The sequence below is a fragment of the Candidatus Pelagibacter sp. FZCC0015 genome (assembly GCF_007833635.1).
Lineage (GTDB): Bacteria > Pseudomonadota > Alphaproteobacteria > Pelagibacterales > Pelagibacteraceae > Pelagibacter.
On record NZ_CP031125.1, the window covers coordinates 460,291 to 573,741 of the forward strand.

At 28.6% G+C, this 113,451-nt stretch carries 128 protein-coding genes and 2 tRNA genes (2 of these 130 cut by a window edge); 64 read left to right on the forward strand and 66 right to left on the reverse strand.

The window, feature by feature from the left end:
* Both DT059_RS02385 and DT059_RS02390 read right to left on the reverse strand, forming a co-directional pair.
* A protein-coding gene (locus tag DT059_RS02385) for an AMP-dependent synthetase/ligase (RefSeq protein WP_145596439.1) crosses the window boundary here: on the reverse strand, window positions 1-1,205 show its 5' portion. The gene continues 526 nt to the left of window position 1, outside the view; the window shows 1,205 of its 1,731 coding nt (coding positions 1-1,205); the start codon lies at window positions 1,203-1,205; its stop codon lies beyond the left edge, outside the window.
* Between the two features lie 7 nt (window positions 1,206-1,212).
* Window positions 1,213-1,297 (reverse strand) — tRNA-Leu (locus DT059_RS02390).
* Between the two features lie 62 nt (window positions 1,298-1,359).
* Here DT059_RS02390 and DT059_RS02395 point away from each other — a divergent pair.
* The 3 genes from DT059_RS02395 to DT059_RS02405 are packed head-to-tail and all read left to right on the forward strand — an operon-like array spanning window position 1,360 to window position 2,960.
* Complete coding sequence (locus DT059_RS02395) at window positions 1,360-1,965, forward strand: YqaA family protein (RefSeq protein WP_145596441.1); 606 nt, start codon at window positions 1,360-1,362, stop codon at window positions 1,963-1,965.
* Entirely contained in the window at window positions 1,958-2,443 is a 486-nt protein-coding gene (locus tag DT059_RS02400; RefSeq protein ID WP_145596443.1) for a disulfide bond formation protein B, read from the forward strand. Before DT059_RS02395 ends, DT059_RS02400 begins: the two co-directional genes overlap by 8 nt.
* Window positions 2,427-2,960, forward strand: coding sequence for a demethoxyubiquinone hydroxylase family protein (locus tag DT059_RS02405; protein WP_145596445.1), 534 nt, complete (start codon window positions 2,427-2,429; stop codon window positions 2,958-2,960). Before DT059_RS02400 ends, DT059_RS02405 begins: the two co-directional genes overlap by 17 nt.
* Here DT059_RS02405 and DT059_RS02410 read toward each other — a convergent pair.
* A complete protein-coding gene (locus tag DT059_RS02410) occupies window positions 2,957-3,526 on the reverse strand; it encodes an HNH endonuclease (protein WP_145596447.1) in 570 nt (189 codons plus the stop codon). The genes DT059_RS02405 and DT059_RS02410 overlap by 4 nt on opposite strands.
* A 47-nt stretch (window positions 3,527-3,573) precedes the next feature.
* Window positions 3,574-4,224, reverse strand: coding sequence for an alpha/beta hydrolase (locus DT059_RS02415; protein WP_145596449.1), 651 nt, complete (start codon window positions 4,222-4,224; stop codon window positions 3,574-3,576).
* Between the two features lie 49 nt (window positions 4,225-4,273).
* Between DT059_RS02415 and DT059_RS02420 the strand changes: the two genes are divergently transcribed.
* A complete protein-coding gene (locus tag DT059_RS02420) occupies window positions 4,274-4,477 on the forward strand; it encodes a twin transmembrane helix small protein (RefSeq protein ID WP_145596451.1) in 204 nt (67 codons plus the stop codon).
* Here the strand turns inward: DT059_RS02420 and DT059_RS02425 are convergent.
* Entirely contained in the window at window positions 4,474-4,983 is a 510-nt protein-coding gene (locus tag DT059_RS02425) for a TlpA family protein disulfide reductase (protein WP_145596454.1), read from the reverse strand. The genes DT059_RS02420 and DT059_RS02425 overlap by 4 nt on opposite strands.
* A 24-nt stretch (window positions 4,984-5,007) precedes the next feature.
* On the opposite strand from DT059_RS02425, the gene argH reads away from it, so the two are divergent.
* The 3 genes from argH (at window position 5,008) to DT059_RS02440 (ending at window position 8,443) form a co-directional block, all read left to right on the forward strand.
* A complete protein-coding gene (argH, locus tag DT059_RS02430; RefSeq protein ID WP_145596456.1) occupies window positions 5,008-6,399 on the forward strand; it encodes an argininosuccinate lyase in 1,392 nt (463 codons plus the stop codon).
* Between the two features lie 115 nt (window positions 6,400-6,514).
* Window positions 6,515-7,729: a diaminopimelate decarboxylase gene (lysA, locus tag DT059_RS02435; protein WP_145596458.1), complete on the forward strand. Its 1,215-nt coding sequence runs from the start codon at window positions 6,515-6,517 to the stop codon at window positions 7,727-7,729.
* Window positions 7,730-7,843: 114 nt separating this feature from the next.
* Window positions 7,844-8,443, forward strand: a complete 600-nt coding sequence (locus DT059_RS02440) for a lysophospholipid acyltransferase family protein (protein ID WP_240704615.1) — start codon at window positions 7,844-7,846, stop codon at window positions 8,441-8,443.
* Here the strand turns inward: DT059_RS02440 and dnaN are convergent.
* The 4 genes from dnaN to mutM all read right to left on the reverse strand — a co-directional run bounded on the left by dnaN (window position 8,440) and on the right by mutM (window position 12,447).
* Window positions 8,440-9,552 (reverse strand): DNA polymerase III subunit beta, encoded by a 1,113-nt coding sequence (gene dnaN / locus DT059_RS02445; protein WP_145596462.1) that lies wholly within the window; start codon window positions 9,550-9,552, stop codon window positions 8,440-8,442. The genes DT059_RS02440 and dnaN overlap by 4 nt on opposite strands.
* A complete protein-coding gene (gene dnaA, locus DT059_RS02450; protein WP_145596463.1) occupies window positions 9,542-10,960 on the reverse strand; it encodes a chromosomal replication initiator protein DnaA in 1,419 nt (472 codons plus the stop codon). Before dnaA ends, dnaN begins: the two co-directional genes overlap by 11 nt.
* 312 nt (window positions 10,961-11,272) lie before the next feature.
* On the reverse strand, window positions 11,273-11,533 hold the full coding sequence (gene rpsT / locus DT059_RS02455) for a 30S ribosomal protein S20 (protein WP_145596465.1): 261 nt from the start codon (window positions 11,531-11,533) through the stop codon (window positions 11,273-11,275).
* A 50-nt stretch (window positions 11,534-11,583) separates the two neighbouring features.
* Entirely contained in the window at window positions 11,584-12,447 is an 864-nt protein-coding gene (gene mutM, locus DT059_RS02460; RefSeq protein WP_145596467.1) for a bifunctional DNA-formamidopyrimidine glycosylase/DNA-(apurinic or apyrimidinic site) lyase, read from the reverse strand.
* A 29-nt stretch (window positions 12,448-12,476) separates the two neighbouring features.
* On the opposite strand from mutM, the gene ubiE reads away from it, so the two are divergent.
* Genes ubiE through DT059_RS02490 form a run of 6 tightly spaced genes read left to right on the forward strand, consistent with a single transcriptional unit; the run spans window position 12,477 to window position 17,592 of the window.
* Entirely contained in the window at window positions 12,477-13,181 is a 705-nt protein-coding gene (gene ubiE / locus DT059_RS02465; RefSeq protein WP_145596469.1) for a bifunctional demethylmenaquinone methyltransferase/2-methoxy-6-polyprenyl-1,4-benzoquinol methylase UbiE, read from the forward strand.
* Window positions 13,181-14,749, forward strand: a complete 1,569-nt coding sequence (gene ubiB / locus DT059_RS02470; RefSeq protein ID WP_145596471.1) for a 2-polyprenylphenol 6-hydroxylase — start codon at window positions 13,181-13,183, stop codon at window positions 14,747-14,749. Before ubiE ends, ubiB begins: the two co-directional genes overlap by 1 nt.
* 8 nt (window positions 14,750-14,757) lie before the next feature.
* Window positions 14,758-15,963 (forward strand): bifunctional phosphopantothenoylcysteine decarboxylase/phosphopantothenate--cysteine ligase CoaBC, encoded by a 1,206-nt coding sequence (gene coaBC, locus DT059_RS02475; RefSeq protein WP_145596475.1) that lies wholly within the window; start codon window positions 14,758-14,760, stop codon window positions 15,961-15,963.
* Entirely contained in the window at window positions 15,963-16,400 is a 438-nt protein-coding gene (dut, locus tag DT059_RS02480; protein ID WP_145596477.1) for a dUTP diphosphatase, read from the forward strand. Before coaBC ends, dut begins: the two co-directional genes overlap by 1 nt.
* On the forward strand, window positions 16,397-17,152 hold the full coding sequence (locus DT059_RS02485) for a HesA/MoeB/ThiF family protein (RefSeq protein WP_145596479.1): 756 nt from the start codon (window positions 16,397-16,399) through the stop codon (window positions 17,150-17,152). The genes dut and DT059_RS02485 overlap by 4 nt, the downstream gene beginning before the upstream one ends.
* A gap of 2 nt (window positions 17,153-17,154) precedes the next feature.
* Window positions 17,155-17,592 carry an SH3 domain-containing protein gene (locus DT059_RS02490; RefSeq protein ID WP_145596481.1) on the forward strand — a complete coding sequence of 146 codons (438 nt, stop codon included), beginning with the start codon at window positions 17,155-17,157 and terminating at the stop codon, window positions 17,590-17,592.
* Here the strand turns inward: DT059_RS02490 and DT059_RS02495 are convergent.
* The 4 genes from DT059_RS02495 to DT059_RS02510 all read right to left on the reverse strand — a co-directional run bounded on the left by DT059_RS02495 (window position 17,589) and on the right by DT059_RS02510 (window position 20,629).
* Window positions 17,589-18,182 carry a DUF3501 family protein gene (locus DT059_RS02495; RefSeq protein WP_145598034.1) on the reverse strand — a complete coding sequence of 198 codons (594 nt, stop codon included), beginning with the start codon at window positions 18,180-18,182 and terminating at the stop codon, window positions 17,589-17,591. The genes DT059_RS02490 and DT059_RS02495 overlap by 4 nt on opposite strands.
* Window positions 18,183-18,184: 2 nt before the next feature.
* Entirely contained in the window at window positions 18,185-19,516 is a 1,332-nt protein-coding gene (locus DT059_RS02500; protein WP_145596483.1) for a (Fe-S)-binding protein, read from the reverse strand.
* A 161-nt stretch (window positions 19,517-19,677) separates the two neighbouring features.
* Entirely contained in the window at window positions 19,678-20,094 is a 417-nt protein-coding gene (locus DT059_RS02505) for a rubrerythrin family protein (RefSeq protein WP_023649160.1), read from the reverse strand.
* A gap of 106 nt (window positions 20,095-20,200) precedes the next feature.
* Window positions 20,201-20,629, reverse strand: coding sequence for a Fur family transcriptional regulator (locus tag DT059_RS02510; RefSeq protein ID WP_145596485.1), 429 nt, complete (start codon window positions 20,627-20,629; stop codon window positions 20,201-20,203).
* 93 nt (window positions 20,630-20,722) lie between these two features.
* On the opposite strand from DT059_RS02510, the gene fabA reads away from it, so the two are divergent.
* From fabA to DT059_RS02530, 4 genes are read left to right on the forward strand one after another with little or no spacing between them, the layout of a single operon-like run.
* Window positions 20,723-21,223: a bifunctional 3-hydroxydecanoyl-ACP dehydratase/trans-2-decenoyl-ACP isomerase gene (gene fabA, locus DT059_RS02515; protein WP_145596488.1), complete on the forward strand. Its 501-nt coding sequence runs from the start codon at window positions 20,723-20,725 to the stop codon at window positions 21,221-21,223.
* Window positions 21,223-22,434 carry a beta-ketoacyl-ACP synthase I gene (fabB, locus tag DT059_RS02520; protein WP_145596490.1) on the forward strand — a complete coding sequence of 404 codons (1,212 nt, stop codon included), beginning with the start codon at window positions 21,223-21,225 and terminating at the stop codon, window positions 22,432-22,434. Before fabA ends, fabB begins: the two co-directional genes overlap by 1 nt.
* A 3-nt stretch (window positions 22,435-22,437) precedes the next feature.
* Complete coding sequence (locus DT059_RS02525; RefSeq protein WP_145596494.1) at window positions 22,438-23,223, forward strand: enoyl-ACP reductase FabI; 786 nt, start codon at window positions 22,438-22,440, stop codon at window positions 23,221-23,223.
* A 26-nt stretch (window positions 23,224-23,249) separates the two neighbouring features.
* Window positions 23,250-23,435: a DUF1737 domain-containing protein gene (locus DT059_RS02530; RefSeq protein WP_145596496.1), complete on the forward strand. Its 186-nt coding sequence runs from the start codon at window positions 23,250-23,252 to the stop codon at window positions 23,433-23,435.
* A gap of 75 nt (window positions 23,436-23,510) precedes the next feature.
* On the opposite strand, the gene pnp is transcribed toward DT059_RS02530, so the two are convergent.
* From pnp to DT059_RS02590, 12 genes are all read right to left on the reverse strand, one after another.
* A complete protein-coding gene (gene pnp, locus DT059_RS02535; RefSeq protein WP_145596499.1) occupies window positions 23,511-25,583 on the reverse strand; it encodes a polyribonucleotide nucleotidyltransferase in 2,073 nt (690 codons plus the stop codon).
* Window positions 25,584-25,640: 57 nt separating this feature from the next.
* Window positions 25,641-25,889, reverse strand: a complete 249-nt coding sequence (rpsO, locus tag DT059_RS02540; RefSeq protein ID WP_075485648.1) for a 30S ribosomal protein S15 — start codon at window positions 25,887-25,889, stop codon at window positions 25,641-25,643.
* A gap of 12 nt (window positions 25,890-25,901) precedes the next feature.
* Window positions 25,902-26,270, reverse strand: coding sequence for a 30S ribosome-binding factor RbfA (rbfA, locus tag DT059_RS02545; protein WP_023854486.1), 369 nt, complete (start codon window positions 26,268-26,270; stop codon window positions 25,902-25,904).
* Window positions 26,270-28,489, reverse strand: coding sequence for a translation initiation factor IF-2 (gene infB, locus DT059_RS02550; RefSeq protein ID WP_145596500.1), 2,220 nt, complete (start codon window positions 28,487-28,489; stop codon window positions 26,270-26,272). Before infB ends, rbfA begins: the two co-directional genes overlap by 1 nt.
* Before the next feature lie 10 nt (window positions 28,490-28,499).
* A complete protein-coding gene (gene nusA, locus DT059_RS02555) occupies window positions 28,500-30,053 on the reverse strand; it encodes a transcription termination factor NusA (protein WP_445082356.1) in 1,554 nt (517 codons plus the stop codon).
* A gap of 99 nt (window positions 30,054-30,152) precedes the next feature.
* Window positions 30,153-31,322, reverse strand: a complete 1,170-nt coding sequence (gene metK, locus DT059_RS02560; protein ID WP_145596504.1) for a methionine adenosyltransferase — start codon at window positions 31,320-31,322, stop codon at window positions 30,153-30,155.
* A complete protein-coding gene (lnt, locus tag DT059_RS02565; RefSeq protein WP_145596505.1) occupies window positions 31,315-32,859 on the reverse strand; it encodes an apolipoprotein N-acyltransferase in 1,545 nt (514 codons plus the stop codon). Before lnt ends, metK begins: the two co-directional genes overlap by 8 nt.
* A gap of 1 nt (window position 32,860) precedes the next feature.
* Window positions 32,861-33,322, reverse strand: coding sequence for an rRNA maturation RNase YbeY (gene ybeY, locus DT059_RS02570; protein ID WP_145596508.1), 462 nt, complete (start codon window positions 33,320-33,322; stop codon window positions 32,861-32,863).
* Window positions 33,315-34,310 carry a PhoH family protein gene (locus DT059_RS02575; RefSeq protein ID WP_145596510.1) on the reverse strand — a complete coding sequence of 332 codons (996 nt, stop codon included), beginning with the start codon at window positions 34,308-34,310 and terminating at the stop codon, window positions 33,315-33,317. Before DT059_RS02575 ends, ybeY begins: the two co-directional genes overlap by 8 nt.
* 3 nt (window positions 34,311-34,313) lie before the next feature.
* Window positions 34,314-35,642, reverse strand: coding sequence for a tRNA (N6-isopentenyl adenosine(37)-C2)-methylthiotransferase MiaB (gene miaB / locus DT059_RS02580; protein WP_145596512.1), 1,329 nt, complete (start codon window positions 35,640-35,642; stop codon window positions 34,314-34,316).
* A gap of 2 nt (window positions 35,643-35,644) precedes the next feature.
* Window positions 35,645-36,058 (reverse strand): Fur family transcriptional regulator, encoded by a 414-nt coding sequence (locus DT059_RS02585; protein WP_145596514.1) that lies wholly within the window; start codon window positions 36,056-36,058, stop codon window positions 35,645-35,647.
* Between the two features lie 9 nt (window positions 36,059-36,067).
* Window positions 36,068-36,409, reverse strand: a complete 342-nt coding sequence (locus DT059_RS02590) for a peptidase M22 (protein ID WP_240704617.1) — start codon at window positions 36,407-36,409, stop codon at window positions 36,068-36,070.
* Here DT059_RS02590 and DT059_RS02595 point away from each other — a divergent pair.
* The gene (locus DT059_RS02595) at window positions 36,402-37,463 is read left to right on the forward strand and encodes a polysaccharide deacetylase family protein (protein ID WP_240704618.1); all 1,062 of its coding nucleotides are present in this window, start codon (window positions 36,402-36,404) and stop codon (window positions 37,461-37,463) included. The two genes, DT059_RS02590 and DT059_RS02595, sit on opposite strands and share 8 nt — an antisense overlap.
* On the opposite strand, the gene DT059_RS02600 is transcribed toward DT059_RS02595, so the two are convergent.
* From DT059_RS02600 to murJ, 4 genes are read right to left on the reverse strand one after another with little or no spacing between them, the layout of a single operon-like run.
* Complete coding sequence (locus DT059_RS02600; RefSeq protein ID WP_145596518.1) at window positions 37,460-38,524, reverse strand: glucosaminidase domain-containing protein; 1,065 nt, start codon at window positions 38,522-38,524, stop codon at window positions 37,460-37,462. The two genes, DT059_RS02595 and DT059_RS02600, sit on opposite strands and share 4 nt — an antisense overlap.
* A gap of 6 nt (window positions 38,525-38,530) precedes the next feature.
* The gene (locus tag DT059_RS02605; protein WP_145596520.1) at window positions 38,531-39,073 is read right to left on the reverse strand and encodes a NifU family protein; all 543 of its coding nucleotides are present in this window, start codon (window positions 39,071-39,073) and stop codon (window positions 38,531-38,533) included.
* 52 nt (window positions 39,074-39,125) lie between these two features.
* Entirely contained in the window at window positions 39,126-40,127 is a 1,002-nt protein-coding gene (gene trpS, locus DT059_RS02610; RefSeq protein WP_145596521.1) for a tryptophan--tRNA ligase, read from the reverse strand.
* 4 nt (window positions 40,128-40,131) lie between these two features.
* The gene (gene murJ / locus DT059_RS02615; protein WP_145596523.1) at window positions 40,132-41,661 is read right to left on the reverse strand and encodes a murein biosynthesis integral membrane protein MurJ; all 1,530 of its coding nucleotides are present in this window, start codon (window positions 41,659-41,661) and stop codon (window positions 40,132-40,134) included.
* 52 nt (window positions 41,662-41,713) lie between these two features.
* Between murJ and DT059_RS07360 the strand changes: the two genes are divergently transcribed.
* Window positions 41,714-43,999: an NADP-dependent malic enzyme gene (locus DT059_RS07360; protein ID WP_145596524.1), complete on the forward strand. Its 2,286-nt coding sequence runs from the start codon at window positions 41,714-41,716 to the stop codon at window positions 43,997-43,999.
* Here the strand turns inward: DT059_RS07360 and DT059_RS02625 are convergent, their stop codons facing one another.
* Both DT059_RS02625 and rsmI read right to left on the reverse strand, forming a co-directional pair.
* A complete protein-coding gene (locus tag DT059_RS02625; protein ID WP_145596526.1) occupies window positions 44,000-44,593 on the reverse strand; it encodes a BON domain-containing protein in 594 nt (197 codons plus the stop codon).
* The gene (gene rsmI, locus DT059_RS02630; RefSeq protein ID WP_145596527.1) at window positions 44,583-45,446 is read right to left on the reverse strand and encodes a 16S rRNA (cytidine(1402)-2'-O)-methyltransferase; all 864 of its coding nucleotides are present in this window, start codon (window positions 45,444-45,446) and stop codon (window positions 44,583-44,585) included. The genes DT059_RS02625 and rsmI overlap by 11 nt, the downstream gene beginning before the upstream one ends.
* Window positions 45,447-45,480: 34 nt before the next feature.
* Here rsmI and DT059_RS02635 point away from each other — a divergent pair, with 34 nt between their 5' ends.
* Complete coding sequence (locus DT059_RS02635; protein ID WP_145596529.1) at window positions 45,481-46,635, forward strand: ABC transporter substrate-binding protein; 1,155 nt, start codon at window positions 45,481-45,483, stop codon at window positions 46,633-46,635.
* On the opposite strand, the gene rdgB is transcribed toward DT059_RS02635, so the two are convergent.
* Window positions 46,619-47,221, reverse strand: coding sequence for an RdgB/HAM1 family non-canonical purine NTP pyrophosphatase (gene rdgB, locus DT059_RS02640; RefSeq protein ID WP_145596530.1), 603 nt, complete (start codon window positions 47,219-47,221; stop codon window positions 46,619-46,621). The two genes, DT059_RS02635 and rdgB, sit on opposite strands and share 17 nt — an antisense overlap.
* Before the next feature lie 36 nt (window positions 47,222-47,257).
* Here rdgB and DT059_RS02645 point away from each other — a divergent pair, with 36 nt between their 5' ends.
* From DT059_RS02645 to DT059_RS02670, 6 genes are all read left to right on the forward strand, one after another.
* Complete coding sequence (locus tag DT059_RS02645; protein WP_145596532.1) at window positions 47,258-47,917, forward strand: nucleotide exchange factor GrpE; 660 nt, start codon at window positions 47,258-47,260, stop codon at window positions 47,915-47,917.
* A 62-nt stretch (window positions 47,918-47,979) separates the two neighbouring features.
* The gene (gene dnaK, locus DT059_RS02650) at window positions 47,980-49,905 is read left to right on the forward strand and encodes a molecular chaperone DnaK (protein WP_145596533.1); all 1,926 of its coding nucleotides are present in this window, start codon (window positions 47,980-47,982) and stop codon (window positions 49,903-49,905) included.
* 29 nt (window positions 49,906-49,934) lie between these two features.
* Window positions 49,935-51,062: a molecular chaperone DnaJ gene (gene dnaJ, locus DT059_RS02655; protein ID WP_145596535.1), complete on the forward strand. Its 1,128-nt coding sequence runs from the start codon at window positions 49,935-49,937 to the stop codon at window positions 51,060-51,062.
* A 36-nt stretch (window positions 51,063-51,098) separates the two neighbouring features.
* Window positions 51,099-51,875: a 4-hydroxy-tetrahydrodipicolinate reductase gene (gene dapB / locus DT059_RS02660; protein WP_145596537.1), complete on the forward strand. Its 777-nt coding sequence runs from the start codon at window positions 51,099-51,101 to the stop codon at window positions 51,873-51,875.
* Complete coding sequence (nth, locus tag DT059_RS02665) at window positions 51,875-52,528, forward strand: endonuclease III (RefSeq protein WP_145596539.1); 654 nt, start codon at window positions 51,875-51,877, stop codon at window positions 52,526-52,528. Before dapB ends, nth begins: the two co-directional genes overlap by 1 nt.
* A gap of 1 nt (window position 52,529) precedes the next feature.
* Complete coding sequence (locus DT059_RS02670) at window positions 52,530-53,459, forward strand: adenosine kinase (RefSeq protein ID WP_145596541.1); 930 nt, start codon at window positions 52,530-52,532, stop codon at window positions 53,457-53,459.
* Between the two features lies 1 nt (window position 53,460).
* Here the strand turns inward: DT059_RS02670 and DT059_RS02675 are convergent, their stop codons facing one another.
* From DT059_RS02675 to DT059_RS02685, 3 genes are read right to left on the reverse strand one after another with little or no spacing between them, the layout of a single operon-like run.
* Window positions 53,461-53,580: a ribosome alternative rescue factor ArfA gene (locus tag DT059_RS02675; protein WP_145596542.1), complete on the reverse strand. Its 120-nt coding sequence runs from the start codon at window positions 53,578-53,580 to the stop codon at window positions 53,461-53,463.
* On the reverse strand, window positions 53,577-54,434 hold the full coding sequence (locus DT059_RS02680) for a glycosyltransferase (protein WP_145596544.1): 858 nt from the start codon (window positions 54,432-54,434) through the stop codon (window positions 53,577-53,579). The genes DT059_RS02675 and DT059_RS02680 overlap by 4 nt, the downstream gene beginning before the upstream one ends.
* Window positions 54,435-54,460: 26 nt before the next feature.
* Complete coding sequence (locus DT059_RS02685) at window positions 54,461-55,024, reverse strand: winged helix-turn-helix domain-containing protein (RefSeq protein WP_145596546.1); 564 nt, start codon at window positions 55,022-55,024, stop codon at window positions 54,461-54,463.
* 12 nt (window positions 55,025-55,036) lie between these two features.
* Here DT059_RS02685 and DT059_RS02690 point away from each other — a divergent pair, with 12 nt between their 5' ends.
* Window positions 55,037-55,531, forward strand: coding sequence for a L,D-transpeptidase family protein (locus tag DT059_RS02690; RefSeq protein WP_145596548.1), 495 nt, complete (start codon window positions 55,037-55,039; stop codon window positions 55,529-55,531).
* On the opposite strand, the gene DT059_RS02695 is transcribed toward DT059_RS02690, so the two are convergent.
* Window positions 55,528-56,187, reverse strand: a complete 660-nt coding sequence (locus tag DT059_RS02695) for a YggS family pyridoxal phosphate-dependent enzyme (protein ID WP_145596550.1) — start codon at window positions 56,185-56,187, stop codon at window positions 55,528-55,530. The genes DT059_RS02690 and DT059_RS02695 overlap by 4 nt on opposite strands.
* A 6-nt stretch (window positions 56,188-56,193) precedes the next feature.
* Between DT059_RS02695 and DT059_RS02700 the strand changes: the two genes are divergently transcribed.
* Complete coding sequence (locus tag DT059_RS02700) at window positions 56,194-56,712, forward strand: thiamine phosphate synthase (protein WP_240704619.1); 519 nt, start codon at window positions 56,194-56,196, stop codon at window positions 56,710-56,712.
* A gap of 49 nt (window positions 56,713-56,761) precedes the next feature.
* On the opposite strand, the gene DT059_RS02705 is transcribed toward DT059_RS02700, so the two are convergent.
* The gene (locus DT059_RS02705) at window positions 56,762-57,724 is read right to left on the reverse strand and encodes a porin (RefSeq protein ID WP_145596554.1); all 963 of its coding nucleotides are present in this window, start codon (window positions 57,722-57,724) and stop codon (window positions 56,762-56,764) included.
* Window positions 57,725-57,953: 229 nt separating this feature from the next.
* Between DT059_RS02705 and DT059_RS02710 the strand changes: the two genes are divergently transcribed.
* The 4 genes from DT059_RS02710 to holA are packed head-to-tail and all read left to right on the forward strand — an operon-like array spanning window position 57,954 to window position 62,483.
* Window positions 57,954-58,505, forward strand: a complete 552-nt coding sequence (locus DT059_RS02710) for a DUF3576 domain-containing protein (RefSeq protein WP_145596556.1) — start codon at window positions 57,954-57,956, stop codon at window positions 58,503-58,505.
* An 8-nt stretch (window positions 58,506-58,513) separates the two neighbouring features.
* On the forward strand, window positions 58,514-61,048 hold the full coding sequence (gene leuS, locus DT059_RS02715) for a leucine--tRNA ligase (protein ID WP_145596557.1): 2,535 nt from the start codon (window positions 58,514-58,516) through the stop codon (window positions 61,046-61,048).
* Between the two features lie 2 nt (window positions 61,049-61,050).
* Window positions 61,051-61,503 (forward strand): hypothetical protein, encoded by a 453-nt coding sequence (locus DT059_RS02720; protein ID WP_145596559.1) that lies wholly within the window; start codon window positions 61,051-61,053, stop codon window positions 61,501-61,503.
* Window positions 61,500-62,483 (forward strand): DNA polymerase III subunit delta, encoded by a 984-nt coding sequence (gene holA / locus DT059_RS02725; RefSeq protein ID WP_145596561.1) that lies wholly within the window; start codon window positions 61,500-61,502, stop codon window positions 62,481-62,483. Before DT059_RS02720 ends, holA begins: the two co-directional genes overlap by 4 nt.
* A gap of 2 nt (window positions 62,484-62,485) precedes the next feature.
* Here holA and DT059_RS02730 read toward each other — a convergent pair whose 3' ends face one another.
* From DT059_RS02730 to mnmE, 5 genes are all read right to left on the reverse strand, one after another.
* Window positions 62,486-63,328 (reverse strand): ParB/RepB/Spo0J family partition protein, encoded by an 843-nt coding sequence (locus tag DT059_RS02730; RefSeq protein WP_145596563.1) that lies wholly within the window; start codon window positions 63,326-63,328, stop codon window positions 62,486-62,488.
* The gene (locus DT059_RS02735) at window positions 63,328-64,122 is read right to left on the reverse strand and encodes a ParA family protein (protein ID WP_145596565.1); all 795 of its coding nucleotides are present in this window, start codon (window positions 64,120-64,122) and stop codon (window positions 63,328-63,330) included. Before DT059_RS02735 ends, DT059_RS02730 begins: the two co-directional genes overlap by 1 nt.
* A gap of 21 nt (window positions 64,123-64,143) precedes the next feature.
* Entirely contained in the window at window positions 64,144-64,788 is a 645-nt protein-coding gene (locus DT059_RS02740) for a 16S rRNA (guanine(527)-N(7))-methyltransferase RsmG (RefSeq protein ID WP_145596567.1), read from the reverse strand.
* Window positions 64,788-66,659, reverse strand: a complete 1,872-nt coding sequence (gene mnmG / locus DT059_RS02745) for a tRNA uridine-5-carboxymethylaminomethyl(34) synthesis enzyme MnmG (RefSeq protein WP_145596569.1) — start codon at window positions 66,657-66,659, stop codon at window positions 64,788-64,790. Before mnmG ends, DT059_RS02740 begins: the two co-directional genes overlap by 1 nt.
* Before the next feature lie 116 nt (window positions 66,660-66,775).
* The gene (gene mnmE, locus DT059_RS02750; protein ID WP_145596570.1) at window positions 66,776-68,107 is read right to left on the reverse strand and encodes a tRNA uridine-5-carboxymethylaminomethyl(34) synthesis GTPase MnmE; all 1,332 of its coding nucleotides are present in this window, start codon (window positions 68,105-68,107) and stop codon (window positions 66,776-66,778) included.
* A 45-nt stretch (window positions 68,108-68,152) separates the two neighbouring features.
* On the opposite strand from mnmE, the gene DT059_RS02755 reads away from it, so the two are divergent.
* Window positions 68,153-69,031, forward strand: a complete 879-nt coding sequence (locus DT059_RS02755) for a sulfotransferase domain-containing protein (protein ID WP_145596572.1) — start codon at window positions 68,153-68,155, stop codon at window positions 69,029-69,031.
* A 7-nt stretch (window positions 69,032-69,038) separates the two neighbouring features.
* Here DT059_RS02755 and rho read toward each other — a convergent pair whose 3' ends face one another.
* The 4 genes from rho to hemE all read right to left on the reverse strand — a co-directional run bounded on the left by rho (window position 69,039) and on the right by hemE (window position 72,808).
* The gene (gene rho / locus DT059_RS02760; RefSeq protein WP_145596574.1) at window positions 69,039-70,307 is read right to left on the reverse strand and encodes a transcription termination factor Rho; all 1,269 of its coding nucleotides are present in this window, start codon (window positions 70,305-70,307) and stop codon (window positions 69,039-69,041) included.
* A gap of 66 nt (window positions 70,308-70,373) precedes the next feature.
* Window positions 70,374-70,808, reverse strand: coding sequence for a protoporphyrinogen oxidase HemJ (hemJ, locus tag DT059_RS02765; protein WP_145596576.1), 435 nt, complete (start codon window positions 70,806-70,808; stop codon window positions 70,374-70,376).
* A 3-nt stretch (window positions 70,809-70,811) separates the two neighbouring features.
* Window positions 70,812-71,807, reverse strand: a complete 996-nt coding sequence (gene hemH, locus DT059_RS02770; RefSeq protein WP_145596578.1) for a ferrochelatase — start codon at window positions 71,805-71,807, stop codon at window positions 70,812-70,814.
* Entirely contained in the window at window positions 71,804-72,808 is a 1,005-nt protein-coding gene (gene hemE / locus DT059_RS02775; RefSeq protein ID WP_145596580.1) for a uroporphyrinogen decarboxylase, read from the reverse strand. Before hemE ends, hemH begins: the two co-directional genes overlap by 4 nt.
* A gap of 267 nt (window positions 72,809-73,075) precedes the next feature.
* Between hemE and DT059_RS02780 the strand changes: the two genes are divergently transcribed.
* The 5 genes from DT059_RS02780 to dnaQ are packed head-to-tail and all read left to right on the forward strand — an operon-like array spanning window position 73,076 to window position 76,499.
* Window positions 73,076-73,903, forward strand: a complete 828-nt coding sequence (locus tag DT059_RS02780) for a pyruvate, water dikinase regulatory protein (RefSeq protein ID WP_145596582.1) — start codon at window positions 73,076-73,078, stop codon at window positions 73,901-73,903.
* The gene (locus tag DT059_RS02785) at window positions 73,893-74,480 is read left to right on the forward strand and encodes a Maf family protein (protein WP_145596584.1); all 588 of its coding nucleotides are present in this window, start codon (window positions 73,893-73,895) and stop codon (window positions 74,478-74,480) included. Before DT059_RS02780 ends, DT059_RS02785 begins: the two co-directional genes overlap by 11 nt.
* Window positions 74,477-75,271 (forward strand): shikimate dehydrogenase, encoded by a 795-nt coding sequence (gene aroE / locus DT059_RS02790; RefSeq protein ID WP_145596586.1) that lies wholly within the window; start codon window positions 74,477-74,479, stop codon window positions 75,269-75,271. The genes DT059_RS02785 and aroE overlap by 4 nt, the downstream gene beginning before the upstream one ends.
* Window positions 75,264-75,833, forward strand: a complete 570-nt coding sequence (gene coaE, locus DT059_RS02795) for a dephospho-CoA kinase (RefSeq protein WP_145596588.1) — start codon at window positions 75,264-75,266, stop codon at window positions 75,831-75,833. The genes aroE and coaE overlap by 8 nt, the downstream gene beginning before the upstream one ends.
* The gene (dnaQ, locus tag DT059_RS02800; RefSeq protein ID WP_145596589.1) at window positions 75,834-76,499 is read left to right on the forward strand and encodes a DNA polymerase III subunit epsilon; all 666 of its coding nucleotides are present in this window, start codon (window positions 75,834-75,836) and stop codon (window positions 76,497-76,499) included. It begins immediately after the preceding gene.
* Here dnaQ and DT059_RS02805 read toward each other — a convergent pair.
* On the reverse strand, window positions 76,492-76,914 hold the full coding sequence (locus tag DT059_RS02805; RefSeq protein WP_145596591.1) for a protein-export chaperone SecB: 423 nt from the start codon (window positions 76,912-76,914) through the stop codon (window positions 76,492-76,494). The two genes, dnaQ and DT059_RS02805, sit on opposite strands and share 8 nt — an antisense overlap.
* Entirely contained in the window at window positions 76,898-77,311 is a 414-nt protein-coding gene (locus DT059_RS02810; RefSeq protein WP_240704620.1) for an FxsA family protein, read from the reverse strand. Before DT059_RS02810 ends, DT059_RS02805 begins: the two co-directional genes overlap by 17 nt.
* 70 nt (window positions 77,312-77,381) lie before the next feature.
* Here DT059_RS02810 and DT059_RS02815 point away from each other — a divergent pair, with 70 nt between their 5' ends.
* Genes DT059_RS02815 through DT059_RS02825 form a run of 3 tightly spaced genes read left to right on the forward strand, consistent with a single transcriptional unit; the run spans window position 77,382 to window position 79,222 of the window.
* A complete protein-coding gene (locus DT059_RS02815; protein WP_145596596.1) occupies window positions 77,382-77,978 on the forward strand; it encodes a Tim44/TimA family putative adaptor protein in 597 nt (198 codons plus the stop codon).
* The gene (locus tag DT059_RS02820; protein WP_145596598.1) at window positions 77,979-78,392 is read left to right on the forward strand and encodes a Smr/MutS family protein; all 414 of its coding nucleotides are present in this window, start codon (window positions 77,979-77,981) and stop codon (window positions 78,390-78,392) included. It begins immediately after the preceding gene.
* Window positions 78,389-79,222 (forward strand): sulfotransferase domain-containing protein, encoded by an 834-nt coding sequence (locus DT059_RS02825; RefSeq protein WP_145596600.1) that lies wholly within the window; start codon window positions 78,389-78,391, stop codon window positions 79,220-79,222. Before DT059_RS02820 ends, DT059_RS02825 begins: the two co-directional genes overlap by 4 nt.
* Window positions 79,223-79,224: 2 nt before the next feature.
* Here the strand turns inward: DT059_RS02825 and hslU are convergent, their stop codons facing one another.
* Both hslU and hslV read right to left on the reverse strand, forming a co-directional pair.
* Complete coding sequence (gene hslU / locus DT059_RS02830; RefSeq protein ID WP_145596601.1) at window positions 79,225-80,598, reverse strand: ATP-dependent protease ATPase subunit HslU; 1,374 nt, start codon at window positions 80,596-80,598, stop codon at window positions 79,225-79,227.
* Window positions 80,599-81,114 (reverse strand): ATP-dependent protease subunit HslV, encoded by a 516-nt coding sequence (gene hslV / locus DT059_RS02835; RefSeq protein ID WP_023854543.1) that lies wholly within the window; start codon window positions 81,112-81,114, stop codon window positions 80,599-80,601.
* Between the two features lie 89 nt (window positions 81,115-81,203).
* Between hslV and hisB the strand changes: the two genes are divergently transcribed.
* The 8 genes from hisB to DT059_RS02875 are packed head-to-tail and all read left to right on the forward strand — an operon-like array spanning window position 81,204 to window position 85,285.
* The gene (hisB, locus tag DT059_RS02840; RefSeq protein WP_023854544.1) at window positions 81,204-81,794 is read left to right on the forward strand and encodes an imidazoleglycerol-phosphate dehydratase HisB; all 591 of its coding nucleotides are present in this window, start codon (window positions 81,204-81,206) and stop codon (window positions 81,792-81,794) included.
* A 5-nt stretch (window positions 81,795-81,799) separates the two neighbouring features.
* Window positions 81,800-82,483, forward strand: a complete 684-nt coding sequence (gene hisH / locus DT059_RS02845; RefSeq protein WP_145596603.1) for an imidazole glycerol phosphate synthase subunit HisH — start codon at window positions 81,800-81,802, stop codon at window positions 82,481-82,483.
* 1 nt (window position 82,484) lies between these two features.
* Window positions 82,485-82,679: a protein BatD gene (locus tag DT059_RS02850; RefSeq protein ID WP_145596605.1), complete on the forward strand. Its 195-nt coding sequence runs from the start codon at window positions 82,485-82,487 to the stop codon at window positions 82,677-82,679.
* Complete coding sequence (hisA, locus tag DT059_RS02855; protein ID WP_145596607.1) at window positions 82,676-83,401, forward strand: 1-(5-phosphoribosyl)-5-[(5-phosphoribosylamino)methylideneamino]imidazole-4-carboxamide isomerase; 726 nt, start codon at window positions 82,676-82,678, stop codon at window positions 83,399-83,401. The genes DT059_RS02850 and hisA overlap by 4 nt, the downstream gene beginning before the upstream one ends.
* Window positions 83,394-84,149 (forward strand): imidazole glycerol phosphate synthase subunit HisF, encoded by a 756-nt coding sequence (hisF, locus tag DT059_RS02860; protein WP_145596609.1) that lies wholly within the window; start codon window positions 83,394-83,396, stop codon window positions 84,147-84,149. Before hisA ends, hisF begins: the two co-directional genes overlap by 8 nt.
* A gap of 1 nt (window position 84,150) precedes the next feature.
* Window positions 84,151-84,423, forward strand: coding sequence for a phosphoribosyl-ATP diphosphatase (gene hisE, locus DT059_RS02865; RefSeq protein WP_145596611.1), 273 nt, complete (start codon window positions 84,151-84,153; stop codon window positions 84,421-84,423).
* Window positions 84,420-84,785 (forward strand): HIT domain-containing protein, encoded by a 366-nt coding sequence (locus DT059_RS02870; RefSeq protein ID WP_145596613.1) that lies wholly within the window; start codon window positions 84,420-84,422, stop codon window positions 84,783-84,785. Before hisE ends, DT059_RS02870 begins: the two co-directional genes overlap by 4 nt.
* Complete coding sequence (locus DT059_RS02875; protein WP_145596615.1) at window positions 84,782-85,285, forward strand: GNAT family N-acetyltransferase; 504 nt, start codon at window positions 84,782-84,784, stop codon at window positions 85,283-85,285. Before DT059_RS02870 ends, DT059_RS02875 begins: the two co-directional genes overlap by 4 nt.
* On the opposite strand, the gene DT059_RS02880 is transcribed toward DT059_RS02875, so the two are convergent.
* Together DT059_RS02880 and DT059_RS02885 are read right to left on the reverse strand one after the other, a co-directional pair.
* Window positions 85,282-85,830, reverse strand: coding sequence for a LolA family protein (locus tag DT059_RS02880; protein WP_145596617.1), 549 nt, complete (start codon window positions 85,828-85,830; stop codon window positions 85,282-85,284). The two genes, DT059_RS02875 and DT059_RS02880, sit on opposite strands and share 4 nt — an antisense overlap.
* Window positions 85,830-87,914, reverse strand: coding sequence for a DNA translocase FtsK (locus tag DT059_RS02885; RefSeq protein ID WP_145596619.1), 2,085 nt, complete (start codon window positions 87,912-87,914; stop codon window positions 85,830-85,832). The genes DT059_RS02880 and DT059_RS02885 overlap by 1 nt, the downstream gene beginning before the upstream one ends.
* Window positions 87,915-87,937: 23 nt before the next feature.
* On the opposite strand from DT059_RS02885, the gene DT059_RS02890 reads away from it, so the two are divergent.
* Entirely contained in the window at window positions 87,938-89,053 is a 1,116-nt protein-coding gene (locus DT059_RS02890) for a ubiquinone biosynthesis protein UbiB (protein WP_145596621.1), read from the forward strand.
* Window position 89,054: 1 nt separating this feature from the next.
* Here the strand turns inward: DT059_RS02890 and DT059_RS02895 are convergent, their stop codons facing one another.
* Both DT059_RS02895 and DT059_RS02900 read right to left on the reverse strand, forming a co-directional pair.
* A complete protein-coding gene (locus DT059_RS02895) occupies window positions 89,055-89,699 on the reverse strand; it encodes an LON peptidase substrate-binding domain-containing protein (protein WP_145596622.1) in 645 nt (214 codons plus the stop codon).
* Between the two features lie 47 nt (window positions 89,700-89,746).
* Window positions 89,747-91,009 carry a tetratricopeptide repeat protein gene (locus DT059_RS02900; protein ID WP_145596624.1) on the reverse strand — a complete coding sequence of 421 codons (1,263 nt, stop codon included), beginning with the start codon at window positions 91,007-91,009 and terminating at the stop codon, window positions 89,747-89,749.
* A gap of 89 nt (window positions 91,010-91,098) precedes the next feature.
* On the opposite strand from DT059_RS02900, the gene DT059_RS02905 reads away from it, so the two are divergent.
* Together DT059_RS02905 and DT059_RS02910 are read left to right on the forward strand one after the other, a co-directional pair.
* Window positions 91,099-91,173: transfer RNA gene (locus tag DT059_RS02905), tRNA-Gly, on the forward strand.
* A gap of 8 nt (window positions 91,174-91,181) precedes the next feature.
* A complete protein-coding gene (locus DT059_RS02910; protein WP_145596627.1) occupies window positions 91,182-91,526 on the forward strand; it encodes a 4a-hydroxytetrahydrobiopterin dehydratase in 345 nt (114 codons plus the stop codon).
* Here DT059_RS02910 and purH read toward each other — a convergent pair.
* The 6 genes from purH to DT059_RS02940 all read right to left on the reverse strand — a co-directional run bounded on the left by purH (window position 91,516) and on the right by DT059_RS02940 (window position 97,871).
* Window positions 91,516-93,054 carry a bifunctional phosphoribosylaminoimidazolecarboxamide formyltransferase/IMP cyclohydrolase gene (gene purH, locus DT059_RS02915; RefSeq protein WP_145596629.1) on the reverse strand — a complete coding sequence of 513 codons (1,539 nt, stop codon included), beginning with the start codon at window positions 93,052-93,054 and terminating at the stop codon, window positions 91,516-91,518. The genes DT059_RS02910 and purH overlap by 11 nt on opposite strands.
* The gene (locus tag DT059_RS02920) at window positions 93,054-94,679 is read right to left on the reverse strand and encodes a heparinase II/III family protein (protein WP_145596631.1); all 1,626 of its coding nucleotides are present in this window, start codon (window positions 94,677-94,679) and stop codon (window positions 93,054-93,056) included. The genes purH and DT059_RS02920 overlap by 1 nt, the downstream gene beginning before the upstream one ends.
* A gap of 4 nt (window positions 94,680-94,683) precedes the next feature.
* On the reverse strand, window positions 94,684-95,343 hold the full coding sequence (gene rpe, locus DT059_RS02925; RefSeq protein ID WP_145596633.1) for a ribulose-phosphate 3-epimerase: 660 nt from the start codon (window positions 95,341-95,343) through the stop codon (window positions 94,684-94,686).
* A 28-nt stretch (window positions 95,344-95,371) separates the two neighbouring features.
* Window positions 95,372-95,728 (reverse strand): hypothetical protein, encoded by a 357-nt coding sequence (locus DT059_RS02930; protein WP_023854560.1) that lies wholly within the window; start codon window positions 95,726-95,728, stop codon window positions 95,372-95,374.
* Between the two features lie 68 nt (window positions 95,729-95,796).
* Window positions 95,797-97,611, reverse strand: a complete 1,815-nt coding sequence (locus DT059_RS02935) for a sodium:solute symporter family protein (protein ID WP_145596634.1) — start codon at window positions 97,609-97,611, stop codon at window positions 95,797-95,799.
* Window positions 97,611-97,871 carry a DUF4212 domain-containing protein gene (locus tag DT059_RS02940; RefSeq protein WP_023854562.1) on the reverse strand — a complete coding sequence of 87 codons (261 nt, stop codon included), beginning with the start codon at window positions 97,869-97,871 and terminating at the stop codon, window positions 97,611-97,613. Before DT059_RS02940 ends, DT059_RS02935 begins: the two co-directional genes overlap by 1 nt.
* A gap of 135 nt (window positions 97,872-98,006) precedes the next feature.
* Between DT059_RS02940 and DT059_RS02945 the strand changes: the two genes are divergently transcribed.
* A complete protein-coding gene (locus DT059_RS02945) occupies window positions 98,007-98,630 on the forward strand; it encodes an esterase (protein ID WP_145596636.1) in 624 nt (207 codons plus the stop codon).
* Here DT059_RS02945 and acs read toward each other — a convergent pair.
* The 3 genes from acs to tsaD are packed head-to-tail and all read right to left on the reverse strand — an operon-like array spanning window position 98,627 to window position 102,225.
* Window positions 98,627-100,723 (reverse strand): acetate--CoA ligase, encoded by a 2,097-nt coding sequence (gene acs / locus DT059_RS02950; protein ID WP_145596638.1) that lies wholly within the window; start codon window positions 100,721-100,723, stop codon window positions 98,627-98,629. The two genes, DT059_RS02945 and acs, sit on opposite strands and share 4 nt — an antisense overlap.
* 15 nt (window positions 100,724-100,738) lie before the next feature.
* Window positions 100,739-101,152 (reverse strand): EVE domain-containing protein, encoded by a 414-nt coding sequence (locus DT059_RS02955; protein ID WP_075504663.1) that lies wholly within the window; start codon window positions 101,150-101,152, stop codon window positions 100,739-100,741.
* The gene (tsaD, locus tag DT059_RS02960; RefSeq protein ID WP_145596640.1) at window positions 101,152-102,225 is read right to left on the reverse strand and encodes a tRNA (adenosine(37)-N6)-threonylcarbamoyltransferase complex transferase subunit TsaD; all 1,074 of its coding nucleotides are present in this window, start codon (window positions 102,223-102,225) and stop codon (window positions 101,152-101,154) included. The genes DT059_RS02955 and tsaD overlap by 1 nt, the downstream gene beginning before the upstream one ends.
* A 54-nt stretch (window positions 102,226-102,279) precedes the next feature.
* Between tsaD and hemC the strand changes: the two genes are divergently transcribed.
* From hemC to DT059_RS03010, 10 genes are all read left to right on the forward strand, one after another.
* Window positions 102,280-103,197 (forward strand): hydroxymethylbilane synthase, encoded by a 918-nt coding sequence (hemC, locus tag DT059_RS02965; RefSeq protein WP_145596642.1) that lies wholly within the window; start codon window positions 102,280-102,282, stop codon window positions 103,195-103,197.
* Between the two features lies 1 nt (window position 103,198).
* On the forward strand, window positions 103,199-103,897 hold the full coding sequence (locus DT059_RS02970) for a uroporphyrinogen-III synthase (protein ID WP_145596644.1): 699 nt from the start codon (window positions 103,199-103,201) through the stop codon (window positions 103,895-103,897).
* Between the two features lie 3 nt (window positions 103,898-103,900).
* Window positions 103,901-104,986, forward strand: coding sequence for a mechanosensitive ion channel family protein (locus tag DT059_RS02975; protein WP_145596645.1), 1,086 nt, complete (start codon window positions 103,901-103,903; stop codon window positions 104,984-104,986).
* Complete coding sequence (locus DT059_RS02980) at window positions 104,983-105,273, forward strand: YggT family protein (RefSeq protein ID WP_023854572.1); 291 nt, start codon at window positions 104,983-104,985, stop codon at window positions 105,271-105,273. Before DT059_RS02975 ends, DT059_RS02980 begins: the two co-directional genes overlap by 4 nt.
* 9 nt (window positions 105,274-105,282) lie before the next feature.
* Window positions 105,283-106,128 (forward strand): bifunctional 5,10-methylenetetrahydrofolate dehydrogenase/5,10-methenyltetrahydrofolate cyclohydrolase, encoded by an 846-nt coding sequence (locus tag DT059_RS02985; protein WP_145596647.1) that lies wholly within the window; start codon window positions 105,283-105,285, stop codon window positions 106,126-106,128.
* A gap of 79 nt (window positions 106,129-106,207) precedes the next feature.
* Window positions 106,208-106,423: a hypothetical protein gene (locus tag DT059_RS02990; RefSeq protein WP_023854574.1), complete on the forward strand. Its 216-nt coding sequence runs from the start codon at window positions 106,208-106,210 to the stop codon at window positions 106,421-106,423.
* 1 nt (window position 106,424) lies between these two features.
* A complete protein-coding gene (locus tag DT059_RS02995; RefSeq protein WP_023854575.1) occupies window positions 106,425-106,697 on the forward strand; it encodes an SHOCT domain-containing protein in 273 nt (90 codons plus the stop codon).
* A 10-nt stretch (window positions 106,698-106,707) separates the two neighbouring features.
* Window positions 106,708-107,595, forward strand: coding sequence for an alpha/beta hydrolase (locus DT059_RS03000; RefSeq protein ID WP_145596649.1), 888 nt, complete (start codon window positions 106,708-106,710; stop codon window positions 107,593-107,595).
* Entirely contained in the window at window positions 107,573-108,364 is a 792-nt protein-coding gene (locus tag DT059_RS03005) for a TauD/TfdA dioxygenase family protein (RefSeq protein ID WP_145596651.1), read from the forward strand. The genes DT059_RS03000 and DT059_RS03005 overlap by 23 nt, the downstream gene beginning before the upstream one ends.
* A 3-nt stretch (window positions 108,365-108,367) precedes the next feature.
* Window positions 108,368-109,294 (forward strand): AEC family transporter, encoded by a 927-nt coding sequence (locus tag DT059_RS03010; protein ID WP_023854578.1) that lies wholly within the window; start codon window positions 108,368-108,370, stop codon window positions 109,292-109,294.
* Here DT059_RS03010 and DT059_RS03015 read toward each other — a convergent pair.
* Genes DT059_RS03015 through DT059_RS03025 form a run of 3 tightly spaced genes read right to left on the reverse strand, consistent with a single transcriptional unit; the run spans window position 109,289 to window position 112,053 of the window.
* Window positions 109,289-110,272 carry an MBL fold metallo-hydrolase gene (locus tag DT059_RS03015; RefSeq protein ID WP_145596653.1) on the reverse strand — a complete coding sequence of 328 codons (984 nt, stop codon included), beginning with the start codon at window positions 110,270-110,272 and terminating at the stop codon, window positions 109,289-109,291. The two genes, DT059_RS03010 and DT059_RS03015, sit on opposite strands and share 6 nt — an antisense overlap.
* A 1-nt stretch (window position 110,273) precedes the next feature.
* Window positions 110,274-111,368 (reverse strand): PQQ-dependent sugar dehydrogenase, encoded by a 1,095-nt coding sequence (locus tag DT059_RS03020; protein WP_145596654.1) that lies wholly within the window; start codon window positions 111,366-111,368, stop codon window positions 110,274-110,276.
* On the reverse strand, window positions 111,343-112,053 hold the full coding sequence (locus DT059_RS03025) for an SDR family NAD(P)-dependent oxidoreductase (RefSeq protein ID WP_145596656.1): 711 nt from the start codon (window positions 112,051-112,053) through the stop codon (window positions 111,343-111,345). Before DT059_RS03025 ends, DT059_RS03020 begins: the two co-directional genes overlap by 26 nt.
* A gap of 27 nt (window positions 112,054-112,080) precedes the next feature.
* On the opposite strand from DT059_RS03025, the gene DT059_RS03030 reads away from it, so the two are divergent.
* Window positions 112,081-113,451: the 5' portion of a cryptochrome/photolyase family protein gene (locus DT059_RS03030; protein WP_145596658.1), read on the forward strand. 120 nt of this gene lie beyond the right edge of the window; 1,371 of the gene's 1,491 nt are visible here — the first part of the coding sequence; the start codon lies at window positions 112,081-112,083; its stop codon lies beyond the right edge, outside the window.

The following is a 113,451-nucleotide window of genomic DNA, read 5'->3' on the forward strand; positions in this document are numbered from 1 at the left end:
TTAAATGGAGGTCCTACAGTTTCCACTTTAATTTTATGTATTGGATTGCAACTTACTACTGGTGATGTTTCTGTTAAACCATAACCCTGAAGAGTAGGCAGCCCCACAGAATTCAAAAATTCTCCTATTTCTTTGTCTAGAGCCCCACCCCCAGAAACGAAAGCTTTTAAATTTCCACCAAACTGTTTTTTTATTTTTTTTCTAACTAATTTATCAACTATAAAATTGATTAATTTTTCAGAAAATGTCATTTTTTGATTTAATAGTTTTTTTCTGCCCAAACGAAGGGTTGCTTCAATTAATTTTGCTTTAAAACCTGTCTGCTTTTTTAAATTCATGTTTATTTTGTTGTAAAGGTTTTGGTAGAACCTTGGAACTGCTGTCATAATTGTAGGTTTTGCTTCAGATATATTTTCTAAAAGTTTTTCTATTTTTTCTGCATAGAATACTTTTGCTCCTACTGCTATCTGTGCAAATTGAACACAATGCTCATAAGAGTGTGAAAGAGGAAGCCAAGTTAAAAATACTGGTCTTGCGTTAAATAATGGTTTCATAATTTCGCATGCTCCTACGAGATTATTTAAAATTCCACCATGACTTAAAATTACTCCTTTAGGATTACCCCCAGTTCCGGAAGTATAAATAATACATGCGGGAGAATTTCTTTTTAATTTATTATTTTCAATTTTATCTTCTACTAATAAATTATTCTTCATAATTGAATCAAAGTCTAAATATTTTTCTTTGTTAATTATATTTAAACTATTTGTTACCTTGGTTTTTTCATCCAAAGTAATAACTTTTTTGATAAAGTCTTTGTCATTAATTGAATTATTTAATTTTTTTAACATTTCATTATTTGAAACAACAACTAAACTAGGCTCACAATCCTCTATCAAGTACTTATAATCATCTTCTGTGTAGGTTGTGTATGCTGGAACCGTAATTCCACCAGCTACCATAATTGCTAAATCAGAAACAAACCATTCTGGTCTATTCTCTGAAACCAAAAGACATCTATCACCTTCTTTTATATTTTCTTTAATAACTTTTGATAATTTTAAAATATTCTTTTCGGTTTGTTCCCATGTGTATGTTTTTTTATTGCTTGGGTTTAGCCATTCTAAAAAAATATCTTTTTTATTTTGTTTGTTTGCTTGATTAACAAATAATTCGATCAAATTATTTAAATTATTTAAATTCATAGTTACTTGGTGGGCGAAGAGAGAATCGAACTCTCACTTCTTGCGAAACACGATTTTGAGTCGTGCGCGTCTACCAGTTCCGCCATTCGCCCTGGGTATTCAATTAAATTATATTTAAATAGTATAAGAACTAAATTTATATTAAAACCAAAAAATGTTTCAAACACTTTACAAAAAATGTTTAGAATTAGCCGCACATAAAAGTTCAAATTTTTATTTAGGGCTTGTATCTTTTATAGAAAGTTCTTTTTTTCCTATACCTCCAGATGCAATGATAATCCCAATGGTTATTGCTAAAAAAAAGGAATATTTGAAAATATTTTTAATAGCATCAATATTTTCAGTTCTTGGAGGAATCCTCGGATATTTAATCGGATATTTATTTTTTGATTTAGCAATATATGTAATCGAATTTTATGGCTATCAAGATAAAGTTGAAAATTTAAAATTAAGCATGTCTGAAGGTAGTGGATTCCTAGCATGGCTGAGTATTCTTTTTTTAGCTGGCTTTACTCCATTGCCCTATAAAGCCTTTACGATTTCAAGTGGTTTAATTGCTTTTAATCTTCCTATTTTTATTATTGTTAGTTTAATTTCAAGAAGCCTGAGATTTTTTATAGTTGCCTTTTTATCTTATAGATTTGGTGAATTATTTACAGAGTACATGGAAAAACATGGATCAAAATGGTTCACCATAATTGGAATTATTATAGTTATAATATTTATTATTATTTATTTATTTTTTAAATTTAATGGTTGAGATTAACAAAACAATTACATTAAAATTAATTTTTTTAATTAGTATTATTGCTTTATCTTCAGCATTTTTTATTGAATATGTTTTAGGTCATCAACCCTGTAACTTGTGTATATTGGAAAGAATTCCATACCTCTTAGCATTAATAATTATTGTATTAAATTATAAATTTATTAATCTTGAAAAATATTTCATTCTTTTTCTTATTTTAATTTTTTTAGCTGCTACTATTTTATCTTTATATCATTTAGGTATTGAGCAAGGTTTTATTGAAGAATCATTGGTTTGTGATTTAAAAAATGGCTCCAATTTACTATCAAAAGAAGACATATTAAGACAGTTGCAAGAAAAGAATGTGAGCTGCAAAGATGTTACATTTAAAATTTTAGGATTATCGCTTACAAGTTACAATATTATAATATCAATATTAATAGTATATTTTACAATAAGAACTTATTTAAGTTATGACAACAATAAATAAAAAGAAAATAGAAGAATTTATTAGAGTTGATCATGCTGGGGAGCGTGGTGCTGTTAAAATTTATGAAGGACAGTTGCTTGCTCTAAACACATTAGTTAAAAATGAAGCTTTAAAAAAAACAATTGAAGAAATGAAAGTTCATGAAAAAGAACATTCTGATTTTTTTGAAGAAGAAATTAAAAAAAGAAATATAAAACCTACAAAACTTTTACCCTTATGGGATTTATTAGGTGTTGGATTAGGTTTTGGTTCAACTTTGCTTGGCAAGAAAGCTGCTATGCTTTGCACTGCCTCTGTTGAAGAAGTGATAGATGAGCATTATTTAAACCAAATAAAACAACTTGATAATAGTGAATCAAAACTAAAAAAAAAAATAATTAAATTTAGAGAAGATGAATTAAGTCATAAAGATATTGCCTACGAAAAGGGTGCTACAAAAGAAGGTCCATACTCTATATTAGATAAAATTATTAAAACTGGATCAAAAATTGCAATAAATATTTCTGAGAAAATTTAAGATTCTAGTTCTACATCCCAATATAAGTAATCCATCCAGCTTTTATGTAAAAAATTTGGTGGAAAATTTTTACCATTTTTGTGTAGATCCTCTGTTGATGGACGATAAGGATACTGATGCAACTTCATCCCTGAATGTTTTAATAGTTTTCCACCCTTTTTCACATTGCATGCAGAACAAGCTGTTACAACATTATCCCAATTAGTTTCGCCTCCTTTTGATCTAGGTAGTAGATGATCAAAAGTTAACTCTTCATTGCTTCCACAATATTGACAGGAAAATTTATCTCTTAAAAACACATTAAATCTAGTAAAACTTGGCTTGCTTTGAGGAACAATATAATCCTTTAAAGCGATGACACTTGGTAATTTCATATTAAATGATGGACTTCTTATTGTTCTATCGTAATTACTAACAATAATAACTCGATCAAGAAAAACTGATTTAACAGTATCCTGCCATGACCATAAAGACAAAGGGTAGTAACTCAAAGGTCTATAGTCTGCATTGAGCACTAGCGCAGGACACTTTTCTAATGAAACATCTTCTTCAATAAAATTGTTCATTGACTAATTTTAACTTAGTTAAACAATTTTATCAATAATAAGAGAAGTTAAATTTTTTTTAAAATAAAATTTAAAGCTGTACTTGATGCTTCAATAGGAATATGATGATCACAATTTTTTATTAATAATGTATCAACTTTAACGTTGTTTCTAATTAAAAAATCTTTTGCTTCTAATAAATGTGTTGATGGGACAATTTGATCAGCTTCTCCATGTATAAGTAATGTTTCAGTATTATTTTTGATTCTGTTTTTTAAATCTTTTTGATTTATTATCTTTCCAGAAAAACCAACTATACATAAAAACTTTTCTTGAAATGTAAGACCAACATTTAAAGACATCATACATCCCTGACTAAATCCGGATAAACAGATTCGATTATTTGATAACTTGAACTCTTGTTTTATTTCATTAATAAATTTTTTTAAAACGTCTTCAGCCTTAATTGATTGCTCTAATATATAATCTGTATCCTCTTTTGTTAAATCAAACCACTGATAACCAGAGGGATTTATAGCGCATGGCTCATGACCATTCGGACAAACAAAGACTGTATTGGGCAAATGTCTTTTCCAGTTTAAAGATAGCATGCTTATATCTTTTCCATCACCTCCATAACCATGAAGCAAAATAATAGCATTTTTAATTTCAACACCGTCTTCCGGTTTAATAATTATTGAATCTAGGCAAAATGTCATAGTTGATAAATTATGTTTTTTATTTCAAAAAACAATCTAAAATAAAAAAATGATATCAGGAATATTTGTAAAAGTTTTATCAATAGCTCTTTTGATTGCTGTGGGAATAGTTTTAATTTTAGGCATAGGTACTCTTTTTAAAGGTGGAGAAACTAGTAAAAAATATTCAAACAAATTGATGCAATTAAGAGTTCTTCTACAATTTATTGCTATTCTTGTTTTGGTTGGCTTTGCTTACTTTTTTAAAAATTAGTTATATTTTTTTATCCAATTAACGAAATTTGTATCTTCAAAATCAATTGAACCTATTATTCTAGCAAATTCTTGACCCTCTTTATTAATTAGAATTGTTGTAGGGACACCTCTTAAAGTAAACATTTTTGCTAATGTAGTAGGTGGATCAAAATAAGGTTCAAAATTTTTAATGTTTAGATCTATAAAAAATTTATTAACCTTTTCTAAGGTTTCTTTCCCAATATTAATTGGAAAAATTTTTATTTTATCCAATTCTGGGTTAGCTTGGAGTTTATCTAAAGATGGCATTTCATCTTTACAAGGTTCACACCAGGTTGCCCAAAAATTCAATATCAATAAGTTGCCAGTATATTCATTGATATTAATTTTTTGATCATTTTTGTCTAAAAAAATAACATTATCATATGTTTTTGGTATTTTGTGGATTACAATATTTTTAATACCCGGTAGTTCTTCAGCTACAACATTTGTTATCAAAAAAATAAATATTATTAAAAATCTCATGTTAAATAGGTATAATTAAATATCATGACAAAAAATAAAAACAACCAAGCAATCTGGAACTCACGCATAAAAAAAAATGCATCAAGTTTGTTTCAAAAAGTTGGTAATTCAATAGATATTGATAAAAGACTCTACAAAGAAGACATCCAGGGATCAATTGCTCATGTTGAAATGCTTTTTAAACAAAAAATAATTTCATTTAAAATAAAAAATAAAATTATTTATGGACTAACAAAAATTGATAAGGAAATCACAAAAAATAAATTTGAGTTTAATAAAAAATATGAAGATATTCATATGAATATAGAAAAGAGACTTTTTCAAATTATAGGTGAAGAAGCTGGCTATGTTCACACCGCAAGATCAAGAAATGATCAAGTAATTACTGATTTTAAAATTTGGATAAAAAATTCGACTAACGAAATAACTAGTAATATTAATAAAGTTATTAAGAGCACAATCAAGTTAGCTGAAAAAAATGTTGAGACTATCATGCCTGGATTTACACATCTTAAAAATGCTCAGGCTATCTCTTTTGCACATTATTTAATGTCTTATGTAGAAATGTTTAATAGAGACAAAAAGAGATTTTCTAATAATTTAAACAGTTTAAATGAAAATCCCTTAGGTGTTGCTGCTTTAGCAGGAACATCATTTAATATAGATAGAAATTATACAACCAAAAAACTTGGTTTTAAAATACCTACAAATAATTCTATTGATACAGTTTCAGATAGAGATTTTGTTTTAGATTTTTTATACGCTTCATCAGTATGTGCTATGCATATTTCTAGAATTGCTGAAGAGTTAATTATTTGGAATTCTGATGGTTTTAACTTGATCAATTTATCTGATAAAGTTGTTACTGGATCATCGATAATGCCACAAAAGAAGAATCCTGATCTTTTAGAATATTTGCGTGGAAAATCAGGAAGTGCTTATGGAAATTTATTTTCGATGCTTACAATCTTAAAAGGTTTACCATTGTCTTATTTTAAAGATTTACAAGATGATAAAGAGATAGTTTTCAAATCTAACGACAATCTAAATAATTGTTTAAAAATTTTTGATGAAATACTAAAAAATTGCAATCCAAATAAGAGTAAAATGTTAGAACTCGCTAATTCTGGATACATTACAGCAACTGATTTAGCTGACTATCTCGTGAAAAATCACTCAATTTCTTTTAGAAAAGCATATCAAAAAACTGCCGCTGTAGTTAATTTTGCTGAAAAAAGAAAAAAGAAATTAAATGAATTGACTTTAGAGGAATTAAGAAAAATTGAACCTAAACTTAAAGATGATGTATTAAAAGTATTTAATTTAAAAAATTCAATTAATTCAAAAAAATCTTATGGTGGAACTTCTTTTGATAATATTAAAAAAATGATAATAAAATATAAAAAAGAAAAATGATTAGAAAAATAATATTTGTTTTATTTATATCTTTAATGTTAATTTCTTGTGGAAAGAAAGATTGTCCCAAAAATAATGAAGCTGATAAATGTAGTGAATTATTCAGGCAATCTTAATGAATTATATTAAAAAAAAACTTAATATCGAGAGAATAAGTATTCCTAATATTGCAAAAAAATATGGGACACCTTGTTATTGCTACTCATATTCAAAATTAAAAGAAAATATTAATAATTTTAAAAAAAACTTTAGATCTTTTTCACCACTTATCTGCTTTGCAGTCAAATCTAACACAAATGTTAATATAATAAGAGAAATTAAAAAATTTGGATTAGGTGCTGATGTTGTTTCAGTAGGAGAACTAATGATGGCACTAAAAGCAGGAATTAATCCAAGCAAAATAGTATTTTCTGGTGTTGGTAAAACAACAAGTGAAATCAGCTTTGCTATTGATAAAAAAATTTTGCTTATTAATGCTGAGTCTTTAAGTGAAATAAAAGAAATAAATCGAATAGCAAAATCAAAAAATAAAAAAATAAAAATTGGTGTAAGACTAAACCCTAATACAGATGCAAAAACATTAAGCCAAATATCAACTGGGAAAAAAGAAAACAAATTTGGTGTAAATAAAAATACATTTTATGAAATTATAAATTATTGCAAAAATTCCAAAAATATTGATTTAAGATGTCTAAGCGTTCATATAGGCAGTCAAATTTTAGACCATAGACCTTATGAAAAAATGCTTAAAGCGGTCAGTCAAATTCTCAATAAAACAAATCATAAATTTGAATTTATAGATTTAGGTGGAGGTATGGGTATTACTTACACTGATAAAAATAAAAAACTTAATTATAAAAAATACAACACAGCTATTCTTAAATTTTTAAGAAAACATAAAGTTAAAATTATATTTGAGCCAGGTAGATCAATTATTGGCGATACCGGGACATTAGTGTCAAAAATAATCTATATAAAAGATAGCGGAAGTAAAAAATTTATAATTTTAGATGCAGCAATGAACGATTTAATGAGACCTGCTTTGTATGGTGCGTTTCATAAAACCTTACCTGTTAAAAAATCTAACAAAACGTCTAAAAAACCATATGAATTTGTAGGTCCTATTTGTGAAAGTACAGATAAATTTGTTACATTAAAAAAATTTCAAGCTTTGAATGAAAAAGATTTGATAGCAATATGCGATGTGGGAGCTTATGGAATGTCACTTAGCTCAAATTATAATTTAAGACCTAAACCAATAGAATTATTAATAAAGGGATCAAAAATCAAAGTAATAAGAAAAAGACAAAAGCATAAAGATATAATTTAGCTTTTGACAAAAATGATAAGAAACTTTTTATTCTCAATTTTATTTTTCACGGGAATCATATTTATTTCGATAATTTTTTTACCATCATTTTTTTTGCCTAAACAGGTTGTTTTGATGGGGGGTAAATTAATGGGCCATTGGGCCAGTTTTTGTTTGAGGTTTGTTCTTTCAGTAAAAATTTCAATCAAAGGAAGAGAAAATATTATTAATAATGAAAAATTTTTTATAGCAGCATCTCATCAATCAATGTTTGAAACTTTTTATTTACAAACAATCTTTAACTCACCTGTATTTATTCTAAAAAAAGAATTATTGTTAATTCCAATATTTGGTTGGTACTTAAAAAAAATAGGATCAATTTCAATAAAAAGAAACAAGGTTACAAAAGATAACTTGGGTTTTTTTGATGATATTACAAAAATGATGGCTACTTCTAATAGACCTTTAATTATTTTTCCTCAAGGAACCAGAGTTCTTCCGGATGAAAGACCACCTTTTAAAAAAGGTGCTTCGAGAATTTATGAACAGCTAAATGTTACTTGTCAGCCAGTTGCAATTAACTCTGGATATGTATGGCCTAAAAAAGGTGAAAAAAAATCTAATAGAACTATTACAATCTCTATTCTAAAACCAATTCCTTCTGGTTTAACAAAAGATAATTTTATTCAAATTCTTGAAAACAATATTTATTCAGAGTTAGATTTAATTAATTAGCCCTTCATAGGCATAACAACAAAAATACTATCAAAATCACCTGGATCTTTTATTAGCGCCGGTGAACCAGTGTCATTAAAGAAAATTTCAACTCTGTCTCCATCTAGTTGAGAAGCAACATCTATCAAATATCTAGAGTTAAAACTTATCTCTAGGTCATGATCAAACTTAACACTTAAAGTTTCTTTACCATCACCACTGTTAGTATTATTTACTGAAAGATCTAGAGTATCTTTAGATAAATTAAATTTCACACCATCTTTTTTATCTAATGAAACAGATGCTACTCTATCAACGGAATTTAAAAATAATTTTAAGTCTATTTCTAATTTTTTTTGATTATTTTTTGGTATAACTTGAATGTAATTAGGAAATTTTCCATCAATAAGTTTTGAAATTAAAATACTATTATTTAATTCAAATTTTATTTTTGATTTAACATTTGAAACTTTTACATCTCCATCATAGCTATCTAATAAAGAACAAAGTTGAAAAATTGTTTTTTTAGGTAAAATTATTGGATCAAAATCAATTTTTTCTTCTAATCTAACTTTTGAAATAGACATTCTATGACTATCAGTTGCAACCGCAGTTAAATAATTTTTATCCTCAACTTCTGTTTGATGAAAATATATACCACTTAGATAATGTCTTGTTTCATCATTCGAAACTGAAAATTTACACTTATTTAATAATTTCAATAGTTGTTTTGATTTAATTATAAATTCATTTTGATTAAAATTTTCATCTGTCAGTGGAAACTCTGTTGAACTTATACAATTCAAATTAAAAATAGATTTTTCAGACTCTACTTGTAATTTGCTTATGTCTGTTAAAGAAAGATTTATTTTTTTTCCTGAATTAAACTTTCTTATAATATCATACATAATTGATGAAGTTGTGGTCGTTTTGCCCTCCTCTAGAATCTCTACATTATTTAATTTATGTATAAATATTAAATCTAGATCGGTCGCTGTAATAGTAAGTTTTGAATTACTTGCATCTAACAAAATATTAGAAAGTATTGGTAATGTACTTCTTTTTTCAATGACCCCTTGGCAATAATTTAATGCTTGCTGAAGGTCTTGTTGATTAACGTTAAATTTCATTTTCTTTATTATTATATAAAATCTGGTTTTTTAATTTATTTATATTATCCGCCATCTCAGGATCTTTTTCTTTTATCTTTTCAATAGTTTTTACTGAATGAATTATTGTTGTATGATCTCGGTTAGAAAAGTCTCTTCCAATTTCAGGTAATGATTTAGAAGTCAAAATTTTAGTTAAATAAATTGCTGTTTGCCTGGGTCTTACTAAATATCTTGATCTTCTAGATGATAACATTTCATTTTTACTGATTTTGAAAAACTTACAAACAGTTGTTTGAATAAGATCTATTGTAACCTTATTTTCTGCTAAATTTAATAGATCCTTTAAAACTACTTTAGTTTCAGCAAGATTTGGCGCTTTGTTGTAGATTCTTGAAAATGAAACAACTCTGTTTATTGCACCAACTAATTCTCTTATACTTCCAGTTATTTCATTACTTATAAAATCTTGAATTTCTCTAGAAACTTGTAATTGTTCGGAATACAAAGCATTCAATTCTTCAGTTTTTTTTTCAACTATTTTTTTTCTTAGATCAAGGTCGGGCTTTTGAATATCAACAACTAATCCACCAGAAAATCTTGATTTAATTCTTTCTTGAATCCTTGATAATTTGTTTGGTGATCGATCAGCTGATACAATTATTTGAGATCCCTTATCAAGTAATGCATTAAATGTATGAAAGAACTCCTCCTGCATAGCCTCTTTTCCACTTATAAACTGGATATCATCGATTAATAAAATATCTGTGTTTCTAAAATACTCTTTAAACTTAACCATGTCGTTTGATTTAATTGATTTTACAAACTGATACATGAAACGTTCGGCAGAAATAAACATTACTTTATTATTTTTTTTAAGCTCTAAACCTATTGAATTTAATAAGTGAGTTTTTCCCATTCCAACACCACCATAAATATAAAGTGGATTGTAATGAGATATATTTTCTGAAACTTTTAAAGAAGCTTCGTATGCTAATTTATTACTCGAACCTGTTATAAAATTATCAAATCTTTTATTTGGATCAATTCGATTATACTGAAGATAAGAGTCTTTTATAAATGAAATATTTTCATTAGTATTATTCTCTTTAATATTATTTTCTTTTAAAGTGATATCTTGAGCTTTTTCAACTATTTTGAACTCAATTCTAATAATGTCTTTTTTATATAATTTAATTATTTGTAATATTTGATCTAAATACCTTGATGTAATCCAATCTCTAATAAATCTTGTTGGAACTGATAATAATAAGTAATTATTGAATTCCTCTACAAAAGAAATCTTTTTTAACCAGCTCTCATATACTTCTAGGCCTAGTTTATTTTTCATTTCATTCTGCACTTGCTTCCATTCAAAGCCTTCAGAAGAAAAATTATTAATATTTTTTGTATTTGTTAATTTATTCATAACTTAAGGGGAAATCTCAGTTAGAACGATTTAAAAAAATTTGCAACAAGTTAATAAGAAAAATAAAAAAAAAATAAAATCTATGATTGTGATTTATAATGTTGCAGATCAATTTTAGTTAAGATCTAAAATTAAAATTTAAAATTGAATCAAATATAGATTGAATCTATAAATTGATTAAATTAAAATTGAATCAAACATAGATTGAATGACCATAATACAAATATTTACTAACTCTAAATATAGTAACTTAAGATAAATCTTAAATATATAATGTAGATATCAGGAGTTGTTTAAAAATTTAGCTAACGTTTAGATTGCAGCTATTTTTTTGGTAATTCTAGAAACGTTTCTAGAAGCATTTTGTTTTTTTATTATTCCTGTTTTTGCAATTTTCATCAACTCAGAGTTTAACTTTGGTAAAAATTTAATAGCTTCATCTTTCTTTTTACCATCAATTAGAAGGTTCATTTTCTTAAGAGCGTTTCTAAACCTGCTCTTTCTAGCTTTATTCACTGCCGTTTGTTTAGAAATTCTTCTAATTCTCTTAATTGCTGATTTTGTGTTTGCCATCTGCGCAGGGGTATAACTTGAGAATTTATAGTGGTCAACTAAATATTTAACTATTTTTGACAAGAAACACAAAAAAAAGTCGACCTATTTGATGTTATTTTTTTTTTTATTTTGCCTTTGCAATTCTTACGCTTACAATCAGCTCCGTCTTGCTGATAGACTTTAAACTCCTTTTGGAAGGTACCTTTATTACCTGAGATATCTTTAAAATCTCTTATACTTGAACCTCCCTTATTAATTGCTTGTTGAAGTATTTTCTTAGAATTTAAAATAATATTTAAACATTCATTTCTATTAAGTCTCTTTGCCTTTTTAAATGGATTTATTTTACTAGCAAAAAGAATTTCACTTGCATAAATATTACCTATTCCAGAAACAAATCTTTGATCAAGTAAGAAACTTTTTATATCCTTATTTTTTTTCTTAAAATAATTAACTACATAATTTAAGTTAAATTTATCGCTAAATGGTTCAGGTCCCATTGATTTAAATCTTCTCTGTAGATCTTGATAATTTTTAATTATTTCAAAAAATCCAAAACGTCTTGGATCGTTATAAATTACTTTCAAGCTATCAAATACAAACTCAGCATGATTGTGTTTTTTAGGTAAAAAAGGTGAATGATAAAAACTAGTATTCGTAAATTTTAGAGGCTTTTTGTTATCAAGAATATGGATTGTTCCTGACATTCCTAAATGAATTAAACAATAATCTTCATTTTGAAAATGGATAATCAAATATTTAGAAAATCTACTAACTTCAATTATTTTTTTATTTTTAAGAAAACTTTCAAAATCACTTGGTATTTTAAACCTTAAATTCCTATTTCTAATTATTACTTTTTTTATGCTTTTTTTTTTGATCTTTTTATGAAGGGATTGTCTAACAATTTCTACTTCTGGTAATTCTGGCATTTGATACTATATTCAATATATATTTTTTTATGCAACAAAATCTTCAAAATAAAAAAGGACTTGTAGATAATGTATTTAATCAGGTCTACAACAAATATGACTTGATGAATGACTTTATGTCTATGGGTGTACATAGATATTGGAAAAAAAGTTTAATCAATATGATGAATCCGAGAGTTAGTAGAAAATTAATAGATGTTGCATGTGGAACGGGGGATGTTGGAAAGTTATTTTTAGATAGCACAAATAAAGAGGGTGAAATTACTTGTGTAGACCCTAATAAAGGAATGGTTAGTCAAGGAAAGCAAAAATTATCTAATTACAAAAATGTAAAATGGGTTATTTCTCCAGCAGAAAAATTACCAATAACAGACAATTCATTTGATTATTACACTATTAGCTTTGGGCTAAGAAATACAAAAAATTTGAATAAAGCACTTTCAGAAGCCTATAGAGTTTTAAAGCCTGGCGGACGCTATCTATGTCTGGAATTTTCCAAGATTCAAAATTCAAATCTTGATTTTGTATATAAAAATTACTCAAAACTCATTCCTATTATTGGTCAGTTTGTAGTTGGAGAAAAAGAGCCTTACGAATATTTGATCAAAAGTATTGAACAATTTATTAATCAAGATGAATTAATAGAGTTAATGGAAAAAAATAATTTTCATAAATGTTCTTATAGAAATCTTTCTGGTGGTATTGTTTCAATTCATAGTGGTTGGAAAATTTAATGATTAAAAAACTTATTACTTTATTTAAATTGGGAAGAAAAATTGCAAAATCAGATATTTTAAAAATTGCATCAAAATTTAAAAAACCTCCTTTAGCTGTAACAATATTATTCCAAATTTTATCTATTTCATTTGAAAAAAAGGAACAAAATAATTTAATTGAAGATGAAGGTGAAAGACTATCTAGGTCATTAGAATCTATGGGTACAACTTTCATCAAACTTGGGCAATTTCTTGCTACTAGACCAGATATTATCGGAGAAGAATTATCTTTAAAGCTAGAAAAACTTCAAGATCGACTACCCCCTTTTTCAATTCATGAGGCAAAAGAAATTATTAAAAAAGATCTTGGAATTGATACATTTAATTCAATAATTGATTTAAGTGAACCAGTTGCTGCTGCATCAATTGCACAAGTTCATAAAGCAAAAATAAATGACAACGGAACAATTAAAGATGTGGCAATAAAAATCTTAAGACCAAATATAAAAAAAATATTCAATGAAGAAATTGATGCAATGATGTTATTTGCATTTATTATTGAATCATTTGTAAAAAAAACAAAAAGATTAAAACTTGTTGAAGTTGTTTTTTTACTTAAAGAAATAACTAATCTTGAAATGGATTTAAGATTCGAAGCTGCTGCAGCTAATGAATATGCTGAAAATACTAAGAATGATGCTGGATTTAAAGTTCCTGAAATTTATTGGAATTTTACTAGTGAAAATGTAATGACTTTGGATTGGATAGATGGAATTTCAATAAGAGAAGCTGAGGAGCTAAAGAAAAGAGATTTAGATACTAAGAAAATAGCTGAAGATATTATCCAACATTTTTTAAGACATGCTGTAAGAGATGGTTTTTTTCATGCAGATATGCATCAAGGAAATATTTTTGTTGATAATAGTGGCCAAATTGTACCTATAGATTTTGGAATTATGGGCAGGTTAGATAAACTTAGTAAAAGGTTTTTAGCAGAAATTCTATTTGGATTTATTCAAAGAGATTATCGCAAAGTAGCTGAAGTTCACTTAGTGGCTGGATTAGTTCCTAAAGAAGTACCAATCGAAGATCTAGCTCAAGCTTTGAGATCAATTGGTGAGCCTATATTTGGTCAAGAAGTAAAAGATATTTCAGGAGGTAAATTACTCAAACAATTGTTTGATGTAACAGAAAAGTTTAATATGCAAACTCAACCTCAATTATTAATGTTGCAAAAAACTATGGTTGTTGTTGAGGGTGTAGCAAGAAAATTAAATCCAAACACAAATATTTGGACAACTTCAAAGCCTGTACTAGAAAATTGGCTTAAAGAAACAAAAGATCCAATTAATAATCTGAACGAAACTTTAAAAAGTACATCTGAAGTTATTAAACGTTTACCAGAATTTCCTGAGATTATGGATAAAGCAAATCAAGCATTAACTTTTTTAGCTAGTGGTCAAATTCCACAAAATTCAAATTCTTATACTGCTCTGAATGATAAGAAATCAGAAATGATAGCATTTAGAAATCAATCTATTATTGGTTTATTACTTCTTGTAATTTTTGGCCTTATAGTATTTTAATTCTGCAAATGAAAAATTTGTTAAATAAAAAAATACTATTTATTATCTGTGGAGGAATATCTGCTTATAAAAGTCTTGAAACAATTAGGCTCTTTAAAAAGAATGGTGCAGAAATAAAGACAATTCTTACAGCAAGTGCAAAAGAGTTTGTAACTCCACTTTCAGTAACATCACTTTCTCAAGGTAAAGTTTATAGTGATTTATTTAGTGTAGAAAATGAGACAGAAATGGATCATATTTCACTTTCAAGATGGGCAGATATAATTGTAATTGCACCAGCAACGGCAAATACAATCTCAAAACTAGCACAAGGAACAACTGATGACCTTGCATCCACTGTTGTTTTAGCTTCAGATAAAGAAATTATTTTAGCACCAGCAATGAATGTAAGAATGTGGGAACATCCAACTACTAAAATTAATTTAAAAAAATTAAAGGAGTTTGGATATAAACTAATTGGTCCACAGGTTGGTGATATGGCATGTGGTGAATATGGAGAGGGTAAAATGTCAGACCCATCAGTAATTGCTGAAGAAGTTGATAAATATTTCTTAACTCAAAAAAATAACAAAAAATTTAAAGCATTAGTTACAGCAGGTCCAACTAATGAGTACATAGATCCAGTTCGTTTTATTACAAATAAATCAAGTGGCAAACAAGGATATGAATTAGCAAAATCATTATCCAAAAAAGGTTTTGATACAACTTTAATATCAGGTCCAACTAATCTTGAAATAACTAAAGATATTAATCTTATAAAAGTTGAAACAGCAGATGAAATGTTAGTTGCCACTCAAGAAAATTTACCTGTAGATGTGGCAATTTTTTCTGCTGCAGTAGCTGATTTTAAAATTAATAAAAAGTATGAAAATAAAATTAAAAAAAAAGAGAGCTTAAACTTAAATTTAGAAAAGAATGTAGACATACTTCATTATGTGTCTAACCATAACTCCATGAGACCTGAACTTGTAATAGGATTTGCAGCAGAAACTAATCAGATTGATAAAAATGCAGAGGAAAAATTGAACAAGAAAAATTGTGACTGGATAATTTCTAATGATGTATCAAATAAAGATATAGGATTTAATTCTGATTATAATGAGGTTACAATTCATTATAAAAACAAAGACGTTAAAAAAGAAAAACTTTCATATAAAAAAAAATCTGGAATTTCTGATGAAATAGTTGATAGAATAATTGATCAATTAAATTAATGGCAAAAGTTCTTATCAAAAAGTTAGACCCTACGGTTGAATTACCTGCTTACAAAACAGAAGGCGCATCAGGCATGGATTTAATGGCATTAATAAAAGAACCCATTAATCTTAAACCAAACTCTTCATGTTTAGTTCCAACTGGGCTTGCTGTTGCATTTTCAAGTCATTTCGAAATCCAAATAAGACCAAGATCTGGTTTAGCTGCAAAAAATAGTATAAGTGTTTTAAATACACCTGGAACTATTGATAGTGATTACAGAGGAGAAATAAAAGTAATTCTTTTTAATCATGGGAAAAATGATTTCTTGATAAATAATAAGGATAGAATAGCACAAATGATTTTAACTCCTGTAATTAAAATGGAGCTCGAGGAAACTGAGGATCTACCAGAAACAATTAGAGGAGAAGGCGGGTTTGGCTCAACAGGAAAATGAGCAAAAATTTAAACAAAAAAGAAATAGAGAAATTCTCAAGGCAAATAATCCTTAAAAATATTGGGACTATAGGTCAAAAAAGAATTTTATCTTCTAAAGTCTTGATAGTAGGTATGGGTGGTCTAGGTTGCCCAGTAGCAGAATTTTTAACTAGATCGGGTATTGGTACACTTGGGATTGCAGATCATGATACTGTAAGTCTATCTAATATCCACAGACAAAGCCTGTATAATGAAAAAGATATAAATCAATCAAAAGTAAAGATTGCAAAAAAAAAATTAAATAAAATTAATTCAAAGACAAAAATAAATATTTTTAATTTAAAATTAAATAAAACTATATTTGAAAAAATTATTAAAAATTATGACTATATTGTTGATGGGACTGATAACTTTGAAAGTAAATTTTTAATAAATGATTTAAGTCTAAAATATAAAAAATTTCTAGTCACTGGTGCTATAAGTAAATTTGATGGACACATTTTTACTTTTAATTTTACCAACAGAAAAGATCCTTGCTTGAGATGTTTTTATCAAGAAGAAAAAATATCTGATGAAATTTTAAATTGTGAATATGAGGGAATTTTAGGAACTGTTGCAGGCACAATAGGTACGTTACAAGCCAATGAGGTTTTAAAAAAAATATTAAATATTGGACAAAATTTAAATGGATACATTTTAATTCTAGACCTATTAAATTTAAATTTTAGAAAAGCAAAAATTAATAAAAGAAAAAAATGCCTATGCAATTAATAATGAAAAAAATTTATATAGTATTTTTTTTGTTATTTTTTACTCACATTTCGTTTGCTAATGAAATTTTTGTCTCTCTTAAAAAAAATAAAGTAAATGTTCGCTACGGACCAAGTTTTGAATCTGATATTAAATACGTGTATAAAAAAATAAATCTTCCATTAAAACAAATTGATAAAAAAGAAAATTTCAGGCGAATTATAGATTTAAAAAATAACAGTGGGTGGATTCATATCTCTCAATTAAAAAAAAGTAATTCTGTAATAGCCACGAAAGATAAAGTTTTATTTAAAAAACCTACATCTTTTGCTAAACCAATAGCTCAAATTAAAGAAGGAAGATTATTAATTGTAGAAAAATGTGAACAAAATTGGTGCAAAGTTACATCTGAAGAATTCGAAGGTTGGATTAAAACAGATAATATTTGGGGACTAAATTAACTAAAATCAGTAGATAAAGAGGCTATATTTTCTTTAGATAATTTTGTGCTATGAGAATACTCTTTGTGATCAATACTAAGCTCAATTTCTGAACTATTAGATTGAAATTTTTCTATTTGATCATCAGTAAAATTGAAATGAATAAACTGTACTGAAGAAGCTTTTCCTTCAGCAGAAGTTCTGTCTACATCTTCTTCCGGAACTGCTTTAATTTTCTCACCATTTATTTTCATAAATACTGTTTCTTCTATTCCACCAACTTTTCCAAGAAACGCAGCCCTTGAGATAGGATTGTCTATTTCAAACATTAAAGTTGCTGTTAGTTCTTTGCCTTTAGGTATTAAAGGATTATACGCAGATAACTCATCCTGAAGTTGCTCATCACCACCTTTTTCAATGTATAGCATTTCTTGTACCTGAGCTAACATTGTTTCATAACTTTCAAAATAAAAAGTTGCATAAGGACCTAAAGCAACTCTTCTATTTTTTTTATAATCAACAATACTTTTTCTTAATTCACGTCTCTTTTCTGCATAAACATCTAAAGGCATGATGTCTTTTTTTTGAATTTCTCTTTTTTCTCTTGGCATGATCATAAGTTATAACTTTTTGCCATTAATTCGATAGGATGTAGTGCCTCATCATTAGTTATGTTTGTATCAACTTCTAACTGTTTTAAATGTTTACCAGCTAAAGGACAATCAGAAGCCATATACTTATTATTTTTAGTTTTTATTTGTCTAGATGTGGGTCTTCCAACTTTATTTGCTAAATCATGAGTTTCTTTCATCACTCCAAAAGTTCCTCCGTGACCCGCACATCTTTCAACTACATCAATTTTAACGTTTGGTATCAATTTTAACATATCTCTTGCTTTGATACCCATGTTCTGTGCTCTCGCATGACAAGCATGATGCACAGTTATTCCTCCATCAATCTCATTTAATCCTTCTGCTAATCCCTCATTGTTTGCAATATCCACGACATACTCATCAATATCCACAACATTTGCAGATAATTTTTTTATTTTTTCATCGTTTGGTAATAACAAAGGCCATTCGAATTTTAACATCAATCCACAACTAGCTGTTAAGGTTACTACTTTATATCCTTTATCAATCCACTCGATTAAATCCTTAGAAACTTTTTTCGCTTGTTCAACAACTTTTGGTAAATCTGCTTGCTCTAAAAATGGCATCCCACAACAACCAGGATAAGCTTCTTGAACCTCTACACCATTTTTTTTCAAAACTTTTAAAGCAGCAACACCTGTATTTTTTTTATTAAAATTTACAAAACAGGTTGAGTAGATAACAACTTTTCTATCTTTAGAAGGTGTTTGATAATTTATTTTATCTTTATTTTTTTTGAAAAAATTTGAAAAAGTTTCTGAGTTATATTTTGGTAACTGAACTCTTTTATCTATTCCAGTAATTAATTCTAAGATTTTTCTAATTAATTTATTTTTAATATTTGATGCCCAGTTAACTATTTTAGAGAACATAACACCAATTTTAGCGTTTCTATCTATTTGAGCTAATTGTGTTGGTACGCTTGGTAATTTGCCTAATTTTTTTTGAGCCGTTCTATATCGCAGCATTAAATGTGGAAAATCCAAATCAAAATCATGAGGTGGCACATATGGGCATTTAGTCATAAAACACATATCACACAAAGTACATGCATCAACGACAGGAGCAAATTGATCACTAGATAAGCTTTCTACATCTTCATTTTTAGACTCATCAATCATGTCAAAAAGTTTTGGAAAAGAGTCACATAGATTAAAACATCTTCTGCAGCCATGACAAATATCAAAAACTCTTCTCATTTCTGAGTCTAATTTCTCAGGATTAGTAAAATCTGGATGTTCGAAATCTATCGGATGCCTTATAGGGGCGTCTAAACTTCCTTCTTTGCTCATATAATAAAATTGGTAAAGATAATTAATGTTATAGAAACAATTATCACAGGCTCATTAAACCAATCCTTAACAGTTTGTAACAATTGCTCTATCATTTTTGTAATTTTTTTTGAAATTATGTTTAGTGGGCAATAAAATTCTTGCCCACCAAAAAAATATTTTTAGCTAATAGATTCTAAAGTTTTTTGGAATTTACCAGCGTGAGATTTTTCAGCTTTTGCTAAAGTTTCAAACCAATCAGCAATTTCTTCAAATCCTTCTTCTCTAGCCGTTTTAGCCATACCTGGGTACATATCAGTGTACTCATGAGTTTCACCTTGAACAGCTGAAGCTAAATTAGCTTTAGTTTCACCAATCGGCAAACCTGTAGCAGGATCACCCACCTCTTCTAAATACTCAAGATGTCCATGCGCGTGACCTGTTTCACCTTCAGCAGTAGATCTAAAAACTGAAGCTACATCATTGTAACCTTCGATGTCTGCTTTTTGAGCAAAGTAAAGATATCTTCTGTTTGCTTGGCTTTCACCTGCAAATGCTGCTTCAAGATTTTCTTTTGTTTTTGTTCCTTTTAATGACATTTCATTCTCCTTAAATTGATAATACTGAACATATAGTTCTTATAAACTTAATGTCAATAGTTTAGAATAATTATAATGTAGATTTTAAATTATTGATTTAATTAAATTATTTTTGATTTTGATTATCACTCGCAACTTTAACCAAAACTTCTACTGAATTTATTTTTTTTCCAGTAATATTTTTTTTTATATTAACTGGATCAATATCGTTTTCATCACAATCTATTAGCTGATGAGTATCTTCATCATAAAAATGATGATGAACAGATGTGTTTGTATCAAAATAACTTTTATCGCTGTTAATTGAAATTTCTTTTAAATATCCTTTTTTTTCAAAAGCATGAACAGTGTTATAAACAGTTGCTAAAGATATTTTTTCATTTAATTCCTCAGATATCATTTTAACGAGGTCATTAATTGTGAAATGAAAAGTATTTTCTCTATTAAATAAAACCTCACACATCTTAACTCTTTGCCTAGTGGGTCTTAATCCTAATTCTCTGAGTTTTTCAACAAAATTGCTGTTTTTTACCATAGTAATTTATAATTATTCTAAAGTATGAATAAAATTATACTGTTTTAATATATTATATTACTATTAAATCAAGTATTAAGGTTTCTCAAAATTATGAAAAAAAACTCATACTCTTATGATGATCTGATAACTTGTGGAAATGGAGGACTTTTTGGCCCTGGGAATGCTAAACTACCTCTTCCACCGATGCTAATGTTTGATAGAATAACAGAAATTAATGAAAATAATGGAACTTTCAACAAAGGCTCTTTAAAAGCTGAATTAGATATTAAAGAAGATCTTTGGTTTTTTGATTGTCATTTTAAAAAAGATCCAGTTATGCCTGGATGCTTAGGTTTAGATGCTATGTGGCAACTGGTAGGTTTTTTTCTAGGTTGGTTAGGAAATCCTGGAAAAGGAAGAGCTTTAGGAGTGGGTACTGTAAAATTTACAGGTGAAGTTTTACAGAGTGTAAAAAATGTAAGATATGAAATAGATATGAAGAAAATTATGTCTCCTGGAGGAACAACTGTTGGGCTTGCAAATGGAATTGTACTTGCAGATAATAAAAAAATATATTCAGCAGAGAATTTAAAGGTAGGTTTATTTAAATAATGAGAAGAGTAGTTATCACCGGTTTAGGGGTAGTATCCTGCTTGGGAAACAACCAAGAAGAAGTTCATCAATCTTTATTAAATTCAAAATCAGGAATTTCTTTTGCAGAAGAATACAAAGAGCATAATTTAAAAAGCCATGTTCATGGTAAACCAAATATTAAACTAGAGGATCATATCGACAGAAAAACAATTAGATTTATGGGTTCAGGTTCAGCTTATAATTATATTGCAATGAAAGAGGCTATTGAAGACTCTGGATTAGAAGAAAGTGAAGTAAGTAATTTTAAAACTGGAATTGTAATGGGTTCTGGTGGTCCATCAATTGAAAACGTAATTCTAGCAGCAGACAAAACAAGAGCTAAAACTCCAAAATTAATGGGTCCATTTATCGTTCCAAGAACAATGGCAAGTACTGCATCTGCAACTCTTGCTGTTCCGTTTAAAATTAAAGGAACCAATTACACAATGAGTTCTGCTTGTGCAACTAGTGGTCACTGCATAGGAAATTCAATGGAGTTAATTCAGATGGGTAAACAAGATATTGTGTTTGCAGGTGGAAGTGAAGAGGTACACTGGGCAATGACAGCAATGTTTGATGCAATGACAGCTTTATCATCAAAATACAATGATACCCCTGAAATAGCATCCAGGGCATATGACAAAACAAGAGATGGTTTTGTAATTGCAGGTGGTGCAGGCGTATTAGTGCTTGAAGAATACGAACATGCTAAAGCTAGAGGTGCTAAAATATACGCGGAATTAACTGGTTATGGAGCAACTTCGGATGGATACGATATGGTAGCCCCATCAGGTGAAGGTGCAGTCAGATGTATGCAAATGGCAATGGCTACAGCTAAAAATAAAATTGACTATATTAATACTCACGGAACTTCTACTCCAGTTGGAGATATTACAGAACTAAATGCAGTCAAAAATACATTTGGAGACAATATTCCTAAAATTAGTTCAACAAAATCACTTTCTGGACATCCATTAGGAGCTGCATCAGTGCATGAAGCTATTTATTGTTTAATAATGATGAAAAATAATTTCATTGCAGGCTCAGCAAACATAAATGAAATGGATGATGATGCTAAAAAATTTCCTATAGTTTCAAAAACTGAAACAGACGCAACTTTAAATACAGTAATGTCAAATAGTTTTGGTTTTGGTGGAACTAATGCAGCTTTAATTTTTGAAAAGGTTTAGTTTATGAGTTTGATGAAAGGTAAAAAAGGCTTGATCATGGGCGTTGCAAATGAGAGATCTATTGCTTGGGGAATTTCTCAAAAACTTTCAGAAGCTGGAGCTGAGTTAGCATTTACTTATTTAGGTGAGGCTTTAAAAAAAAGAGTAATTCCTTTAGCAGAAAAATTAAATTCAAATGTTACATTTAGTTGTGATGTTGAAAAAAAGGAAGAAGTAGTAAAATTATTTGAGGATATCAAATCTCAATGGGGTGAAATTGATTTTGTAGTCCATGCAGTAGCTTTTTCAGATAAATCAGAATTATCTGGTGAGTATTTAAATACGACAAGAGAAAATTTTTTAAGAAGCATGCTAATTTCTTGTTTTTCATTTACTGAGGTAGCAAAAGAGGCTTCTAAAGTAATGAAAGAAGGTGGTAGTATGTTAACTTTAACTTACGAATCTACTAAAGCAATTCCAAATTATAATGTAATGGGTGTTTGTAAATCAGCTCTTGAAGCTAGTGTTAAATACCTAGCAAGAGATTTAGGTGCTAAAGGCATGAGAGTAAATGCAATAAGCGCAGGACCTATTAAAACATTAGCTGCATCTGCAATTGGTGATGCAAAATTCCTTTATAAATGGAATGAAGATCATTCTTTTCTTAAGAGAAATGTAGATATCCATGATGTTGGAAATTCAGCATTATATTTGCTAAGTGACCTTGCAAACGGAGTTACTGGTGAAATTCACTACGTAGATGCTGGATATAACAAGGTAGGAATGCCAGATCCTAAAAATATAACCTAAAATTTAGTTAAATTTAGTTAAAATATATGAAGGGATACAGATTTATTACTGATGATGATACAGCAAGATTTTGTAATCGAGTAACTGAGGCATTATCGAATGGATGGAAATTATATGGTGAACCCAAAATGACATTTGATAAAAAACGAGGAATAATGCGATGTGGCCAAGCAGTTATAAAAAATGTTCCAAATAAAAAATACTCAAAATAAATAAATTTATCCTCAATATAAAAAACCCCCAGAACTCTCATTCCAGGGGTTTAGAATTTTAATTTAAGTTATTAATTATTCAGCAGCTTGTTTCATAGAAAGTTTAACTTTACCTCTATCGAAACCAATCACTTTAACTTTAACTTCGTCACCTTCTTTAACAACGTCAGTAACTTTAGCAACTCTTTTATCTGCAAGTTCTGAGATATGAACTAGTCCATCTTGTTTTCCTAAGAAATTAACAAATGCACCAAACTCCATAATCTTCATTACTTTACCTGAATAAATTTTGTTTAATTCAGCTTTTGCAGTGATGTCTTTAATCATTTGCATTGCGATGTTTCTAGACTCTTCATCTGGAGCAGCAACTGTTACCACACCTTCGTCATTTACATCTACTTTCGCACCTGATTTTTCAACTATCTCTCTGATTGTTGCACCACCTTTTCCAATTACGGCAGCAATGTCTTTTTTATCTACATTGACTTGTTCCATTTTTGGAGTATGTTTTCCAACATCAGATCTTGAAGCTGATAATGCTTTATTCATTTCACCTAAGATGTGAACTCTTCCATCTTTAGCTTGGCTTAACGCCTGCTCCATAATTTCAAATGTAATACCTGTAATTTTGATATCCATTTGAAGAGAGGTAATTCCATCTTTAGTTCCAGCAACTTTAAAGTCCATATCACCGAGGTGATCTTCATCACCTAAAATATCTGATAGAACACTAAAATCATCACCTTCTTTAATTAATCCCATTGCAATACCAGCAACTGGCTCTTTTATTGGTACTCCAGCATCCATTAATGCTAATGAAGTTCCACAAACAGTAGCCATTGAAGAAGAACCATTAGACTCTGTAATCTCCGAAACTACTCTAAAAGTATATGGAAATGCTTCTTTTGTAGGTAATGAAGAGTTAATTGCTCTCCAAGCTAATTTACCATGACCAATTTCTCTTCTACCTGTTCCAATTCTTCCAGTTTCTCCAACTGAAAAAGGAGGGAAATTATAATGAAGCATAAATCGTTCTCTTTGCAATCCATCTAAGCTCTCAATTCTTTGTTCATCATCAGATGTTCCTAAAGTTGCAACAACAATTGCTTGAGTTTCTCCTCTAGTAAACAATGCAGAACCATGTGCTCTCGGAAGAACACCCACTTCACATTCAATAGGTCTTACATCTGATAAACCCCTACCATCAATTCTATTTTTATTTTTTAGAATGTCTGTTCTAACAATTGATTTTTCTAGATTTTTTAACTGACTATTAACATCAAGATCAGTGTAGTTTTCATCTTCTTCATAAAGCTTTTTAGCTTTATCAGTAATCTCTGAAATCTGATTTGATCTATCTTGTTTATCTCTTGTAGCAAAAGCTTTCTTAAGATCTTCCGTAAAAGTTTCCTCAAGTTTTTTCTTAACTTCAGATAAATCTTTTTTCTCAACTGTCCACTCAGGTTTTCTACATTCTTTTGCAAGTTCCTCAATCATTTCAATCACTGGAACAAAACCTTCATGACCAAATTTAACTGCGTTTAACATTTCTTCCTCTGTTAAACCACTTGCTTCAGACTCAACCATAAGCACAGCATCTTTTGTACCTGCTACAACTAAATCTAATTTCGATTTTTCTAACTCTGCTTTAGATGGGTTTAAAACATATTTTCCATCAATAAATCCAACCCTTGAAGCTCCTACAGGACCCATAAATGGCATTCCCGATATGGCTAATGCTGCTGATGAAGCAGTAATTGATAAAATATCTGGTTCATTTTCTTTGTCATATGAAATTACAGTTGGTAATAACTGAACTTCGTTTTTAAATTCATCAGGAAACAAAGGTCTGATTGGTCTATCAATTAATCTTGAGATTAATGTTTCGCTCTCAGTTGGCCTTGCTTCTCTTTTAAAATATCCACCTGGAATTTTTCCAGCTGCATAATATTTTTCTTGGTAATTTACAGATAATGGAAAGTAATCCATATCAGGATTTACTTTTTTTGCTCCTACTACTGTTGCTAGTACGACTGTCTCTCCACATGTTGCGATTATTGCACCGTCTGCCTGTCTTGCTACTTTACCTGTTTCTAAACTTATCTTCTTTCCCGCTACTTCAATTTCCTTCTTGTATACTTTAAACATTTCATTTCCATTTCGTTTCGTTCGTTTCGTTCCATTCAGTTCTATCTATCTTGACTTCTATTTTCTTAAATTCAATTTCGACAGTACATTTTTGTAAGAATCCATTTTATTTTTCTTTAGGTATTCTAACAATTTCTTTCTTCTATTTACCGCTCTCAACAATCCAACAGATGAATGTTTATCCTTTTTGAATTGCTTAATATGTTTAGAGAGAGTTTCAATTTTCTCTGTTAGCAAAGCAATCTGTATCTCTGAAGATCCAGTATCTTTATCGTGCATTGCTAATTCTTGTGCCTTTTTGTTCATGCCTCTTTCTTCCTATTTATTTGTTTGTTTTATTAAGTTTTCTATTTTTTCCGCATACTCAAAAGACTCGTCTTTTCTAAAAAGTAATTTTGGTAAAAATTTCATAACCACTTTTTGTGATAAAATTTTTCTAATTAAAAATGAGTATTCCTTTAGAACACTAATTGTTTCCTCCGCATCTTTTCCACCCAACGGAAGAACATAAGCTTTAGCAATTTTTAAATCTGGACTCATTCTAACCTCAGTAACAGTTATTGTGTTCGTTTCTAAATTGGGCACCTTAGCCTCATTTCTTATAAAAATCATGCTTAAAGACTGTTTAATCATTTCTCCTACTCTAAGCTGTCTTTGAGATACTGGTTTTCCTATTCTATCTGCCATTAAATTGACCTCTCAGTAGATGTAACACTAAATGCTTCTATTGTGTCATTTTTTTGGAAATCCATATAATCTTTAACGGTTATTCCACATTCTTGACCATCACTTACCTGTTTAACTTGGTTTTTTTCTCTAAATATTGTTGAAACTTTTCCAGTATATATAATAGCACCATCCCTAATAATTCTAACATCTGAAGTACTATTAATTTCACCTTCAGTTACTTTTGAACCTGCAACTTTTCCAGCACCTGAAACTTTAAATATTTCTAAAATTTGTGCAGTACCAGTAATTTTTTCTTGTACATCGGGCGCCAATAATCCTGACATTCTTTGTTTAATATAGTCTAAAACTTCATAAATAATATTGTAAGAAGATATTTTTATCTTCTCATTTTCAGCAAGTTTTTTTGCTTCTTTACTTGGTTTAACATTAAAAGCTATTAATACTGCATTTGAAGCTTTCGCTAATGTAACGTCTGTCTCAGTTACCATTCCAATATCTGCCAAAATTATTTTAGGTTTAACTTCATCATGTTTGATTTGACTAATTGCATTTTTGATTGCTTCAGATGATCCATGTACATCAGATTTAATTATTAAATTTAATTCTTCAGTAGATTTATCTGAAAAAGCTGAATCTTGAGTTGCAAAAGTTAGTGGATTTTTTCCATCCTTACTCTCTTGAGCTCTATTTTCACTTAATGTCTTGGCCTCTTTTTCAGTGTCTAGTACAATAAAATCATCTCCAGCTTTGGCTGCACCATTTATTCCTAAAATTTCAACAGGAGTAGAAGGTAATGCTTCATTAATATTTTTACCTTTATCATTAATAATAGCTCTTACTTTTCCCCACTTTAAACCACTTACAAAAAAATCACCTCTCTTAAGTGTTCCAGTTGTTACAATTATATTTGCAACTGGACCTCTACCAACATCAATTTTTGACTCTAAAACTATACCTGTAGCTTTAGATTCATAATCCGTTTTAAGATCTAAAATCTCTGCTTGAAGTATTATAGACTCGACTAATTTATCTAAGTTTTGTTTTGTTTTAGTTGAAATCTCAACCATTAAAGTGTCACCAGATAAATCTTCAGCAATTAATTCATGTTCTAATAATTGATTTTTAATCTTTTGCGGATCTGCCTCTGGTAGATCACATTTATTTATCGCCACAACTATTGGAACATTTGCAGCTTTAGCATGTTTTATAGATTCAACAGTTTGAGGTTTAACTCCATCATCTGCAGCGACTACTAATACAACCACATCAGTTAATTTTGATCCTCTCGCTCTCATCTCTGTAAAAGCAGCATGACCCGGAGTATCTATAAATGTTAATTTATTATTTTGGCTTTCAATTTGATAAGCTCCAATATGTTGAGTTATTCCTCCAAATTCTCCTGAAACTACATTCGCACTTCTAAGTACATCTAGTACTGATGTTTTGCCATGATCTACATGACCCATTACAGTAACTATTGGTGGTCGATTTTTTAAATTTTCTGTTCTTGAAGCTTTTATTTTTTGAATTATTTCTTCTGCTTTCTCTTCCCTAATTGGATTGTGACCAAATTCTTTAACTAAATATTCCGCAGTATCTGCGGCTAATGTTTGATTGATAGTCACTGTAACACCCATACCAAATAAATGCTTAATTACATTGCTTGATTGTTCAGCCATTCTATTTGCAAGTTCTCTTACTGTGATTGCTTCAGGAATATTAACATCTCTTTTAATCGGTTTTAAATTTTCTTGAGAATCATCTTTCGTAGCATTTTTAATTTCTTTTTGTCTTGCTCTCTTTACTGATGCTAAACTTCTTTGTTTTGCATCAATCTCATCGCTTAGTGCTCTTGATACAGTTAACTTTAACTCTCTCTTCTTTGTTCCTGCTTTTAAAGTTTTTCTATCTTTGTTTTCACTATCTCCTTTAAGTCGTTTAGTAGCTCTTTGCTCTGCTAGTTTTCTCTTTTCAAAATCATTTGTTATAGAGGGTGATTTAGGATTAAATGTAGGTTTTAATGGTGTTCCTCTGCTAAAAGTTGAGGTTTTTATTGGCTTATTCGTGCTAGATCTAAATGATCCTCCTCTACTAGAGAATTTTCCAGTTTGTTTTTCAATTACTACAGAATTTTTTCCTTGAGATTTAGCAATCTCAATATTCTTGATTGATTTTTTGGCTGAGCCTGAAATTGTTAATTTTGTTTTTTTTTCCATACCTCATCACTCAATCTTTATAAACAATGTTTCTAGCAGACATAATTAGTTCATCAGCTTCTTCTTTAGATAAAGCAAAATCCTCCAGATAACCTTGGATTTTCACTCTCTCACCTTTAACCACGTCATAACCACCAGTTAATTCATCAGATGCTAAATCTGCAAAATCTTCTAAACATAAAATTTTTTGTTCACCAAGTGTGACTAACATTCCTGGTGTTAATCCCTTTAAATTAATCAAGGCATCTTCCAGACCTAATTCTTTAATTCTCTGGGAAATATCCTCTTGATCCTTTTCATGAAACTCTTTAGCTCTTTCTATCAATGCTTTAGCGGTATCTTCCTCTATACCTTCAATCTTCATTAAATTTTCAGCTGAACTATCTTTAATGTCATCAATAGTTGAAAAACCTTCAGCAACAAGTAACTGACCCAACGTTTCATCTAGCTCTAAATTTTTTACAAAGTTCTCTGTTTTTTCTTTGAATTCTAATTGTCTTCGTTCAGAGTCCTCCGCGTCTGTCATTATATTAATTTCATAATTTAAGAGTTTTGTCGCAAGTCTTACATTTTGACCTCTTCTTCCAATTGCTTTGCTTAAATTTTCCTCGGTAAGAATTACATCAAGTTTTTTTCTTTCGCTATCAACGTTAACTCTTTGTACTTCAGCAGGGGATAACGCATTTGAAACCAAAATAGCAGGGTCTTCTGACCAATTAACTATATCAATTTTCTCTCCTTGAAGTTCATTCACAACAGCTTGAACTCTTGAACCTCTCATACCCACACAGGCACCTACTGGATCTAGAGATGTATCAACTGCTTTAACACATATTTTAGCTCTACTTCCAGGATCTCTTGAGGAAGATTTAATTTCTATTAGTCCATCATAAATTTCGGGAACCTCTTGAACAAAAAGCTTTTCCATAAATTTAGGATGAGCTCTAGATAGAAATATTTGTTGCCCTCTAGGTTCTCTTCTAACATCATAACAATAAGCTTTTATACGATCACCTGCTTTAATATTTTCACGAGGTATTAATTCATTTTTTTGAATTATCGCTTCAGTTCTTCCTAAGTCAACAATTACATTTCCAAATTCTAATCTCTTTACAATTCCACTTAAAATTGAGTCTTTCTTATCAATAAAATCATTAAATTGTCTTTCTCTTTCAGCTTCTCTTACATTAAAACTAATTACCTGCTTTGCGGTTTGCGCAGCAATTCTTCCAAAATCAAATGAAGGAAGTGGCTGTAATACTTCGTCACCAATAGACTTATCTTTGTTTAATTCATTTAAATTAATTGCATCTTCCAATTTTATCTCTGTATTTGCATTTTCAGGATTTTCAGTGATTGTCAATTTTCTAAAAAGCTCAATATCTCCATTGTCTCTATTGATAGAAACTTTAATTTCATTTTCCTGTCCAAATTTTGATTTAGCAGCTTTAGCAATACCGGTTTCCATAGAACTTATAATTAGTTCTTTATCAATTGATTTTTCTAAAGCTACAGCTTCAGCAATTCTTAATAATTCTAGTTTATCTGCTCTTTTGTTTAACATAATTTTGTTTGCTCCAAAAAAAAATGGGCTAAAGCCCATTTTGTAAAGTTCAATAATGTAGTTGCAATATAGTAAAGTTTTTTTTTAATTCAACAGAAACTATTTAGAAAAAACGTTAGTTTTATCGATTTTTTCCCATGAAAATGAACCATTTTCCTCAGGTGCTCTACCAAAATGACCATAAGCAGATGTTTTTTCATATATTGGTTTGTTTAAATTTAACATTTCTCTGATACCTCTAGGGCTTAAATCAAAATTTTCTTTAATCTTTTCTACAACAAATTTGTTTTTATCTAGGTCGTTATCAAATAAATCAACATAGATAGATAATGGTTTTGATACACCAATTGCATAAGCTAACTGAATTAAACATTTCTCAGCAATTTTAGAACCAACAACATTTTTAGCAATGTACCTTGCCGCATAAGCTGCTGATCTATCAACTTTAGTTGGATCTTTTCCAGAGAAAGCTCCACCACCATGAGGTGCTGCTCCACCATAAGTATCAACAATAATTTTTCTACCTGTCAAACCACAATCTCCATCTGGCCCACCAATTACAAAATTTCCCGTCGGATTTACATAAAACTCGTCCTCATTAAAACCATCAAAAAAACTCTCAGGAATGGATTTTAAAATATAAGGTCTAAGTAAATCTCTAACTTGCGATTGATTAACATCTGGTGAATGCTGTGAAGATATAACTACAGATTTTACTTTTGATGGTTTTCCATCAACATACTCGAATGTTACCTGACTTTTTGAATCTGGTTCAATATTTTTTAATTTTCCAGATTTTCTATCTTCAGCCATTAATCTTAAGATTTTATGAGAATAATGAATTGGTGCTGGCATTAAAACATCCGTTTCATTACAAGCGTATCCAAACATGATACCTTGATCTCCAGCTCCTTCATCTTTGTTGCCAGAGGAATCTACGCCCATAGCAATATCAGCTGATTGGGAATGTAAGTGACTTTCAATTTTTGTAGCTTCTTTCCAAGTAAATCCTTCTTGGTCATAACCAATATCTTTTATACAATTTCTTACTTTTTCAATTAATTCATCTTTTTTAATTTCTGGTCCTCTCACCTCACCAGCTAGAACAACTTTATTTGTCGTAGTAAGTGTTTCGCAAGCAACTCTAGAATATGGATCTCCAGAAATAAAACTATCAACAACCATATCTGAAATCCTATCAGACACTTTATCTGGATGGCCTTCAGAAACAGACTCGCTAGTGAAAAGATAATTTTTTAAATTACTCATTTTTTATTTTCTTAAATGAAAATATTAAAAAAATATACAACAAAATTACAATTCCAAAAATTTTATTTCCAAATTTTGCAAATAGAGTCATCTCTATTTTCCTTGACTCGCTTAAATCTATATAACCAGATTTATTTATATCAATTTTTTGTTCAATAACTCCAAGTGGATTAATAATTGCTGTTGCCCCATTATTTGCAGATCTTAAAACATATTTTCCACTCTCTATAGCTCTAAAAATACTATGAGTAAAATGTTGCTCTGGACCAATTGATTTACCAAACCAGCCATCTTCGGAAATATTTACAATATAATCAAAGTTACTGTTTGTAAAAATTTTACCAGAATAAATTATCTCATAACAAATGAGAGGCAATATTTTCACTGATAAATTATTATAATTCAGATTAATTATGTTTCTTTCTTTACCTTTCGAATATGATTGGTAGTCATTAGTAATTGTTTTTAGACCAATACCTTTTAGTAATTTTTCAATAGGTAAAAATTCACCAAAAGGAACAAGGTTTATTTTTTTATATGAATTTATTATATTTAGATTGTGATCAAAAATAGATAATGAATTAAAATGTTTAATAGTTTTATTCTCATCTTCTTTACTATTGATGCCAATTGCTAACAAATGATTTTCGTTAAATTTATTTTCAAATAACCACTTGTATTCTTTTAATTGATCTTGTGAAATACCTGGAATTATACCCTCTGGCCAAATAAAAATTATTTTTTCACTTTTTTTGGGAGAGCTAATTTCAATTAGTTCTTCTATTGCAGTTATAGGATCAACATTGTTATAAAATCTATCTATACTTATATTTGAACTCAAAATTCTTATTTTATAGTCAAGATTTTTTACTTCTTGATTGTTAAATTTTTCTAAATTTTGTGAACCAAATACATAAAATGATAACGTTGTAATAAGAAACGCAACACATATGCTAATATCTTTTTTATTTTCTCTTAAAATGAATATTGATGGGCTTGTAAATAATGAAATACAGAAAAGATTAAAGCTGTATGTGCCTAAGACTGATGTAATGTTTAAAATTTCGATTTGATTAGAGAAACTATAAGCAATTAAATTCCAAGGGAAACCTGTGAGTATTGATCCTCTCACAAATTCTACGATTCCAAATATTAAAGAAAAAAGAAAAAATGAGCTTAAATTATTATTTGGTTTTAAAACTACAAATAGATAAGCAACTAAAGCATAAAACAAGGCTAAGAAACCAGGTATTAATATTATTGTAAAAGGTATTAAAAACTTAAAATTTTGATCAAACGTTAATGATATTGAGATCCAATATAAATTACTTACAAAATAACCAAACCCAAATAACCAACCATAAAGAAAAAATATTCTTTTATTTTTATAAAACTCAATTTTTTTTATTAAAAATATATAGAATAAACTAAAAGTTAAAAAATTTATTACAACATAATTAAATGGAGGCAAACTTAAGGAAGTAAGCACTCCTAATAAAATTAAATAAATTAATTCAATATAAAATTTATTTTTCAATTTAATTTATTTTTGATTGTACAGATTTAAATAGTAGATTTTCCTCTTTTAACATTTTGAAATAATCTTTATTTTTTTTATGATCAAAACCTAAAAGATGAAGAAAACCATGTATGAATAATTTAGTAACCTTTTCTTTAAAAGATTTTAAATTTTGTGATCTTGGTTTGTCTAAATAATTATAGCTAATTATAATGTCTCCCAAATAAGTATTTTTTGAAATTTTTATTTTTTTATCTAATGGAAAAGATAATATATCGGTAGATTTATTTTTTTTTCTAAAAACTTTATTTAATTTTTTAATATTCTGATTATTTGAAAGTAATAGTGTTAAGGTTACTTTTTTATTCAAAAATTTATATTTTTTTGGAAAAGCTTTACATATCTGTTTAAAAAAAATGTCCTTATTTTTAAGTCTTTTTGACCAAGCCTTCTCCTCGGAGAAGACATTAATACTAATCATTATTTGAATATGCTTTAACTATTTTTGAAACAAGTGGATGTCTAACTACATCTGAGTGATCAAAATCAACTATGGATATTTCTTTTAAATCTCCAAGCAACTCTTTCGATCGGACTAATCCAGACATACTTTTATTTGTTAGATCAATTTGAGAAGGATCTCCATTAACTACTATTTTTGAATTTTCTCCAATACGTGTTAAAAACATTTTAATCTGAGTATCCGTAGCATTTTGCGCTTCATCTAAAATTGCAAAGGAATTTTTAAGAGTTCTACCTCTCATAAAAGCTAAAGGCGCAATCTCTATATCTCCAATCTCAATCATTCTCTGTATTTTTTCAAAGTCAAAGAGATCATATAAAGAGTCATATAAAGGTCTGAGATAAGGATCTACTTTTTCCTTCATATCACCTGGTAAAAATCCCAAACGCTCGCCTGCTTCTACAGCTGGTCTTGAAAGAATAATTCTCTCAATCTTTTTTTCTAAAAGCATAGTTAGACCTACAGCGACTGCCAGAAAAGTTTTTCCTGTTCCCGCTGGCCCGGCTGAAATTACAATATCACTCTCCCTCAAAGCTCTCACATAGCTTTTTTGTTTTTCAGATCTAGGAATTATAGATTTTTTTGGAGTTTTGATAATATCTGTAACATTATTATTTTTTACTTTTTCATTAATCATAAAGTTATCAACCGATGAAAGTATATCTTTATTCTCTATACTTCCATTATTAATAAACTGATTAGCCAAAAATTGAATAGCATTTTTAATTTTTTCATTCTTTTCGGGTGTTGATTTAATTAAAATTGAATTTCCCCTTGAATATAAGCTGCAATTTGTAATTTTTTCTAATTCTTGTAAATTTTTATTAAATTCCCCAACAACACCCATTAACAAGTTATTGTCGTGAAATATAACGCTTAAAGAATTGTTATCTGAATAAACAAATTTTAAAGACTGATCGATATTTTTTTTAGTTATTCCACTCAAATTCTATGCAACCTTCTGATCCGAATTAGTTATAACTTCACCAAATAAAGTATTTCTATTAGTATCTTTAATTCTCACTTGCACTATTTTTCCAATATCATTCTTTTTACCATTAAAAATTACAGATGTCATATACTCAGATCTGCCAAAAGCTTTACTTTTATCGTCGGTTAAATTTTCAACCAAAACATCTATAACTTTTCCCTTCAATGAGTTGTTCATTTGGATTTGATTTTCGAATAAAATAGTTTGAATTTTTTCTAATCTTTCAAAAGAAATTTTTTTTTCAATTAAGTCTAAATTTTCAGCCACTGTTCCAGGTCTTGGGCTAAAGATGAAAGAGTAGGAGTTAATAAATTTAACCCTTTCAATTAAATTAAAGGTATCTTTAAAATCCTGATCTCCTTCACCGGGATAACCTATAATAAAATCACTTGAAAATTCTATCTTTGGATTAATTTCTTTTAATTTATCAAAAGTATTTAGATATTCCTCAATAGTATGTTTTCTATTCATTGAGTTTAAAATTTTATTAGATCCACTTTGGACAGGTAAATGCACAAGTGGCATTAACTTTTTTGAGGTTTTATATACTTCAATCAAATCCTCTGTCATATCTTTTGGGTGAGATGTTGTGTATCTAACTCTTTTAATTTCAGATATTTTTTCAATATTTAAAATCAAATCTGATAGTCTGAATCCTTCATTATCATAAGCATTTACATTTTGACCAAGTAAAATTATTTCTTTTGCACCATTATCAGCTAAATATTTTGCTTCATCCAAAATTTGTTTAAATGGTCGAGAATATTCTGGTCCTCTTGTATATGGGACCACACAAAAATGACAAAACTTATCACATCCTTCTTGAATAGTTAAAAAAGATGAAACTTTTCCAGCTTCATTTTTTATTTTGCTTAAATATTTAAATTTAGAAACTGCATCAAACTCAGTCTCTTCTATCTTTTTCTTTTTTTTAATATAATTTAAAATTGTATCATTAATTTTATGATAAGCTTGAGGACCAATTACTAAATCTATGTAAGGTTCTCTTTTAAGCATTTCTTGGTTTTCTGCTTGAGCAACACACCCTGCAATAATTACTAATGGTTTTTTTTTAGATCTAAAAATTTTTTTTACTCTACCTATTTCGTGATAAACTTTTTCTTTTGCTTTATCCCTAATGTGACATGTGTTTAATAGATAACAGTTTGCCTCTTCATATTTTTCTGTTTTTTCATAACCAATTTTTTTAACTGAATCATATATCCTATTAGAGTCATACTCATTCATTTGACATCCAAAAGTTTTAATAAATATTTTTTGATTCATAATTATTGGGATTTTTTCTTAACCCCATATAATTCTAATTTATGGTCTACTAATTTATATCCATATTTTTCTGCAACTTTTTTTTGCAACTTTTCAATTTCTTCGTCTACAAATTCTATGATTTCACCAGTTTTCACATCTATTAAATGATCGTGATGGCCTTCATTAAGCTCTTCATATCTAGCTTTTCCACCTTTAAACTCATGCTTTGTTAATATTCCAGACTCTTCAAATAGTTTTACCGTTCTATAAACAGTTGCAATACTTATTTTTGCATCAATTTTAGATACTCTATTATAAAGCTCATCTACATCCGGGTGGTCAGAAGACTCCGACATTACTTGTGCAATTACCCTTCTTTGATCAGTTAATTTAACTCCTTTTGCTATACATTTTTGCTCTATTGTTTCTGACATAAAATAATTTTAACTTAAATAAATAGGGTTAATCAAATTTTTTTTAATATTAAATTTATCGCACAAATGAGGGATATTTTCGTATTTTATGTCTTTTTCACCTTTAAAATCTTGAATGCTGTAACAATAGTAATCAATATTATTAGTTAAATTAAACGCTTTCACTATAGATAACGAATTTCTGATTCCCGCAAAGCTTCCTGGACCCCTATTTAAGTAAATTGTATTTATATCTTTTAATTTTAATTGATGAGAATTTAAAAAATCATTAATAATTAAAGTTAATTTTTCATAATTAATTTTAGTATTCTCTTTAGTAATATTATAAATATCATTGTTAGTAATGATCATTAAAAAAATTTTTTCACCTGCAACATCAATTATCAGTTTATTCATAATTTTTTTATTTTCTAATATCAGTTCTAAATCAGATGAAAATAATAGTAAATATTATTCTAATGATGAAGGAATTCTGTCAATAATGTATCACCGTTTTAATGAAAACAAATACCCTTCAACAAATATTAAAATGGAAATATTTAGGGAACATATAGATATTATTAGAAAATCAAATTTTGATTTTCACAATCCAAATAATTTTGAGGAACAATTTAATATACCAAAATCAAAAAAAGAAATTCTCATAACTATCGATGATGCCTTTGAATCTTTTTATACTGAAGCATGGCCTTATCTAAAAGAAAATAAAATTCCATTTATTTTATTTGTTTCAACTGAGCCTGTAGGTAAAAGAGGTTATATGACTTGGAAACAAATTAAAGAAATCGAAAGTAATGATTTTGCGGTCATAGGACACCATTCTCATACACATGAATATCTTATAGATGTAAGCAATGAAGAGTTTATTTTAGATATTGAAACAGCTAATAAAATTTTTCTACGAGAAATTGGTTATATCCCTAGTCTATTTTCATATCCGTTTGGTGAATACTCTAAATTCATGAGAGATTATATATCTAAAAATTTCAAATATGCTTTTGGTCAGCATTCTGGCGTCATTGATTTAAATAAAAATAAATTTGAACTACCTAGATTTCCAATTAATGAAAAATATGGTGAATTAAAAAGATTTAAATCAATAATAAATTATTTTCCCCTTGAATATAAAAAAATATTTCCTGAGGAAAAACAACTATTCGAAAACACAAACCCTCCAAGTTTCAAAGTCGAATTTTTCAATGAACAAAAAAATTTATCAAATATTAATTGTTATTCTAATGAGGGAAATGTCTGGGAAAAATCAAAAGTCAACTTTGTTAAAAACTCTTTAACAATAGAATTTAGAGAACCATTCAAACCAAGAAGGGGTAGAATTAATTGTTCTCTGAATGATAATGGAAAATGGAGATGGTTTGGTATTCAATTCCCTATTAAAGAAAATTAAATCAAACTTTCTAAATCTTTGCTTGAAGGTAACAATCTCGCCTCATCAAAATCTTTTAAGTTATTCTGTTCAATAATTTTTTGTAAAACCTCAACATATTGGCTTCCTGTTTCTGCATATTTATCTAAATATTTAGACAAAACTAAACTATCTAAAGGTTTATTTTGATTTCTAAGTTGTGATCTAGCTTTTCTTAAATTTTTATACGTTGAGTGTGTATTTAAATTTCTTAGATATGCTCTTACAGATAATTGTAAACTATGAAATTTCATAACTTTATGATCTTTACCTTCATCAGCATTTTTTGGTTTTAATCCTTCTCCAGACCAAGTCCATTGTCCAAATAAAGCATTTCCCTTTAAAGCAAATCTTGAGGTGCCCCATCCTGTCTCTTTAGCTGCTTGAGCTATTGCTAATGAAACTGGTATCTCATCCATTCTTACTTTTAGAGTTGATAAATCATTTTTTCTTACACCATATTGTTTATATTTTTTTTCTAACCACTTTTTTTCAATATCAGTGTTGCTATTTTTATTTAAAATTGTGAATAATCTTTTTCTATCAACTCTAATTTTATTGTTTTCCTTAACTATTAAAGGGAGAACAATTTTTATAAACATATCTTTTCTTTTTTTAGTGTTTCCAATGTTTTTAATTTCATTCGGTAGAAGACCAATATCTATTGGTTTTACTAATTTTGTGTCTCTTACATCTTTTAAATTATAATTTACCTCTTTAAATAATGAATCAATCTCAGATGTTGTATATCTGACTAAATTAATCTCAGAATTATTTTCTTCTAAAATATCATATAATAAATCTCTCTCATCAGTGTCTGCTGTTAAGTCTTCCTCAATTAATTTATCTTTATTTAAAGTATTATTTAAAATATTTTTTGAATTATTAGTAAATTCTTTGTTATTAAAATTTTTATCTGTAAAATTAATAATTATCGGCGCTGCATAAAAGAATGAAATTACAATAAAAGAACTTAAAAAAAACCGTGAAACTATATTAAAGCTTTTATTTTTTAAAAAACCTGATTTTTTAAATTTTTTCATAATTAATTATTGTATCGCAACAACTTCCTTTACCTCTGGTAAATAATGACATAAAAGATTCTGAACACCTTGTTTCAAAGTCATTGTTGAACTAGGACAGCCTGAACAACTTCCTTGAAGTTGAACCTTAACAATTCCGTCTTTAAACTCTTTAAATTTTATATCTCCACCGTCTCTAGCAACAGCAGGTCTTATTTTCTCTTCTAGAATTTTTACAATTTTTGATTCAATTTCACTTAATTCTAAATCTTCTTCTTTTATATTTTCATCAATTACGAACTCTTTACCACCTGCATAAAAATCATTTATTAGAGAAATAACGATATGTTTTATTTCGTCCCACTTAATGTTTTCTTTCTTATTTACTGAAATAAAATCATGACCTAAAAAAATACCCTCAACACCATTTATTGACAAAATATTTCTGACCAATTCATTTTGCATATCTTCTTTATTTGTAATTTCATAAGGACCACTGTTTGAAACTTTCTTCCCAGGAAGAAATTTCAAAGAATTTGGATTCGGTGTTACTTCTGTTTGAACGAACATAAATTATATATAGTGAATATTTTATAAATTAAAACTTGATAATAAATTTTTATTAAAAACCTACTATTTCTTTAATTCTTTCAATCTTTTTGGATGCAATTAGATTGGCTTTTTCAACTCCATCTAGAAGAATTTCATCAAGAAATTTTTTATCTTCTAAAAGTTTTTTTATCTCATTCGAAATAGGTTCAATTTTATTAACAAGTTCTTCAGCCAATTGTTCTTTAAATTCTAAAAAATTTTTACCTGAAAAATTTTTTACTGAATTTTCTAATGTTGAGTTTGTCAAGCTTGAATAAATTCCTAAAAGATTTTTTGCCTCCAATCTTTCATCAAGTTCCTTTATGTCTTGTGGCAAAGGCAAAGGATCAGTTTTTGCTTTTTTGATTTTGTTTATTATTTGGTCTTTATCATCTGTTAAATTAATTCGACTTAAATCTGATAACTCTGATTTACTCATTTTTTTTGAACCATCTTTTAAACTCATTATTCTTGAAAATTCTTTTTGAATAAGAGGTTCAGGAACCTGAAGAAAATTTTCTACTTCAAAATCGTTATTAAATTTTTGAGCTATATCTCTACATAACTCCAAATGTTGCTTTTGATCATCACCTACTGGTACATGAGTAGCATCATATAAAAGAATATCAGCTGCCATTAAAACTGGATAAGAGTACAAACCTATGCTGGCTTTCTCTTTGTCTTTACCGGCTTTCTCCTTAAATTGAGTCATTCTATTCAACCAGCCCATTCTAGCAACACAGCTTAATATCCATGCTCCTTCTGCATGAGCAGCCACTCTAGATTGATTAAAAATTATACTTTTTTTTGGATCTATTCCGCTTGCTATAAAAGTTGCAACAGTTTCCCGGATGTTATTTTTTAATTCTTTAGGATCTTGCCTTACTGTAATGGCATGTAGATCAACAACACAAAAAATACATTTATTATCTTTATCGTTATTTAAGTCTACAAAGTTTTTTATGGCACCTAAATAATTTCCAAGATGAAGATTGCCTGTAGGCTGAACACCAGAAAATATTTTTTTACCCATAAAATTAATACTTTAATTTAATATCATTCATTTGAAAAGCTTTGATGAAATAACACACAATTAAATAAAACAATAATCCTAATATAACACATAAAACTAAATAAAAAGATTTAATTGATTGATTAAATGTTAATTCGTTTTGGAAAAAATTTAACATAAAGTTAAAAAATAAACCCATCATAATTGATGCAAAAATTATTTTAATAAATTTAATTAAAAATATTTGGTTAAAATAAAATAATTGTCGATTTTTTAAAAATAAAAATAACAATATTGAATTAAACCAAGATGAAATAGATGTGGCTATTGGAATTATTATAAAACCAATTTCACTAAAATAATACAAACTGATAAAAATATTTACCAATACTGAGATTAAAGAAATATAAAATGGAGTTTTGGTATCATGATTTGCAAAGAAAAAACTTGAAAAAACTTTTATCAATGCAAAAGCAGGTAGGCCTAAAGCAAAATAATATAAAGCTAAGCTTGAATTGCTCACCGAATTTTCATTGAAAGACCCATAGCCAAATAAAGCTGAAATAATTTGTTCTGATCCTATGATTAAAGCGATAGTTGCTGGAAGACTTAAGAATAAACTTAATTCAAGAGCTTTATTTTGTATAAACAAAATCTTATTTTTTTTTCTAGATTGAATATGTTTTGACAGCTGGGGAAGTATTACAACGCCAATCGCAATACCAGCTATAGCTAAGTTAATTTGATAAATTCTATCAGCATAATATAAGTAAGAAACTGCACTTGCTTGAAATGATGCAATTATTGTACCAATTAAAATATTAATTTGAGTGACACCTGATGAAAAAATACTTGGTAAAAGTTTTTTAAAAAAAAATTTAACTTTGTTACTTACTTTTAATTCAAAACTAAATTTAAGTGAGTAATATTTAGAAACGTATTTGTATAAAAATATTAATTGTAGGAAACCAGCTAAAGAAACACCATAAGATAAATAATAAACTAATTGGTCACCTAAAGACCTAGAAAAAATTAAAACCAAAATTAAAACAATATTCAAAATTATTGGGGCCGCTGCTGCCGCAGCAAACTTATTATGTGAATTTAAAATTGCAGAAAAAAATGAAGCTAGGCAGATAAAAAATAAAAAGGGAAAAGTAATTCTTGTTAAATTTATAGCTACCTCCATTTTTTCTAAATCACCCACAAATCCTGGAGCAATAATAGAAACAAATGCTGGCATGAAAATTTCAATTATTATTGTTAAAAACAACAATCCTAAAAAAAGGAGATTAAAAATATCGTTAGCAAATTTGTTTGATTGTTTTTTTCCCTTAATAATTTCTGATGAATAACTTGGAACGAATGCTGCATTAAAAGTGCCTTCAGCAAACAATCTTCTAAAAGTATTTGGAATTCTAAATGCTACAAAAAAAGCATCAGCCAACATCCCTGTTCCAAGAAAAATTGCTATTAAAATATCTCTTAAATAACCAAGCAATCTACTAATGATAGTATAAAAACCAAATGTGCCTGTTGACTTAAGTAAGTTCATAAATCATATTAGTCTTAATTTTACCCCAATTGTACACTTATTGTTATCAGAAATGAAAAAAACAAAAATCGATCATTATACAGATAAAGAAGCTTTAGATTTTCATAAAGACAAAAAACCTGGCAAGATTGAGATTATTTCTTCAAAAAATATGACAACTAAGCGTGATCTCGCTTTAGCTTATTCTCCAGGAGTTGCTGCTCCTGTTAAAAAGATAAGTGAAAATCCGGAAGCAGCTTATGATTACACGAGTAAAGGAAACCTTGTTGCTGTAATAAGTAATGGTTCAGCAATATTAGGAATGGGAAATTTAGGTGCTCTTGCATCAAAGCCTGTGATGGAAGGAAAGGCCGTATTATTTAAAAGATTTGCAGATATCGATTCAATAGATTTAGAGATTGATTGTAAAGATTCAGAAGAAATCATAAATTCAATTAAAAATTTTGCACCTAGCTTTGGTGGAATAAATTTAGAAGACATAGCGGCCCCAGATTGTTTTATAATAGAACAGAGATTAAAAGAAATTTTGGATATTCCAGTTTTTCATGATGACCAACATGGAACTGCAATTATAACAACCGCAGCATTAATTAATGCCTTAGATATTTGTGGTAAATCAATAAAAAAAATTAAAGTTGTAGTTAATGGTGCTGGCGCCTCAGCACAAGCTTGTACTGAGTTATTTAAAAACTCAGGAGTAAAATCCGAAAATATAATAATGCTAGACAGAAAAGGTGTTATTTATGAAGGAAGAGCTGAGGGAATTGATCAATGGAAATCCAGATATGCAGTTAAAACTAAACATAGAACTTTAGAGGATGCTGTTAATGGTGCAGATGTTTTTTTAGGATTATCTGCAAAAGGTGTTCTAAAAAAAGAGATGGTTAAATCTATGGCTAAAAATCCAATTATATTTGCTTGTGCTAATCCTGATCCAGAAATTACCCCAGAGGAAATTAATGAAGTTAGAAATGATGCAATCGTTGCAACAGGGAGATCAGATTACCCCAATCAAGTAAATAATTTAATTGGATTTCCTTATATCTTTAGAGGAGCCTTAGATGTTAGATCCAAAACGATAAATGAGGAAATGAAAGTTGCTGCGGCAAACGCAATAGCTAAGCTTGCAAGAGAAGATGTTCCTGATGAAGTGGTTGCAGCTATGGGCGGAGAAAGACCTCATTATGGAAAAGATTATATTATTCCATCTACATTTGATCCAAGATTAATTAGTGTAATACCAGCGGCTGTAGCAAAAGCAGCTATAGATAGTGGAGTAGCTAGAAAAAATATAGATGATTTTGATGTTTATAAAGATCAGCTAAAACAAAGACTAGACCCGACAGTAACCATCATGCAAGGTATAAATTCATTTATTAAAAAAAATCAGAAAAGAATTGTTTTTGCAGATGGTGAAGATGAAAATACTTTAAAAGCGGCTATAGCATTTAAAAATTCTAAATTAGGTATTCCAATCTTGGTTGGTAAAGAAAGTAAAATTAAAGAACAAATTAAAAATATTGGTTATAGCGAAAATTTTGACATTGAAATAGTTAATTCAAAAGATGAGGAAAAGAGAAAAAGATACGTTAAACATTTATTTGAGAAATTACAGAGAGAGCAAGGATTATTAGAACGAGATTGTGACAGAATGATTAGAAATGATAGAGTTGTCTGGGCCACAAGTATGGTCGCTTGTGGGGATGCTGATGGTGCTGTAACAGGTAATACAAGACGATTTGGTGCTTCTTTCGAAAAAATCAAACAAGTTGTTGATGTAAGAAAAGGTGAAATTATGTTTGGATTAAACATGATCGTTCATAAAGGAAGAACTATTTTTGTTGGTGATACAAGTGTCCATGAATATCCAACTTCTGAACAAATGGCTGAAATTGCTATATCTACTGCAAGAGTAGTTAGACTTTTTGGATTTGATCCTAAAGTTGCTTTTGTATCCCACTCTACATTTGGACAACCCCTTACTAGTAGAACAAAACATATTCGGAGCGCTGTTGAAATATTAAAAGAAAGAAAAGTAGACTTTGAATTTGATGGAGATATGCAGCCTGATGTTGCTCTTAATCCAGAGTATGAGGAACTTTATCCTTTTGCAAAGATAGTTGGTAAAGCAAATATTTTAATAATGCCTGGACAGCATAGTGCAGCAATTTCATATAAACTGATGAAAACAATTGGAGAAACAAAAGTTATTGGGCCATTACTAATTGGACTTGGTCTTCCAATTGAAATTGCTCCTTTAAGATCATCAACTTCTGAGATACTTAACCTGGCATCAATTGCCGCTTATTCTTCCCAAGTGATTGATTACAAAAAATAATTAATCTCTTTGAATTCTCAAATCTTCAACAAGTATTATACTTGCGATCACGTCTTCAACATCAAGTATTTCTTTTGCTTCACTTATAACTAAATCTTTTTCCTCTGAAGTTAGGGCAATTCCATAAATGTAAATTTTCTTCTTATAGGTATCTATTTGATAATTGGTTGCCTTAATATTTTTATTAACAATTATAGCTGTTCTAAGTTGTGATGTTATTAATACATCTTTTGCAGATTGTTTAAAATTAAACTCTTCCTTAATTTTAATATCATTTCTGACAGATCTAGCGCCCTTGGTTTCCCATGCTAATTTTGTAATCATTAATTTTTCTTCTGGGCTGTCTACTTTTCCGGTAACAAAAATTCTTCCATCTAAAACTTTAGTTTTTACAGCTAAAAGATATTTTTTATCTTTTGCCAAAATTTTTGCACTTATGCTTTTTTGCATAATCGAGTCATCTATTTGGGTGCCAACTGTTCTAGGGTCCAGAGCAACTGACACACCAGTTCCAAAAAGACCTTTAGAACCGACTCCAACACATGCAGTTAAAATAAAACTTATAAAGATATAAATTAATAATTTACTTTTCATTTTTTAATTCTAAACAATAATTGTATATTTCTTTTTTAGGAACATTAGTACTCTGACTTAAAATTTCAGTAATTTCTTTAGTAGATAATTTATTAATCATTTTTTTAATTATATTAATATCTGATTCAGTTAATTTTTCAGATAAATTTTTATTTATTTTTTTTTCAGAAATAACAACAGTAAGCTCACCTTTTGGTTCTTTTTCAAATAATTCCAATTCATTTACATTTTTTCTAATAAATTCTTCGTATATTTTTGTTATTTCCCTACAAAAAACTATCTTTCTTCCTTCAAAATTCTTTTTTATTTCAGGTATGATTTTATTAATTTTTTTTGGAGAAATAAAAAAAACTAAGGAATTTTCAAATTCTGAGAATTTTTTTAATTCATTAGATAATTGCTGTTTTTTGTCTGGTAAAAATCCACAAAACAAGAATTTATCTGAAAAACCACTAATTGAAACAGCTGCGGCAACAGCCGAAGGTCCGGGAATGGGAAATATTTTAATCTCGTTATTAATACACTCATTAACTAAAATTGAACCAGGATCAGAAATACTAGGCGTACCAGCATCTGATATCAAAGAAATTATTTTTCCAGATTTTAGGAATTCGATAATTTTAATTACATTTTTTTTCTCATTAAATTTATGATTTGAAATTAATTTTGATTTTACTTGATATTTATCTAAAAGATTTTTTGAAACACGAGTATCTTCACATAAAATATAATGAGATTGCTGTAAAACTTCAATTGCTCTTAATGTTATATCTTTTAGATTTCCTAAAGGAGTTGATACCAGATAAAGGCCATTTTCGTATTCTTTTAATTTAAATTGTGGTTTTATAATCATAATTTAGCTTAAAAAATATTATACTAGCATCAAAATGATCAAATTAATTAAAATTATTTATTTTATTTTTTTTAGTTTTTACTTTCTGTTTTTTCCAAACGTTAATGCTCAAGAAAAAATCAAAATAGGATTATTGGTACCTATGACAGGAGAAAATAAGGAAATTGGAGAGTCCATCATTAAAGCAGTTGGTTTGGCTGTTAAAGATATTGATAATGATTTAATTGAAATCTTTCCTAAAGATACCGCAACTAAAGCTAACCAAACTTTAAAATCAGCATTTGAATTGAGTGAGATGGGTATAAAAATTGTTATAGGTCCTGTGTTCTATGAAAGTTTAACTTATTTAGATGAAATGAAGAATTTAACTTTTTTATCATTAACAAATAAAACTCTAGATCTTCCAAAAAATGTAATCTCAGCCGGAATTAATTCTACATCGCAATTTAATACAATAAAAAAATTTTTAGAAAGTAATCAAATAAAAAGAACTATTTTTTTAACACCAATCCGAGATTATGAATTTGAAATTAAACGAGGAATGAAAAATTCAAAAATTAAAATTTACAAAGATTATGAATATAATACAGAGCCTACTAAACTAACGAAACAAATAGAGGAAATTACAAATTATAGAATAAGAAAACAAAATTTAGAGGATGAAATAAATAGGATAAAAAATTCGAATGATCCAAATAAAGAAAAAAAAATAAAAAGGCTGGAAAAAAGATATACTTTAGGTGGTTTAAATTTTGATGCTGTTGTAATTGCAGATTTTGATGAAAGTCTAAAAAGTGTATCTACATCACTTTTATACACTGATGTAGTTCCTAAAAATAAATATTTTATAACTTTAAATCAATGGTTTGACGAAAGTTTATTAAACGAAACTGATATTCAACCATTATATTATCCATCAATAGATAAAGAAAATTTTGATAGCTACAAAATAAAATACTTTAACGCATTTAATGAAGATCCTACTCATTTATCTTTATTGAGTTATGATCTTGTTGGTTTAGTTTATTATTTATCGTTAAGCTCAAATAAAGAAAACTTAAATAAAATTTTTAAAAGAAAAAATTCATTCAAAGGAAAAATAGGAATTTTTGATATCAAAAATAATAAAATTAATCACAGATTAAATTTTTATAAAATTGAAGATAAAAAACTTATAAAAATTTTCTAATTTTTTTAAAAGCCTGGTATCTGTGATCCATCTTATATTTTTGAGATGGCTCCATTTCTCCAAAGGTTTTTCTTTTTTTTAAAGGAATAAAAATTGGATCATAACCAAATCCATTTTTTCCTTTTGGTTCATTTGAAATATAACCTTCTACTTTTCCTAAAACACAAGCAATTTTTTTATTTAAATTTGAAATAGAAAGTGCACAGATAAATCTAGCTTTAATTTTTTTTTTTTTCCAATTTTTATCTTTTTTGTTTAGCTCTCTATAGACTCTTCTTATAGCCTTATTAAAATCACCATGCCTTCCTCCCCACCTCGCAGAATAAATTCCAGGACTTTTACCCAAGAAATCTATTTCTAAACCTGAGTCATCTGCCAAGCATATTAATCCAGTTTTTTTTGAAAAATATTTAGATTTAATTAATGAGTTTTCTTTAAATGTTTTGCCATTTTCAACTGGACTTTTTAAATTAAATTCAGATGTAGAGTGTATTTTGATCTTTTTTGGCAATAAACTCTTGATTTCTTTTAGTTTGCCCCTGTTATTAGTCCCAATGAGTAATTTATATATTTTTTGTTTAGACATCTAGAAATTACTAAAATCCTTACCATATAAGAAGCTATGGAAAAAGAGGAAAACCAAAATAGCACTTCTGCGGATCAAAAAAAGAATACAATGAAAGAAAAAGAAAATGAGAAACCTGAAGAAAATTTAATCAAAGAAAATAAGCAAGAAACAGACCAAGAACCTAAAGAAGAAATCAAAGAACCAACTCCAGAAGAAAAAATTGCTGAACTTGAAGATAAAGTGGCAAGAACTTTTGCTGAAATGGAAAATCAAAGAAGAAGGTTTGAAAAAGAAAAAGAGGATGCTTTTGAGTATGGTGGCTATAGTTTTGCTAAAGAAGCATTAAATTTGATTGATAACTTGGATCGATCAAAACATGTTCTTGAAAGTGACGATAAGTTAAAAGAAACTGAAGCATTAAAGAAAACATTAGAACATTTAGACATTATTAAAAAAGATCTAATCTCAATATTTGAAAAAAATAATATTAAACCAATAGATAGCCTTAATAAAAAACTAGATCCAAACTTTCATCAAGCAATGATGGAGATAGAGGATGATACAAAAGAACCTGGAACAATAATCCAAGAAATTCAAAAGGGTTTTACAATAAAAGATAGATTACTTAGACCTTCTTTAGTGGGAGTGTCAAAAAAAGTTACATTAAAAGAAGAAAAAACTGAGGAAAATCAGGAAAATTCAGAAAATAAATAATTATGAGATCAACTTGTAGTTTCACATTTAAACCCTATATGACGAAAGAGAGACATTAAATTATGAGTAAAATTATTGGAATAGACTTAGGAACAACAAACTCATGTGTTGCCATTATGGAGGGAACACAAGCTAAGGTTTTAGAAAATGCTGAGGGAGCAAGAACTACTCCATCAGTTGTGGCATTTACAGATGAAAACGAAAAATTAATTGGACAGCCAGCAAAAAGGCAAGCTGTAACAAATCCAGAAAACACTATCTTTGCAGTTAAAAGATTAATTGGAAGAAATTTTGATGACCCAACGGTAAAAAAAGATGTAGAAGCTGCTCCATTTAAAATAGTTAATTCCGAAAAAGGTGACGCTTGGATTGAAGCTAAAGGTGAAAAATATTCACCTTCTCAAATATCTGCATTCATTTTACAAAAAATGAAAGAGACAGCAGAAAAATATTTAGGTCAAGCTGTAACAAAAGCTGTTATTACAGTACCAGCATACTTTAACGATGCTCAAAGACAAGCAACTAAAGATGCAGGGAAAATTGCTGGGTTAGAAGTTTTAAGAATTATCAATGAACCAACAGCTGCATCTCTAGCTTATGGTTTAGATAAAAAACAAAATAAAAAAATTGCTGTATATGATTTAGGTGGAGGAACATTTGATGTTTCTATTTTAGAGTTGGGTGATGGTGTATTTGAAGTTAAATCAACTAATGGTGATACTTTTTTAGGCGGTGAAGATTTTGATAATGCTGTTGTTGATTACTTAATTTCTGAATTTAAGAAAGATAATGGAATTGATCTTAAGTCTGACAAACTTGCTCTACAAAGATTAAAAGAAGCAGCTGAAAAAGCAAAAATAGAATTATCTTCTGCTGAACAAACAGATATAAATTTACCTTTTATTACAGCAGATAAAACAGGTCCAAAACATATTAATTTAAAAATGACTAGAGCAAAACTTGAAGCTTTAGTTGAAGAATTAATTGCTAGAACAATGCCTCCATGTAAAACTGCATTAAAAGATGCGGGAATTACTGCAAGTGAAATTGATGAAGTAGTTATGGTAGGTGGTATGACTAGAATGCCAAAAGTATTAGAGGAAGTTAAAAACTTTTTCGGAAAAGATCCTAACAAGAGTGTTAATCCTGATGAAGTAGTTGCAATGGGTGCTGCTATTCAAGCGGGTGTATTACAAGGTGATGTTAAAGATGTACTTCTATTAGATGTTACTCCATTATCACTAGGTATTGAAACGCTTGGTGGAGTTTCAACAAAATTAATTGATAAAAATACAACAATTCCAACAAAAAAAAGTCAGGTATTTTCAACTGCAGAAGACAATCAGCCAGCTGTATCTATTAGGGTTCTCCAAGGTGAAAGAGAAATGGCAGCTGACAACAAAGCCTTAGGTAATTTTGAATTAGTAGGTATTGCGCCAGCTCCAAGAGGTGTTCCTCAAATTGAAGTTACTTTTGATATTGATGCTAATGGTATCGTAAATGTTTCAGCAAAAGATAAGGGAACCGGTAAAGAACAAAAAATTCAAATCCAAGCTTCAGGCGGACTAAGTGATGAAGAAATTGAAAAAATGGTAAAAGATGCAGAGGCTAATAAAGAAGCTGATAAAAAGAAAAGAGAATCTGTTGACGTTAGAAACCAAGCAGATACTCTAATTCACTCTACTGAAAAAAATTTAAAAGAACATGGAGCAAAAATTTCTGATGCAGAGAAAAAAGTAATTGAAGATGCATCATCTGCAGTGAAAGAAGCTTTAAAAGGTGAAGACATTGAAGATATTAAGAAGAAAACTGAAGCTTTAGTTCAGGCTTCAATGAAACTTGGAGAAGCAATCTATAAATCACAACAAAGTGCAAAACCTGAATCTGGAAAAGATGATGGTGGAGATGATGCAGGTAAAAAAGACGAGAATGTTGTTGATGCTGATTTCGAAGAAGTAAAAGACGAGAACAAAGAAAAAAGCGCTTAAACTGACATTTAATTGTCTGGGGTAATTTGATGGCTAAAAGAGACTATTACGATGTCCTAGGCGTTAATAAAAGCGCGAGTCCTGAAGAATTAAAATCTGCATACAGAAAGTTAGCTGTTAAATATCATCCTGATAAAAATCCAGGAGATTCCAAAGCAGAAGAAAAATTTAAAGAAGCCAGTGAGGCTTACGGAATACTTTCAGATAAAGAAAAAAAGCAAAACTACGATAGTTTTGGTCACGCTGCATTCGAAAACGGTGGCGGTAGACCAGGTGGTGGCTTTGGTGGTTTCAGTGGAGCGGATTTCTCAGATATTTTTGAGGATTTCTTTGGTGATTTTGGAGGAGGTGGAAGATCAAGAAGTAGAAAATCTAATAACAGAGGTTCTGACTTAAGGTATGATTTATCAATTTCTCTTGAAGAAGCTTATCATGGAAAAAAACAAGATATTAAATTTTCTACATCTGAACAATGTGGGACTTGCAAAGGAAATGGATCAAAACCAGGTTATTCCCCAGACAGATGCTCATATTGTGGTGGGAATGGTAGAATAAGATCCAATCAAGGTTTCTTTACTGTACAACAAACATGTCCTCAATGTAATGGAAATGGTGAGGAAATTACTAATCCCTGTAATGATTGCAATGGTCAGGGTAAAAAACAAGCTTCCAAAAGAATATCTGTAACAATTCCAAAAGGTGTGGATGATGGAACAAGAATAAGACTTGCAGGAAAAGGTGAAGCAGGAACCAGGGGTGGAGCAACAGGAGATCTTTATTTGTTTATTAATGTTAACTCTCACAACTTATTTAAAAGATCAGACGAAAATTTATTTTTTGAATTTCCACTTTCTTTTGCAGACGCTGCTTTGGGCACAACTATTGAAATACCTACAATTGATGGAGGAAAAGCGAAAATAAAAATTCCTGATGGTACTCAAAATGGAAAACAATTTAGATTAAAAGGTAAAGGAATGCCGTTTATGAGAAGAGGCGATTTTGGAGACTTATATGTTCAAGTTAAAACAGAGGTACCTGTATATTTAAATAAAAAACAAAAAGAATTATTAGAGCAATTTAGAGAAATTGAAAACGATAAATCTAATCCAAGTATTAAAAAGTTTTTTCAAAAAGCAAAAGATTTCTGGAAAAACTAAAAGACTAATCTTCTAAAAAAGGTTAATATTAGCTAAATGAAAAAAATTAATTTAGCGATTTCAGGTTGTATGGGTAGGATGGGCCAGCAATTAATTAAGTCTTCAAAGAAAAATAAAAATTTTAAACTAGTTACACTTACAGAAAATAGATTAATAAATAAAAAGTTTAATGGAATTAAACCTGAATTAAATTCTGATAAAGCATTTAAAAAAACTGATGTAATCATTGATTTCACCGTACCAGATTGTACTATTGAAATTCTTAAAATAGCATCAAAACTAGGGAAGAAAGTAGTAATTGGTACTACTGGATTTACTAGAAGCCAAGAAAACCAAATTAAAAAATATTCCAAAAAAATACCTATTCTTAAAGCTGGTAATATGAGCTTAGGTGTAAATTTATTAATGTATTTAACTGAGATTGCATCAAAATCATTAAATGATGGATACTTAAGCAAAATATTTGAAGTACACCACAAGCATAAAAAAGACTATCCATCTGGTACTGCGTTAATGCTTGGAAAAGGAATTGCTGATGGAAAAAATAAAAATTTATATAATTTAATTGGTAAAAAATTCTTAAATAAAAAATCTTTCCCTTATGGAAAAAAAATTAATTTTAATTCAATTAGAAAAGGTGAAATTATTGGTGAACATGAAGTGAAATTCTCAAGTGGTAAAGAAATAATTACATTAAACCATGAGGCTTTTGATAGAGCCCTTTATTCAGATGGGGCTTTAACTGCTTCTAAATGGTTAATGAAAAAAAAACCAGGATTATATTCCATGAGAGATTTGCTTAACTTTTCATAATGAATGAAAAACAGAAAGCAAAAATCATCATTAAAACCCTAAATAAAATTTACCCTAAAGCGCCTGTTCCTTTAAAAAGCAAAAATACATTCACACTATTAATTTCTGTACTGCTTTCAGCACAATGTACTGATGTAAATGTTAATAATGTAACAAAAGATATATATCCTAAATACTATAAACCAGAACACTTTGTAAAATTAGGAAGAAAAAAAATTGAAAAATTAATACAAAAAATTGGAATTTTTAGAATTAAAGCAAAAAGTATCTATTTGATGTCGAAACAAGTCTTGGAAAAACACAAGGGTAAGATTCCTAGAACCTTTGAAGAACTTGAAAAATTACCTGGTGTAGGACACAAAACAGCAAGCGTAGTAATGTCTCAAGGCTTCGGATATCCAGCTTTTGCAGTTGATACTCATATTCATAGACTTGCACAACGATGGGGTTTAACAAATGGGAAAAATGTAGTTCAAACTGAAAAAGATTTAAAAAGAATATTTCCTAAAAAAACTTGGTCAAAGCTTCATTTGCAAATAATTTTTTATGGTAGAGAATATTGTAAGGCAAGAGATTGTTATGGTTTAAGTTGCGAAATATGTACTACTTGCTACCCAAATAGAAAAAAACCTGTTATTACCAAAAAAGCTTAATATGAAAATTTTAGGAATAGGAAACGCAATTGTAGATGTCATTTGTAAAGTAGATGACAATTTTATCACCAAAAATAATCTTACAAAGAGTACGATGAAATTATTCTTTGATGAAAATGAGTTCAAAAATTTATTAACAAATCTTAAAATTGAAAAAACTGTCTCTGGAGGATCTGTTGCAAACTCTATAGTTGGATTATCTCAACTTGGTAATAAAGTTGGATTTGTAGGTAAAATTTCTGATGATGAATTTGGTATTAAATATGAGGATGGTTTAAAAAAAGAAAAAGTGGAGTATTTTTATTCAAAAAAAAAAGAAGAATTGCCAACTGGAACTTGTCTAATATTAGTAACTCCTGACTCTGAAAGAACAATGTGTACTTTCTTAGGAACAGCAGGAAAAATTAATGAGAACGATGTTAGTTCGGATGTGATTAAAAATAGTGAACTAATATTTTTAGAAGGTTACTTATGGGATGAGGGAGAACCCAAAAAAGCGTTTGATAAAGCTATATATAATGCAAACAAAGTTGCTATGTCACTCTCTGATTTATTTTGTGTAGATAGGCATAAACCTCATTTTTTAAACTTAGTTAAAAATAAACTTGATATAACTTTTGCTAACGAACAAGAAATCACATCTTTAATTACAGCAAATAATTTTAATGAAGTCATAAATTTTTCAAAACAACTTAATAAATTAGTTATTATAACTCGAGGTGAAAAAGGTGCAGTTGCAGTCAATGGCAATGAGGTTATTGAAAGTGATACACAAAAAAATCTTAAAATTATTGACCTCACTGGCGCAGGTGATCTTTTTGCTGCTGGATTTTTACATGGGTACATTAACAAATTATCTACAAAAGAATGCCTTGAGAAAGGTACTGAAATGGCAACAAGGGTAATACAACAAATTGGAGCAAGGCTCTAATTTAACTTTTCTTTCTTTTAAAACTTCCCTTCCCCTTTTTAGGTTTAACTATTTTTGGTTTGTATTTTTGTGTAAATAAATTTCTTATTAAAGGATTTTTTTTTAATAATTTATTTTTCATTTTAATACATAAAATATATTTGCTGAAAGCTTAGAAAAATTTTTAATTGAATTTTTGAGATTAAATATTAACAAGTAACTTAGCGTTCTAAATAAATATTTTAAAATATTTTTATAAATATATAGAGAACTTTTTTTAATATTAAAATAATATAAGGGCGATAATTCACTGTGATAACATCGTACAAAAAAATTCCTTATACTAAACTTGCTAGATTTTCCTTGTTTATGAAAAGCTAGAGAATTTGGATTAACAATAATTGATAACTTCCTATTTAAAAATTTTCTACATAGATCAATCTCTTCCCAAAATAAAAAATATTTTTTTGAAAATAAATTGACCTCATAAAAATATTTAGATTTTATTAAAAGTGCACACCCTTTTGAGACATCTACACAAATTTCACCGACTGGTATAAGGTTTTTTTTTATATTATCCTTAAAATATAATTTATTTTTTTCATAAATATTTCTTTTTTCAGGTAAAATTCCATAACTATCTTTATCGGGAACGTTAAGCGGAGCAGCTATTGCACAATTTTCATAACTTAATGCAGTATTTAAAAGAAGTAAAATTGATTTTTCATCTATAACTATGTCGGGATTTAATAATAGAAAATATTCTGTCTGAACTTCATTAAAGGCAAAATTAACACCATTCCCAAAACCTAGATTTTTATTTTTTGAAATTACTTTTATATTTTTTTTTTTTTTTATTTCACTTAATACATTAATATTTTTTCCATTATCTACTATTATAATTTTAAAATTAGATAGAGATTTTAAACAATCAAAAATTAAATTCGATGAATTATAGAGAATAATTATTATGGTTATCTTATTATTTAAATTCATAAATTAAATCCAATTTTTAAATAATTTTAAATTATTTTATATCCATTCTTTCCACTTAATAGAAAATTTTTATCATCAAAAATTTTAAGAATTTTTTTTCTTAACCTATATATGTGAGTTTCTACGGTGTGTGTTTCTATATCTGATTTATACTGCCATACATATTTTTCAAGTTCTTTTGCACTGATAGGTTTTTTTGCATTTGAAATATAAATAATTGTATCAACTTCTTTTTCTGTTAAATTTACTTTTTTGCCATTTTTTGACATTTGTCTTGAATTTAAATCAATGAAATAGTCCTTAACAATAAACTCTGATTGGTTAATAAAGTTGTTTTTAATTAATTCTATATTTATTTTTTCTATTAATTTAAAAAATTTAATTGATGAGTTATTTAAAACTAATTGATTATTAATATTTTCAATTTTTTTTTTTGACAAAATTAAATAATTTTTTAAATTTTTAATTTTATCCAGCAAAAATTCTTTATTTTCAGCATGTAAAATTGTGAAATTTAAATCTTCATGCTGTTCTTTAAAAATTTGATATAAAATTGGATGTTGGTAAATTATTAAATTCTTATTATTCATATAAACAACAATATGACAATTATACTAAAAAATAAACATACACTTAAATTAGGTGATTTTTATTTTAAATGCTGCATTGGAAAAAAAGGTAAATCAATTAAAAAAAGAGAGGGTGATATGAAAACACCAAAAGGTTTTTTTAGAATCGAGCATTTGTATTTTAGAAAAGATAGAGTCAAAAAACCACAAACCTATTTAAAATGCTTAAATATTAAAAAAAATTTAGGTTGGTGCAATGATGTTACTTCCAAAAAATATTATAACAAACTTATAAAAATACCATCTAAATTTAAACATGAAAAACTTTTACGAAAAGATAATAAATATGACTTATTTATTCCAATTAAGTATAATTATAGTAATCCAGTCCTTGGAAATGGAAGTTGTATATTTATTCATTTAACCAAAAATTATAAGCCGACCGCTGGCTGTATTGCATTAAATAAAAAAGATTTTTTAATAATGTTAAAACTTTTAAAAAAAAATTCTAAAATAAAGATACTTTAGGATCTTTGGCCAAAGATGCTTGCCCCTATTCTAAGGTACGTTGAGTTATATCTTGCTGCTTTTAAATAGTCAGAAGACATTCCCATACTAAGTTCATCAAAGTTAAATGATTTATTCAATGAACTCATTTCTTCAAAATACACTGCTGGTTCAATATTAGCAGGGGGAATGCACATTAATCCTAAAATATTTAAATTTATTTTTTTACAATATGTTACTAAATTCTCAATTTCACTTTTATTAACACCAGATTTTTGTTTTTCATCACCAATATTTACTTGTAAAAAAATTTTTGTTTTTCTATTAATTTTGGACTCCTCCTCTGCAATTTTTTTTGCAAGTTTTTCACTATCAACAGAATGGATGTAATCGAATAATTGTACTGCAAATTTTACTTTGTTTGTTTGTAATTTCCCAATCATATGCAATTTAATTTCAGAATTATTTTTTTTAACTTCGGTCCACTTTTCTAAAGCTTCTTGAACTTTATTTTCACCAAAATCTATATGACCACTATCAATTAAAGGTAAAATTTTATCAATTTTAAAAGTCTTTGAAACTGCTATAATTTTAGGAAATTTAGTAATGTTCAAAATATTCAAATGATCTTTAATTCTATTTTGAATTTTTAATAAATTGTGAACGGTGTTATGCATAAAAGTATGTTCAAAAAATATTACTTTATAAGTAAATTTGATACAAATTATATCGATAAACAAGACAAGCAAACTGTTATAATTTATCGAAATTATACTTCAAAGATACATAATGAAGAATTAATTTCCAAAATTAACAAATATTGCAAAAAAAAAGGTATGAAGTTTTATTTAGCTAATAATATTAAATTAGCACTAAAGTTAAACTTAGATGGTGCTTATATTCCTGCTTTTAATAAAAGCTTTAAACACTTATCATATTCATACAAAAAAAACTTTCAAATTTTAGGGTCTGCACACAATCTAAAAGAAATTAGAATTAAAGAAAATCAAGAAGCTGATAAAATTTTTATATCATCCTTATTTAAAAAAAATAAAAACTATTTAGGAATAAATAAATTTAAATTACTGACCAAAATTACAAAAAAAAAAATTGTAGTATTAGGTGGAATTTCTAAAAAAAATATAAAAAAAATACCACTTTTAAATCAAAGGTGTTTTGCTGGTATTTCATATTTTGAATAAAAAAAAAGGCCCCTAGAAAGGGGCCTTTTCTAAAAAAATTTATACTAAATTAGAACGCAAATGATACGTTAATTTCGTAACCTTCAGTATCTTCTGATGTAACACCGTCTGCATTGTCTGTTTCGTTAAACGAAGCAGCAATTGTTGTTCCAGCCATAGTGTATGAAATTGACATACCAGTTGATTCTTGGATATCACCTGATGAATCAGTACCATCATTATGCTCGTGTTGACCGTAAGAAACTGATAGATCATCGCTTATTGCGTATGAGATACCCCATTCCTCAGAGTCGTTAGAGTTAGCTGCAGTTGTTGCATCTTCTTCTGACTCTTGGTAAGAAACAGTTACTGGACCATAAGCGTATTTAACCCATAGAGTTGATACGTCTACATCACCGATAGCTGCAGTTTCTGTGTATTCACCAGTTGCATAACCAGCTGAGAATCCTTCAACCATTTCTGGTGCAATAGAAATACCCATATCTGAGTATGAACTTACTGTACCAGTATTAACTGTACTGTCATAAGTGAATCCGATAGAAACACCAGAAATTGATGGAGAGTCATATCTCCATAAACCATTTCCAGCTTTTCCACCAATTACATTGTTAGCTGCTGAAGCAGATGTTTCTACTACATCCCATACTTCTTCATATGCAGTTGGAGCAACAGAGTCCCACTGACCTACCATAGAATCACCACCGTGTCTTGCGTAAGTAATTTTACCCATTCCATCCATAGATATTGTAGTTGAAGAATTGTCAAATCCACCTGCTGCTGCAGAAGAACCATCTAATTCCATAGTGTTAGTAATCATAAGACCACCATCAGTTTCACCTGAAACAGTAATTGTTACACTGTCATTGTTGTAGAAAAGAGTCTTGTCGTTTTCAGACTCTTGGTACATACCAACTGAAGCACCACCACTAAATGATATATCTGCTGCGTTTGCAGACATAGCAACTAATGAACCTGCTAAAGCTGATAAACCAACTTTTTTTAAATTGTTCATATTAATTACTCCTTTGTTTAGTTTTATTATTAATAATAAACAGGCCTAATTAGCATTTTTTGATAAAAATTAGATAAAAACCCAATTAAAAATAATAAAAAATCGATATATGTTGCATTTTTACAACATATTTAACACTTAAATTTATTATGAATTTACTTAATTTTTTAAAAATTATGTATAATTAGAGATATTTAACTCAATAAATTTTATTTATAACTCTTAAAAAATGAAGAAATCAATTGTTTTGTTGCTAATTGTAATACTATTACAGGCGTGCGGAAAGAACGATACTTTTTTACCGGGCGGCGATGCTAGGGAAAATCCTCCAGAACCACAAAAAAGAGTTAAAAAAAATTTGGAAGAAGGGAAGGGCTTTAGATTAGACAACATGTTTAAAGGTAAATCTGGTGGTGGTGATTTTGAATTTGCAAGCTCAAATGAATTATGGAGAGCTTCATTAGATACAATTGATTTCATACCATTAATTTCTGCAAATTACAGTGGTGGAATAATTATTTCAGATTGGTATTCAGAAGATCAGGAAAACTTTATAAAAATAACCATTAGATTCTTGAGCAATGAAGTGAGGTCTGATGCAATAGATATCAAAATTTTTTATAAATTATGTGATGCGAATATGAAATGTGTAACGTCAAAGAGAGAAAGTAAATTAGTAGAAGAACTCAAAACTCAAATTTTAAAAAAAGCTGCTGTATACCAAAAACAAACAAAAGATAAAAATTTTAAGCCATACAAGGGTAGTGGTCTTAAAAATTAATTATTTTTGTGGAACGATATAATTTTAAATCTATAGAAAAAAAATGGCAAAAATTTTGGGAAAAAAATAAAAGTTTCAAAACAAAAATAAATAAATCTCAAAAAAAATTTTATTGTCTAGAAATGTTTCCATACCCCTCTGGTAAAATACATATGGGTCATGTAAGGAATTACACAATCGGTGATGTGCTTGCGAGATTTAAAACGTTACAAGGATTCAATGTTCTTCATCCTATGGGATGGGATTCATTTGGGATGCCAGCTGAAAATGCTGCAAAACAAAATAATCTTGATCCTAAATTGTGGACTGAAACTAATATCCAAAATATGAAATCACAATTAAAAAAACTTGGTTTATCTATTGACTGGGATAGAGAAATTTCAACTTGTTCAGATGATTATTATAAACATCAACAAATGTTTTTTTTAGAACTTTTAGAAAAAAAATTAGTTTATAGAAAAGAAAATTATGTAAATTGGGACCCTGTTGATGAAACAGTCTTAGCAAACGAACAAGTTATCGATGGTAAGGGCTGGCGTTCAGGAGCTTTAGTAGAGAGAAAGAAATTAAGTCAATGGTTTTTCAATATTTCTAAATTTTCTCAAGAGCTATTAGATGGTTTGGATAAATTGGAGAATTGGCCAAATAAAGTTAAAACCATGCAAAAAAATTGGATAGGAAAATCTTTTGGATGTGAAATTAATTTTAAAATTGAGGGAAATTTACCAGTTCAAAATATAAAATGTTTTACTACAAGACCAGACACTCTTTTCGGTTTATCTTTTTTAGCTGTTTCTATAGACCATGAAATATCAAAATATTTTAATGATGATAAGAATTTTATTAAATTTAGAACTGAATGTTCAAAAACTGGAACTACTGAGGAGGCTATAGCTGTTGGTGACAAAATAGGATTTAAAACAAAGCTTATGGCTATAAACCCCTTGAATCCCAATCAAAAAGTTCCAGTATATTTTGCAAATTTTGTTCTTATGGATTATGGATTTGGGGCTGTTTTTGGTTGTCCAGCTCATGACCAAAGAGATTTTGATTTTGCAAAAAAATATAACCTAGAAATTAAAACAGTTGTAAGACCTAAAGACCAAGATGAAAGATTTAATGTAAATAAAGAAGCATATCCTGGACCAGGAATTATAATTAATTCAGATTTTTTAAATGGTTTAGAAGCACCTAAAAATTCTATTATTGAAACAATAAAAATTTTAGAAGAAAAAAAACTAGGAAAAAAACAGATTAACTTTAGACTAAAAGATTGGGGTGTTTCTAGACAGAGATACTGGGGATGTCCAATACCAGTAGCTTATGATGATAATGGAAATGTCAAACCAATACCAAAATCAATGCTTCCAGTTAAGCTACCAGAAAATATTAATTTAAAAGTAAAGGGCAATCCTTTAGATAGTCAAAAAGATTGGAAAGAGGTAGAAATTAATGGAAAAAAATTGACTAGAGAAACAGATACTCTAGACACTTTCGTATGTTCTTCATGGTATTTTTTGAGATTTTGTTCACCAAACGAAAAAACATATGGATTCAATAAAGATGAAATTGATTACTGGATGCCAGTTGATCAATATATTGGAGGTGTTGAACATGCAATTTTACATTTACTTTATTCAAGATTTTTCATGCACGCAATTTCTTATGATAACAAGGAATTTAATATCAAAGAACCATTTAATGGTCTTTTCACTCAAGGTATGGTTTGTCATGAAACTTATAAAGATACAAATAACAACTGGGTCAGTCCTGAAGAAATTGAAACTATAGAAGGAGAAAAATATTTAAAGAAAGATAAATCTAGAATAATTGTAGGTCCTAGTGAGTCAATGTCTAAATCTAAAAAAAATACCATAGATCCTGAAAACATTATTGCTAATTATGGAGCTGATGCAGCAAGATTATTTATTTTATCAGATAGCCCTCCAGAAAAAGATGTTCAATGGTCTGAGGAAGGCATTATAGCATCATTCAAGTTTATTCAAAAATTATGGAATTTAAATTTAAAAATTAATAATGAAATTAAAAAGAAACACTCAGAGGATAAAAGCAATGATTTAACAAAATATACTCATAAATTTATAAAAAAAATTACAGGTAATCTTAATGATTTTAATTACAATGTTATTATTGCCAATCTTCACGAAGCCTACAACTATTATAACAAAGAAATTACAAATAATTACAAACCAAATACATTAAAAGAAAATTATAAAAAAATACTAACTGCACTAATTCCTATTATTCCACACTTTTCAAGTGAATGCTTAGAAATGATGAATGAAAAAGCTAATATAGTTTGGCCAACTTACGATGAAAAATTGCTTGAAGAAAAAAATTCAGACGTAGTTGTTCAAATAAATGGTAAAAAAAGAGGTTTGATAAACATCAAAAAAGATATTGACGAAAAAGAATTATTTAAAATAATTTTGAATAATAAAAACTTGTATAAATATCTTGAAAATAAAGAAATAAAAAAAAATATTTATATTAAAAATAAATTAATAAATATTATTATTTAAATATGAAAACAATTATATGGATAGGTATTTTATTTTTTCTAACACAATGTGGTTACACGGCCGTATACAAAAATAATACAAAAGAAAAAATTAAAATTACAATAATTGAAATGAGTGGTGATAAAGAATTGAACAATCTAATTAAATCTGAACTTAAAACTTATTTTAAATCAGATGGAAATAAGTTGTTTAATTTGATTATAAATTCAAATTATGAAAAAAGAATAAACACTAAAGATGCAACAGGCAAACCAGAAGAATTTCAACTCACACTTATTACAAATGTAAATATTAATTATGGAGATAAAACAGATAAAGCCCTGTTTAAAGAAAGTTTTAAGATGAAAAATTCTTCAGATACGTTTGAACTTAAAAAATATGAGGATATAATTAAAAAAAATTTATCAAAATCTACAAAAGATAAGTTAGTACTAAAACTAATTTCTTTAGAATGATATTAAAATCATCTGAAATTAATAAAATAGATATTAATAAGAATAATCTAATTCTATTTCATGGCGAAAATGAAGGGGCTAAGAATGAAGCAATATCCAATATCATTTTAGGTAATAAAGAAAAAACGATAATTAATTATGATGAAAGACAAATTCTTGAAAATATAGATGAGTTTTACAATCAAATTTTATCCAAATCTATGTTTGAAAATGAAAAACTTTTTATAATCAAAAGATCTACAAATAAAATTCTTTCAACTATAGAAGACATATGTGAAAAAAAACTAAGTGACATTTTCATTATTATAAATTCTTCCATACTTGATAAAAAATCAAAATTAAGAAATTTTTTTGAAAAAAGTAAAAATTTATTATGTGTAAGTTTCTATCCAGATACTCTAAGGACATTAACCAACATAGCTACAAAATTTTTTAATGGAAAAAAAATTTATATTTCACAATCAAATATTAATTTAATTATAAGTAAATGTAACGGTGATAGAGAAGTTTTGAATAATGAATTAAATAAAATTGAGCTTTTTTTATTAAATAAATCAAAAATAAGTGAAGAAGATATAATTAAGTTAACCAATTTGATTGAAAATCATGACATTTCAGAGCTTGTAAATTTTTGTTTAGCTAAAAATAAAAAAAAGACAACAAGTATTCTAAACGAAAATAATTTTAATAACGAAGACTGTATATTAATTCTTAGATCTCTTTTGAGTAAATCAAAAAGAGTTCTTTTACTTTCAAGAGAATTTGAAAAAAACAAAGACATAGATAAAACGTTGTCTTCAGCAAAACCACAAATATTTTGGAAAGATAAAGATATCACTAAACAGCAGATTTATATTCACAACCCAAAAAGTATAAAAAATTTAATTTTCAAGTTAAATGAAATTGAATTAAATGTAAAAAAAAATATTAATAATTCTATAAATATAGTAACTGATTTTATTTTAAGGGAAGTAACTTAATTTCAATAATTAGCTTTAACAATATCGATAATTCTATTTAGCTGCTCTACATCTTTATATTCGAAAGAAATTTTTCCTTTATTTCTTTTATTATTCTGAATATCTACATTTAAACCAATTTTATTAGAAATTGAGAGTTCTAGAGCAATAATATTGGTATCCTTTGTTTTGTTTGATTTTATTTTTTTATTTTTAAAGATTTTTACAAAAGTTTCAGTTTGTCTAACAGATAATTTTTTTTCTAGAATTTTAGCAGCTACAAAGCTTGCGTTAGGAAGTCCAACTAAAATTTTAGCATGACCAGCAGTAATTTTTCGTGTCTCAATCAATTTTATTACATCCTCAGGCAATGTTAAGAGTCTCAATGAGTTGGTTATATGGCTTCTACTTTTACCAATAAATTTTGATACCTTCTCTTGGTCATATGAAAATTCATCAATCAATCTTTTGTAACCCTGGGCTTCTTCCAATGGATTTAGGTCGTGCCTTTGCACGTTTTCAACAATTGCAAATTCTAAAGATTTTAAATCATCAGCTTCTGTAATAACAACAGGTACATTATGAAGACCTGCTCTTTGAGCTGCAAGCCACCTTCTCTCTCCTGCTATTATCTCAAATTTTAATTTATCGTTATTTGATTTTCTAACAATGATTGGCTGTATCATTCCTCTTTCTTTGATTGAATTGGTTAAATCTTGTAAATTATTTTCATCAAATATTTTTCTTGGTTGATATTTGTTTGGAATAAGATCACTTACTTGCAATTGATTAGTTTGAGGTTCTACTTTTGCTTCACCAATCAATGAGGACAAACCTCTTCCTAAGCCTTTTTTAATTTTGTCCATTAAGCAGCACTCCCTATTGTTCTTTCTTGATTTATAAATTCATCTGTAAAACTAAAATACGACTTACTACCTGGACATGATTTATCGTAAATCAAAACTGGCATTCCATGAGAAGGTGCCTCTGATAATCTAACGTTCCTCGGTATTACTGTTGAGTAAACTTTTTCACTAAAATAATCTCTAGCTTCTTTTTCAACTTGTGAAGATAATTTATTTCTTTTGTCGTACATCGTTAAAAGTATACCTCTGATTTTTAATTCTGGGTTCAAACTTACTTTTATCCTCTCGATCGTTTTCATAAGCTGTGTTAAACCCTCAAGTGCAAAAAATTCTGTCTGCAAAGGGACCAAAAGTGAACCTGAGCATACGAGGGCCATAACAGTCAATAAACTAAGGGAAGGCGGACAGTCAATTAATATATAATCATAAGCCCCTCTATAATTGTTTAAATAGGCGGCTAATTTATGCTTCAAAATAAATGCTCTATTAGTATCATTGGCTGTTTCAACTTCGAGACCTGATAAGTCAACGTTAGAGGTTATCAGATCCAAATTTTCAAACTGTGTTTTCTTTATTACTTGATAAATTTCCTTAGTTCCGTTCAGCACACCATAAATTGTATCGCTTGAGTTATCCGTATTTGATAATCCAAGGCCTGTAGTAGCATTTCCCTGTGGATCTAGATCAATAACTAAAATTTTTTTATTAAGTTGTGATAAACCAGCAGCAAGATTAATTACAGTGGTTGTTTTTCCTACCCCACCCTTTTGATTTATGACTGAAATAATTTGCATTTAATTTTTTTAAATTTACTTTTAATTTTTTTTTTTAATTTTTTTTATATTTATCAAAAATGAGTCCTTACTTGTTAAACTTTTCTTTTCTATATATTCCAAATTCCATTTTTTTTTAGAATTTTCAAAAACTTTTTTTCCGCTTTTACCCATAAAGAAAATTAAATTTTTATATTTCGAAAAATTTTCATAAACTAAATCTAAAACAACAGGCATAGGTTTAAATGCTCTCGACATAATTGTTCCTGTCTCTAAATTTTTTATCTCAAAAATATTTTTTTGAAAAACTTTTGTATTTAAATTTAATTTTTCTGAAACTTCTTTCAAAAAGTGGCTTTTATGGTAGCTTTTTTCATATAGATGCACATTCATTTTATTTTTCATGTTTTTTAGTATAATTGCTACTATAATTCCTGGTAAACCAGCTCCGGAACCTAAATCTGTGGTTGTATTGCAATTTAAATCAACAAAATCAATTATTTGTGCTGAATCTATAATATGACGCTCAATTATTGCATTTTTTGATGCTGTATTTTGACCAATTATGTTAATTTTTTTATTTTTTTCCAGAATCAGAGATATATAGTTTTCAAAGTCTAAAAATGTTTCACGTGAAACATTTAGATCATTGAGTCTAGAGTAAGAATTTAAAATTTCTTGATCCATTAAGCTATATGCTTAATAGACTTTCTTTTTACATGTGACAACAAAATATATACAGCTGCTGGGGTTATTCCATCAATTCTTAAAGCTTGACCCAGAGTTTTAGGCTTTATTTCCTTAAATTTAGCTTTAACCTCATTAGACAAACCTGAAAGCGCATCATAATTAATTTTATCAGGAATAATTAAGTTCTCGTCCCTCTTAAATGCTAAAATATCTGCTTTTTGCTTCTTTAAATACCCCCTGTAATGAGCATTAATTTCTACTTGTTCATCAATTTCTTTACTAAAATAGGGTATTTCAGGCCATATTTCTCTAATTTTACTCATATTTACGTCTTTTTGAGTTAGCACCTCATTTGAAGACCTCAATATTCCATCTTTCGCTATTTTAATCCCAAATTTTTCTGCTTTAGATGGTGAAATACTAGATTCATTCATTTTTAGATTTATTTGTCTAATTTGATCAAATTTACTCAGATATAAATCTTTTCTCTCTTTGCCTATTAAACCAATATCAATTCCCTTTGCGGTTAATCTTTGATCAGCATTGTCAGATCTCAAACTTAATCGGTATTCTGCTCTTGATGTAAACATTCGATATGGCTCAGCCACCCCTTTTGTCACCAAATCATCTATCATTACTCCAATATAGGCGTCAGATCTATCAAGTATAAATGGTTCTAATTTTTTAACAGATAAGGCAGCATTTACTCCTGCTATAAGGCCTTGAGCGGCAGCTTCCTCATATCCTGTTGTACCGTTAATTTGGCCAGCAAGATAAAGATTGCTTATCTTCTTGGTTTCAAGAGTTAAGAATAGTTCACGTGGATCTATATAGTCATATTCTATTGCATATCCAGGTCTTAATATATTAACATTTTCTAAACCGTTGATATTATTACATATTTCTTGTTGAACATCAGCTGGAAGCGATGTGGAGATACCATTTGGGTAAATTGTGTGATCATTTAGACCTTCTGGTTCTAAAAATATCTGGTGACGAACTTTATCAGCAAATTTGACTATCTTATCTTCTATAGATGGACAATATCTTGGTCCTACTCCTTTTATACTACCTGAGTACATAGCACTCTTAGATAAATTCTTTTCTATGATTTTATGAACCTTCTCGTTTGTGTATGTCATTCGGCAGGACACTTGTTTGTTCAAATTTTTTTTAGTTAAGAATGAAAAAAAATAAGGATCGTCATCTGCAAATTGTTCCTCTAAGTTTTCAAAATTAATTGTTCTTGCATCTAGTCTTGGTGGAGTCCCAGTTTTTAATCTTCCAATTTTAAAATCATATTTTGCTAATTGTTCACTTAAACCTGTAGAGGGTTTTTCATCGTATCTTCCAGCAGGAGTTCTTTCGTCACCTATATGTATCAAACCATTTAAAAAAGTGCCTGTTGTGAGTATTATCTTGTTAGATAGAACTTCCTTGCCTTCTTTAGTTTCAAATCCACTTATTGAATTTTTATCGAAAATAAACTTTATAACAGGATCAGAGAAAACGCTTAAATTACAATAGTTTAGCAATTTTTCTTGCATATATTTACGGTATAGTGATCTATCAGATTGAGTTCTTGGTCCTCTGACTGCAGGCCCTCTACTTCTATTTAATAATCTAAATTGTATACCTGATTTATCAGCTACATCTCCCATAACACCATCAAGGGCATCTATTTCTCTAACCAAATGACCTTTACCCAAGCCTCCTATTGCCGGGTTACAAGACATCTCACCGATAGTTTCTATTTTATGAGTAAATAGGGCAGTGTTCACTCCTAGACGAGCAGAAGCTGCAGCAGCTTCACATCCAGCATGGCCTCCTCCAATTACAACTACATCAAATGACAAATCATTTTTCATAACCCAAATCTATATGTGATTATATAATTTACAAGATAGGCTTAATTTTTTGTAAATAAGCTTTATTTATCAACGTATTTTGATAAAAAAGTGCAAAAAACCAGCAAAATAGGGTATTACTTGCCGATACAAAAATCGTTGAAAATACTACCTAATATCTCCTCTACATCAACTTTTCCAACAATCATACCCAGATGTCGAGTAGCTAATCTTAAATCTTCTGCAGCTTTATCGTAATCTTCAATTTCTTTTTTTTGATTAAAATTATTTAAATGATTTAAACATTGTTGCAAATGTTGCCTATGTCTTTCCCTGGTAATTAAAATATCATCACTTGAAATAAATTTATTTTTTAAATTATTTTTTATTTTTAAAATTAATTCCTCGATGTTTTTATTTTCTTTAATTGAGATTAAAACATGATTTGTTTTTATAATTTCTGGATCAATATCTTTTTCTAAAAGGTCTGACTTGTTTATAACTAAAATTGCATTTTCATCTAATAAACCCTTCAAAATATCAGTAAAATCAAGGATTTTTGCATCTACCACTACAAGCTTTAAATCTGCTTCTTCAGCTCTATTTAAAGATAATTTAATACCTTTTTTTTCTATCTCATCTTTAGATTCTCTTATTCCTGCGGTATCAGATATTATTACAGGATAACCATCTATATTAAGATGAGTTTCGATAACATCTCTTGTAGTGCCAGCTATTTCAGAAACAATTGCAACATCTCTATTTGATAAATAATTTATTAAACTAGATTTCCCTGCATTGGTAGGACCAAGAATTGCGATCTTAAAACCTTCTCTAATTCTTTCTCCAACTTTCTGATCGTCTAATATTTTTTTAATTTTAATTATTACTTCATCTGAACTATTTTTAATTTGATCTAAAATATTATTAGGTAAATCCTCATCTGGAAAATCAATTTTAGCTTCAACATGCGATAAAATTTTTAAAAGTTTTTCTCTTAAGAAATTAAATTGATATGCTGATTTTCCATTCATTGTCTTAATCGCTTGTTGTCTTTGAATTTCAGTTTCAGATGAAATTAAGTCAGCGATGCTTTCTGCTTTGAGTAAATCTATTTTTCCATTTTGAAATGCTAATTTTGTAAATTCACCTGGCTCAGCTAATCTACAATTTTCTATATTTGAAAGGGAAGAGTGCAAAGCATCCACAACGGCTTTACTACCATGAACCTGAATCTCAGCCATATCTTCGCCTGTATAGCTCTCAGGCCCAGGAAACCATAGTATTAACCCTTCATCTATCGGCTCAGAAGTGTTGATTTTGTTGATATTTCTTAATGTTGCTACCCTTGGTTTTGGGATGGCTTTACCAGTAAGAAGTCTAATAATGCTTGAAGTTTCTTTTCCTGAGATTCTAATTACAGCCACCCCAGAAATGCCCGGCCCGCTTGATAACGCATAAATAGTCATAAATATATTATAGATGGATTTAATTATATTTAATATATTTTTTAAATGATTATATGGCTCGCTTCTTATCCAAAAAGTGGGAACACATGGGTGAGAAATATAGTAAATCAAATAATTTATAACGATATTAAAGATAAAAATAACGTATTTAAAAACTTATCAAGGATAAAAAGATATCCATCTAGGAAAGATATTAAAGATCTGCCGGTTATTCCTTCAAGTGGTAATTATAATAATGAACAAAAAAAACTTGTAATTGATCATACAATAAAAAATTGGGAAATATCACAAATGAATATAAACCATAATAATAAAATAAATGTTCTTAAAACTCATAACATGCTCTGCAAAATAAAATTAGAAAATGAGGATTTTTTATTTACTAACAAAAAAAATTCAATTGGTGTTATTCACATAGTGAGAGATCCAAGAAATATTTTAACATCAATAAACAATCATTATTCCCACACAACACAGGAGCAATCACTCGATATGCTTTTTAATGAATTTAATTGGATAGGTTTTAAAAATCACGATATACCACAATTTTTATCTTCGTGGAGTAACCATTATAATTCCTGGAAAAGATTTCCTTTAAATTATTTTTTAATAAAATATGAAGATTTATTAAAAAATCCTAAAAAAGAAATATCTCGAATTATAGATTATTTTTCTAAATTTTTTGAATTAAATGTTTCAAACAAGAAAATAGATTTAATTATAGAAAATACGTCTTTTGATAATTTTAGTATTCAAGAAGAAAGGGGGGAATTTGAAGAAAATGCAAAAAATAAATTGGGGGAAAGAAAAAAATTTTTTTATTTAGGACCTAAAAATAATTGGAAAAATTATGTTAAAAGCGAAAATGCTGCTAAAATAGCTCAAGTATTTGAAAAAGAAATGAGAGAGCTAGGATATTTATAAATAGATTCTAAGATGGCTTATTCATAGAATTAAAGAACTCAGAATTATTTTTAGTATCTTTTAATTTAGAGCTTATAAATTCTATTGCATCCATAGTTCCCATAGGTGCAATTATTCTTCTTAGTACGTTCATTTTTTGCAGATCGTTTTTATCAAAAAGCAACTCTTCTCTTCTTGTTCCTGATTTTGTAATATCAATTGCTGGGTAAATTCTTTTATCTGCTATTTTTCTGTCAAGAACTGTTTCGCTGTTACCCGTTCCCTTAAATTCCTCAAAAATTACTTCATCCATTCTACTACCTGTGTCGATCAAGGCTGTAGAAATAATTGTTAGTGAACCACCTTCTTCAATATTTCTAGCTGCACCAAAGAATCTTTTTGGTCTCTGGAGTGCATTTGCATCAACTCCACCTGTTAATACTTTTCCCGAGCTCGGAATTACTGCGTTATATGCTCTGCCTAACCTGGTTATTGAATCTAGTAAAATGACAACATCTTTTTTGTGCTCAGTAAGTCTTTTGGCCTTTTCGATGACCATTTCTGCAACAGCAACGTGTCTTTGTGCAGGTTCATCAAAAGTAGAGCTAATTACTTCTCCTTTTACTGTTCTTTGCATATCAGTTACTTCTTCTGGACGCTCATCAATCAGCAAAACTATCAAGTAACATTCTGGATAATTTTTTGCTATTGAATTTGCAATACTTTGCAAGATCATTGTTTTTCCTGCTTTTGGTGGAGAAATTATTATAGATCTTTGGCCTTTTCCAATTGGGCTGACCAGGTCAATTAATCTTGGAGTAAGATCTGCTTTTTTCTCAACTTTAGTTGTTTCAACCTCCATCACTAACTGCTTGTCAGGATATAAAGGTGTAAGGTTGTCAAATGCAATCTTGTGTCTGGCCTTTTCTGGCTCTTCGAAATTGATTTTACTCACTTGCAATAATGCAAAATATCTTTCTCCCTCTTTTGGAGCTCTAACTGGTCCCTCAACCGTATCTCCGGTTCTTAGTCCAAATTTTCTGATTTGATTTGGGCTTACATAAATATCGTCTGGTCCTGGAAGATAATTTGATTCCATTGCTCTTAAAAAGCCGAAACCATCTTGTAATAATTGCAGAACACCCACACCAGTAATTTCCTCCTTTTCAGCAACTTTTTTAAGAATTGCAAAAAGTATTTCTTGTTTTCTCAATGTACTGGCATTTTCTATACCAAGCTCTTCTGCTTGTGTAATAAGCTGTTCAGATGATTTTAGTTTTAGTTCTTGAATATTCATGATTAGTTTTTTGATAAGGACTTATCAGACAACATTAATATATATACTGCTGTTATTATTTCAACCCTAGATTGGCTTAAAAATAGCTAAAAATACAACAATTATTAAAATAACCGTTGGTATTTCATTAATTATCCTGAAAAACTTTGCAGGTCTTATATTTGTAGAATTTTTTAGAGCAATAAGACATTTTCCTAAATAATCGTTGTATGCTGACAACAATATCACAAGAACAATCTTTATTTGAAACCATATTTGAGAAAAAATATCTATCCCATTTAGATAAATTAATACTAATCCAAAAACCCATGTAAAAATCATTGCTGGTCGCATAATGTAAAAAAATAATCTTTTTTCCATCACCTCAAATATATCGGTTGCTTCTTTTTTTTCTTTATTTTCAACATGGTAAACAAAAATTCTAGGAAGATATAAAAGGCCAGCCATCCAAGAAACAACAGCGATTAAATGTAAAGATTTAAATAATAAATATGAATTCATATATTAGATATTTCTTTCAATTAAGGATTTTAATAAAAGTATATGATCACTATTATCATTTAAGCAGGGGACCATATCAAAATTTTCTCCTCCTGAATTTAAAAAACTTTCTTTAGCCTGAATTTGTATTTCCTCTAAAGTCTCTACACAATCAGATGCAAACCCTGGACAAATTGTAAGGACATTCTTAACACCCTCTTTAGGTAAATTTTCTAAAGTCTTGTCAGTATATGGTTGAAGCCATTCTTGTGGACCAAATCTTGACTGAAATGTTGTTTTAATTTTTATTGAATTAAATTTTTCCGAAACAAGCCTTGTCGTTTTATGACAATAACAATGGTAAGGATCACCTTTATCAAAATATTTTTTTGGTATCCCATGATAAGAAGCTATGATCAGATCTGGTTTCCAACTAATTTCATTTATTTTTTTATTAATCGAATTAACAAGCGCATCAATATAAAGTGGGTCAGATTCGTAATGAGGAATTATTTTTAGGGACGGTTGCCACCTCATTTTCATTAAAGTCCTGTACACTTCGTCACAAACTGTTGCTGTTGTAGCTGCCGCATACTGAGGATAAAGAGGAAGTATAACTAAATTTTCACAGCCTATTTTATGCAATTTATGAATTTTGCTCTTGATGCTCGGATTTCCATATCTCATAGCAAAATCTATGATAATATTTTCTTTTGATAGTAAATTTGAAATTTTCTCACTTTGCTTTTTTGTATAATAAAGAAGTGGCGATATATTTTCATCCTTCATCCAAATCTCTTTATATGCTTTAGCGGTTTTAGAGGGTCTCAAATTTAAAATGAACAAATTCAAAATTATTTGCCAAATTAAAGGATTTACTTCAATTACTCTTCTGTCAGAGAGAAATTCTTTTAAATATTTTCTTATATCAAACCAATTAGTAGAATCAGGTGTGCCCAAATTAACTATAAGCACTCCTGTTTTGCCGTATTTTATGGGTGGGTGATTTTTTTCAATCATTTAAAATCTTTTACAATTTTAATTAAATTTTCAACCATTTCAGGATTTGTTTCGGGCAAAATACCATGACCGAGATTAAATATATATGGATGATCACGAAAAATTTCCAAATATTTAGATGCTTCTTTTTTTAATGTTTCTTTGTCTGTTAATAAAATTTTAGGATTTAAACCGCCTTGAATAGGTATTTTTATATCTTTAAGTATTTTTTGTGGATCAACATTATAGTCGATACTAACAGCATCAGGTTTAACAATATCACAAAACTCTTTATAATTTTTAATTTCTCTAGGAAAACATATAACTGGCACATTTAAAGATTTTACGTAATTTACTAAATTTAAAGTTGGAGAATAAACATAATTAGGTAAATCTTTTTCCTCTAATAGACCCGCCCAACTATCAAAAATTTGAATTATATTAGCACCGTTATCAATTTGATTTTTTATATGAACTTTTAAAAATTTTTCAATAATTAATAATATTCTGTTTATTAAAAAATCATCTTTAAAAAAATCTTTTTTTAAATTTTTTTTCGGTGATTGTTGATTAATCATATAAACTAATAGTGTCCATGGAGCACCAGTAAATCCGATAGTGTTTCTGTTTTTTAAAATAGAGTCTGAACTAACTTTTTTTAATGCTTTATATACACGGTGTATTTTTTCTACAAAATCAATTTCATCGGTCCTTGCAATTTCATTTATATTTAATTCCCCTAATTTTGGCCCAAAGTTTTTTTCAAATTCTACTTTTTGACCTAATCCATAAGGAAGCATTAAGATATCTGAAAATATTATCGCAGCATCTAGATCAAATCTTTTTAATGGTTGTAGAGTTATTTCTGAAGATAAATCGTCATTTAAACACAAATTAATAAAATTAGGATTTTCTTTTCTTATTTCTCTAAATTCTGGCAAATATCTACCAGCCTGTCTCATAATCCATATAGGATTGAACGAAGTATCTTTGTTAATTATTACTTTGTTTAAAGGTTTCATAAATAAGTATTATTAATTATTGTAGTTGTAATATATCTTGTGAATAAAGGTGATTAATTTTTATAAACATTATATTCACAATTTACCAACAAGTTATTTGAATAAAATTGTTTAAAATGAAGCTTTTTTAACCATATTAATTTTTGTGGATTGTTTTACCCTATTTATTATTAATGTTAATAAATAGTAGTTTTTACAAGGTTAATTTAAAAAATTTTAAATTGTGTAATTTAATTAAAATATTACAAATTTATTAACAATTTATTCATGAGTAATACATATCAAATATATTTAATATCTGATTCAACGGGCGAGACCTTAGACAGAATATTTTTAGCTCTGAAGGCTCAATTTTTAAACATAGAATATAAGGTTCATTCTTATTCTTTTACAAGGACAGAAAATCAAATTTTAAAAATTCTAGAAGATGCAAAAAAAAATGAGAATTCAATAATCTTATATACAATCGTAGATAACAATTTAGCCAAATACCTTGCGAACACGAGCGAGGATAAAAATATTCCATGTTTTGGCGTTTTAGGAAATTTAATTCTGAATTTTTCAAAAATATTAAATCAAAAAGCAACACACGAGCCAAGTGGTCAACATATATTGAATGAAGAGTATTATGACAGAATTGAAGCAATTCAATTTACAATGAATCATGATGATGGAAATTTAATAAACGAAGTAAACAAATCTGATATTATTCTTGTAGGCGTAAGTAGAACAAGTAAAACTCCAACATCTATTTACTTAGCCAACAAAGGTTTTAAAACGTCAAATATTCCGTTAGTAAATGAAAATTCTTTGCCAGAGTCCCTTAAAAAAAATCCACAAATGACATGTGTTGTAGGACTAAGCACAGAGCCAGAAAGATTGGCTGATTTGAGAAAAAATAGAATGAATTCTTTAAAAGAAACAGAAAATATTGAATATACAAATTTAGAAAATATTAAAAAAGAGGTCTTAGAGGCAAAAAAAACATTTCAAAAATATAAATGGCCACTTATAGACGTAACGAGAAAGTCGGTCGAAGAAACAGCGGCTTCTATAATTAAAATCCACGAAATATATTTAAACAATGTTAAATAAAATTATTCTCGCTTCAAAAAGCGAAGTTAGAAAAAAGATTTTAGATAAAAATAATATAAAATGTGTTGTTGAGCCTTCAAACGTAGATGAGGAGCCCGTTAAAGAAAGCTTATTAAAAGAACAGGTAAGTTCAGAAATAATTTCAAAAAATTTAGCCGAATTAAAAGCAAACAAAGTTAGCATGAAAAAAAATGACGAAATAGTATTAGGAGCAGATAGTGTGATAGATTTGGAGGGCGAACTGATATCTAAACCAGAAACTAGAGAAGAGGCAATGGAAATATTAAGAAAACTTAACGGTAAATCACATTTTTTAATTAGTTCTGTTTGTATATCAAAAAATGGATCTATGATTTGGAATTATACAGATAAAGCAAAACTAACTATGAAAAATTTTACTGATAATGAATTAAAAAATTATTTATCTAAAATACCCGATGAAACTCTTTATGCATACAATGTCTACCAAATAGAAGGAGAGGGCAGAAGCTTGTTTGCAAGCATAGAGGGTGATGAAGATACAATTATGGGTCTACCTGTTAAAAAAATTAAGGAATACATAAGATTATTGAGATGAAAAAATATTTTGTAATTGGCAATCCTATCAATCATTCTTTATCACCCAAACTTCATAATTATTGGCTCAAAGAAAACAAGATTGACGCCATTTATGATAAAAAAAAAATTGAGGAGAAAAATCTCCAAACTGTAATTTCTGAAGTTAAAGAAAAAAAAATAAACGGTATTAATGTTACAGTTCCGTTCAAAAAAGCAGTAATACCTTATTTAGACAAATTAAGTCCAGAGGCAGAACAAACTCAGTCAGTAAACACAATACTTTTAAGTAATGATAATTTGGTAGGTCATAATACAGATATTCTTGGTTTTGATAAAGCAATTAAAAATTTAAATTTCAATATGCAAGGCAAAAAAATTTTGATTTTAGGCGCTGGTGGAGTCGTTCCTTCAATAATTTTTGCTTTAAACAAAATGAATGTTTCCAAAATAATTATTAGCAACAGAACTAAAGAAAAAGCTGAGCATTTAAAATCTCAATTTCATTATTTAGAGGTATTGGATTGGGGTGATATAAATGATTTTGATGTTATCATAAATGCCACCAGTTTAGGACTAAACAAAGAGTCTATTAATTTAGACTTTTCAAAGTTTGCTAATAACAAACTGTTTTATGATGTAATTTATAATCCTGAAGAAACAAATTTTTTAAAAGAAGGAAAAAAACTTGGCAATAGAACAGAGAATGGTAAATCGATGTTTATTTATCAGGCATTTGAAGCATTCAAATTATGGCATGGAATAGAACCACAGATCAGTAGCGATATACTAGAAATTTTAAATAATGATTAGAATTGGAATTTTAGGAAATATAGGTTCGGGAAAAAGTTATGTTGCCAAAAATTTTGGATACCCAGTGTTTAATGCAGATTACGAAGTTTCAAAACTTTATAAAAAAGATAAAAAAATATTTAAAAAATTAAAGAAAAAATTACCAAAATATATTTCTTCATTTCCGATAAATAAGAATGAAATTACAAAAGCGATATTAAGCAATAAAGTTAATTTAAAAAAAATAATTACCATTGTTCATCTAGAAATTAGAAAAATATTAAAATTATTTTTGAAAAAAAATAGAAACAAAAAGGTTATAATTCTTGATATTCCTTTGTTGTTAGAAAATAAAATTAATAATAAAGATGATATTTTAGTTTTTGTAGACTCTAAAAAAATTGAAATAGAAAAAAGATTAAAAAAAAGATTAAATTTTAATCGTAAACTTATAAATAAGTTCAAAAAAATTCAATTTTCTTCTTCTTACAAAAAGAGAAGATCAAACTTTATTATTAAAAATAATTTTAAGAAAAAATCTTTAAATAAGAGTATAAATAAAATATTAAATGAAATTTTATAAATGAAAGAAGTTGTACTAGATACCGAAACTACTGGCATTTCAATTAAAGACGGTCACAGAATTGTTGAAATTGGTTGCATAGAACTTGAAAATTTAATTCCAACTAAAAATAGTTTTCATTGCTATCTCAACCCTGAAAGAAAAGTTTCAGAAAAAGCTTTTGAAATACATGGATATTCGGATGCGTTCTTGTCAGAACAAAAAAAATTTAATGAAATTAGTGAAGAATTTTTAGAATTCATTAAAGACAAAAGACTTATAATTCATAATGCTGAATTTGATTTAGCGCATATCAACAATGAACTATCGTTGTTGGGAAAAAATAGGGTTAATAACCAAATTATAGACACCCTCGATCTTGCTAGAAAAAAATTTCCTGGATCCCAAGTAAGTTTGGACGCTTTATGTAAAAGATTTAGAATTGATAATTCTAAGAGAACTCAACATACAGCGATTATAGATTGTGACTTATTAGCAAAAGTTTATATAAACTTAATTGACCAAAAAGAGCCAAAATTAAATTTCCAAAATTTTGAACTTAATAGTAAAGATGAAAAAAATTCAAAAATAGATTATTTTAAGAAAGTAATAAAGCCGACTCAAGCAGAACTAAAAAGTCATGAACAATATTTAAAAAAAAATTTAAATAAAAATTTTTTTAATTAAATCTTTGATTATATAAATTTTCAAAATCAACTTTTTTTTCAAATTTTATATTTTTGTATCCTGAATTATGTAATAAATTCAATAAAGCATTTTCTAGCTCAGGATAAATACTTACTTGAACATCACATAATATTATTTTTTCAAGTTCTTGCTTATCTTTAATGTTATCATCAACCTTAATTATTGTAGAATATATTATTTCAAAGTATGATTTATTCTTATTTTCTTCTTTATCTTCAAATTTAAATTTTGTATTTACTTCTATCATTTTATTTTTTAATGGCTTTGAGTTTATATCAATGCCAAGTTGATACTTGTTGATTCTATCTCTTACGAATAAATAAGTTTCTAAATCTGGCGTTTCACTTGATAAATCTTTTATATATTTTCCTAGAATTTTAAATTTTTCTGTCATTATCATCCTCTATATCTTCAAAGTCTCCTTCAATGTAATCTTTTTTTAAATCTTTTTCTTTTTTAAATTTATTAGAAAATTTTTTAAACATCATTTTTCTTGTAAAAGGAAAAATTAATAAAAACCCGATTAGATCTGTTAAAAATCCTGGAATTATTAGTAATAAAGCAGCAAAAGCAATTCCAGCTCCAGATAAAATCTCATAGCTTGGAGGCTCATTTTTACTTAACTGAACAAAAGCTGATTTAAGTGTTTTTATTCCCTCATATCTTGCATAATAGATACCTGTTATAGCAGTTAAGAAAATTAATAATATGGTAGAAAAAGCACCAATCTTAGAACCAATACTAATAAAAAGATAAATCTCAATTATAGTTAAGCCGATTATGTATATCAATATTGTGCCCATTTGTCTTTAATCTAAATTGCTAGTTGAAATTAATCAACAGAGTAATTACTATAACGCTATGAATTACAGCTTTGAATATATCGATATAATTTTACTTGCAATGATTGCTGGATTTATTTTTTTGAGGCTGAGGGGAATACTGGGTAAAAGAACTGGTTTTGAGGGAAAATCACCTGCCCAATTTAAAGAGGTTTTAAAAAATATTAAAGTGGATCAAGCTATAAAAGCAAAAGAGAAGTTTGATGATGAAGCTCAAAAGGAATTTTTAAAAGGTGCAAAAATAGCTTATGAAACAATTATTACGGATTTCAGTGATAATGATAATAAGATCACAAATGCAAAACCTCTGTTAAATAAAGATATATATAATCAATTTGATGATGCATTGAAAGAAAGAGCAAAAAGGGGTCATTTCGCAGAAATAACATTTATTGGAGTTAATAAAGCAGAGATTAAGGAGCATAAAAAAATTGGTAATATTTTAAATGTAACAGTGGATTTTATAGCAGAGGTGATTACTTGCATAAGAGATAAAGATAAAAAAATTGTTTCTGGAGATCCTGAAAAAATTAAAAAAATTTATGATACTTGGATTTTTTCACGAGATACCACATCAGCAAATCCAAATTGGCAGCTAGTAAATATATTAACATAATTGAACAATAATATTTCAGACAAAGATAAAAAAGATTGGCAAAAATTTATAAATAGTAATGAAAAATTACCCAATAAAGACTCAAAAAATAAAAAACAAAATATTATAAAAACCAAAAGTATTGATTTACATGGCTGTACACTTGAAGAAGCTAACGTAGAAATAAAAAAATTTATAATAAGTTGTTATAATAATAGTGTTAAAAAATTAATTGTTGTTACAGGTAAAGGACTTCATTCAAATAATCTATCAAATCCTTATAAATCAAAAGATCTTAGTATACTTAAATACTCTGTTCCAGAATTTATTAAAAATGATCCACAACTTATGAATATAATTATTAATATTACAGAAGCTAATATAGAGGATGGTGGTAGTGGATCATTTTATATATATTTAACCAAAAAAAAATGATTATTTGGTTAGCATCGTACCCTAAAAGTGGAAATACTCTTTTAAGGAGTATTCTTGCAACTTATTTTTTTTCCAATGATGGAATATTTAATTTTAATCATTTATATAAGATTGGACAATTTCCATCTTTAAAACATTTCAATAATTTAGGAATAGATACTTCAAATGTTGATGAAATTTACTCAAATATAATTAAAGCTCAAGAAATAATAAACAAAGAGTCAAAAACATTAAAATTTTTTAAAACGCATAGTGCTTTAGCTAAAATAAATAATAATTTTTTTACTGATATTAAAAATACTTTAGGTGCAATTTATATTGTGCGCGACCCAAGAAATGTGGTTACATCCTTTGCTAATCATTATCAAATTGATGTAGATGAAGCTACAAAATGTTTGATTAATGAAAAATTTTGGAATTATAAAAATGATAAAGTTCCTAAAACTTTTTTATCTTCTTGGAGCCAAAACTACAATTCATGGAAGCAATTAAATAACAAAAGGTTTTTAATTAAATATGAAGATTTGATAGCAAATAAAAAGAAAGTTCTTATTAAATTATTTAAGTTTTTTGAAAGTTTAGGACCCAAATTTGATCTTAATATGATTAAATTAAATAAAACAATTAAATCCACTGAGTTTGAAAAAATGAAAGATCTAGAAAAAAAAGAGGATTTTCATGAAAGTATATTGAATAAAAAAACAGGAGAAAAAATACCTTTTTTCAATATGGGTCCAAAAAATAACTGGAGATTAACATTAGATAAAAAAAACAAGAAAATTATTGAAAATCACTTTAAAAACGAAATGGAGGAATTAGGATATTTATAATTTTATAATATAAATTTTGATAGGTCAGTGTCTTTAACTAAACTATCTAAGTTTTTATTTATATATTCTTTATCAATAGTGATTTTCTCACCTGAACGATCAGTTGCTGTAAAACTGATATCGTCTAAAATTTTTTCAATAATAGTATGTAGTCTCCTTGCACCAATATTTTCAACTGAGGCATTTACTTCTGAAGCAATGTTTGCAATTGCATCGATACCATCATCTAAAAATTCTAAATCAACGTTTTCAGTCTTTAATAGAGCCACATACTGTTTGATTAAACTAAAATCAGGCTCCCTTAAAATTCTTTTAAAATCATCACTAGTTAAAGCTTCTAGCTCTACTCTTATTGGCAATCTTCCTTGTAATTCAGGAAGAAGATCAGATGGTTTTGCCAGTTGGAACGCACCTGAGGCTATAAAAAGGATATGATCAGTTTTTATTGGTCCATGTTTAGTATTAACCGTTGTTCCTTCGATCAAGGGTAATAAATCTCTTTGGACACCTTCTCTTGAAACATCACCACCAACTCTATCAGTTCTCGCAGAAATTTTATCAATTTCATCAAGAAATACTATTCCATTATTTTCAGTCGACAGTTTTGCTGCTTTAATAATTTTATCTTGCTCTATTAATTTGTCAGATTCGTCATTAATTAAAATTTCGTGAGATTCTTTTACTGTCATTTTTTTCTTTTTTTCTTTGCTACCCATTGACTTGCCTATCATTTCACCAATATTGATCATTCCAACATTTGCTCCAGGCATCCCAGGTATTTCAAAAGAAGCACCACCAGAACTAGTATCACTCACAGCTATTTCAATTTCATTCTCATCCAAATCACCATTTCGCAATCTTTTTCTGAAACTTTCTCTTGTTGCTAAACTTGCTTTTTTTCCCACTAAAGCATCCAAAACTTTTTCCTCAGCTGCTTTTTGGGCTTGGGCGAAAACTTCTTTTCTTTTCTTCACCTTTTCCATTGCTATAGCGATTTCAATTAAGTCTCTGACTATTTGTTCAACATCTCTTCCAACATAGCCAACTTCTGTAAATCTTGTAGCTTCAACTTTTACAAATGGAGCTTCAGCAAGTTTTGAAAGTCTTCTTGAGATTTCGGTTTTTCCAACTCCAGTTGGTCCAATCATTAAAATATTTTTAGGTAAAACTTCATTTTTCATTTCACCCTTAAGAGCTTGTCTTCTCCATCTATTTCTTAATGCAACAGCAACAGCCCTTTTCGCTTTGTTCTGTCCTACAACAAATCTATCTAACTCAGAGACTATTTCTCTGGGAGATAAAGAGCTTACTAATGAAGCTTCTTCTTTTTGACTTTTATCTTTTGGATGTAGTTGTGTTACGTTTGAGTTGTCCATTTAAATTTTTTCTATTTTTACATTATCATTTGTGAAAACGCAGATGTCAGCTGCTACTTTAATTGCTTTTTTTGCAACTTCTTCAGCAGACATATCACCTTCCATTAAAACTTTACCAGCTGCTAGAGCGTAATTTCCTCCAGAACCAATTCCAATAACATCTCCCTCAGGCTCAAGTACATCTCCAGTTCCAGAAATAATATAACTATTATTTTTATCTCCCACAGCCATCAATGCCTCTAATCTTCTTAAGTATTTATCTGTTCTCCAATCTTTTGCCAATTCAACTGCGGCTCTTGATAAATTACCTGCATGTTTTTCTAATTTTCCCTCTAATCTTTCAAATAAAGTTAATGCATCAGCAGTTGATCCTGCAAATCCCGCTACTACATCTCTTTTTTCAATTTTTCTGACTTTTGAAGCTGTGCTTTTAACAACAGTATTTCCCATGCTTACTTGTCCATCACCAGCAACCACAACTTCATTATTTTTTCTAACTAGTACAATTGTTGTCATACCTAATAAATGGTAACTATTTATGATACTTCAAGTGTATAGACTGATATTGATATAGTAGGATTATCTATGTATACCATTAAAAATATATGGCTAGAAAAGGAAAAGTATCTCGAAAAACAAAAGAAACCAGCATCAATGTTGAAGTCAATATCGATGGTAAAGGTAAATACCAAATTGATACTGGTATTGGCTTCCTGGATCACATGCTTGAACAATTATCAAAGCATTCTTTGATTGATTTAAAAGTTAAAGCAAAAGGAGATACTCATATTGATCTTCACCACACAACAGAGGATACAGGTATTGCTATTGGCGAAGCTTTGAAAAAAGCTGCTAAAAAATTTGTAGGAATAAAAAGATATGCACACACAGTTATTCCAATGGATGAAACATTAACAAGAGTTGCAATAGATGTTTCAAACAGACCTTATTTGATTTGGAAAGTAAAATTAAAAGTTGAGAAACTTGGTGAGATGGATACTGAACTATTTAAAGAATGGTTCCAGGCATTTTCTCAATCTGCAGGCATTACTATGCACGTAGAAAATATTTATGGGGATAATAGCCACCACATAATTGAGTCTTGCTATAAAGCCTTAGCAAGATCTTTAAGAGCTGCATTAGAGATGGATCCAAGAAATAAGAAAAGCATTCCATCCACTAAAGGGTCATTATAAGTTTAATGAACGTCACAATTGTTGATTATTATTCAGGCAATGTAGCTTCAGTTATTAACTCTTTTAAAAAAGTAGGGAACGAATTAAACGATAATATTAAAATTACCCTTTCAAATGATTTAGAAACAATAAAAAATTCTGACAAACTAGTTCTTCCCGGTCAAGGATCTTTTACCAATTGTATTAATTCAATAAATAAGATTAATGGATTAAAAGAAACATTGGATGATTTTGTTTTGAATAAAAAAAAACCTATTTTAGGTATTTGTGTTGGAATGCAAATGTTCGCTGACTACGGAGAAGAAGATGGTGGATGTGAGGGCTTTGGTTGGGTTAAAGGAAGTGTTAAAAAAATAAATCTTACGGCAAATACAAATAGTGGCTTTGATCCTATGAGCGGAATATCACTAACCTTACCCCATATGGGTTGGAACCAGGTAGATTGTTGGCCAAGAAATGAGAAGAGCGAAATATTGTGTAGAGGATTTAATGGAAACGGAAGCCATTTTTATTTCGTGCATAGTTATATTTTTAAAACTGAAGACTCAAAAAATGTTTTAATGACTTCCTACTATGCGGAAAAATTTACATGCGCTGTTAATAAAGAAAATATTTTTGGAACTCAGTTTCATCCAGAAAAAAGTGGAGAAAACGGATTAAAATTGATTAAAAATTTTATAGAGATTTAAAATGTTTGAAAAACTAATTACAGATTTTTTTATGTTATGTGTTTATATTCTTCAAGTGATTGGAGGCACACCAGGACAATATGGTTTTGGATACTATTTAGCAAATATAATTATTTTTGTAATTCTACAGCCTGCTTTAATTTTACTATTTTTTATTCTTTGGAGAAAAGAAAAAAGAAAGAATAAGGATAGATGAAAATATTTCCAGCAATAGACATTAAGGATAAAAAATGTGTGAGGTTAGTCCAAGGAGATTTTGATAACAAAACTGAATACGAAATGTCCCCAGTTGAACAAGCTAGCAAATTTAATGATCATGGTTTTAAAAACTTACACATAGTTGATTTAGATGGAGCTTTAACTGGTGAAACAGTTAATTTAGATATGATTCAGGAAATAGTTAGTAAATTTGATCTTAAGATTGAGATTGGTGGCGGTATTAGAAATTTTGAAAGTATTCAGAAATATACTGATGCTGGCGTCGAAAATGTTATTTTAGGAAGTGCTGCTATAAAAGATAAAAACTTTTTAAAAGAAGCATGTGATAAATTTCCAAATAAAATTGCTTTAGGGTTAGATGCTAAAGATGGATATTTATCGGTTTCTGGTTGGAAAGAAAATTCAAACCAATTAACCCTAGATTATTTGAAAGAAGTTAATGATTATGGTGCAAGCAGGTTGATTTATACTGATATTAATAGAGATGGAATGAAGCAAAGTCCTAATTTCGAAGAGACATCAAAAGTTGCTAATACATCCAATTGCCCAGTGATTATATCGGGTGGCGTCTCATCAATTGATGATATTAAAAAAGCTAAGGAGTTAAATAATAGTAATATCGAGGGCATAATAGTTGGAAAGGCTATTTACGATGGTGATATTAAACTGGATGAATTAGCTAAGGAACTAGATGCTTAAAAATAGAATAATACCTTGTTTAGACGTTAAAAATGGACGTGTGGTTAAGGGTATTAATTTTGTTGATTTAAAAGACGCTGGTGATCCTGTCGAACAAGCTAAAATTTATTCTGATGGTGGAGCGGATGAAATTTGTTTTTTAGATATTACAGCTTCAAATGAAAATAGAGATACAATTTATGATGTAGTAGAGAAAACCTCGAAGAAATGCTTTGTTCCTTTAACTGTTGGTGGTGGTGTTAGAAGTGTTGAGGATATCAATAAACTACTGAATTGTGGAGCAGATAAAGTATCAATCAATACTGCTGCAGTTCAAAATCCAGAAGTAGTTGTAGAAAGTTCTAAAAAATTTGGGTCACAATGTATTGTAGTAGCGATAGATGCTAAAAAAAACGGAGATAAATGGGAAATTTTCACTCATGGTGGAAGAAACAATACAGGAACTGATGCAATAGAATTTGCTAAAAAGATGGAAGATAGTGGGGCAGGAGAACTACTAGTTACTTCTATGGATCGAGATGGTACTCAAGTTGGTTACGATATTGAGCTTATGTCTAAAATTTCATCCAAGGTAAATATTCCAGTTATTGCTTCTGGTGGTGTTGGAAATTTGGATCATTTGGTAGATGGAATTAAATTAGGAAATGCCAGTGCAGTTCTAGCAGCATCAATATTTCACTACGGCAAACATTCAGTAAAAGAAGCTAAGGAGTATTTGGATTCAAAAGGAATTCCTGTTAGAATTTAACATGCTTAATACATTAGAAAACTTAATCAAACTTGCACGAGAGAGAAAATCTTCGCCTGTTGAAGGTTCGTACACTAATAAGCTGCTTACTGACAAATTATTAAGCAAGGCAAAAGTTTTAGAGGAAGTTAATGAATTGATTGAGGCTGTGGAGGAAAATTCTAATAAGATCCATGAAGCAGCAGATGTATTTTACCATTTGCTAATGTATCTTGAGGCAAATGACATCAAAATTGAAGAAGTAATGTCGGAGTTAGAAAAAAGAAAAAAATGAGTTACGACGATAATAATATTTTTGCAAAAATTTTACGTGGAGAGATTCCTTGTAATAAAATTTATGAGGATGATTTTGTTTTGTCATTTCATGATATCAATCCACAAAAAAAAATTCATGCCTTGGTTATTCCCAAAGGAAAATATATTGACTTAGATGATTTTAGTTTAAATGCCTCTCCAGAGGAGATGGTTGGGTTATTAAAAGGTATTAATATAGTTGCTAAAAAGCTTGGTATTTCAACAGAAGGAGGACAGGGCTATAGAGCTTTAGCAAATATCAGTAATGATGGAGGACAAGAAGTACCTCATTTACACTTTCATCTATTTGGAGGCGAACGAGTAGGAAAAATGGTTGAGTGACCGAAGAAGTTAAAAGAAATTATTTAGAAATAAACTCACTTCAGGATCTCATTGAAGGAAATAAGCCCTCGGAAGATTATTCTTTAAGTTTAATTGATCCAATTAATTTTCAATTAAATAAATTTTTTTATAAAACTATTGGAAAAAATCATAGGTGGATAGATAGATTGTCTTGGTCAGAAGAAAAGTGGATTAACTATGTATCAAATAAGAGCGTTAGATCGTATGTATTTAAATTTAAAGATGATTTAGTAGGTTTTTTTGAATTAATCTTTCATCCAGAAAAAAATGAGACTGAAATTGCTTATTTTGGAATATTGGAGGAATATCAAAATAAAAAATTAGGTTCCTATTTATTATCTGAAGCTATTAAAAAATCTTTTCAAAATACAGTTAATCGTGTTTGGGTTCATACTTGTTCTTTAGATCATAAAAATGCTTTAAACAATTATATTGCTAGAGGAATGAAAATTTTTAAAACTGAAATTTTAAATATTTAGTTTTGAGATGGAATTTTAAATAAGTTTTTTTTAAGAACTCTATTTTTCCTTATTGATGAAATAAAAGTAACATTAAAATTTTGATAAATGTCTTTGTTTTGCCACCCAATTAAATCATAAGTTTGATTGTCAAAAAATATATTAATTTCATTACCTTTTTCTATAATTGTAAAGTTAATAATATTTTTATCAACAATTCTCTCTTCAAGTTCATTAATCTTATTTATTAAAAAATTTTTATCTAAAATAAAATTTAAAGGTGTTTTTTCTAGAGGATATCTATAATAACTTGTTCTTGTTTTTACAACTAAAGATTTTCCATTTGATACTAGTATTTTATTATTACTTCTTGCATATTCGCAAAAAATTTTTTTTGGATATTCAATGATGCAATTTCCATTTGCCATCTCTCCGTTTATGTTTTGTTCAAATTTAAAATCAAAATTATTGATCTTATTTAAATTTTTAATTATTTTATCTTTGATCTCAGCGTTTGAATTAAAAGTTAGAGTAAGAAAAAAAAAAACTAATAAATATCGAAACATTAGAGAACGTCTCTTTTACCAACATGATTGGCTTTACTTACAATTCCATCTGCTTCCATCATATCAATCATTCTTGCAGCTCTATTGTAGCCAATTTGAAGCTTTCTTTGAAGAAAGGAGGTAGATGCTTTGCCCTCAGACCTAATTATTTCTACTGCCTGATTATATAAATCATCTTTATCTTCCATATTTTGATTATGGCCAATTTCTTTTTCATCAGCAAAGTTTAGTATTTCATCAACATAATCTGGCTCCGCTTGCGATCTTAAGAAATTATTTATTTTTTCTATCTCATTATCTGAAACAAAAGGTGCGTGTATCCTGACTATCCTGTTCGCAGACGACATATAAAGCATGTCTCCTTTTCCTAATAATTGTTCTGCACCTTGTTCACCTAGAATTGTTCTGCTATCTATTTTTGATGTTACTTGAAATGATATTCTGGTTGGAAAATTTGCTTTAATTGTACCTGTAATTACATCTACACTAGGCCTTTGAGTGGCCATTATGATATGAATACCAGCAGCCCTCGCCATTTGTGAAAGTTTTTGTATGTAATTTTCAATTTCTTTACCAGCAACTAACATTAAATCAGACATTTCATCGACAACAACAACTATGTATGGCATTGGAAGTTTGTGTTTTGAATTGTATCCATCAATATTTCTCACTCCTTCTTTTGTCATTAATCTATATCTACTCTCCATTTCTTTAACTACCCAACCAAGAACAGATGCAGCCTTTTTAGCTTCTGTTATTACAGGACATAGCAAGTGAGGTATTCCTTCATACGTTGAAAGCTCAAGCATTTTAGGATCAATTAAAATAAATTTACATTTGTCTGGTGTGTGCCTGTATAGAAGTGATAAAATAATAGTATTTATACAAACAGATTTACCTGATCCAGTAGTCCCAGCTATAAGCAAGTGAGGCATCGAAGATAAATCTCCAACCACAGGTATACCAGATATACTTTTGCCTAACGCTATGGGTAATTTTATCTCTCTTTTTTTAAAATCTTGGTTTTTTAAAATTTCACTTAAATAAACATTTTCTCTGGCATTATTAGGAAGTTCAATTCCAACAGTATTTCTACCTGGTATTGTTGCAATTCTTGCAGATTCTGAACTTGTATTTCTAGCTATATCGTCTGATAAATTAATAATTTTAGAAACTTTTACTCCTGCAGCTGGCTCAAATTCATTTAAAGTAACAACTGGACCGTGGCTTACTTTTTTAATATTTCCACTCACACCAAAATCTAAAAGTATTTTTTCTAAAAACTCTGAATCATATATTTCATTTTCTTTTAAATTTCCCCTTTCGTTTTTTGAAGGGATTTTTAACAAGTCAACACTTGGCAATTTAAAAGTAGTTTTGACTGTGTTTTTATTTTCCGTCTTGATAAAAGGTAAATCTCCTTGAATTAAATTTTTAATTTCTTCTTGAGGTATATATTCATTAATAATTTCATTTTTATTAGTATAATTTTTTTCATTATTTTTATTTAAAAATTTTAAAATTTTTTTTAAAAATATAAAAAATTTAATTAGATTGAAGTTGATACTAATTAGAAATACAAATAAAATAATAACAATCAACATGTAGTAAGATAAAGTTGCATTAATTTCTATCAATGAATTAAGGAAAGTTTCATTTAAAAATGATCCTACGAAACCTCCATTCCCATTTATATAAAGAGTAAAAGCATTAGAATAAAAATTAGCAAAGAAGAGAGCCCCAAATAATGAGTAAAGAATAATAAAAAACGTATTTTCAATTATTAAAAAAAACTCTTTATGTCTAATAATATTTATCCCGGTAAAAATAAATGTAAGTGAAATTAAATATGCAACTAAACCCACTGATTGAAAAAATAAATCAGAAACAAAACTTCCATGAAATCCTAAAGTATTTCTAATTTCTGTGTTATCTGGAAATATAAAATTAGGATCCTCAGGTGAGTAGGTTAGCAATGCAATTAATAATAAACAGCCTCCACTAAAAACAATTGTTCCAAAAATTTCTGCTAGTCTTTTAATTAAAAAATTAATGAATAAATTAGCTGTTTTTTTAATATCCATATGTATGAATCAATTTTACCACTTTGTATCATCTAATTTTTATTGTTAAAATTAAAAATAATATGAGAGTTTGTATTCTTGGAACTGGTTTATCGAGCCTTACATTGGCTAAAGCATTAGTAAATCAAAACATTTATGTAGATTTGTTAGCTCAAAAAAAAAATCTCTTAATAGATAAATCTAGAACAATTGGAATTACTAAAAGCAATATTGATTTTTTAAATAAAAATATAATCAATATTGAAAAAATTATTTGGAAATTAAAAAAAATTGAAATTTTTAGTGAAAATTTTAAAGATCAAACATTAATAGAATTTAAAAATAATAATAAGGAGCTCTTTTCTATCGTAAAAAATTATAAATTTTATGAGCGTTTAGAAAAAAGTTTAAATCAAAATAATTATTTTAAAAAAAAAAATTTTCAAAAAAAAATTAAATTTAAAAAAAAATATGAACTTGTAATAAATACTGATTTTTCAAATAGTATCAGTAGAAAATATTTTAGTAAAAAGATTATTAAAAAATATAATAGTCTTGCATATACAACAATTATCAAACACGATAAAATAAAAAATAATGTAGCTTCTCAAATTTTTACTAAACAAGGGCCTTTGGCTTTTCTTCCGATTTCTAACAGAGAAACTTCGATTGTGTATTCTTTAGATTCAAATTCTAAAAGAAAAAATGAAAATATTAATGATTTGATTAATAAATATAATGTAAAATATAAAATAAAAAAAATAGAAAAATCTAAATCATTTGAGTTAAAATCAATAAATTTAAGATCATATTATAATAAAAATATACTTGCATTTGGTGATTTATTACATCGAATTCATCCACTAGCAGGTCAAGGCTTTAACATGACGCTTCGCGATATTAAAATTCTTTTAGAAATTATTAAAAAAAAACGTGAATTAGGTTTACCTATTGATGATTCTGTAAATTCAGAGTTTGAAAAGAAAATAAAACATAAAAATTTTTTATTTTCAAATGGAATTGATCTTATAAATGAACTTTTCAAGTTAGAGAGAAAAACAAATGTTGATTTTGTAGGTAAGTCAATTCACTTTTTTGGTAAAAAACCATTCATTAATAAGATCTTTACTAGAATTGCAGATGAGGGATTATCTATATAATTTATTGGAGGGTGTTGTTGTTAAATTCATCGTAAGTATATGTGCTTAAAATTTCGGCAATATTATTTTTTCTTTCATTTAGATTTTGAGCCTCTAATAGCATTTGTTTTTCTTCTAAGGAAAAAGGAGATGCCATTGCAAGAGCATTAATCGTTTCATCTAAACTTTGTTTTTCTAAAGCTTTCCAATTAATAATAAAACCCTTTTTTTCAAAAAGATATTTTAAATCTTTAAAAATAAGTTCAAGGTCAGAAAATTTTAAATCTTCTTTTTCATTATTAAGATCTTTATTAAAGTTATCAAAATTTACTTCAAAAATTCTATATTTTTTTTTAACTTGCAATTCTTTCTTTTTTTCAAATCTTATAAGACCTCTCAGTTCAATCAAATATCGTCCATCTTCAGTTTCTTTAAAAGAAGTTATTTTACCCATACATCCAACATTATGAAGTTCAGGAATATGAAAAGTATCGGCTGAAGTTTTTGGTTGAATCATTCCAATTAATTTATTTGACCTCATGCAATCGTCAATCATGTCAATATATCTAGGCTCAAAAATATTCAGCGGAACTGAAGTTTTGGGAAAAATAATGAAGTTACTTAATGGAAATACTGGAATTTGTTTTGGCAGATCAATTTTGTTCATTATTAATGATTATATAATAAAATCACTTATTTTTAAAAATATTTTTATTAGGAGAGTTTGTTAACCTGAATTATTTTTTTTAGATTATTATTAATTGTAAATTTATGATCAAATTTCTCATAAGTTTGATCTTTCGTTAAATTTGCAAAAAATAACCAGTTTCGAATAATCATTATATCGTTAAATCCAATTCCTTTATTAGTGTTTTGTTTTTTTTTCATTAGGTTAAATTTTGGAAATTTTGAATCTACAATTTGTTCATAATTTTTCCAATCAGGATTATATTTTATATGAGTTTGTTCTGCATTTTCGTAACCTGGATATTTTTTATTAAATTCTGAACAACCCCTCTTAATATTTGCTGATAAATTTTTCGAAATTGAAAATTTGATAATTTCATCTACATTATTTTTTACAATTTTTGCCTCCTCAATTGATCTACAATAAATAAAACCTTTGTAATTTGATTTAGAATTAGATCTTAGATCAATCATACATTTTCTTAAATTATTATTTGGTAATAAAATATTATCAAAAATTATAAACAGTTTTATTAAATCAATAACATTTTCTAAATTAATCGTAACTTTTATACAAGAGAAACAAAATTCAGGAATAATCTCATATGTTTTAAATACAGAAAAATGTCTATCACAATTTAAATTTAAATCATTTCTTCTGAATATTTGAGTTTGTGTAAAAAATAAATTGTGAAAGTTTTTATTAATTATATTATTAGCTTCATTAAATAAATTTATAATATCATTGTCTTCAATTTTTTTTTTTAAAAAAAAATTATATTTTGAATTTTTAATAGCGAGATCGGTTTCAATAATTTTATTTTGATCGACGTTACTAATATTTGTTTGGTTTAGCTTTTCAGTTATTATTTCTATTAATTTATTGTCATTTGGGTTTAAATCCAAAGCTAATTTATAATATTTTAATGCTGATAAATTTTCTCCTAAATTTGAATAACATTTACCTATATTTTCATAAGTTTCCAAAAATTTATTATTTATTGTTAAGGCTTTTTTAAAATCTTTAATAGCATCATTAAAATTACCAAGTTCGAATGATGCTGATCCTCTTGCATTAAAACACATAAATGAATTATTGTTAATTTTAATTGCTATTGAATATGCTTCAAATGACTTCTTAAATTCTTTTAAATTTAAATAAATAAAACCTTTTAGACAGACTAAATCAAAATCACTTTGATGATTGCCAATATTATTAATTAAAGTTAAAGATTCTTTAAATTTATTATTTTTAATAAGTTTTATTATTTCTGGATATTTGTTTTTCATATCTTTTTTAAATATAATTTATCACTTATTTCAATTTTTTTATATTGCTTGCAATTCTAAAAGCCTCTATTTATAATAATTTTAAATAAGCGGGCATAGCTCAGTGGTAGAGCGTCTCGTTGCCAACGAGAAGGTCGAGGGTTCGACCCCCTTTGCCCGCTCCAAAAAATTTATGAGTGATTTAGCAAGTAAAAAATGTGTTCCATGTGAAGGAAATATCCCACCCTTTAATGCTGGTGAAATACACAAATATCTAAAAAAGGTTGATGGTTGGGAAGTTTTAGAAGATAAAATTGATGGTTTTCATTTAATAAAAAGTTTCAAATTTGATAATTTTTTAGACAGTCAAGAATTTGTAAATAAAGTTGGAGAAATAGCTGAGTCTGAAGGTCATCACCCTGATTTATGGTTCGGATGGGGTTATGCGAGAATTAAAATATACACGCATGCAATTAAAGGTCTTGCGGAGAGCGATTTTATTCTTGCGGCAAAAATAGACCAGATATCTAATGTCTAAAGTGTCTTGTCTTTGAAAAAACAAGCACTGTATCTGTTTCATTTGCAAAATTAATTATTTCTTTATCTCTTATTGATCCAGATGGTTGAACAACCGCTTTAACACCTGATTGTACTAATTTTTCAATACCATCTACAAATGGAAAAAAAGCATCTGAGGCTGCAACCAAATTATCAGTTTCAAGATTAAATTTTTTCATTTTATTTATTGCTATTTGACAACTGTCTAATCTACTTGGTTGACCAGATCCAATACCAACAGTTGTTTCGTTTGATGCTAAAACTATTGCATTTGATTTCACATATCTGCATACATTAAAAGCAAAAATTAGATCCTTAAGTTGTTTTGATGTTGGTTTTCTTTTTGATACAATTTTAAAATTTTTTTTTGAAAATAAGTTTAAATCCTCTGATTGAATCATTATAGCTCGATTAAATGATATAAATTTATGAAGTTCTTTTGATGTATAATTTGTTCCATCAATTAATCTTAGGTTTTTTTTAGTTTTTAATATTTTGAGAGCATTACTATCAAAACCATTTGCAATTATGACTTCTAAAAATAATTTATTTAACTCTTTAGCTAAATTTATTGTAATTTTAAAATTACAAGAAACTATTCCTCCAAAGGCACTTAAAGGGTCACAAGAAAGAGCTGATTTATAACTTTCTAAATTGTCATATTTAGTTGAAACTCCACATGGATTTGTATGTTTAACTATGACTGTTCCTCTGCCTTTTGGTAAAGATCTTGAAATTGTTAGAGCACTAAATATATCATTATAATTGTTGTAACTAAGTTGTTTTCCATGAATTTGTTTTAAATTTGTACTCGAACTAATTGAATAGATTGCACTTTGTTGATGAGGATTTTCTCCGTATCTAAGTTTTTCTGTGAGATTTCCATAGAATACTTTTTTCTTAGGAAAAATAGTATTTGTTTTTTTATTAAAATAGTCAGAAATAACGGAGTCATAATAAGCTGTTTCAGTAAAAGCTATCCTTGATAGCTTTTCCCTAAAACTTAAGGAAGTAGATCCTTTGAATTTTTTTAGTTCTTGAATTAATTCCTCATATTGATCTGAAGACGTTATTACAGCTACATCATTATAGTTTTTTGCTGCAGATCTAACCATAGTAGGACCACCTACATCTATATTTTCTATTATTTTTTGATGATTATTTGTTTTTTTTAGAGTGTTCTCAAATGGATAAAAATTAACTATGACTAAATCAATATTCTCAAAATTATTATCTTTAAGATCTTTTAAGTGAGATTTTTTTTTTCTTTTATTTAAAATTCCAGCATGGATTTTTGGATGAAGAGTTTTTACTCTACCCTCCAAAATTTCAGGGGAATTAGTAAAATCAGATACTTCTAAACAATTAAATTTTAATCTTTTAATCTCTTTATAAGTACCACCCGAGCTAATTATTTTAATTTTGTTCTTTTTTAAAATATTTAATAATGGTTTTAAGTTTGTTTTGTCAGATACAGATATAAGAGCTGTTTTAATTTTTTTCTTCATTACAACTTACTTATTTCCCACTTAATTAACTGCTCTTTTTCGTTGTTCATACCTGATATAAAAATATTTTGGTTTTGTTTATATGAATTTTTATTACCGAAATATAAACCATTATCAATATTAATATCAAAGTTATCACAACTAAATTTCCAACCTTCTTCATCTATTTCAATTAGTATAGATTTGTTATCTTGTGTTTTCATTACTTTTGAGTTTGGATCAAGATGAAATCTAATATCAAATTTAATTTCTTTATTTGAACTTTTTCTAAATAATTTATCATAGCCAACAAATTTCATTTGTTCTGGGTAGAACTCAATCTCTCTCTCATAAATGGTTCCAAATTTAATTAAATATCCATCATGTGTACCTGATATTTTCCAATAATTATTTTCAAAAACTACATTTTTTTTTGATACTTTTAGCCCTTTATCAACAATCAAATTTTTTTGATGCTTAATAAAATTACAAGAAGAATAATCCTCAATACTTAAAGCACAATGTAAAGCTGTACTTCTTGATAATTTATTAAATTTATTATTTTTATCTGAATAGTAACCAGCATTAGAAATTAATTTTTTATCATTAGAAAATATTTCAAATGATAAAGCTCCAGCCTGATAGTCGTTAGAAAACATTTTGCTAGGACTAGATCCAATATCAGCAGCAAGAATTATTTTTTTATTTTTTAATATTGCATATCCACCAAGTTCATTGATTTGATTTTTAAAAGTATAACCAAACCTTTTTAAATATTGATCAAATTCTTTATTTTCAGAAGAATAATTACCATTAAAAAAAACATCTTGTTTTATATTTTGCCAAATGAAAGCATAACTTGATCCCAAATAATAAATGGTCTCATCAATATATTCAGGTATTAAGCTCTGAGATTCTTTAAACCACTCTCTAATAATTATAAAGTATTTTAAATAAAATATTAATTGTCTGATATTTCTAGATTTTGTAAAACCCTGGTTGTCAATTGAAGATTTAATAATATTTTTTAATAAATTCAATCCATTTACAATATATTGTTTTTCATTTTTGTATGCTAATCCAGTTAAAATGATTGCAGCGCACCCAATCATTTTATTTTCTACTTCTTTTGAGTTTTTGATTTCATTTAACAAATGATTAGTTTGTTTTTGAATCATATAATCAAAAGTGGATCTGTATTCTTGGTCACTATCTTCGTAAGTGAGTTGATGATTTGATAACCATGAAATAATTCTTTTTGCTGTTAAATCAAATTCCCAGCTTTTTTTTTGATATTTACTATTATTTGAAATCCAGTTTTTGATAACTGTTTGTGTTGTTTTTTTTGAAGATTTTAAATCTAAGCTAAAAAACCAAAAAAAATTATTTAATTTTTCATAATCTTTTGAGCTTAAATTATTTTGCCAAATTGAATCAATAGCAAAGTCTTCAATTTTATATTTCTTATTTTGGTATTTTATTATAGACGAAAGCAAATGAGGACTTGGTTTATATTCAAAACTACTATCAAAAGTTTTTGATATTTTTTTTTCGTAAAAATTTGAATTTTGATATATTGATTTAAAACTATCTCTTATATTTAAATAAAATTGACCTAAAATGCCTAAGGAATTTGTATTAATCATTAACTTATTTTAATTTTAATAAATTAATATTTTTCTTTATATCTCCATCATTACTTTTGAACACTGTAGTACCGGAAACAAGAATGTTAGCACCAGCATCAATTGCACTTTTACAATTATCAAAATTTATTCCACCATCAATTTCTATGTCAAAATCTAAATTTTTTTGCTCTCTTATTTTTTTTAATTCTTTAATTTTATCTAAAACTTCTGGCATAAATTTTTGGCCGCCAAATCCAGGATTTACACTCATAATTAACACTAAATCTATTTGATCTAATAAATCTAATATTAAATCAATTTTAGATTCAGGATTAAGCGAAACTCCAACTTTTTTATTTTTTTCTTTTATTTTTTTAATTGAATTTTCTAAATTATCAGTTGCCTCAGGATGAATAGTAATAATATCTGCTCCTGCATCAGCATAAGCATCTATATATTTATACACTGGTGAAATCATTAAATGAACATCAAATATTAATGAACAATGTTTTCGAAGAGCTTTAATTACTGGAGGTCCTATTGTTAAATTAGGAACAAAATGACCATCCATCACATCCACATGAATCATATCAGCCCCACCTTCTTCAAGTCTTTTTATTTCTGACCCTAACTGACTGAAGTCAGCTGATAAAATTGATGGAGAAATTTGTATATTTTTCATTGATTGCTAGATTAACTAGTATCAATTTTTAAAATCTAAATGAATTAAAAAATTGATAAATTTGTCTAGAAATTTCACTCTCGAGAGGAAATGATAACATTCCCATCACTGAATAGCCTAAGATCCAAGGCATTAGATAAAATCTGATCATGTAGAAAAACCAAGCAACATATAAAGGCACTAATGGCCCAATAATAAAAGATGGAGTTATTGGTTTAAATAATTTTATTAAAGGATTGGTGTATTTTACAAATACTCTCATGAAAAAGAATTGAGAGTCTTCTCTTTGAAAAATATTCATTGCCACTCTTCCAATCAGTGTCCACATTATTACTCCAAGTACATAATCTATAAAATAAACTAAAGGATGAAAATTTGCTGACATTCAAAATTTATATTGGAAAATGTATTGAAATAAAAGGGGCGAAATTAATCGCCCCTTTAAAAGATTATTTAGTGTGATTTACCAAGAATTGTTTTACCACTCGGTACACGTACTTCATCAACCATTTTTTGAGTAGCTTTATCTGGTTCTGCAGTCATTAAACTAACTATTACCATTAAAACTAAACTAACAGCTGATCCGAAGATACCAAATGTTAACTGAGTAATTCCTAAGAATCCACTTCCACCAGTTCGTACCCAAACTAAGTACCAAGCACCGGCGATTAGACCTCCTAGCATACCAGCAATCGCACCTTGTCTATTAGCTCTCTTCCACCATACACCAAGTACAAGTGGGAAGAACAATCCAGACATCGCAAAATCAAAAGCCCATATAACCGAACCTAAGATTCCTTGAATTTCCATTGCTGCAATAGTTGCTCCAGCAAAACCAATTACTACAAGTAATACCCTTGCAACAAGTAGTCTTTTTGCAGTTTCCGCTTTTGGATCAATGATCTTGTAATAAACATCATGTGATATAGCGTTTGCAATCGCTAGAATCAAACCATCTGCAGTAGACATGGCAGCTGCCATACCTCCAGCAGCAACTAGACCTGAAATTACATAAGGTAATCCAGCTATCTCTGGTGTTGCTAATACAACGGCTTTACCACCCATGAAGAACTCATTTAATTCAACAGTTCCATTTCCGTTAAAGTCGCTGATAAACAATAGGTTTGCTTGGTTCCAGTTTTGGTACCAATCTATCGCTTCCACTTCTGCAAATGTCTTACCGATAATACCAGTTGGTAAATTCGGGTCGATCAATGATAACTTAGATAATGTAGCTAACATTGGAGCAGAAGAGTAAAGTAGGAAGATAAAGAATAATGACCAACCTACTGATTTTCTAGCTGCTTTTACACTTGGAGTAGTAAAATATCTCATCATCACGTGCGGTAATGAAGCTGTTCCCATCATCATCGCTAATGCTAATGAAATAAATGCCCAAGGTGTAGCGTTAACTGCAGAGTGAGCTTTAGTTATTCCTGCTAAGCCTTTAGGTACGTTCGCTAAATCTGCAGCAGAATTTTTAACAAATCCATACTGTTGCTCTAACTCAGCAATTCTAGCTACTTCATCAGCTAACATAAAGTGAGGAAAGAAACCTGCACCTATTTTGTTACTGATCCAGAATACTGGAAGTAAGTAAGCTATGATTAGAACGATGTATTGTGCAACCTGTGTCCAAGTTACCCCTCTCATACCACCTAACATTGAACATAATAAAATACTTATTAGTCCAATATAAACTGCGTATTGGAATGGGATATCTAGTGCAACAGATGCAATAGTACCTGTAGCGTTAATTTGTGCAGTCACATAAGTAAATGAAGCAACAGTTAAAACTACCACTGCGCTAAATCTAGCTAAATTACCACCGTATCGAGTACCTATAAAATCTGGAACTGTATAACAGCCAAATTTTCTTAAGTATGGTGCTAATAAAGATGCAACAAGCACGTAACCACCAGTCCAACCTACAAGTAGTGCCATATAACCGTAACCTTTAAAGTAAATACCACCCGCCATTGCAACGAATGAAGCACCAGACATCCAGTCTGCTGCAGTCGCCATTCCGTTGAAGACTGTTGGTACTTGCCTTCCAGCTACGTAATACGCATCTGCTTGGGCTGTTCTTGATAGCCAACCAATTAATGCATAGATGAATACAGTAAATGCAACAAAAGCAATACCAATTGCTTTTGCCGACATACCCATCTGTTCAGCAATTGCCATGATGATTATGAAACCTATAAATCCTCCTGTATAGATTCCGTAAACTCTAGGCAAGTTGTCTATAAAATTACCTTTAATCATTATTCGTCCTCTCTTTCGCTAAAGCCGAACTCTTCATCGATTTTTTCTTGTCTATTCGCAAACCAGAAAATCAGGATTACGAAAGCACCAAGAGATCCCTGACATGTAAACCAATATGTCCACGGATAACCGAAAGGTCCTGTGACCTCGTTCATTTCAGCTCCAAAGAGAAAGATGCCAATTGAGAAAACAAACCAAATTGCCAATGTTATAAATAACAATGACCTGGTTTTTTCCCAGTGTTTTTGTTGATTTGACATTTATACCTCTCTATTTAGTTATAACTGGGTAAAACCATAACCATTATCAGAGCTTTGAAAACCCTAAAAATTGATCATATTAGGTACTTATTTACTTACTTTTTTAAGATATAATTGGCGCAGTCAATAAAAAACATGGCAAAATACAAATTAACATGGAGAGATTTAAAAATTGAAGATTTAAAAACATATTTCTTCGCTATGTTTAAAGCGTTCATTCCCAAAAAAAAAATTAAAAATTTAGATGAACTTGAACAATTTATTCAAACAAAATCTGCTTGGGTTACTCAAGTTACTTTATATAATTATTTAAAAACTCGTATGGGAACGAGATATGTTCTTCATTTTGATAATGATGCCTTCATGTCCTCTGTTAATCTTGCGAAATGGAATATTTATTCCGTCTCATTACAAGATTTAACATTTTATACATTTTCACATTTAAAGGTAAATTTTAATTTTCAAGATATACAAAAAGCAAAAGAAATGTTTAATAAAATATTAGATGATGAAATCTCAAACAAGATGCCTTTAGATATTATCGAAGAAGCTAGAAAAAATTTTGATGAAAGATTAGAGAAAATTAATTGGGATATTTATTATCAAGACTTACCTTTTAATCCTAGTGCACTTTCATTGTATAAGTGGGCTCCTATAGCAGAAGAATTAAAAACTTTAGATCGTAAGATTGTTTTAAACTCCATGATTTTAAAGTGGGATGTTATTAAACAAGAGTTTAATGACTTAATTCAGTTTTAAATATTTTTTCTATTTTCAACTAAACTATCTACAACACTTGGGTCAGCTAGAGTTGTCGTATCACCTAATTGACCATGTTCATTTGCAGCAATTTTTCTTAGAATTCTTCTCATTATTTTTCCAGATCTTGTTTTTGGAAGTCCTGGAGTAAAATGAATAAGATCTGGAGTTGCTAGAGGTCCTATTTGCTTTCTTACCCAAAGCTTAAGATCTCTCTCGAGTTCACCAGTTTCGGTTTCACCAGCGTTTAAAGTAACATAACAATATAAACCATTACCTTTAATGTCATGAGGGTAACCAACTACAGCGGCCTCAGCTACTTTTGGATGTGCAACAAATGCACTCTCAATTTCAGCAGTTCCTAGGTTATGTCCTGAAACAATAATTACATCATCTACACGACCTGTGATCCAGTAATAACCATCTTTATCTCTTCTACATCCATCACCAGTAAAATATTTTCCATTGAATTGAGAAAAATATGTATCGATAAATCTTTGATGATCTCCATATACTGTTCTCATCTGTCCAGGCCATGATTGTGCTATGCAAAGTCTTCCTTCACCGGCGCCTTTTATCTCTTTACCGTTTTTATCAACAAGTACAGGCTTAATTCCATAGAAAGGTTTTGTTGCAGAACCAGGTTTCAGAGGAATAGCCCCTGTTTGTGGAGCGATCATTATGCCTCCAGTTTCTGTTTGCCACCAAGTGTCTACAATTGGGCATTTAGAATTACCAACAGTTTTATAGTACCACATCCAAGCCTCTGGATTTATGGGTTCTCCCACCGTTCCTAAAAGCTTAAGTGATTTTCTAGAGGTTTTTTTAACTGGTTTATCTCCTTCACGCATCAAAGCTCTTATTGCTGTTGGAGCTGTGTAGAAAGTATTTACTTTGTATTTGTCAACTATTTGCCACCACCTAGAACTATCAGGATAATTTGGAATTCCCTCAAACATGATAGTAGTAGCTCCATTCGCTAGGGGTCCATAAATAATATAACTATGTCCGGTTACCCACCCAATGTCAGCAGTGCACCAATAAATATCCTTTGGTTTGTAATTAAAAATATATTGATGAGTCATCGATGCGTAAACCATATAACCACCCGTCGTGTGAAGAACTCCTTTAGGTTTGCCTGTAGAACCTGAAGTATATAAAATAAACAAAGGATCTTCAGCGTTCATTTCCTCTGGTTCACAGTGGTTAGGAACGTCTTTGATTAAATCATGGTACCAAACATCTCTACTTTGATCCCAGTTGATGTAGTTGCCTGTACGTTTAACAACAATACATTTTTTAACGTTTGGACAACTCATAAGAGCTTCATCAACAGTATCTTTAAGTGGAATCATTTTTCCACCTCTAACGCCTTCATCTGCAGTTATAATATACTCAGACTCGCAATCATTCACTCTTCCAGAAATAGAGTCTGCTGAAAAACCTCCAAAAATAATTGAATGGACTGCACCAATTCTTACACAAGCTAACATTAAAATTGCTAACTCTGGTATCATTGTTAAATAAATTGTTACTCGATCTCCTTTTTTAATTCCTAATTTTTTCAAACCGTTTGCTGCTTTCGAAACTTTTTGGTGAAGTTGTTTATAAGAAATTTTTTGACTATCTTTTGGATCATCTCCCACCCAAATAATTGCAGTTTTATCTTTTTTATCTTTTAAATGTCTATCAATACAATTTGCTGAAGCATTTAAAGTACCATCTTCAAACCATTTAATTTTGACTTCTTTAGTACTGTATTTTACATCTTTAATTTTTTTATAAGGTTTGATCCATGTAATTCTTTTTCCTTCTTTTCTCCAAAACTCATCATTACTCTTTATAGATTGAGAATATTTTTGTTGGTACTTACTTTTGTTTGCTAAGCTGCTTTTAATCCATTCTGGTTTTGTTTTAATAACAATTTCAGGAGGCGCACTTCCATTCTCTTTTATTGCTTTAGATCTTTTTTTTACCTTTTTAGGGGACTTTTTTCTGACTTTAGATCTTTTCTTAACTTTTTTTGAGGTTTTTTTTCTAACCTTAGTTCTTTTTTTTCTTACTTTGCTTTTTTTCTTTTTTTTCTTTGGCATGAGATAATTTTTTTTTTAAATCTTACTCATGTTATTTATAATTTTCCAGCTTTTATAATCAACTGGCATTACAGAAAGCCTACTTTGCTTTATCAGAGCTAAATGGCTTAAATCCTTATTTTTTTTAATATTTTCGAGCGTTATAGGCTTTGAAAATTTAGACTTAAATTGAACAGTAACGGCAACAAATCTCCCTGTCTTGTCTGTTTTATCTATATAAGATTCTTTAATAACTTTTACTATTCCAACTATCTCTTTTCCTATGTTTGAATGATAAAAAAAACATAAATCTCCTTTCCTCATACTTTTTAAATTTTTTGCAGCTTGATAATTTCTGACACCATCCCAAGGTGCACCTTTAATCCCAGCTTTTTTTTGCTGATCAATCGACCAAACATCTGGTTCAGATTTCATCAACCAATATTGCATTACAATTGAACTCCAGCACCTTTGAGAAAAGCTGCATCTTCATCTAAAGGCCATCTAGGTTTTGCTGGATAATCTAAATTATTAAATTGATTTATTTTAAATTTTTCCAAACCTACCATTGCAATCATTGCTGCATTATCTCCACAAAACTCTACAGGAGGAAAAATACTTTTATAATTATTTTCTTCACATAGATTAAGTAACATTGACCTAATTTTTTTATTTGCCGCAACTCCTCCAGCAACAACGAAAATTTTTTCATTTAATTCATTTATTTTTTCAAATTCAGTAAAGGCAATTTTTGTTTTTTTATATAATATTTCCTCAATTGTTTTTTGAAAAGATGCTGCAAGATCATATTTATCTTGTTCTGATTTAATTGTTTTGCTTATCTTCAACACAGCAGTTTTTAGACCTGCAAAAGAAAGATTGCATCCTCCTTTGCTGAAAATTGGTTTTGGTAAATCATATTTTTCTGGATCACCTTTTTCAGCTAAAATTTCTATTTGAGGTCCTCCTGGAAATTTTATTCCTAAAAGTTTTGCCGTTTTGTCAAACGCCTCACCTAATGCATCATCAATAGTTGTTCCTAATCTTTTATATTTTCCAAGATTTTGAACACTTAAATATTGTGAGTGCCCACCTGAAATTAAAAGAAGTAAATATGGATAATTTAAATTTGAATTTAGTTTTGGACTTAAAGCATGTCCCTCTAAATGATTAACAGCAATAAAAGGTTTATTCATTGCTGTTGCAAAAGCTTTACCAAAACTTAATCCAACTGATAGACAAACAATTAATCCAGGGCCAGCGGTAGAAGCAACTGCATCTATTTCTTCAATTTTTCTCCCACTCTTATCTATAGCTTTTTTGACAATCCAATCAATTTTTTCAATGTGTGAACGAGCTGCTAGTTCTGGAACTACACCACCAAACTCCTTATGAACCTCCACTTGACTAGAAACAATATTAGACAAAACTACCGGGAATCCCTCTTCATTTTCAGTTATTAAAGAAGCTGCAGTTTCATCACAGCTAGATTCTATTCCAAGAATTAAGGGTTTTTTGCTCATTCAAATAGTTTTTAATAATTGTACAATCTTAATACAAGTAAGAAATAAATTTTTATGAATAAAAAAATAATAATTGGATCTAGAGGTAGTAAGCTTGCCTTACTTTATGCTCAACAAGCTAAAGATAAAATTATTGAAAATACCAATCTAGACAATGATGATATTTTAATTAAATCAATCACAACCAAAGGTGATGAGGTGCAGAATATAAGATTATCTGAGGTTGGTGGTAAAGGTTTGTTTTCAAGCAATATTGAAAAAGAACTTCAGTTAAAAAATATTGATATTGCAGTTCATGCGCTAAAAGATATGCCCGCTAACGAGACAGAAGGATTAAGGACAGATTCTTTTCTTGAAAGAAATGACCCTAGAGAAATTTTAATAACAAAGGATAAAAAGAAACTTAAAGACTTAGATGAAAAGTCAATTGTTGGAACCTCATCATATAGAAGAGAATTTCAAATAAAAAAAATTAGACAAGATTTAAACTGCAAATTAATTAGAGGAAATGTAGATACTAGAATTAGAAAATTAAATGAAGGAATGTATGATGCAATTATATTATCTTATGCAGGTATTAAATTTTTAAAATTTGAAAATGAAATCTCTGAAATTTTTTCTGCAGAAGAAATAATTCCTAGCGCAGGACAAGGTGTAATTGCTCTACAGTGCAGAGAGAATGATGACGAGACAATTTCTATTTTAAATAAAATTAACCATGAGGAAACACATAAAAGAGCTCACCTTGAAAGAAATATTTTAAAAGTTTTAGATGGAGATTGTGAAACAGCAATCGGAGTTCATTCGGTGGTTGATGGAGATAAGATTATTGTGGAGGCTGAACTTTTTTCTTTAGATGGCAAACAAAGGTTTTATGAAAAAAAAGTTGGTAATGTGAATGAATTTAGAGAACTTGGTACAGAAGTTGGGATACTATTAAAAACAAAATCAAACAATTCATATAAAAGATAGTATGCATATTTTATTAACTAGACCATTGGAAGATTGTTCAGAAATGATATTGAAATTTCAATCGTTAGGACATCAGGTCTCTCATCTTCCATTAATAAGAATTGAAAAAGTTAATTATGAGGAAATTAACTTTTCTGAATATGGTGGAATTGTTTTTACTAGTGCAAATGCAGTAAAATTCTTAAACACAGAAAGATTAGATAAAAATATTAAATGCTTTTGTGTAGGTAACGCCACAGAAAATAAAGCAAGAAGTATTGGTTTTCAAAATACAATCGCGGCTGAAGGAAATGTTGCAAACTTAAAAGAGTTAATAATACAAAGTTATGATTCTAAAAATAAAGAATTACTTTACGTTAGTGGTGAAACAATATCAGTTAATTTAGATCAACAGTTATTAAGTGAAGGTTTTAGCGTAAAAAGAATTATTAATTATAGAATAGATCATAACCAAAAATTTGATGAGAAATTTGTTAATGAATTAAAATTAAATATGCCCGAGATAGTCTATGTTTACTCCCAAAATAGTGCATCAAGTTTCTTAAATTTCATAAAGATTTACCAAACCGAAAATTTATGGATGAATACAAATTTGATGTGTATAGGCGAAAAAACCTCGTCAATATTGAACGAAATCAAATGGAAAAAGATTTTTCTTTTTAATCCTGGAGAAGAAGAGTTTTTGTTATATAAAATTTAAAAAATGGAATTAATTAATAATTTTTCTGAGATATTTTTATCAGTATGGAATAAAGGAATTCTTGGTGTTGATATTTTTCAAATCTTAATTGGTATTGGAATATTTTTACTATTCTTAATTTTTAGAGGTCTAATAAGCAAATTAGTTATTAAAAAATTAGAAATCATCTCGAAAAGAACAACTAATAAGTTAGATGATACTTTTGTTCAATCACTTGTAGGCCCAGCAAGATTTTTACCTATTGTATTAGGATTTTTTATTGCAAGCTACTACATGACTTTCTCAATAGAAGGAAGAGAAGTAGTAGATACAATTAATAGAACTTTGATTACTATCTTAATTTTTTGGGTAATTCATCAAATCATAGAACCCATCTCATACATACTTAGTGGTTTAGATAAATTATTAACAAGAGAACTTATTGGTTGGATAATTAAATCATTAAAAATTTTAATTTTTATTTTAGGTTTAGCTGCCGTTTTAGAATTGTGGGGAATTAAAATAGGTCCAATTATTGCAGGTCTTGGATTGTTTGGTGTTGCTGTTGCATTAGGTGCACAAGATTTATTTAAAAATTTAATTTCAGGAATTTTAGTATTAGTTGAAAAGAGATTTAAAATTGGAGACTGGATTACAGTTGAAGGAATTATTGAAGGTATAGTAGAAAAGATTGGATTTAGATCAACAACGATTAGAAAGTTTGATAAGTCTCTTGCAATTATCCCAAATTTTCAGTTTGCAGAAAATGCAGTAGTTAACGTAAGTGAAACTTCTAATTGGTTGATTAGTTGGATTATTACACTTCAATACGACACGACAGTAGATCAATTGAAAAAGATTAGAGATGAAATAGAAAATCACATTAACTCAAGTGAAGATTATAATACTTCAATTGGAGTTGCGGTAAGAGTTGATAAATTTTCTGATAGTTCGATAGATATGTATGTTAGGTGTTTTACAAAATCAGGAAGTTGGAATAATTGGCTAGATGTTAAAGAAAGGTTAGCAATTGCGATTAAAGAAATTGTTGAAAAAAATGGTGCTTCATTTGCTTTCCCAAGTCAGTCGATTTACGTCGAGAAAAAATGATAGCTATTTTTTATTTAGTTTTACAAATTTTAAAATTGTATTCTTACGTAGTGATTGCCAATGTTATTGTAAGTTGGCTAATTGCATTTAACGTTCTTAATACTCAAAATAGATTTGTTTATGCAATTTTAGAGTTGAGTTATAAATTAACTGAACCTTTCTTGAATAAAATAAGACGTTTTTTGCCAAATTTAGGTTCTCTAGATATTTCTCCAATCATTCTTCTTTTATTGATTTGGTTTATCGAAATGTGTATGAAGCTGTACATTGCACCAATGATTTTTTAGAAAAGAAATATGATTTTAATTGATGGAAAAAAAGCAGCCGCAGAATTAAGAGCAGAGTTAAAGGAAGAAGTCGCAGGGTTAAAATCAAAACATAATAAAGTACCAGGTTTAACAGTTATACTTATTGGTGATTTAACACCTAGTCAGATTTATGTGAGAAACAAAGAGAAATCAGCAAATGAGGTAGGATTAAAATCTGAGGTTATTAAATATCCAGACTCAGTTGAAGAAAAGACGGTTCTAGAAAAAATTAAAGAACTTAACAGTGATGAAACTGTTTCAGGAATTTTAGTTCAACTTCCTTTACCTAAGCATGTTGATAAACAGAAAGTTATTGAAGCTATTGATCCTTCAAAAGATGTGGATGGATTTCATCCAATGAATGTAGGCAATCTTTCATCTGGTTATGAAAGTTCTATACCTTGTACGCCACTTGGTTGTTATTTATTAATAAAAAAAATTGAACCTAATTTAAGCGGCAAAAAAGCTGTAGTTGTGGGTAGATCAAATTTAAATGGTAAACCAATGACACAACTTCTTTTAAAAGAAAATTGTACTGTAACTATAACACATTCAAAAACTAAAGATTTAAAAGCTGAATGTTTAGAGGCAGATATAATTGTTGCAGCTGTAGGTATACCCGAACTTGTTAGAGGAGACTGGGTAAAGAAAGATGCTATTGTTATTGACGTTGGCATTAATAAAACTGATAACGGCATAGTTGGTGATGTTCATTTTGATGAAGTTTCAAAAAATGCAAAAGCACTTACTCCAGTTCCTGGCGGTGTAGGTCCAATGACAATTGCTTGTTTATTAAAAAATACTATTGAGTGTTTTAAAAGATCACAAAAATAAACACTTTTTCTTATAAGTTTAATTGTCTCAAGGTTATTTAAATCAATTTAATTTTTATTGTATTTGATAAGCTTAACTTATGAAAAAGCCGAAATATGAATACAGGATTGCAATAATAATGATTTTGTTAACTGCAATACCAATTGGTGCGACCCAATTAGGGTGGTATTTATATGGTAAACAAGTTGGTTTTGATTATGGTATGATTGCAGGAGTTTTTTCTGTTATCCTAGCAGGGTATTTAATGTACAGAAAAGGTTGGAGAAACGAAGAAGAGGACGAGGACGAGGATTAATATGGAAAAAGTAATTTTTTTTGCACTTGCTGTACCAATACTAGGTTTTGTATTTTACTTAGGTGGCACAGCTATAATGAAAGGTTTCAAAGCAAAAGTTGAAAACAAACCAGCCAAACCAGAAGAAAAAGAAGAAGAAAATGAAACTCAAGTTTCTTCATCAAGTAGTAATGATCTTAGCAGCGAAATTACAAAATTAAACGAACTACACAAAAGTGGAGTTTTAACCCAAGAAGAGTTCGAAAAGGCAAAAAATAAACTATTAAATAATTAATAGTTTAATCATGTTCAGCGGATTTAAAAAAAAATTTGTAAAAGTAAATAAAGGGAAAATTTTTTGTAGATTTAAAGGGAACGGTCCTCCCTTATTGCTACTTCATGGATACCCTCAAACCCATGTAATGTGGCACAAAACTGCCCCAGAGCTTAGTAAATATTTTACTGTAGTTGTTGCTGATCTAAGAGGGTATGGAGATAGTTTTGTTTTACCTGGTGGAATTAATCATAAAAATTATTCTAAAAGAGAAATGGCCAAAGATATGGTTCAGCTAATGAGTAAACTGAAATTTAAAAAGTTTTGTGTTGCAGGTCATGATAGGGGTGGGAGAGTAGCTCACCGAATGGCAAGAGATTATAGAAATAAAATTATGGCTTTAAGTGTATTAGATATTTGTCCAACTCTCGATATGTACGAGCATACAGATATGAAATTTGCAAAAGGCTATTTTCATTGGTTTTATTTAATACAGCCAGCACCTCTTCCAGAGAAAATGATAATGTCAGATCCTAAAAGATGGTTAAAAAGCCGTTTTAACAGGTCATCCAAACTTGCGGTTGGAAGAGTTGAGGAAGAGTATTTTAGAGCCTTTAAACAAAAAAAAAGAATTCATGCAACCTGTGAAGATTATAGGGCTGCGGCTACTATAGATTTAAAGCACGATAAAAAAGATCGGAAAAAAAAATTAAATATTCCAATACAAGTTTTGTGGGGAAAAAGAGGAGTTGTTGGAACGCAATTTAAATCAGTTAAAATTTGGCAAAAATACACAAACAAAAAAGTTTATGGAGCAGAAATTAATTCAGATCATTTCATTCCGGAGGAAAGTCCAAAACAAACGATAAATCACTTAAAAAAATTTTTTTTAAAAAATGCTAAAAATAATACCAAATAAAAAAAATATTGGCGCAGAAATAAATATAAATTTAAAAGAAATTTCAAATAAAGATATTTTTAAAATTAAAAAAGCACTTAATAAATATGGAATGTTATATTTTAAAAAACAAAAATTAACTTCTAAACTTTATATAAAGTTTGCAAAGTATTTTGGAAAATTAGCCAACTATCCAAGATTGAAAGGTTTAAATAAAAAATTTCCCCAAATTACTGTAGTGCAAAGAAAATCAACTGATAAAGGACCAAGTTTTGGTGAGCAATTTCATACCGACTCAATTTATACAAAAAAGCCACCAAGATTTACAATGTTGCTTTCAAAACTTGTACCAAAAAAAGGAAAGGCCAACACAGAATTTTGTTCTCAATACCTTGCTTATAAAGAATTACCAAATTCAATAAAAAGAAAATTTAAAAATATTAAAGCTAAATATTCCTCTGAGGGTCCAATTTCTGTTACAACAAAAGAAAGAGTTAAAGAAAAAGGAAAAAATATTAAAGAACTTAAATCTTCACATAAAATAATTAGAAAAATCGGCACAAATTATTCGATTTATTGTAGCCCAGGACATTTTGTTGGTTTTAGTTCAAAGATAAAAAATCAAGAAAAGTTAAAAAAATTTTTATTTAACCATCAAATTAAGAAGAAGTTTCAGTTTTCATTGCCTTGGGAAAAAAATCAATTGGCTATATGGGATAACAGATCTATGCTTCATCAGGCAACACCCTTCAAGGGAAATAGAATTATGCATAGAATAACAATTAAATAATTTATGTTCACAATTTTTTTAGGACTTACTCCATTTATATTTATTACTTTTTTAGGGTTTGTATTTGGTAAGTTGAAAGTCTTAGACCTTAGTCATGCTAAAATTTTAAATCTTTTCTTGTTCTATATTGCAGTCCCAGCGTTGATAATTAAGCTAATAGCACAAAATGAAATTGGACAAGTGGATTTCAAACAAATTTTCTCTTATTTAATTATGCAATCGATATGTGGAATTATCGCCTACTTAATTACTTCAAAATATTTTAAAAGATCAATCCCAGAGTCAATTATTTGGGCTTTAACAGTTGCATTATCAAACCACGTGACTTTGCTTTTGCCAATAACAGAAATTTATTTTCAACAAAATGTAATTACACAAGTTGCAAGTATTATATTAATGGATGGGATAATTTTATTATCTGTAATCGCTTTTTTCCTCGAATTATCTACAAAAAAAAACGTAAATTTATTTAATTTTATTAAAAATTTATTTTTAAACCCATTTATTCTTTCAATAATTATAGGTCTATTATTTTTATTATTAAATTTTAATATTGATCAAACTCCGATCGAATACACTTTGTCTAAACTTGCAGCATGTGTTTCGCCAGTTGGATTGTTTGCAATTGGTATAACTCTTTCATTTTATACTAAAAATGTAATTAACAAATTATCCGTATCTATTTCAGTTTTAAAATTAGTTATTTCCCCGATAATTTTATTGTTAATTGGATTAGTGTTTTTTAATGCAGGATTGCCAGCTGAAATACCAGGTGCTTTCTTTGTGAGTGTTGCACCTTGCGGAGTTACTTCTATAGTTTTATGTGCCGCTTATAATGTAAGTCCCGAAAATATAATTAAAGCAATTTTTGTTTCTACATTTGCTTCTATAGGGACTATATTTTTTGCAATTAAGTATTTAACTCTATAACAATTTATCTAGAGGACTAACTTCTCCAATTTTAAAAATAATTGCATCTTCTTTATCAAATCCATATTTTTCAGCACTATCTTTAAATCTAATTGGGGGTTCCATAATCGGCTCTAATGACAAAACAAATGTTCCCCAATGCATTCCTAATACTTTTTTACTTTTTAGGTCTTGTGCAACATTCAGGGCTTCCTCTGGCGTAGTATGATATATAGTTTTATCAAACATTGGTTTGAAATTATAAGCCCCAATATTAATCATTGTCAGATCTATAGGACCATATTTTTCACCTAGTTCTTTGTAGATTTCCCCATATCCAGTGTCACATGCAAATAAAATTTTTTTATTTTTATGTTCTATTAAAAAATTACCCCACAAAGTTTTATTAGTGTCTGTTAAACTTCTCTTTGACCAATGAACTGCAGGAAGTAAAGAAATTTTCAAATCCTCATTTATAATTATTTGATCATACCAATCCATTTCATTTACATCTTTATATCCTTTGAAATATTTACCGAGGTTTAATGGCGTCAATACTTTTGCACTCTTGAAAGGAAAATTTCTAATTGTTGACATGTCCTGATGATCATAATGATTATGAGTAAGTAAAAATATATCCGTTTTAGGTATCTCATTTAATTTTATTGCAGGATCAGTAAATCTTTTTGGACCAAAGATTAGTGGTCCAGCGTTCTTTGAAAATACAGGATCTGTTATAATTGTAGTTCTACCTAATTTTATAAGATATGTCGCGTGACCTATCCAAGCAATATAATCATTATCTTTATATTTTTCTAAATCAGCTAATACTTTTTGTTTTTCAATAACATGTTCTTTTGGATAAGATAAATCAACTTTTTTTCTCAATTTACTAAAAGTTCTATAAGAAAATTTTCTTGACTTAGATATTATTACTGGAGATCCTTTTGGATTTCTGAAAGTGCCATCAGGCAAATGATGATAAGGTCTTTCTTTCATATTATTTTTTTTTCTCCATTAACCATAAGCTATTTCCTGCAAGAAAATATATTTTTCCATTAACAGGGTGAACTTGTATATCTCTTATTCTTCCAATTTTATCTTTGAAAATAATTTTTTCTTCTATCTTGGATAAATTTTGAAATTTTAATTTTCTCATTGATTTATCTTTTAAAGAAGTAATTAGCGCCTCACCGTTCCACTCTTTAAATTCATTTCCCTTATAAATAGTTATGGCACTTGCAGCTATTGAAGGCACCCAGTATTGGATTGCCTTCGTAAAACCTGGTTTCCATTTAGGTCCAATTTTTGACCCTGAATAATTTGTTCCACCCCAACCTAAAACTTTCCAACCATAATTCTCTCCCTTTTTTACTTCACCAAACCAATCACCACCTTTTGCACCATGGTTGCTTGCATAAATTTTTCCATCAAAAGAGGAATAGGTTAGACCTTGCGGATTACGAACACCAATTTGATAAATTTCTGGTAACCAATTTGATTTTCCTTCAAACTTAGGGTTATCTTCTGGAATACTACCGTCTAAATAAATTCTGATAATACTTCCAGGATGGTTTGTTGGATCTTGAGCAATCATACCACCACCTCTTTCACCAGCAGATGCAAAAAGATAATTGTCTTTTATAGCCAGTCTTGAACCGAAATGATAACCAGATTCTATTGGTGGTTCAGCTTGAAATATATTTTCGAAATTTAAATTTTTTTTATTTAATTTAGCTTTTGCAATCGAGGTGCTTGTTTTCCAATTCCCTCTATTTTCTGAATAAGAAATCCATAAGTGATTATCTTGGTAAATAATATCTAATAAACCTCCTTGTCCGTGTACAAAATAATTTAAGTCATGTTCAACTTCATAAACTTCCTGAGAAATAATATTTACTATTTTTATTTTTCCAGTTTTTTCAGTGATAATAAGCTCTTCATTACTTATAAAAGATGATCCCCATGGGTCACTTAAATCTGCCAATTTTTTAAAAGTAAAATTTTCAGAAAAACTTTTCGATGAAAATAATAAAAGGAAAAATATCGATAAAAAATATTTGATCACTTTATGAAAGTTTAGATCTACCACCATCTACAGCAATTATTTGGCCTGTAACCCAAGAACTGTCTTCTGTTAGTAAGAATTTAGCAAGAGCAGCGGAGTCTTTACCTTCTCCCAATCTTTTAAGGGGATGTGCTTTTGCAATACCTTCAGCTATAGCAGTATTTTTTAACATTGGTTCTGCTATTTTAGATTTTGTTAAACTTGGTGCCACACAATTTACTCTTATGTTTGGAGCGAATTCTGCTGCAAGAGAAACCGTCAATCCCTCAACAGCTGCTTTTGCTGATGCTATGATTGCATGATTGGTAAAACCTCTTTGAGCAGCAACAGTTGAAAATAACACTATTGAACCTTTATTTTTTTTTAAACTTTCCTGATATCCTTTAATTGCTTCTACAGCAGAATAAAGATTAAGCTTCATACATTTCTGAAAGTCTTGTTCATTTACCATTCTCAATGGTTTTAAATCAATTGAACCAACACAATAAGCTAGGCCTTTAATTTCAGAAATATCTGATTTAACTTTTTCTATAAACCCATCCTCTAAAACATCTGCAACTGTATGTGAGCATCCAAGTTTTTCAGAGACAGAGCTAAGTTCACTTTCATTTCTTCCAACTAAATGAATATCGTTTCCAGAGTTTTTTAATTGTTCTGCTAAACTTGACCCAATAGAACCTGTCGCACCAAAAATTACATATTTTTCTGACATAAAAAATTTTATTAGTTATATTTAACTATGAAGTTATTTTTTATACTTGGTAATCAATTATTTCCAACAAAATACCTAGACCGCTTCAAAAAAGACCACCTATTTTTTATGGCTGAAGATAAGGGTTTATGCACTTATGAAAAGCATCATAAACAAAAAATTTTATTATTTCTATCTTCTATGCGTTCTTATTCAGACCGATTAAGAAAAAACAAATTTAAATTAGATTACTTTAAAATCGAAGATAAAGAATTTAATGAAGATTATTTAAAAAAATTAAAAAAAATAATTACACAAAAAAAAGTAAATGAAATTTCTAGTTTTGAAGTAGAGGATAAATTTTTTGAAAAAAAAATTTCACAATTTTTAAAAAAAGAAAAAATACACTGGAATGTTATCCAAACTCCCATGTTTTTAAATTCAAGAGCTGAATTTAAAAATTATTTATCAAAATCAAAAAAACCTTTTATGGCAACTTTCTACAAAGATGTTAGAAAAAAATCTGGAATATTGATGGGTTCAGATGGTAATCCGATCGGAGGTAAATGGAGCTTTGATGAAGATAACAGAAATAAATTACCTAAAAATATTTCAATTCCTAAATTTCCAAAAATCAATGAAACCAGCCATACAAAAAAATTAAAGCCTATCATTGAAAAGGAATTTAAAAATCACCCAGGGAGTACAAATAATTTTTGGTTTGCAACAGAATACGAAGACGTAGTTAAACTTTTAAATTTTTTTATAAAAGAAAAATCAAACTTATTTGGTGATTATGAGGATGCAGTTGATCAAAAAGATAATATTCTATTTCACAGTGCATTAAGTCCCTATATAAATTTAGGTTTAATTACTCCTGAATTTGTTATCCAAAAAATTTTAGATTTTTATAAAAAAAATAAAATTAGAATGAATTCTTTAGAGGGCTACATTCGCCAGGTGATTGGTTGGCGAGAATTTATGCGTGGAATTTATCAGTCCTATTCTCAAGAAATGGAAACTGGAAATTTTTTTAAACAAAATAGAAAAATGAAAAATTCTTGGTACGATGGAACCACTGGTCTTCCACCTTTGGATTATGCAATTAAAAATGCCGTTAATCATGGTTGGTCACATCACATTGAAAGGTTAATGATCTTATCAAACATTATGAACCTTTGTGAAATTAAGCCAACAATTGTTTACAAATGGTTCATGGAGATGTTTGTAGACTCCTCAGATTGGGTGATGGTTCCTAATGTTTATGGAATGGGATTATTTAGTGATGGAGGAATTTTTGCGACCAAACCTTATATTTGTGGATCTGTATATTTTATGAAAATGATGGACTTTAAGAAAGGTGATTGGTGTAACACGATGGATGGTTTGTACTGGAGGTTCATTGATCGAAATAGAAAA

Bases quoted from the DNA above. Each gene is read 5' to 3' on its own strand.
- DT059_RS02395 (WP_145596441.1), top strand. From the start codon at position 1,360: ATGTTTCAAACACTTTACAAAAAATGTTTAGAATTAGCCGCACATAAA.
- DT059_RS02400 (WP_145596443.1), top strand. From the start codon at position 1,958: ATGGTTGAGATTAACAAAACAATTACATTAAAATTAATTTTTTTAATT.
- DT059_RS02405 (WP_145596445.1), top strand. From the start codon at position 2,427: ATGACAACAATAAATAAAAAGAAAATAGAAGAATTTATTAGAGTTGAT.
- DT059_RS02410 (WP_145596447.1), bottom strand. From the start codon at position 3,526: ATGAACAATTTTATTGAAGAAGATGTTTCATTAGAAAAGTGTCCTGCG.
- DT059_RS02415 (WP_145596449.1), bottom strand. From the start codon at position 4,224: ATGACATTTTGCCTAGATTCAATAATTATTAAACCGGAAGACGGTGTT.
- DT059_RS02420 (WP_145596451.1), top strand. From the start codon at position 4,274: ATGATATCAGGAATATTTGTAAAAGTTTTATCAATAGCTCTTTTGATT.
- DT059_RS02425 (WP_145596454.1), bottom strand. From the start codon at position 4,983: ATGAGATTTTTAATAATATTTATTTTTTTGATAACAAATGTTGTAGCT.
- argH (WP_145596456.1), top strand. From the start codon at position 5,008: ATGACAAAAAATAAAAACAACCAAGCAATCTGGAACTCACGCATAAAA.
- lysA (WP_145596458.1), top strand. From the start codon at position 6,515: ATGAATTATATTAAAAAAAAACTTAATATCGAGAGAATAAGTATTCCT.
- DT059_RS02440 (WP_240704615.1), top strand. From the start codon at position 7,844: ATGGGGGGTAAATTAATGGGCCATTGGGCCAGTTTTTGTTTGAGGTTT.
- dnaN (WP_145596462.1), bottom strand. From the start codon at position 9,552: ATGAAATTTAACGTTAATCAACAAGACCTTCAGCAAGCATTAAATTAT.
- dnaA (WP_145596463.1), bottom strand. From the start codon at position 10,960: ATGAATAAATTAACAAATACAAAAAATATTAATAATTTTTCTTCTGAA.
- rpsT (WP_145596465.1), bottom strand. From the start codon at position 11,533: ATGGCAAACACAAAATCAGCAATTAAGAGAATTAGAAGAATTTCTAAA.
- mutM (WP_145596467.1), bottom strand. From the start codon at position 12,447: ATGCCAGAATTACCAGAAGTAGAAATTGTTAGACAATCCCTTCATAAA.
- ubiE (WP_145596469.1), top strand. From the start codon at position 12,477: ATGCAACAAAATCTTCAAAATAAAAAAGGACTTGTAGATAATGTATTT.
- ubiB (WP_145596471.1), top strand. From the start codon at position 13,181: ATGATTAAAAAACTTATTACTTTATTTAAATTGGGAAGAAAAATTGCA.
- coaBC (WP_145596475.1), top strand. From the start codon at position 14,758: ATGAAAAATTTGTTAAATAAAAAAATACTATTTATTATCTGTGGAGGA.
- dut (WP_145596477.1), top strand. From the start codon at position 15,963: ATGGCAAAAGTTCTTATCAAAAAGTTAGACCCTACGGTTGAATTACCT.
- DT059_RS02485 (WP_145596479.1), top strand. From the start codon at position 16,397: ATGAGCAAAAATTTAAACAAAAAAGAAATAGAGAAATTCTCAAGGCAA.
- DT059_RS02490 (WP_145596481.1), top strand. From the start codon at position 17,155: ATGAAAAAAATTTATATAGTATTTTTTTTGTTATTTTTTACTCACATT.
- DT059_RS02495 (WP_145598034.1), bottom strand. From the start codon at position 18,182: ATGCCAAGAGAAAAAAGAGAAATTCAAAAAAAAGACATCATGCCTTTA.
- DT059_RS02500 (WP_145596483.1), bottom strand. From the start codon at position 19,516: ATGAGCAAAGAAGGAAGTTTAGACGCCCCTATAAGGCATCCGATAGAT.
- DT059_RS02505 (WP_023649160.1), bottom strand. From the start codon at position 20,094: ATGTCATTAAAAGGAACAAAAACAAAAGAAAATCTTGAAGCAGCATTT.
- DT059_RS02510 (WP_145596485.1), bottom strand. From the start codon at position 20,629: ATGGTAAAAAACAGCAATTTTGTTGAAAAACTCAGAGAATTAGGATTA.
- fabA (WP_145596488.1), top strand. From the start codon at position 20,723: ATGAAAAAAAACTCATACTCTTATGATGATCTGATAACTTGTGGAAAT.
- fabB (WP_145596490.1), top strand. From the start codon at position 21,223: ATGAGAAGAGTAGTTATCACCGGTTTAGGGGTAGTATCCTGCTTGGGA.
- DT059_RS02525 (WP_145596494.1), top strand. From the start codon at position 22,438: ATGAGTTTGATGAAAGGTAAAAAAGGCTTGATCATGGGCGTTGCAAAT.
- DT059_RS02530 (WP_145596496.1), top strand. From the start codon at position 23,250: ATGAAGGGATACAGATTTATTACTGATGATGATACAGCAAGATTTTGT.
- pnp (WP_145596499.1), bottom strand. From the start codon at position 25,583: ATGTTTAAAGTATACAAGAAGGAAATTGAAGTAGCGGGAAAGAAGATA.
- rpsO (WP_075485648.1), bottom strand. From the start codon at position 25,889: ATGAACAAAAAGGCACAAGAATTAGCAATGCACGATAAAGATACTGGA.
- rbfA (WP_023854486.1), bottom strand. From the start codon at position 26,270: ATGGCAGATAGAATAGGAAAACCAGTATCTCAAAGACAGCTTAGAGTA.
- infB (WP_145596500.1), bottom strand. From the start codon at position 28,489: ATGGAAAAAAAAACAAAATTAACAATTTCAGGCTCAGCCAAAAAATCA.
- nusA (WP_445082356.1), bottom strand. From the start codon at position 30,053: ATGTTAAACAAAAGAGCAGATAAACTAGAATTATTAAGAATTGCTGAA.
- metK (WP_145596504.1), bottom strand. From the start codon at position 31,322: ATGAGTAATTTAAAAAATTATCTTTTCACTAGCGAGTCTGTTTCTGAA.
- ybeY (WP_145596508.1), bottom strand. From the start codon at position 33,322: ATGATTAGTATTAATGTCTTCTCCGAGGAGAAGGCTTGGTCAAAAAGA.
- miaB (WP_145596512.1), bottom strand. From the start codon at position 35,642: ATGAATCAAAAAATATTTATTAAAACTTTTGGATGTCAAATGAATGAG.
- DT059_RS02585 (WP_145596514.1), bottom strand. From the start codon at position 36,058: ATGTCAGAAACAATAGAGCAAAAATGTATAGCAAAAGGAGTTAAATTA.
- DT059_RS02595 (WP_240704618.1), top strand. From the start codon at position 36,402: ATGATCATTAAAAAAATTTTTTCACCTGCAACATCAATTATCAGTTTA.
- DT059_RS02590 (WP_240704617.1), bottom strand. From the start codon at position 36,409: ATGATCATTACTAACAATGATATTTATAATATTACTAAAGAGAATACT.
- DT059_RS02600 (WP_145596518.1), bottom strand. From the start codon at position 38,524: ATGAAAAAATTTAAAAAATCAGGTTTTTTAAAAAATAAAAGCTTTAAT.
- DT059_RS02605 (WP_145596520.1), bottom strand. From the start codon at position 39,073: ATGTTCGTTCAAACAGAAGTAACACCGAATCCAAATTCTTTGAAATTT.
- trpS (WP_145596521.1), bottom strand. From the start codon at position 40,127: ATGGGTAAAAAAATATTTTCTGGTGTTCAGCCTACAGGCAATCTTCAT.
- murJ (WP_145596523.1), bottom strand. From the start codon at position 41,661: ATGAACTTACTTAAGTCAACAGGCACATTTGGTTTTTATACTATCATT.
- DT059_RS07360 (WP_145596524.1), top strand. From the start codon at position 41,714: ATGAAAAAAACAAAAATCGATCATTATACAGATAAAGAAGCTTTAGAT.
- DT059_RS02625 (WP_145596526.1), bottom strand. From the start codon at position 44,593: ATGAAAAGTAAATTATTAATTTATATCTTTATAAGTTTTATTTTAACT.
- rsmI (WP_145596527.1), bottom strand. From the start codon at position 45,446: ATGATTATAAAACCACAATTTAAATTAAAAGAATACGAAAATGGCCTT.
- DT059_RS02635 (WP_145596529.1), top strand. From the start codon at position 45,481: ATGATCAAATTAATTAAAATTATTTATTTTATTTTTTTTAGTTTTTAC.
- rdgB (WP_145596530.1), bottom strand. From the start codon at position 47,221: ATGTCTAAACAAAAAATATATAAATTACTCATTGGGACTAATAACAGG.
- DT059_RS02645 (WP_145596532.1), top strand. From the start codon at position 47,258: ATGGAAAAAGAGGAAAACCAAAATAGCACTTCTGCGGATCAAAAAAAG.
- dnaK (WP_145596533.1), top strand. From the start codon at position 47,980: ATGAGTAAAATTATTGGAATAGACTTAGGAACAACAAACTCATGTGTT.
- dnaJ (WP_145596535.1), top strand. From the start codon at position 49,935: ATGGCTAAAAGAGACTATTACGATGTCCTAGGCGTTAATAAAAGCGCG.
- dapB (WP_145596537.1), top strand. From the start codon at position 51,099: ATGAAAAAAATTAATTTAGCGATTTCAGGTTGTATGGGTAGGATGGGC.
- nth (WP_145596539.1), top strand. From the start codon at position 51,875: ATGAATGAAAAACAGAAAGCAAAAATCATCATTAAAACCCTAAATAAA.
- DT059_RS02670 (WP_145596541.1), top strand. From the start codon at position 52,530: ATGAAAATTTTAGGAATAGGAAACGCAATTGTAGATGTCATTTGTAAA.
- DT059_RS02675 (WP_145596542.1), bottom strand. From the start codon at position 53,580: ATGAAAAATAAATTATTAAAAAAAAATCCTTTAATAAGAAATTTATTT.
- DT059_RS02680 (WP_145596544.1), bottom strand. From the start codon at position 54,434: ATGAATTTAAATAATAAGATAACCATAATAATTATTCTCTATAATTCA.
- DT059_RS02685 (WP_145596546.1), bottom strand. From the start codon at position 55,024: ATGAATAATAAGAATTTAATAATTTACCAACATCCAATTTTATATCAA.
- DT059_RS02690 (WP_145596548.1), top strand. From the start codon at position 55,037: ATGACAATTATACTAAAAAATAAACATACACTTAAATTAGGTGATTTT.
- DT059_RS02695 (WP_145596550.1), bottom strand. From the start codon at position 56,187: ATGCATAACACCGTTCACAATTTATTAAAAATTCAAAATAGAATTAAA.
- DT059_RS02700 (WP_240704619.1), top strand. From the start codon at position 56,194: ATGTTCAAAAAATATTACTTTATAAGTAAATTTGATACAAATTATATC.
- DT059_RS02705 (WP_145596554.1), bottom strand. From the start codon at position 57,724: ATGAACAATTTAAAAAAAGTTGGTTTATCAGCTTTAGCAGGTTCATTA.
- DT059_RS02710 (WP_145596556.1), top strand. From the start codon at position 57,954: ATGAAGAAATCAATTGTTTTGTTGCTAATTGTAATACTATTACAGGCG.
- DT059_RS02720 (WP_145596559.1), top strand. From the start codon at position 61,051: ATGAAAACAATTATATGGATAGGTATTTTATTTTTTCTAACACAATGT.
- holA (WP_145596561.1), top strand. From the start codon at position 61,500: ATGATATTAAAATCATCTGAAATTAATAAAATAGATATTAATAAGAAT.
- DT059_RS02730 (WP_145596563.1), bottom strand. From the start codon at position 63,328: ATGGACAAAATTAAAAAAGGCTTAGGAAGAGGTTTGTCCTCATTGATT.
- DT059_RS02735 (WP_145596565.1), bottom strand. From the start codon at position 64,122: ATGCAAATTATTTCAGTCATAAATCAAAAGGGTGGGGTAGGAAAAACA.
- DT059_RS02740 (WP_145596567.1), bottom strand. From the start codon at position 64,788: ATGGATCAAGAAATTTTAAATTCTTACTCTAGACTCAATGATCTAAAT.
- mnmG (WP_145596569.1), bottom strand. From the start codon at position 66,659: ATGAAAAATGATTTGTCATTTGATGTAGTTGTAATTGGAGGAGGCCAT.
- mnmE (WP_145596570.1), bottom strand. From the start codon at position 68,107: ATGACTATTTATGCGTTATCAAGCGGGCCGGGCATTTCTGGGGTGGCT.
- DT059_RS02755 (WP_145596572.1), top strand. From the start codon at position 68,153: ATGATTATATGGCTCGCTTCTTATCCAAAAAGTGGGAACACATGGGTG.
- rho (WP_145596574.1), bottom strand. From the start codon at position 70,307: ATGAATATTCAAGAACTAAAACTAAAATCATCTGAACAGCTTATTACA.
- hemJ (WP_145596576.1), bottom strand. From the start codon at position 70,808: ATGAATTCATATTTATTATTTAAATCTTTACATTTAATCGCTGTTGTT.
- hemH (WP_145596578.1), bottom strand. From the start codon at position 71,807: ATGATTGAAAAAAATCACCCACCCATAAAATACGGCAAAACAGGAGTG.
- hemE (WP_145596580.1), bottom strand. From the start codon at position 72,808: ATGAAACCTTTAAACAAAGTAATAATTAACAAAGATACTTCGTTCAAT.
- DT059_RS02780 (WP_145596582.1), top strand. From the start codon at position 73,076: ATGAGTAATACATATCAAATATATTTAATATCTGATTCAACGGGCGAG.
- DT059_RS02785 (WP_145596584.1), top strand. From the start codon at position 73,893: ATGTTAAATAAAATTATTCTCGCTTCAAAAAGCGAAGTTAGAAAAAAG.
- aroE (WP_145596586.1), top strand. From the start codon at position 74,477: ATGAAAAAATATTTTGTAATTGGCAATCCTATCAATCATTCTTTATCA.
- coaE (WP_145596588.1), top strand. From the start codon at position 75,264: ATGATTAGAATTGGAATTTTAGGAAATATAGGTTCGGGAAAAAGTTAT.
- dnaQ (WP_145596589.1), top strand. From the start codon at position 75,834: ATGAAAGAAGTTGTACTAGATACCGAAACTACTGGCATTTCAATTAAA.
- DT059_RS02805 (WP_145596591.1), bottom strand. From the start codon at position 76,914: ATGACAGAAAAATTTAAAATTCTAGGAAAATATATAAAAGATTTATCA.
- DT059_RS02815 (WP_145596596.1), top strand. From the start codon at position 77,382: ATGAATTACAGCTTTGAATATATCGATATAATTTTACTTGCAATGATT.
- DT059_RS02825 (WP_145596600.1), top strand. From the start codon at position 78,389: ATGATTATTTGGTTAGCATCGTACCCTAAAAGTGGAAATACTCTTTTA.
- hslU (WP_145596601.1), bottom strand. From the start codon at position 80,598: ATGGACAACTCAAACGTAACACAACTACATCCAAAAGATAAAAGTCAA.
- hslV (WP_023854543.1), bottom strand. From the start codon at position 81,114: ATGACAACAATTGTACTAGTTAGAAAAAATAATGAAGTTGTGGTTGCT.
- hisB (WP_023854544.1), top strand. From the start codon at position 81,204: ATGGCTAGAAAAGGAAAAGTATCTCGAAAAACAAAAGAAACCAGCATC.
- hisH (WP_145596603.1), top strand. From the start codon at position 81,800: ATGAACGTCACAATTGTTGATTATTATTCAGGCAATGTAGCTTCAGTT.
- DT059_RS02850 (WP_145596605.1), top strand. From the start codon at position 82,485: ATGTTTGAAAAACTAATTACAGATTTTTTTATGTTATGTGTTTATATT.
- hisA (WP_145596607.1), top strand. From the start codon at position 82,676: ATGAAAATATTTCCAGCAATAGACATTAAGGATAAAAAATGTGTGAGG.
- hisF (WP_145596609.1), top strand. From the start codon at position 83,394: ATGCTTAAAAATAGAATAATACCTTGTTTAGACGTTAAAAATGGACGT.
- hisE (WP_145596611.1), top strand. From the start codon at position 84,151: ATGCTTAATACATTAGAAAACTTAATCAAACTTGCACGAGAGAGAAAA.
- DT059_RS02870 (WP_145596613.1), top strand. From the start codon at position 84,420: ATGAGTTACGACGATAATAATATTTTTGCAAAAATTTTACGTGGAGAG.
- DT059_RS02880 (WP_145596617.1), bottom strand. From the start codon at position 85,830: ATGTTTCGATATTTATTAGTTTTTTTTTTTCTTACTCTAACTTTTAAT.
- DT059_RS02885 (WP_145596619.1), bottom strand. From the start codon at position 87,914: ATGGATATTAAAAAAACAGCTAATTTATTCATTAATTTTTTAATTAAA.
- DT059_RS02895 (WP_145596622.1), bottom strand. From the start codon at position 89,699: ATGAACAAAATTGATCTGCCAAAACAAATTCCAGTATTTCCATTAAGT.
- DT059_RS02900 (WP_145596624.1), bottom strand. From the start codon at position 91,009: ATGAAAAACAAATATCCAGAAATAATAAAACTTATTAAAAATAATAAA.
- DT059_RS02910 (WP_145596627.1), top strand. From the start codon at position 91,182: ATGAGTGATTTAGCAAGTAAAAAATGTGTTCCATGTGAAGGAAATATC.
- purH (WP_145596629.1), bottom strand. From the start codon at position 93,054: ATGAAGAAAAAAATTAAAACAGCTCTTATATCTGTATCTGACAAAACA.
- DT059_RS02920 (WP_145596631.1), bottom strand. From the start codon at position 94,679: ATGATTAATACAAATTCCTTAGGCATTTTAGGTCAATTTTATTTAAAT.
- rpe (WP_145596633.1), bottom strand. From the start codon at position 95,343: ATGAAAAATATACAAATTTCTCCATCAATTTTATCAGCTGACTTCAGT.
- DT059_RS02930 (WP_023854560.1), bottom strand. From the start codon at position 95,728: ATGTCAGCAAATTTTCATCCTTTAGTTTATTTTATAGATTATGTACTT.
- DT059_RS02935 (WP_145596634.1), bottom strand. From the start codon at position 97,611: ATGATTAAAGGTAATTTTATAGACAACTTGCCTAGAGTTTACGGAATC.
- DT059_RS02940 (WP_023854562.1), bottom strand. From the start codon at position 97,871: ATGTCAAATCAACAAAAACACTGGGAAAAAACCAGGTCATTGTTATTT.
- DT059_RS02945 (WP_145596636.1), top strand. From the start codon at position 98,007: ATGGCAAAATACAAATTAACATGGAGAGATTTAAAAATTGAAGATTTA.
- acs (WP_145596638.1), bottom strand. From the start codon at position 100,723: ATGCCAAAGAAAAAAAAGAAAAAAAGCAAAGTAAGAAAAAAAAGAACT.
- DT059_RS02955 (WP_075504663.1), bottom strand. From the start codon at position 101,152: ATGCAATATTGGTTGATGAAATCTGAACCAGATGTTTGGTCGATTGAT.
- tsaD (WP_145596640.1), bottom strand. From the start codon at position 102,225: ATGAGCAAAAAACCCTTAATTCTTGGAATAGAATCTAGCTGTGATGAA.
- hemC (WP_145596642.1), top strand. From the start codon at position 102,280: ATGAATAAAAAAATAATAATTGGATCTAGAGGTAGTAAGCTTGCCTTA.
- DT059_RS02970 (WP_145596644.1), top strand. From the start codon at position 103,199: ATGCATATTTTATTAACTAGACCATTGGAAGATTGTTCAGAAATGATA.
- DT059_RS02975 (WP_145596645.1), top strand. From the start codon at position 103,901: ATGGAATTAATTAATAATTTTTCTGAGATATTTTTATCAGTATGGAAT.
- DT059_RS02980 (WP_023854572.1), top strand. From the start codon at position 104,983: ATGATAGCTATTTTTTATTTAGTTTTACAAATTTTAAAATTGTATTCT.
- DT059_RS02985 (WP_145596647.1), top strand. From the start codon at position 105,283: ATGATTTTAATTGATGGAAAAAAAGCAGCCGCAGAATTAAGAGCAGAG.
- DT059_RS02990 (WP_023854574.1), top strand. From the start codon at position 106,208: ATGAAAAAGCCGAAATATGAATACAGGATTGCAATAATAATGATTTTG.
- DT059_RS02995 (WP_023854575.1), top strand. From the start codon at position 106,425: ATGGAAAAAGTAATTTTTTTTGCACTTGCTGTACCAATACTAGGTTTT.
- DT059_RS03000 (WP_145596649.1), top strand. From the start codon at position 106,708: ATGTTCAGCGGATTTAAAAAAAAATTTGTAAAAGTAAATAAAGGGAAA.
- DT059_RS03005 (WP_145596651.1), top strand. From the start codon at position 107,573: ATGCTAAAAATAATACCAAATAAAAAAAATATTGGCGCAGAAATAAAT.
- DT059_RS03010 (WP_023854578.1), top strand. From the start codon at position 108,368: ATGTTCACAATTTTTTTAGGACTTACTCCATTTATATTTATTACTTTT.
- DT059_RS03015 (WP_145596653.1), bottom strand. From the start codon at position 110,272: ATGAAAGAAAGACCTTATCATCATTTGCCTGATGGCACTTTCAGAAAT.
- DT059_RS03020 (WP_145596654.1), bottom strand. From the start codon at position 111,368: ATGGTGGTAGATCTAAACTTTCATAAAGTGATCAAATATTTTTTATCG.
- DT059_RS03025 (WP_145596656.1), bottom strand. From the start codon at position 112,053: ATGTCAGAAAAATATGTAATTTTTGGTGCGACAGGTTCTATTGGGTCA.